The following is a 114,641-nucleotide window of genomic DNA, read 5'->3' as shown; positions in this document are numbered from 1 at the left end:
GTTTCGTTCCATGAGCCCCTGGAGTGCCTTCACGGCGAGATCATCAGCGCGGGTTCCCGCGTACATGCCCTTTTCCCCAGCGCGCCCGAAGGGGGTGCGAACCCCGTCTACGAACACGACTTCTCTCATTGTGGCCACTTCGCCTCCATCATGTGGTGTGTCGGATGGTCTCATCCTACGAAGTCGCGCTGCGCGGCGCAGGTCTCGTGCGCAGATCGGTTGAAGAGGGTCGGCGAGTGCCGAAGAAAGTTATCGCTACTCTACAAAAACCGTCGAGAGAATTGGTGCCACTAGTGCAAGCTGCCAGGGGCGCGCGCCCAGGTCGGCAAGCCGGTTCGCGACCCCCTCGGGCGAGGGATCAGTGGGTGGCGCCCACGCCAGCTCACGCACGAGAGCGGGGGCGATGAGGTTCTCGGGTGGCATGTGCTGACGCTCCGCCTCGGCCGTAACGACGGCGCGGAGCTCAACGAGGCGGTCAGCGGCCTCGGGGTGTCGCTGCGCCCAGCCGCGGTGGCTCGGGATCGTGCCGGGTTCGCGCTTCTTCGGCCCGGGCAGATCCTCCGTCGTTTTTCCGCGGAGGATCGCCTTCCACCAGCGGTCGAGCTCGGAACGGCTCGCGCGGCCGCGGAAGGTTTTGAGCGAAGCGAGCTCACCCGCCGAGCGCGGGTTCGCAGTTACCGCGGCGATGATCGATGCGTCGGGGAGAAGCCTGCCCGGCGCGACGTCCTTCGACCGCGCGAAGTCGTCACGGGCCGTCCAGAGTTCGCGTGCCATGGCGAGCTGCCGCGGCGCACGCAACCGGTTCCCGCCCGAAAGCTTGCGCCATGGTTCGGTGGCCTTGGGCTTCGGCTCCTTCAGTCTGACGGCCTCAAATTCTTGCTCCGCGAACTGCCGCTTGCCGGCGGCCTCGAGGCGTTCCTCGACCGCGTCACGCAGGTCGGGGAGGAGGGCGACGTCGAGCGCCGCGTATTCGAGCCACGGCTCGGGCAGTGGCCTGGTCGACCAGTCCGAGGCGGAGTGAGCCTTCGCGAGTTCGATGCCGAGCAACTCGTGCGTGACGGCGCCGAGCCCGACGCGCTCCAGCCCGAGGAGGCGTGAGGCGAGTTCGGTGTCGAACAGGCGCTCGGGCACAAGACCAATTTCGGCGAGGCTCGGGAGATCCTGATCTGCGGCGTGCAGCACCCACTCGTCGCCCGTGAGCGCCTGAGCGAGCGGTGAGAAGTCGGTGATCCCGACGGGATCAAAGAGGAATGTGCCGGCGCCCCGACGAAAGACCTGCACGAGGTACGCGCGGTTGCTGTATTTAAAGCCCGATGCGCGCTCGGTGTCAACGCCGAACGGGCCGCTGCCGCCCGCGATGAGGGCGCTCGCGCGCTCCAGCTCCGCATCGTCCGTAACCATTGACCATGCTGCAGGTGTCATATCTATTTTGCCGAGCGTTGCGCTCGAACGCGTTGTTGCGTGAGCGACGCGACCCCTTCTTCGTGTGGAAGCCCCGCGAGGAGGCAGAGCAGTTCTGACCAGGCTTCGATGTGCGAAGCGAAATTCTCACCGAGCGGTGTCCAGGAGGCGCGCAACTCGATCTGGGCGCCATCCCCGCGGGCCTCAAGTGCCCCAAAGCTGCTTGAGAGCACCTTGGTAGCGGTACCCGAGATATAAGTGTACCGAGCCGAGCGGGAATCGAGGGCGTCGGTGAGCCACGACCAGGCGACGTCGGTGATGAACGGGTCAACGCCGATCTCGAGCTCGAGCGGGGCCTGCGCGTAGCAAACGATGCGGAACTCGCCGCCCCACTCTTCCGCCGATGCGGGGTCGTGCATGAGCACGAAACGCCCGGCGCCCGCGGGGGAGTCGAGCACAGACTCAGGATCGGGCGAAGCCCCTTCCCGCACACCGGCCGCGAACGCGGCGGCGTGCGGCGCGATCCGCTCGGGGGGCGCGATCTCACGCACCGCGAGGTCGCTGCGCAGCGTTGCGCGACGCAGCTGCTCGGCTGCGCTGACGAAGACAGCGGGAAGCGCTGTTGAGGGTGTGGACACACCCGAAGACTAGAGTTCTGTGTGTGCCCGGGCGCGCTGCCACGCCGGGGCTTTCGAAATATACGTCGACCAAGAACGGAGCGCGCATGCGGGCGTCGCAGGGAGTTGCCATTGCCGGGGCCGCGGTCTTGGGCGCGGCGGTCGGAGTTGCCGCCGCTTCCGCCGGGGTTTCCGCCTACCTCGCGCGCCTCTCGGTCACCGTCGACCGTGGCCTCGAACGGCCGGTCACCGTGCGGCGGGTGGTTCCGGGTGACGAGCCGCTCGTGTGGCTGACGGGCGAGGGATCGCGCGCGCGCGGACAGCACTCCCTGCTGTTCGACCCGCCGGGAGCCGCCGCTGGGGGCGGCGTCGGAGCGCAACCAACAGGCCACGCCAGGCTCGGCCCGGTCATCGGTAGGAACGGGGCCGACGTGCTCCGTGCGGTGCGGGCAGTCGACAGCGGCGAGCTCGTCGCCGGAGCGCGCGGGCGAATGGTCGGGTGGTGGTACACGAACCCGGAAGAACTCGGGTATCGGGTCGAGGAAACGACGTACGAGACCGAGCTCGGGCCGATGGCTGCTTGGATCGTGCACCCGAAGCGCCCGCGAAAGAAACGCTGGGCGATCCACATGCACGGGCGCGGCGCCTCGCCCGCGGAGACGTTTCGGGGCATCGAGCCCTTTGCTCGTGCGGGCGTGACCAGCATGATCATCACCTACCGGAACGACCGCGGCGCGCCAGCCGGCCTGCACGGCCGCTACGGAATGGGGGTCAGCGAGAGCCGCGACCTTGACGCTGCGATCACTGAGGCGCGGGCCCGCGGGGCCGAGCGCGTCACCCTCATGGGGTGGTCGATGGGCGGCACTGCCTCGCTCGTGTCCGTTGCTCGCGGCGCGCACCGCGACGTCATCGACGGCCTGATCCTTGAGTCTCCGGGGGCGGACTGGGCACAGATACTCCGCGACAAGGCCGCGCAGGTCAAGCTGCCCGGTTGGATCGCAGACGCTGGCATGGCCCTCCTTGCCCGCGGTATCGTGCCGTCGGGAGAAGCCGCGGGAATCGATTTTGAGGGCCTCGCACCCGAGCAGCTCGCGGCGACGCTCGACGTGCCGACGCTCATCCTCGCGAGCCCCGACGACCGGTTCGTCCCGTGGCACGGTTCGCGGGCGATCGCCGAGACGCGCCCCGATCTCGTAGAGCTCGTGAGCATCCCTGGCGCGGGGCACGTGCGGCTCTGGAACGTTGATCCTGAGCGCTGGGAGAGCACCGTACTGCGCTTTGTTGCTGCCCTCCCGAGGCCGGGCTGGCGGGGGCAGTAGACTGATGCGGATGTCTGCTACGCAACCGCACAGTTTCGCCCGTCTCGTCGACCGCAATCCGCGGATCTCGGGGACGGAACTCGTCGCCACACTCACGCCCCCTCCGCAGTTCGCAACGGCGAGCTTTGACTCGTACGTACCCGACGAGAATTATGCCTCGCAGGCGCAAGCGCGCGACCTGCTGCGTGCGTTCGTCTCGCCCAGGGGCGGCAACGCTGCCGCCAAGGGTGGGTTCTTCGGCTTCGGGAGGAAGAAGGCGGAGCCCGCACCGGCCGCTGCGGCGAAGCCCGGCGTCTACCTCGACGGTGGCTTTGGCGTCGGTAAGACGCACCTGCTCGCAGCGAGCTGGCACGCGCAGCAGGGGCGTAAGTACTTCGGCACCTTCATCGAGTACACCGCGCTCGTCGGCGCCCTCGGCTACGCCGGCGCTGTGAGCGTGCTGCAGGGCGCTCAGCTCATCTGCATTGACGAGTTTGAGCTCGATGATCCGGGCGACACGATGCTCATGACCCGCCTGATCGGTGACCTCACCAAGACGGGCTCGAAGTTCATCGCGACCTCGAATACGCCGCCGAATGCGCTCGGCGAGGGCCGCTTTGCGGCCGCCGATTTCATGCGCGAGATCCAGGCAATGTCCGATCGCTTCACGACGATCAGGATCGACGGCGTCGACTACCGTCAGCGTGACCTTGAGGGCGCCGCCGTGACCCTGACCGACGAGGCCTACCAGTTCGCCCTCGCTGACGTCGCTGCCTCGGGCGTGCGCATGACCGACGACGGCTTTGACGAGCTCATCGGGCACCTCGCAACCGTGCACCCGTCGAGCTACATCGGGCTCCTGGACGGGGTTCAGACCATCGGTCTGCGCGGAGTGCACGAGCTCACCGACCAGTCGGCCGCGCTCAGGTTCGTCGCGTTCATCGACAGGGTCTACGACGCCCAGATCCCGATCCGCGCGACCGGGCTGCCGCTCACCGAGATCTTCGGTGGCGGGATGATCGACGGCGGCTACCGCAAGAAGTACCAGCGCTGCCAGTCGCGCCTGAACGCGCTCACCTCGCACGAGGTCGACTAGCGTGTCGAACGAGAGCATCTGGTACCAGGTCGGGGTTGCGCTACGGCGCATCCTCGGGCTGGACAAGCTCGGGGGCTCGGGGAAGAACCAGCGGCCAAGTCAGAGCACCTCGCAGCGCCCCAAGAAGCCCCAGGCGACGCTCAAGCCAGCCCCGAAGCCCTCGGCAAAGCCCTCCGCCGGGGCCGGTGGCCGCGCGTCGGGCGGCTACGACGAGAGCCCCGGACAGTACGGCGCGGGTGCGACCCGCGACGTGCAGGCGAGCGAGTTGCGCGGAGCGAAGCTCGAGTACGCCCCAAGCATGGACGGCGACCCTGACCCCGGTGAGATTGTCTGGACATGGGTGCCGTACGTCGAGAACGACGGCCGTGGCAAAGATCGCCCGGTGCTCATCATCGGGCGCATCGATGCGACCACCGTGTTTGGCTGCTACGTCAGCTCAAAGTATCACCGCGACTTTATTTCGATTGGCAGCGGCGACTGGGATTCGCAGGGCCGCGAGAGCTTCGTCTCGCCCGAGCGCATCCTCCGGGTCACCCATGCGGGCATGCGGCGCGAGGGTGCGACGATCGCGCGGGAGCGCTTCACCGAGGCCGTGCGAGGGGTGCTCGAGTACCACGGGATGAAGTAGGCCGAGCCAGGGCGCCGGTTCGCCAGCACACCGCTGGCAGGCACACCCTGGCTCGCGCTACTACTGAGCTTCTGCGATTCTGAGCTTCTGACGCTTTTGCCCTACCGCCTCGCCTCGGGAGTCCGTCTAGCGTGCCGCGTGACGAACGGAGCGCACCCGACCGCAACGATCATGAGTGAACCGCCGACCGCGAACGCCAACTTCGCTCCTGCGACCTGGGCTGCTGCTTCAGGCGCCTGCGAGAGCGCGGCGCCAAGCGCGAGCGCGCCAACAAGGGCCGCCGTGCCCGCAGCCCCGGCGAGCTGCTGCAGCGTGTTCAAGATCGCGCTGCCATGACCGTAGAGGGGGAGCGGAAGGGAGCTCATCGCGTGCGTCATCATCGGGGTCTGGACGAGCGCCATCCCCGCCGAGAACGTCATGTGCATTGCAACGAGCTGCCCCGTCGTCGTCTCGGCGCTAATCGTGGTGAGCCACCACTGTGAGCCGAGCAGCACGAGCGTGCCGGGTATGACGAGCGGCTTGGGTCCCAGCATGTCGTAGAGCCTGCCCACGACGGGCGCGAGCACACCCTGGGTGATGCCCCCGGGCAGCAGCATGAGCCCGGTCGCGAGCACGCTCATCCCCAGACCCGACTGGGCATAGATCGGGAGAATCACGACGGTGCCGAGCATCACGCCGAACGCCACCGTGAGCACCGTTACCGACAGCGAGAAGTTGCGCTCTCGGAACGGCCGCAGGTCGAGCAGCGGCCCGCGGCCAGCTGCCTGAAGGCGTTTCTGGCGCGAAATAAAGGCAACGAGAGCGACGACGCCGACGGCGAGCGCGACGGGCGGGACGAGGGAGCCTGTGGCGAGGTCTGACGCGGATGAGACCGCGCTGACGATACCGCCAAAGCCGAACAGCGCGAGCACCACGGAGGGTACGTCAAGCGGTGCTCGGTTCCCACCGCCGAGCCTCGGCATGAAGACCAGGCCAAGTCCGAGCGCGATGAGGGCAATCGGCACCATCAACCCGAAGACCCACCGCCACCCGAGCGCCTCGATGACGACGCCTGAGAGCGTCGGGCCGATCGCCGGGCCGACAGAGATCACGATCGAGTTGAGCCCCATCACGGTACCGCGATGCTGCGGTGGCACCAGGGTGAGCGTACTGGTCATGAGCAGTGGCATCACGATGGCGGTGCCGCAGGCCTGCACGACCCGCGCCGCAAGCATCACCCCGAACCCGGGGGCGATCGCGGCAATCGCAGTTCCGGTGAGGAAAAGCAGTAGCGCGACGATGAACAGCGCGCGGATCGAGAACCGGCTGAGGAGATATCCAGTTGTGGGGATCACCACTGCCATGGTGAGGAGGAAGCCCGTGGTCAGCCACTGGATGGTCGTTGCGCCGACGCCGAACTCCGCCATGAGCGGGGGGAGCGCGACACTCAGGACGGTCTCGTTCAGGATCATGACGAAGGCGGAGATCGCGAGGATCGCGATCACGGCGGTCACCGTGCGATTGGTGGGTTGTTCTTGTGGCAGCGGCGTGCCGCCGGTGATAGGGGAATTCACTGAATCGAGTTCGCTTTCTGGTCGGCATGCGTTGGCCGACACTAAATTCTGGCACACAGTGCCAGAATTTTGCGCGTGTGACCGAAACGCGATACGTTTTGGCGAGATCGACCACCGCAGAGAGCGGTCGCGAACCGTGAGGAGGACGCGTGGAGGACACCGCGGATGCGCAGCCCGCCGCAGGCGCCGAGGGGGAGGGCGTGCGCGAGCGCCGCAACCGCGAACTCCGTCAGCGCGTGCACCTTGCGGCGCTTGATCTGGGGGAGCGGTTCGGTATCGGCGCGGTGACTGTCGCGCAGATCGCAACCGCCTCAGGGATCTCCCGCCGCTCGTTCTTTCGTCACTTCGGCAGCAAGGAGGAGGCCGTGCTCGCGGGCCACAGCCGGTACCTCGACGCCGTCGCATCGCTTCCGCTTGAGGTCGACACCGCTGCTGGGGCACTCGGCGCAATCGAGCGACTCGGCGACGTCGTGCTCGAACTCGAGGGCATCCCTGATCTTGTCGAGCACCGACGCGTTGCCGCCCTCATCGCTGCAGACCCCGCGATCCGGGCCTACGCGGTCGCACAGGATCGCGTGATCGCTGACATGCTCCGAGATCGGCTCGCCGAGCAGCTACCCCAAGAAGAGCTCGGCGCGCTTGAGCTGGTCGCCGACCTCGGCGTGACGATCTGGCGACACGGGTGGGTGCGCTGGAGTGCGCAGGCTGGTTCCGCAGACGACGAAACCCCTGCGCAGAGCCACGCGGCCGCACGGCGCCTCTTCCGAGAGCTGGCGGGCCAGGCAACCCCGGGCTAGAGGCCGAGGATGGCCCGGGCGATCAAGAAGTAAATGATCAGGCCGCTCGCATCGACGAAGGTTGAGATGAACGGGTTCGAGAAGACCGCGGGGTCAACCTTTACCCAGCGGGCCACGAGCGGCATGATCCCACCAATTGTCGCTGCAACGGTACAGATCGCAACGAGGGTGAGCCCGATGACAGCGCCAATCTGCCAGCTGTAGACGAAGCCCGCGATCAGGAAGCCGAGGGTTCCGAGCAGCAGCCCCAGCATCGCGCCGACGCGGGCCTCACGGCCCAGCACTCTTGCGATATCTCTTGCTTTCACATCCCCGAGCGCGAGCGCACGGGTCACCGTTGTTGCGGCCTGGTTGCCGGTGTTTCCGCCCGTGCCAATGAGCAGCGGAACGAAGAGGGCGAGCACGGTGACCTCGGCGAGCGTGCCCTCGAACACGTCGAGCACCTGCACGGTCAGGGTCGCGCCCACGGCGAGCACAAGCAGCCACACGACCCGCGAGCGCACGAGCTGCATGATCGGCGTCGCGAAGTACGGGCGCCGCAGCGGCTCCACGCCGCCCTGTCGGGCAGAATCCTCACTCTCCTCGTGCTCGATGATGCGCATCGCATCGTCGAAGGTGAGAAGGCCAACGAGGCGCCGCTCGCGATCGACGACAGGGATCGCGACGAAGCCGGCTTCCGTGAGCTTTCGCGCGGCGTGCTCTGCGTCTTCCGTTGCCTCGACGCTCTGCGCCTCGCTCATGATCGACGCGATGATCGCGTCTGGCTCAGCAGCAATGAGGTCGCGCAGGCTCACGACGCCAGCGATGTGGCGCGCGTCGTCGAGCACCGGGAGCATGTAGATCGTCTCCGCGTCGTCGATGCGGTCGCGCAGCCTGGCCATCGTGTCGGCGACCGTATAGTCCATGCGGGTGGTGACGTATTCGGGCGTCATTCTGCGCCCAACGGAGTCTTGGGGGTAGCCCAGCACGACCGAGGTCAGGCGCCGTTCCCGTTCCGAGAGGCCGTGCAGAAGCTTTGGGGCGAGCGTCGCGGGGAGCTCGTCGAGCAGCCACACCCTGTCGTCGGGGTCGAGGCCCTCGAATATCTCGGCGACTTCACCGTCGCGGAGACCCCGTACCAGGTCGCTCTGCACGAGCGGGTCGAGTGCTTCGAACACGTCGAGCGCTTCGTCCTTGTGCAGGAGTCGGAAGACAACCGCCTGCTGCTTCGCGCCGAGACGCTCGATGATGAGTACGATGTCGTCGGCTGGGACGTCTTGAATCACGCTCCCCAACTGCTTGAGGTCGCCCTCGGTAAGCAGCTTCAAGATCCGATTCTCGACTTCGCGCTGGCCTACACTCTGATTCACTGCGCTATCCCTTCCGAGAGGTGGTCGTGGAGCGGCTACCCGCGGCGACACGATCGAGCGCTTCAACGCTATCAGAGGCCCTTGAGGAGCCTAGCCTGTGTCGCTCTCATTGCTGCGCGTGAACATCGATTCACATAGCCGCCACACATTAAGTCTTGTTGTGGGCGCCAGCAACAGTGCATAATGCAATCAGCGCGCCGAGGCGCTCGGTGCCACACTGGGAAGGATCCACTCATGGCGAATGAAGATTTGGGTAAGCAGGCCGCTGACGCCGCCGCAAAAGCGAAGGACTTCGTCACCGAGAACGCAGCCAAGGCAAAGGACTTTGTCGAGGAGAACGCTGACAAGGTGAAGGAAGCCCTCCACAGCGACAAGGCTGAGGAAGTGAGCGACAAGGTGCTTGGCGGGCTCGCCGACCTCGCAAACAAGGTCACCGGCGGCCAGCACGCCGACAAGGTCGAGGAGTTCAAGCAGAAGCTTGACGACTCCTTCGGCAACGAGAAGTAACTTTCGCGCGCTCGCCTGAGCGCGCGGTCGGCGCCTCGCTGCGCCGCAGGCGGCCCCGCCGTTCCCGACTACGGGAGCGACGGGGCCGATTCATTGCGCGGATCAGCCGGCAAGCGTCGCCAGGTCCGTGTTCGCGCCGCAGGCAATCACCGCGACCCGCTCACCAGCTGCAGGGGCGTACGCGCCTGCGGCGAGCGCCGCGTAGGCGGCCGCGGCGCCGGTCTCGGTAGGGATCCGGTATTCCGCCCACAGCTCTCGCCGCGCCGCCAGGATCGCGTCGTCGCTGACAAGCACGCTAACTGGCCGTCGCGCTTCCGCGGCGGCCCAACCGTGCGCGCCGATCCTCCGCGCCCCGAGCGAGTCAGCCGCGACCCCGGACACCGCAACGTCGACCGGCGCGCCCTCGGCGATTGCTGCGTGGAGCGTCGGGATCGCGACTGGCTCCACAGCGACAATGCGAGTACCGGCGTCGGCTGCGGCGGCCGCGATCCCGGCGTACAGACCACCGCCTCCGACTGCAACGATGACCGTGTCGACGTCGGGGAGATCCTCGAGGATCTCGAGCCCGATGACGCCGGCCCCCGCAACGATGTCTGGCTGGTCGTAGGCGTGGCAGAACAGTGCGCCGGTTGCTCGGACGTGATCCTGCGCGGCGTCGTACGCTTCCGCGTACTCGGTTCCAGCTAAGACGACGATCGCGCCGTACGCTCGGAGGCGATCCACCTTGACCTGCGGAGCGTTCTCAGGGACGAAGACCGTGGCCGGCACGCCCAGTCGGGCGGCAGCGTAGGCGTTCGCGAGGCCTGCGTTGCCGCCCGAGGCGGCGACGATGCCCGTGAGCGGATCGAGCTCACCGCGTTCCTGCGCCGCGAGTTGCCGGTTGAACGCGCCTCGCGTCTTGAACACCCCGCAGTGCTGCATGTACTCCGCTTTGATCCACAGTCGCTCGCTGCCGACCGGGTCGACCGCGATGAGGGGAGTTCGACGCGCGAAGGTGGCGGTGCGCGACTGTGCGGCCTCGACGTCGGCTCTGGTGATCATTGCGCTCCTTTGCGTGCGGTGGCGGGTGCGCGCTCAGTCTACAAAGCGGGTGACGCTGCCGCAGCAGTGGGAAGATCGCCCCGAGCGTTGAAGCAGGACTCTCCTGGTATTAAAGCGCGCATCTTAGACTCAACCTAACCGTTCAGCCCGCCCAGCCTTGCTGGTGTGGGCTGGATCTCTTTTAGGCAGGAGGTCACGCCGAGGTGACGCAGCCGCTGAAGCCGTTCGCAACGATCGATGAACAGATCGATGTTCTTGGTGCGCGCGGAATGAGTCTCGAGCATGATGTCGCGGCGCAGTGGCTCCAGAACGTTGGTTACTACCGATTGAGCGGGTACTGGTATCCGTACCGTATGCCCGGTACGGCAACAGCGGTGCGGAATGACTCCTTTTCCGAGGGCGCCGATTTTGGGGACGTGGCGCGCCTCTACGAGTTTGATAGGAAGTTGCCCACGCTGATCCATGACGGGATCGACCGGGTCGAGGTCGCCATGCAGAGCAATGTGAGCTATGTTCTCGGGGCCCAGGGTCCGCTGGCCTGCCGGAGTCCCGATGCTTTTCGCCCGAGCTTCGACCATGCGGGCTGGCTAGCGACCGCGCGAATGCGCGCAAACCGGGCGCGCCGATACAGTGTGCCGATCCGCCACCACGAAGCCAAATGCCGTGGAAAACTGCCGATCTGGGTGCTCACCGAAGTGCTCGACTTTGCTGACATCTCGCGCCTCTACGACGGGCTCTTCGCGAGAGACCAATGGGCGATTGCAGATCGTCTCGGCGTGACGATCAACGATTCTGCCCTGAGTACGAACCAGCGGAGTAAAGCGCGGAAGGCGCACCCACTGGCGCCACTATCGAAGACCTGCGCTCGCTTCCCTGCGGGCAGAGTGAACGCCTCTATGGCGCAGTCGCTGTCATTGGGTTCTTGCTGCAAAGCGTCTCGCCGGGAACGACCTGGACGGAAAAGGCTCGTGCGCTTATTGAGACGGGATTCGAGGGGTTGCCTTTTTGGAGTACTTCCGAGATGGGCTTTCCTGTGGGGTGGGACGCCGAACCGCTGTGGTGGCCCATGGCTGAGCGCAAGGACTGCGAGAGCTGAGCTCTGTCCTCTTCGTTAACCGGCAACACGTTCCGTGCCGGAATACACAGTGCCAACCAGCCACGCTCTACAGGAGGCGTGCACAGCCTTGAAGGGGGAAACAACTGTGGGCGATGCCAGACTCGAACTGACGACCTCTTCCGTGTGAAGGAAGCGCGCTACCAACTGCGCCAAACGCCCTCTCCGCAAACTTGTGCGGCGACTCGATAAGCATACACACTGCAACGTCGGCTCGCACATCGCCGCAGATCTGGGGCGAGCCGCGACGCTGCGCGCGTCAACCTACGCCTGCTCGACCGGAGTCGTTGGCTCCGTGAACTTGCTGTCAAGCACGTCGTTGAGTTCGACGCTGACATCGTTCAGGTCCATGAGCTGGCTGCGCATCGCGTTGAACCGGTCGGTGTCAGCTTGGATTTCTTGGCGCACTGCGTCGAGCCCTTCCTGCCTTGCGAGGAGCTCGCCGCGAAGCGTATCGAAGAGGGGCTTGTTCCCTGAGAACTCGTATCGCTCGTTGCGCGCCTTGAACTCAGCGGCATCGGCGTTGAACTGCTGCACGGCAATGTCGTACGTCGCGCTGCGATCCTCGATCTCGGCGCGCAGCGCCTCAAGCTCACTGCTGAGCCTCTCGGCCTCCGCTTTGAGCTGCACAAACACGCCGTGATAGCCGTCGTACCAGCCCACGATGACCTGCCTGTCCGTGAACCAAGCCGAGTAGTGCTCTTCGAGCTCGGGGGAGAGGTTCGCCACTTCGGTGCCAAAGACCGAGTGGAGCTCGTTCGCGAACGCAGAGCTTGAGAGGCTCTCGTACACGCTCATGCGCTGCTTGAACTCTTCATCTGTCGCTGCGAGGGCGTCGTACTCTGCGATGAGCGCCTTGGAGAGCTCGCTCCGCTCGTCTTGGCTCATGCGGACCCAGGCCGCGTGCAACAGCTCGTGGGCGGCGGTCGTTTCCACGACCCCCGTGAGCCGCTGATCGGTCACCTCGAACAGACGAATGCGCTTGTCGGCGAAGCAGCCAAGCACGTGGCCTTCCTCGGTGTGGTCGACTCCGGCACACCACTTGTTGAACTCGTCACGCCCGCCGATTGTGGGCTGGGAGGCCATAAAGATGCGATCACCCGAGGCGGTGAGCTCAATCTCCCCGCGCACCTGTTCTACGCGCGCGGACGCTTCAAACGATGACGCCGTGAAGTAGTCGCTGATCTCGCCCCTGTGCACGTACGCGAGGAGCCCACCGGCTGCAACAGCGAGTACAAGCACGGCGGCGAATCCTTGCGCGACGCGCTTTCCAACTGTTCCTGCCATACAGGCAATCGTAGCGACGGCACCCGAAAATCCGCCTGATTTCAACGTTTCGGGCGGATAACAATGCCGCGCCACGCCCGGCTAACAGGGACGAATTTGCGTGAGGCACCCGAGCTGTATAAAGTTATACACGTCGCCAAGCACGGCGGCGAAAATGCGGATGTGGCGCAGCTGGTAGCGCACAACCTTGCCAAGGTTGGGGTCGCGAGTTCGAATCTCGTCATCCGCTCTGGTGGCCGAGAGCAATCTCGGCCGCTTTTGGTGGCAAACACTTACGGTGGCGTGGCCGAGAGGCGAGGCAGCGGCCTGCAAAGCCGTATACACGGGTTCGAATCCCGTCGCCACCTCCACCACAACTGAATAGCCTAGATGTAGGCGCGATTGGCGCAGCGGTAGCGCGCTTCCCTGACACGGAAGAGGTCACTGGTTCGATCCCAGTATCGCGCACAGAGCAAGCCCCCGGTTCACGCCGGGGGCTTTTTCGTTGTGGTCTCGAGGTTTTCGTGGCTCAGGCAAAGCCGCGCCAGGGAGCCCGTCGCCCCGGCGACAAGCTGAGTGCCTGGAGTCGCTAGGCTAATGGCATGCTTCGCGCCACCATTAGACTTGTTGAGACCGTTGAACTTGAGGTTGCCGGGCAGTCCCTCGAAGAGGTGCACGCGCAGCTCGCATCGAACTGCCCGCCCGGCTTCGACCTCGCGAAGGCCCCGGTGCGAATGGGCAAGACCGGCGGTCAAATTAACGCACTCGGTACCTACCACCGCAGGGACACTTCGCAGGAGATCACCGCTGCCACCATGAGCGAACTCTCGGCCCTCGTACCCGAGGGGTGGACGATGCTCCACGTGCAGACCGTTGCCGAATAGTGGAGCGCTTGCGACGCTGCCATGACGCTTCCTGAGTCTGAACCTGGAACCGAATCTAAGTCTGAACCTGGACCTGGGTCCCTGCCATACTCGCCCCACCCCGAGCTCCCGCTCAGAGAGCTCGAATACTTTGCGGTGGTGAGCGAAACTCTCCACTTCGGCAGGGCGGCTGAGCAGCTCGGGGTCACGCCAGGCCGCGTCTCCCAGATGATCGGTCGACTCGAGCAACGAGTGGGCGGCCAGCTCTTTCGGCGAACGAGTCGCAGGGTCGAACTCAGCGACCTCGGCGTGGGCCTCGCCGAGCAAGTCGTTGCGAACCTCGTCTCGCTGAGGGCCGCATTTGACGCGGCCCAGGCCGCCGCGCTGTCGCCGGCACGGCCGTTGCGCGTGGGGTTTCAGTGCGCCGTGTACGAGGGCGTCGCTCGGGTGGTCGCAGCGATGCCCGCCGGCATGGTGCAGCTCGTCGAAGTGCCCTGGTCGGACCCTCTCGGGAGCGTCACCGCGGGTGCAGTCGATCTCGCGCTGGTGTTGTCGCCGGGCGACTCTGCAGGGCTGCGTACCTGGTTTGAGTTTTCGCCACAGGATCAGGTCATCGGCGTCGCGCGAACAAGTCCGCTCGCCCAGCGGGCAGAGCAGACGGGGAGCACAAGCATCACGGCGCCACAACTCGCTCACGTGACGCTGATCGGGCCCGAGGAAGTAGCGCCGACGGCCTGGCTTGCCGCGAACGCGCCGACGGCGACGCCTGACGGCATTGCCCTCACCTACGGGCCGAGAGTCAGAACCTTACCCGAGGCCCTGTCGCTCGCAGCAACGGGGGCGGGAGGCGTGCTGCTCTGCGAGGCCAGCGCCGCGTACCTGCCCAGGCCTGACCTGCGCTACCTGCTCGTCGAGGGGTTGCCTCAGTCGAAGCTTTCTGCGGTCACGAAACAGGCTGGTACACCACACCCACTCCTGAGTGACTTCATGCGCCGCCTCTACGCTGCAACGCGAGACGAAGCGAAGCGGAGCTAAGCTCACGGCCGCGCGCGACGGTGCGTAGGGGGAGTAGCGTGCATAGCCGCGAGCACCGCAGCGACTCCAGCGACGAGCGCGCCGGTTGCGGCGATCGCCAGGGCGACCGAGAGCGTTCCAACGGCGCCGAACCCGTCATACGCAGCGCCCCCTAAGACAGCGCCAGTAGCGATGCTCGCGTTAAATATTCCCGCCCACAGCGCGGCCGAGGCCTCAACGCGGCCCGGATCGGCCGTCGCAACCCAGCGCTGCGTCGCGACCGAGACGCCGCCGTAGCCGAGACCCCAGACGGCGATCGCTACGATGACGAGAAACGCAGGGGTCGTACCGGATCCTCCCCAAAACCCCGCAGCTCCCGAAACACTGAGCGCACCAAACCCCGCAACCCCGACTGCAAGCGCAGTCGCGGTGCCGACAACTGCGCGCTTCGGCCTTGCTGCAGCTACCGCGCCGACGGCAAAGTTGCCGACGACGCCGGCGATGCCAAACGCGAGCAGAGCTGCGGCGATCCCGCTCTCTTTGTGGCCGCCCCCAAATTCGAGGAGTGGCCGAATGAACGTATATCCGGTGAAGTGCCCAACGACGAGGAGCGCGGTGATCGCAAGCCCCGCGACTACCTGCGGCACGCGGAGAGTAGTAAAGAGGCCCCGGATGCCGGCGGGGGAGCCGGCAGGGAGCGCGGGCAGCACCAGGCGCAGGGACACGGCTGCGACGGCGCCGAGCGCGGCGAGCAGCCAGAACGCCGAGCGCCACCCCAGTGAGGTAGCCATGTAGGTACCGAGTGGCACACCGATCACGGATGCGAGCGACACGCCCGAGAAGATGAGCGTTGTCGCGAGTGCGGCGCGCTCCGGTGGGGCGATACGGCCGCCGAGCCCCGCGGCAAGCCCCCACACCATCCCCATCGCGACGCCAAGCAGCACCCGCCCGAGAATCACGACGGCGTAGCTCGGCGCGATCGCTGTGAGGGCGTTTGCGAGAGCGAGAACGGCCATGAATGCGATGAGGATCGTGCGCCGGTCGATACGGCCCGCGAGCGCCGGGGCGAAGGTGCTCACGACCGCAGCGATTGCGCCCGTGATCGTGAGCGTCGCGCCCGCAGCGCCTGCGGTCGCCCCGAGTGAAGTCGCCATGGGCGTGAGCACCCCGACGGGCATCATTTCTGAGGTTACGACGAGGAAGGTTGAGAGCGTGATTGCGGCGACGGAGGTCATGGGGTGGCCGACGGAGCCACTGCCAGCAGGGGGACGCGAATTCATGTTAACTATTCCAGCGGCGCGTCAAAGGTGGAACAAGCGCGAAAGCGCAAACGCGCGTTGAGCCCAGCTAAACCATTGGAGCCCTCTTGCGCTGCTCACACCAGTCTCATAGCTGGCACTAGCGCAGCCCGTCTCGCGCTCCTAAACTGTGCGTATCGGACACGCGTCGGAGTAGCCACGCGGCCGTTGCAGACGGGGGATCGTGAATGAAGCGAGTCGTAACGATGCTTGGCCTTGCGGCCCTTGCCGGTCTCGCCTGGCTGGCCCCGTCAGCGGCAGTCGCAACGGCGCCCCCGTCGTTCGGTGGAAAGTACGTCATCGACGGCACGAGCGAGGGTGTGCTCGGGTCAAGTGCCGGGAAGCTCGAGGACGACGTCAGGGAGTTCGCGACCGAGCACGGCGTGCAACTGTTCGTCGTCTACGTCGACTCGTTCGAGTCGCCGTCGGACCCCGAGGAGTGGGGCGCACAGACCGCCCAGAAGAACTTCCTTGGTGACGACGCGGTACTGCTCAGCATCGCGGTCGACGACAGGCTCTATGACCTGAACGCTGCCCAGGCGCTCATGACCGATGCCCAGTACAACAAGCTGTCGAACGATTACGTCCGCCCAGCGCTGAAGAACTCCGACTGGAAGGGTGTCGTAGGGGCGACACTCACGGGCATCGAGAAGTCAGTACTCAACCCTGAGTCGAACGGCACCGGGGTCGCCGTTGCTGTGATCGGAGGCGTTGTCGTCGTTGGTGGCGTCGCCGCTGGCGTAGCGATCTCACGAAAGCGCAAGCGCGACCGCGAGGCGGCCGAGGGGGAGGCCCCGCTCACGCTTGAAGAGTTGGAGTCGCAGGCGAGCGCCCTCCTCATCCGTGTTGACGACGACCTTCGCAGCAGCGAGCAGGAGCTCGGTTTTGCGGAAGCGCAGTTCGGTGCCGAGGCCGCTCAGCCATTCGCAGCGGCGATCGCCGACGCGAAAGAGCAGCTGAGGGCGGCGTTCGCGCGGCGGCAGTTGCTCGACGACAACGTCCCAGATTCCGATGAGGATCGCCGGGCGTGGTTGACCGAGATCATCGACCGCTGCACGGGCGCGAAGGAGTCACTCGACGCGCACACCGAGTCCTTTTCGAAGCTGCGCGAGGTTGAGCAGCGCGGCCCCGAGGTGCTTGAGGAGCTGAAGACTCAGCTTCCCGTCGTGCAGCAGGCGCTCGAGTCCGGCCGCGAACGCGCTGCAGCGCTGAGCACCACCTACGCGCCGACGATCCTCGCCCAGCTTGACGCGAACCTTGCCGAGTCAGCGGCCCGACTGCAGTTCGTGGGCGAGTGCATCGCGTCTGCGGCAACGGAGCTTGGAGCGGGCGAGCGGTCTGCGGCCGCAGTGTCACTCCGCGCGGGCGAAGCCGCGCTTGACCAGGCGCGCACCCTGGCGAACTCGCCTGATGTCCTTGCGGGCGAACTTGCCGAGAGCACCCGCCAGTTCGCCGAGGCTGCGGCCGACCTGCAGGGCGACCTCCAGGTCGTCGCGCAGCTCATCGGCTCAGCGGGTGACGCTGACCGGCAGGCGCTCCAGCAGGCGGCCGATCGCGTCAGCCAGCTGCTCGCGCGGGGCACGCAGGGCGACCCGGTCGCAGCGCTCACCGCGGCGGCCGCTGCGAACGTGCAAATCGACGCGGCGATTGGCGCCGCGCGTGAGAACACCGAGCGGCTCCGTCGCGCCGAGTCCGCGCGAGACGAGGCGCTCGTGCCCGCCCGCTCGGAGGTGCTTGCGGCCGAGCAGTTCATCGAGACGCGCCGCGGCGCGATCGGCTCGCAGGCGCGCACGAGGCTCGCTGAGGCTAAGCGCAAGCTGCAGCTCGCAGAGCAGTATGCCGAGCAGGATCCGATGAAGTCGTACCAGGCCGCGCAGCAGGCGACACAGTACGCCCGGGCGGCCTACCAACTCGCGGTGAACGACGTCTCCGGTTGGGGCGGCGGCTCAGGTGGGTCAGGCGGCGGCTCGAACGGCAGCTTTGGTGGCGCTGTGCTCGGCGGTATCCTCGGCGGCCTCCTGAGCGGCGGCGGGGGCGGCGGGCGCTCTAGCGGCGGGTGGAGCGGCTCGAACGGCGGGTTTACCGGCGGTTGGAACGGCGGCGGTTCGATCGGAGGCGGGGGCGGCCTCGCCGGCGGCGGCCGGCGCGGGGGCGGCGGCCGGTTCTAACGGCCACCAGCACACGCACAGCCTCGGTACACACACACAGACTTGCGGCCCCGGGCCGCGCACACACCTCCTCCGAGCTGATTCGGTGGAACACAGGAAAGGAAGCCAACATGGCAAAGCAATCCATCCTTGGCCGTATTGCACAGCTCGCCAAGGCAAACATCAACGCACTCCTCGACTCCGCTGAAGACCCGGAGAAGATGCTCAACCAGATGGAGCGCGACTACAAGAACAGCATCGCTGATGCGGAGAGCTCCGTCGCGCAGACGATCGGCAACCTGCGCCTCATGGAGGCGGACCTCGAAGAGGATCGCAAGGCCGTTGCAGAGTGGGGCTCGAAGGCGGCGGCCGCGTCGAGCCAAGCCGAGACCCTCCGCGCTTCGGGCGACACCGCGGGCGCAGACAAGTTCGACAACCTTGCGCGCGTCGCGCTTTCCAAGCAGATCTCCTTCGAGAAGGAGATCTCGACCTCGGAGCCGAGCGTCGCCGCCCAGCAGCAGGTCGTCGAGCAGCTGAAGACCGGGCTGCAGACGATGCGCGAGAAGCTCGTGCAGCTCCAAGCGAAGCGCGACGAGCTCGTCTCACGCGGCAAGGTCGCCGACGCCCAGTCGCAGGTGCAGGATGCCGTGAAGAACCTCGACGTCCTCGACCCGACGAGCGAACTCGGCCGCTTCGAGGAGAAGGTGAAGCGCCAGGAAGCTATGGTGCGCGGGCAGGCTGAGCTCGCTGCGTCGACGCTCGACGCGCAGTTCAACGAGCTCGACGATCTCGGCGCGCTCAGCGAGGTCGATGAGCGGCTGCAGGCCCTCAAGCGGGGCGGGGCAGGCGCCTAGCCTGAACCGCGCCGCGAGCAACCCGCCGCGCCAGGGAGCCGTCGGCCGCTGCGACCCGATAGAATTACGGAGTCTTTATCTTGTCTCCGAAGGGAACCGCAGTGGCCGACGGCTTTTCACTGTTCACCGACCGGTCCGTTGTCGCGATGCGCGTCAACGGCGAACTCCGCGATCTCGCGTGGGAGGTCACAGACACTGACACAGTGGAGCCCGTCACGATCGATTCCGAGGACGGCCTGAACATCCTCCGGCACTCGGCCGCGCACGTCCTCGCGCAGGCCGTGCAGCGCGTGAACCCCGAGACGAAGCTCGGCATTGGCCCGCCCATCACCGACGGCTTCTACTACGACTTCGACTCCGCCGAGGCGTTCACCCCGGAAGACCTCAAGGCGCTCGAAAAAGAGATGCAGAAGATCGTCAAGCAGGGCCAGCGCTTCGTGCGCCGGGTCGTGAGCGAAGACGAGGCCCGCGCTGAGCTCGCGAACGAGCCGTACAAGCTCGAGCTCATTGGGCTCAAGGGCGGAGCCGACTCGGGTTCTGACAACGAGAGCGTCGAGGTCGGCGGTGCCGAGCTCACCATCTACGACAACGTCGACCCGAAGACGGGCGAGACGCAGTGGAAGGACCTCTGCCGCGGGCCGCACCTGCCGAACACGAAGATGATCGGCAACGGCTGGGCACTCATGCGCTCAAGCGGCGCGTACTGGCGCGGCAGCGAGGCGAACCCGATGCTGCAGCGCGTCTACGGCACCGCCTGGCCGACGAAGGATGAGCTGCGCGCCTACCAGACCCGCCTCGAGGAGGCCGCCAAGCGCGATCACCGCAAGCTTGGCGTCGAGCTCGACCTGTTCTCCTTCCCCGACGAGATCGGTTCCGGCCTCGCGGTGTTCCACCCCAAGGGTGGCATCATTCGCCACGAGATCGAGAAGTTCATGAGCTCTGAGCTCGTGAAGAACGGCTACGAGGTCGTCAATAGCCCCCACATCACCAAGGGGACGCTGTTCGAGACGAGTCAGCACCTCAACTGGTACAAGGAGGGCATGTTCCCCGCGATGCACCTCGACGAGGTCGTCGACGAAGAGGGCAACGTTACGAAGCAGGGCCAGGATTACTACCTGAAGCCCATGAACTGCCCGTTCCACAACCTCATCTTCCGGGCCCGCGCGCGCAGCTACCGCGAGCTTCCGCTGCGACTTGCCGAGTTCGGCACCGTGTACCGCTACGAGAAGTCGGGCACGCTGTCCGGTCTCACCCGCGTCCGCGGCCTCACGCAAGACGACGCCCACATCTACGTCACCGACGATCAGGTGAAAGACGAACTCAAGCGGCAGCTCGAGTTTGTGTTCGCGACGCTTCGCGCGTACGGTCTCGACGACTTCTACCTTGAGCTGTCGACCCGCGACCCCGAGAAGTCCGTCGGCACCGATGAACAGTGGGCTGACGCCGAGCAGACCCTGCGCGAGGTCGGCGAGGAGTCTGGCCTTGAGCTCGTCGCTGATCCGGGCGGGGCCGCGTTCTACGGCCCGAAGATTTCGGTGCAGGCCCGCGACGCGATCGGCCGCACCTGGCAGCTGTCCACCGTGCAGCTCGACTTCAACCAGCCTGAGCTGTTCGAGCTCGAGTACGCCGCTGCAGACGGCACGCGCAAGCAGCCGGTCATGATCCACCGCGCGCTGCTCGGTTCGATCGAACGGTTCTTCGCGATTCTGCTGGAGCACTACGCGGGCGCGTTCCCCGTGTGGCTCGCTCCCGAGCAGGTCGTCGGAATCCCTGTCGCCGCCGAGTACGGCGACTACCTGGAGGAGATCTTCGCGCGCCTCCGGGCCGAGGGCGTTCGCGCGCACGTCGATCACTCCGACGACCGGATGCCGAAGAAGATTCGCACCCACACGAAGATGAAGGTGCCCTTCCAGCTCATCGCTGGCGAGGAGGATCGCGCGGCGGGCGCGGTGAGCTTCCGCTTCCGCGACGGCACCCAGCTCAACGGTGTCCCTGTCGACGACGCGATTTCGCGCATCCTCGCGGCGATTGCGAGCCACGAGCAGGTCTCAACGGCCTGGTCGGAGTAGCCGGTAGCCACACACCCATGTTTGGATCTGACGAGACTGAGGCTGAGGCCCCGGGGGAGCGCGGCACGGTCGGCACACCGAACCCGCTGCAGCGCCTCTGGGTGCCTCACCGCATGGCGTACGTCGCGGATCACCACCAGGCTGATCACACCGACTGCCCGTTCTGCGAGGCGCCGCGGCACGACGACGAGTCGTCCCTCATCGTGCACCGCGGGAAGACCGCGTACGTGCTGCTCAACCTGTTCCCCTACAACAGCGGGCACATGCTCGTGTGCCCGTACCGCCACGTGGCCGGGTACGACGAGGCGACGCCTGAGGAGGTCGCCGAGATCGGCGCGCTGACCCAGGCCGGAATGCGCGCCGCGCGCCGCGCTCTGAACTGCGCCGGGTTTAACCTCGGCATGAACCAGGGCGAGATCGCGGGAGCCGGGGTCGCCGCCCACCTCCACCAGCACATCGTGCCGAGGTGGGCCTCTGACGCGAATTTCTTCCCGATCATCGGGCAGACGAAGGCAATGCCGCAGCTGCTCGGCGAGGTCCGCGACCTCATCGCGGCCGCCTGGGCAGACCCACCCGACGCCGAGCTCGGGGCGCACGCCCCACAGCACTAGGATCGCAGCAGACACACACGTAAGAAAGCAGGAGCACCCGTGGCCGGACACTCCAAGTGGGCAACCACTAAGCACAAGAAGGCAATTCTCGACTCGCGGCGCGCGAAGGCGTTCGCCAAGTACATCAAGGTGATCGAGGTCGCCGCCCGCATCGGCGGGCCCGACCTCGCAGGCAACCCCGCGCTCTCGGAGGCGGTGCACAAGGCGAAGAAGAACTCCGTTCCCGGTGACAACATCGACCGCGCAATCAAGCGCGGGGCGGGCCTCACTGGCGAGTCGGTCGAGTACTTCACGACCATGTACGAGGCGTACGGCCCGAACGGCGTCGCCCTCATGGTCGAGTGCCTCACCGACAACAAGAACCGCGCTGCCGCCGAGGTGCGCACCGCGCTCAGCCGCAACGGCGCGACCCTCGCCGACCCCGGCTCGGTGGCGTACAACTTCGAGCGCAAGGGCGTCATCACTGTCCCCGCCGAGGGCACCACCGAGGACGATGTGCTCATGGCCGTGCTTGAGGCTGGCGCGGAGGAGGTCAAGCCGACCCCGAACGGCGAGGCCTTCGAAGTGATCACCGAGGCGACCGACCTCACCGCGGCGCGCGGTGCGCTCGTCGACGCCGGTATCGACTACGACTCTGCCGAGGCCGAGTTCGTACCGAACCTCAAGGTCGAGATCGACGCTGACACCGCGCGCAAGGTGTTCCGCATCATCGACGCGCTCGAAGACAGTGACGACGTGCAGAACGTGTACGCGAACTTCGACCTGACCGACGAGGTCCAGGCAGAACTCGCCAACGACGAGTAACCATGCGCGTCATCGGGATTGACCCGGGGCTCACGAGGCTCGGTGTGGGCGTCGTGAGTTCCGAGGGATCCCGAAAGCTGACGTTTGAACACGTCGAGGTGCTCACGAGCCCGGCTGGGGAGGAGCTGCCCGCGCGCCTCCACCAGCTGGGCTCGGCCCTCGAACGCCTGCTCGATGGCGACCGCCCTGACGCGATCGCCATCGAGCGCGTGTTCGCCCAGCAAAATCTCCCGAGCGTCATGGGCGTCGCCCAGATCTCGGGCATTGTGATGTATTTGGCGCAGGAACGCGGAATCCCGGTCGCGATGTACACGCCGAACGAGGTGAAGGCCTCGGTGACCGGCTACGGCGCCGCCGACAAGGCCCAGGTCACCAACATGGTCACGAGGTTGCTCGGGCTCGCCGCACCCCCGAAGCCCGCGGACGCCGCCGACGCGCTCGCGCTCGCGATCGTGCACGCCTGGCACCTCGGTCGTGGCGGCGCGCCTGACCGGCAGCGTGCGAGCGTCGCGCCCACGGGGGAGACCCCGGCACAGCGGGCCTGGCGCGAGGCCGAGCAGAAGGGCGGGCGACGGCGGAGTGGGCCCCGCGCGTAGGCGGCCGGGAACCCGGCCCTGTACCTAGGATCGCCCTCCGCACTTCACCCGGCCCTGTACCTTCCGCCGCACCCAGCACCGCACCCAGCACTGCAGATCTGCAATAGCTATGCCGGTTCTCGCTTGAAGGGGCATTGGACCCGCAGATCCCAGATCTCTTCAATGCTGGCCCGTGGCGGCCCATCGACCTGGACATGTAGCTTGCTCGTGTCGATAATGGGCACCTGATTCGTGCCGCGAAGCAGTGAGCGTGACCAGTCTTCAGGCCGTTCCAAAGAACCGGAGAGAACACCAGTACCTGTCTACGGCGACACTATCTTGGTACATCTGCTGTGAGCTATACCCTGCCTCCGTGTTCTGCGCCTGTCATGGTGTAGACCGACCTTCCCGCGGCGCTGGCTGCGTGCACGACTCAGTGATTCACCTCGGGTTGCCTGGAGTAGCGGGCTAGGGGCACTCAGGCGAGGCCGGTCTGATACTGGCTCGAAACCGACGAGCGAGACTCGCAAGAAGAGCGCATATTAGAGCCATAAAGGCTAGTCGTCGTGCAAATATCATTCAGGTGATTAAATGAGCTTATTGGGCTGCTAACCTCCTGCAACCCACCGGCCCGGGTGGCGCCGTATGTGCGATTGTGTTTCCGCCAAGGCTTCGAGAGGGTCGCCTACCGAGGGGAGTTCCTGCTGTGCGAACCAGACCTATTCTCGCTCTTGTCACGGTGATAGCTGCTGCAGCATTTCAGCCTGCAGTGTCGCAGAACTTGCGCTCGGCCCAAGGGGTGGGTGATCCATGTGAGTTTGCCGTGCTGGAGTTGTCGGATCTAGATCGCGTGAACGCCCGTTCCTGCGCAAATGAAGCGACCTATTTACAGATCTCGGAGTCCCAACTCGCAATTCTCCCGGTTGCTGGTGAGTCCGTGTCCGCATTCTATGTTGCAGATGCTTCTGGAATCTCTCCAACTGACTACTCGATTTATCACAGCGAGAGCTCTGGCATCGGCGTTCAGCTGGCCGAGCCCGTTATTGCCGGACAGCCCCTTGCCGAGTCGACTGCAACATTTGGCTCAACTCAGGCGATCGAGGAGTTTCAGGATCTCAGTCTTGAGGCCGGCACTGCCAAGCCCCTTGATGAAGGGCACGATCCTCGAAGGAAAGCAATACAAAAGCCATGCATCTCCACGGAGTATGCCTCACTTGGGTGGCGTCAATCGAGGCCCGTCGAGTGGCGCTGGTCGACACTTCCATACCCGGGCGACTCTGCAATGGCGGGGTATGGCGCACCAGCAATTATCGCTGCTCGGTGGATCACGACGCCGAAGAGTGTCTGTGAAGGACTTCCAGCTCCAGGGAGCAATGGGTTGCCAGAGTGGGGCCCGAAGCAAAACTACTTGGGGCTGACATCCGCGCGGGGCCCAAATGTCAGTGTTCCACCACCTGGCGCGGCTGGCTCGGTAACGTGCGCACCCCCAGACGGGTTCAACACGGCCGGTCTCTATTCCCTGAGCCAGGGCTTTAGCGACCGCGGGCGACCACTTGCCGTTGCCTGTGTACATTCAACTGTGTCCGGTGGGCCATATGACTCAGACATCGCCTTTGACCTCAGGAGAAATTGGAATGATGACTTAACTCGGTGCGTGACGCCCTGGTCCCCGAACGGTGTCGAGGTATACGACATGTACACCGTTGCCCTCCACGAATGGGGTCATGTCTATGGGTTGGGGCATGTCCCAGCTATCACTCAGCAGATCATGCGGCCCGCGTTTGGAGCTTGCGAGCGCATGCACGGGCTTGGTTCGGGCGACTGGTATGGATTGCTCTACTATGGGTAATCTGGCCGGCCCGTGATTCCAGGCATTCGGGCCATACTGGGTCGTCCCCGCGCGTTCCGTGGCACGAGGTCAATCGCTGCGGGTGAGAGCTGTGAGTTGGGCCGCGGGAGACAGCACGCCCAATGTCCCAAGTTTCGTTGATCTCCTCCGAGGTGGTGACAAAATGGCCGTGAAGTTCCGAGTGCTCCTCATTGTTGGGCTAGTGCTCGCCGCCCTCGCTGCCCTCATTTACTGGTCGGTGCAGCCGCAAAGCGACATACAGATCCTTTGTGTAGATGGTTCTACACTCTCCGGGGATGGTAAGAGCTGCGTGCCACTCGCCGACTGAAGTCAGCTCTCACGAGGTGTGCGAGATAATGGAGGGGTGCCCCTCTACCGCGAACAGGGTGTCGTGCTCCGCACCCAGAAGCTCGGGGAGGCTGACCGCATCGTCACCCTCCTCACGAGCAGGAGAGGCGTACTCCGCGCCGTCGCGAAGGGCGTCCGGCGCACCTCCTCGAAGTTTGGGGCGCGCCTCGAACCGTTCATGGTCGCCGACATCCAGTGCTACGAGGGCCGAACGCTCGACACGATCACACAGGCCGTCACCCTCGGATCTTACGGGCCGGCGATCACCGCAGACTACGACAGGTACCGGGCCGGCAGCGTGATGGTGGAGACCGCCGAGCGCCTCGCCGAGGGCGGGCCCTCGCCCGAGCTCTTCGCCCTGCTCATCGGCGCCCTGCGCACGTTGGCCGCTGGGAAGATACCGCCAGACCTGGTGCGCGACGGCTACCTGCTGCGAGCCATGGCCGCGGCTGGCTGGACCCCGGGGTTTGAGGACTGCGTGCGCTGCGGCGCGCCCGGGCCACACGCCGCCGTCGCGGTGCAGCTCGGCGGGGTGGTGTGCGCGAACTGTCGGCCCGCTGGTTCCCCCCGGCTCGATCCGACAAGCATCGAGCTGCTGCGTGCGCTGCTTCAGGGGGATTGGGAGTCGGCTGTTGCGAGCGGCGAGCGCGAGCGCGGTCAGGCGGCCGGCATCGCCGCCGCCTACACCCAGTGGCACCTCGAGCGCGGGCTGCGCTCGTTCTCGGTGCCCCGGTCGTAGAATCAGTCTCATGGATATTGCCCCCGACACGCTCGTACCCGTTGACTGGACCGGAGAGCAGCCGCCGAAGTTCAGGGGCCCGGCGCCGAAGCACGTCGCGATCGTGATGGACGGCAACGGCAGGTGGGCGAACCAACGCGGCCTCCCGCGCGTCGAGGGTCACCGCATGGGCGAGCAGGTGCTGCTCGACGTCGTCGCCGGTGCGATCCAGGCGGGCGTGACGCACCTCAGCGTGTACGCGTTCTCGACCGAAAACTGGCGCCGCTCGCCCGACGAGGTCCGGTTTCTCATGGGCTTCAACCGCGACGTGCTGCGGCGACGGCGCGAGCAGCTCAGCGCCTGGAACGTGCGCATGCGCTGGGCCGGACGGCGGCCTCGGCTCTGGGGGTCCGTGATCAAGGAGCTCAAGCTCGCCGAGACCTACACCGCGCACAACACCGGCCTCACGCTCACCATGTGCGTGAACTACGGCGGCCGCACCGAGCTCACAGACGCCGTGAAGCGCATCGCCACTGAGGTCGCCGATGGCAGGCTCTCGCCCAACGGGATCTCCGAGCGCGTCATCGAGAAGCATCTCTATGTGCCGGAGCTGCCGAACGTCGACCTGTTTGTGCGCAGCTCGGGGGAGCAGCGCACGAGCAACTTCATGCTCTGGCAGTCGGCGTACGCCGAGATGGTCTTTCTTGACCAGCTGTGGCCCGACTTCTCGCGGCGCGACCTCTGGGAGGCGATCGAGATCTTCCACGACCGCGACAGGCGGTTCGGAGGCGCGGTCGACAAGCCTGGTTCCCGGTAGCGCCCGGCCGCTCCGCGATCTGCGAGAATAGAGCGGTCATGACTACCTCAACGCTTCCAGGCTCCCGCCTGCGTATCGGCCCGCTCGAGCTCGACGTTCCCGTCATCCTCGCGCCGATGGCCGGCATTACCAATACCGCGTTTCGCCGTCTCTGCCGTGAGTACGGTGCCGGGCTCTACGTCAGCGAGATGATTACGAGCCGGGCGCTTGTCGAACGCACTCCGGGGTCGCTGCGGCTGATCAAGCATCACGAGAGCGAGACGCCGCGCTCGATCCAGCTCTACGGCGTCGACCCGAAGACTGTTTCTGAGGCGGTTCGCTTCCTCGTCGACCAAGATCTTGCCGACCACATCGACCTCAACTTCGGCTGCCCCGTCCCCAAGGTCACGCGAAAGGGCGGCGGCGCCGCGCTCCCGTGGAAGGCAGACCTGTTCAGCGCAATCGTCGACGGAGCTGTGAAAGCCGCCGGCGACATCCCGCTGACCGTCAAGATGCGCAAGGGTATCGACGCTGATCACCTAACCTTCCTCGACGCCGCGCGCTCGGCTGAGGCTGCCGGTGTCGCCGCAATCGCGCTCCACGGCCGCACCGCAAACGAGTTCTACTCAGGCACAGCCGACTGGTCTGCGATCGCCGAACTGAAACAGGCGATCACGAGCGTACCCATCCTCGGCAACGGCGATATCTGGGCGGCGGATGACGCGATCCGAATGGTGCGAGAGACCGGCTGCGATGGCGTCGTCGTGGGCCGCGGTTGCCTCGGTCGCCCCTGGCTGTTCGGCGACCTCGCCGCCGCGTTCAAGGCGGAGCAGGGCGAGCTCACCTGGGACGAGGCGAACGCCGCGATCGCGAAGCCGGGCCTCGGCTTCGTTATGGACGCGATGCGCCGCCACACGGAGCTGCTCATCGAGTTCTTCGACGGCGAAGAGGCGCGGGCCTGCCGCGATATCCGCAAGCACGTCGCCTGGTACTTCAAGGGCTACGGGGTCGGCGGCGACACCCGCCGCGCGCTCGCGATGGTCGAATCCCTTGAGCACCTCGACGAGATCTACGAGACTATGGATCGTTCCATGCCGTACCCAGGCGTCGGCGCCGAGGGCCAGCGCGGCCGGGCTGGGAGCCCGAAGCAACCGAAGTTGCCCGACGGGTGGCTCGATTCGCGCGACAGCGCGCACATCGATTTTGCTGAGCTCGCTGAGGCTGAACGGGACGATTCGGGTGGCTAGTCCGGTGCTCGGGCAGGGGGCGTACGGGGCGGCTGACGTCGAGCGTTTTGTGCCTGAGAGGCACAGCGGCGCCCGGAGCGACTTCGAGCGTGACCGCGCCCGGGTCATCCACTCGTCGGGGCTTCGCAAGCTCGCCGCGAAGACCCAGGTGCTGAGCCCGACCGCTGGCGTCGACTTCGCGCGCAACCGCCTCACGCACTCGCTTGAGGTGGCGCAGATCGGGCGCGAGCTCGCCGCGTCACTCGGGCTTGACCGCGACGTCGTCGACGCCGCGTGTCTGACGCACGACCTGGGGCACCCACCGTTCGGCCACAACGGCGAGCGCGCCCTCGCCGAGTGGGCGAGCGACGCGGGTGGGTTCGAGGGGAACGCGCAGACGCTCAGGATCCTGACCCGTCTCGAGGCGAAACGTTTCGATGAGCGTGGCGCGAGCGCTGGGCTGAACCTCACGCGGGCGACCCTTGACGCGAGTTGCAAGTACCCGTGGGCGCTCTCGGAAGCCCCCGAGGGCAGCGGCAAGTTCGGCTACTACCCCGACGATGCCCCGGTGTTCCAGTGGATGCGCGAGGGCGCCCCCGAGCGCGTGAAGTGCGCCGAGGCGCAGACGATGGACCTGTCCGACGACATCGCGTACTCCGTCCACGACTTCGAGGACGCGATCGTCAGCGACCATATCGACCCGCTCATCCTTACCTCGCGCTCGGGGCATGACTCGCTCATCGCCGACGTTGCGAGCTGGGCCGGGGGTTCGTTCACGCACGACGAGCTGTCTGCGGCCTACGACCGCATCGCTGCGACGCCGAACTGGCTCACCCGGTGGGACGGCTCGCGCAGGCACCAGGCGCAACTCAAGAACTTCACGAGCGACATGATCGGTCATTTCGCGCGTTCAGCGATCGCAGCGACTCGCGAGTCGGCCGGCGCGACGCCCCTGGTGCGGTACGGCGCTTCGATTGTTGTGCCGCAGGAGATTCATGCCGAGATCGCCGTGCTGAAGGGCATCGTCGCTGCATTCGTGATGGCGAGTGGCCGTAGGCAGCCGACGTACCGTAGGCAGCGCGCCCTGCTCGCCGAGCTGCTGGAGACGCTCTGGGAGGGGCAGGATCGCGACCTCGAGCCCGCCTTCCAGGCCGACTTCGCTGCGGCATCAGACGAGGCCGAGGCCAAGCGTGTCATCGTCGACCAGGTGGCGTCGCTCACGGATCAGTCAGCGATCGCTTGGCACCGACGGCTCTGCGAGGTGCCGCTGGTCTAGCGGCCGCTGTCCGGTCAGGGAGCAACAGCACGGCCGCTGCGCCCTGAGCGAGCACCCGGCGCCGCAAAGACTAGACTGGGAGCCATGGCGGGTCGGATCAAAGCAAGCGATGTAGAGGAAGTGAAACGCCGCACGAACATTGCCGACCTGGTTGGCGATTACGTCGCGCTGAAGAACGCCGGCATCGACTCGATGAAGGGGCTCTGCCCGTTCCACGACGAGCGCAGCCCAAGCTTCCATGTGCGCCCAGCGCTCGGCTACTTCCACTGCTTCGGCTGCGGTGAATCTGGCGATTCGATCAGCTTCGTGCAGAAGATGGACCACCTCTCGTTCGCTGAGGCGGTTGAGCGGCTCGCCGCCCGCACGAACTACGTGCTCACCTATGAGGAGGGCTACGAGCGGCGCGAGGACGGGCCGAACAAGGCGCGCTTGCTTGCCGCGAATCAGGCGGCGAGCGAGTTCTACCGCGCTCAGCTCATGGGCGAGGAAGCCCAGACGGCGCGCGCGTTCCTTGAGCAGCGCGGCTTCGCCCAGGCATCTTGGGACCAGTTCGGCGTCGGGTACGCCCCGCGTGGCTGGGACGGCCTCACGGGTCACCTCAAGAAGCTTGGCTACACCCCGCAGGAGCTCGTGCAAGCCGGCCTCGTGTCCGAGGGGCAGCGCGGCGTCTATGACCGCTTCCGCGGCCGCGTCGTCTGGCCCATCCGAGATACGAGCGGTCAGACGCTCGGGTTCGGTGCGCGAAAGCTGTACGAGGACGACAACGGGCCGAAATACCTGAACACGCCCGAGACGCCGGTCTACCACAAGTCACGCGTGCTCTACGGGCTCGACCTCGCCAAGAAAGCGATTTCTCGCGGCGGGCGCGCGATTATCGTTGAGGGCTACACCGACGTTATGGCATGCCACCTTGCGGGCGTGGAGGACGCGATTGCGACCTGTGGCACCGCGTTCGGCAAAGAGCATATTTCGATGCTGCGCCGCGTGATGGGCGACGACTCAGCGGCCGAGGTGATCTTCACGTTCGACCCGGACGAAGCGGGCCAGAAGGCCGCGCTGCGCGCGTTCGGCGAGGAGCAGCGCTTCACCGCGCAGACCTACGCCGCCGTCGCGCCAGACGGCTACGACCCGGCTGATCTCAGGTTGCACCGCGGTGACGACGCCGTGCGCGAGCTGTTCGACAAGAAGATTCCGCTGTTCGAGTTTGCGCTCAAGCAGGCAATCGGCCGATTCGACCTGAACTCCGTCGAGGGCCGCGTGTCTGCGCTCAGGCAGGCGGCACCGATTGTCGCCGGAATCAAGGATCCGGGAATGCGCCCCGGGTACACGCGCGAACTTGCGCGCATGCTCGGCATGGACCTGAGCGAGGTGCAGTACGCCGTGCGCAACACGCAGCGGCAGGCACCCACCGAGCCCGACTACCCTGCCCAGGGCCCCGACTTCGACCGCGAGCCGGCGGCGCCAAAGGTGTCGCTCGCGACGCTCCGCTCAGACCCGTCGGTCTGGCTCGAGCGCGACGCAATCATGGCCATGATTCAGCAGGGCCCGGCCGTGGGCGCAGAGCTGCTCTCGCAAGCGGTGACCGCCCAGGTGACCGAACCGCACCTGAGGGTCGTGCGCGACGCGCTCAGCACGGCGCTGCCGAGCCTCGCGGGCGGGTCATGGGTTGAGGCGATCCTTGAGGCGACGCCGCCGAGCCACCAGGGGCTCGTACGAGAGCTCGCGATTGCCTCGATGCCGCAGCGCGACCCGGCCCTGCTCCCGGAGTATTCTCGCGAGGTGGTGATCTCGCTTCTCGACCGCGACCTCGTCTCGCTGAAACAGGAGCTGCTCGCACGAATGCAGCGCATCGGTGACTCGACGAGCGAGGCCTCCCGCCGAGTGCAGCAGCAGCTCGCCGCGCTGGAGAACGCCCGCCGCGGGCTGCGCCACGACTAGTAAGGTGAGGTTGTGGCTCATCCAAACCTTGAAGCAGACCCAGTCCTCTTCACCTCAGACCTGTCGTTGAGATACCCCGCGCACGCAGGTGGACGCGCCTTTCAAGCGGTCGAGGGCGTGAGCGTTGAACTGCCGCGCGGGGGAGTGCTCGCCGTGCTTGGCGAGAGCGGCTCGGGTAAGTCGACGCTCACCCGGTACCTGGCGGGCCGCGGGGCCGACGGCGACAAGAACGCGCGGATCAAGGCTGTAGGCGGGGTCGGCCGATCCCTCGACATGCCGCTTGAGCGGCTCTCGCGGCGGTCGCGCTCGCGACTGACGGCGTACGTTGGCCACCTGGCACAGGACGCGGGCGCGACGTTGACGCCCGAACTCAACGTTGGCGACGTGCTCTTCGAACCGATCCAGGAGCGGGTTCGCAACTTCGACCGGGCGCCCCTCGGGGAAGTCGTTGCCGAGATGATGGATATCGTCGCGCTTCCCCTCGCAAAGCTCCAGGAATACCCCTACGAGCTGTCAAAAGGACAGCGGCAGCGCGTCGCCGTGATGCGATCGCTCATGCTCGACCCTCGGGTACTCATCGTCGACGAGCCAACGCTCGGCGTCGACGCGAACAACAGGCCAAAGATTGTCGACCTGTTGAAGTGGTACCGAGAGCGCACCGGTGCCTCAATGGTGCTCGTGAGCCACGACATCGGAATGCTCGAAGCGCTGGCTGAGGAGGTCATTGTGCTGCAGCAGGGGCGCGTTGTCGGGCGCGGTGACATCAACACGATCTTCCGGCGCACCGAGCACGACTACGTGAGGCGCCTCGCCGACGCGCTGCGCTCGACCGCGTACGACGAGATCGCCGAGGAGTAGACGCGCCCGGGGTACTGCGATTTGCGTGGCTCGCGAGACCATTGGTACGCTTAACGGGTTGCTGCGGCAATATTCCCCTGTAGCTCAGTTGGCAGAGCGCTTGACTGTTAATCAGGATGTCGCTGGTTCGAGCCCAGCCGGGGGAGCAGCAAAGGCCCTTACTCTTGGAGTGAGGGCCTTTTTGTTTACCCAAGGGAGTGTGTCATGACGAATCAGCACGGCCAGATCATCGCGGTAGAACCCTACGGCGCGCCCGACATCGACGAAAGCGTCTGGCTTGCGCCCGGCGCAATCGTCGTCGGCGCCGTCACGATCGGGCGCGATTCGAGCGTCTGGTACAACGCGGTTGTCAGGGGCGACTCTGACACCGTGACCATCGGGGAGCGCACCAACGTGCAGGACGGCGTCGTGATCCACACGTTCCGGGGCCAGGGCACGGTGATCGGAAACGATGTCTCCATGGGGCACAACGCGGTGGTGCACGGCGCCACGATCGAAAACGGTTGCCTCATCGGAATGAATGCGACGGTGCTGAATGACGCCCGTGTCGGAGAGGGCAGCCTCGTCGCCGCCGGGGCCGTCGTGCCCCAGGGGATGGTGATCCCGCCGCACTCGCTGGTCGCTGGTGTGCCCGCGCGCGTCGTCAGGGAGCTGCGCGAGGCCGACCGTGAGGCGGTCCGGCTGAACTCCGAGGTGTATCTCACCTACACCGACAACCACCGGGCAGCCACGAGCTAGCGGCACCGGGCGAGACGCGCCGGAGCGCTACCGCGTTCGCGCGACGCGTCGAAGATGGAGTATGCTCGTTGAGTCGCGCAAGCGCCAGACCGCACGCCGGTCCGGGGATGTAGCTCAATGGTAGAGCCTCAGTCTTCCAAACTGATTACGCGGGTTCGATTCCCGTCATCCCCTCCACAAGCCCCTCACCTAGGTGAGGGGCTTTTCGTTGTCAGCGGCTCTGTGCGCTCTGCAGGGGGCCTATAGGACAAAAAGTGTGTAAACCGTTGGGCGTGTCAGGTCCGCCCTCCCCATCCTTTGCGTAGCCAGAGGCCTTCGCTGGCGTCAAGGCCGGTGCCGTAGAGCTCGGGGCTCGGGTCTGGTTCCGTGAACCGGGGGCGTGGGTTCACTGGCGGGTTGATCACTTCGTGCGTGATGAACGAGTGCGCGGTCTGGAGCAGTCCTGCTTGTTTTAGAGCGAACCATTCCGCGACGCGTTTCTGATGGACGGTGGGCATTCCGCGATGGAATCGGAGGAGTGTTTTCAGGACCGAGTTGAAGGCTCCCTCGAGGCCGCTCGTGGTTCTGGGGATATCGATCTGAACGAAAGTGAACAGGTGTCCGCGGCGTTGGATCTCGGTGAGGAGCCGGTACGCCTTCCGAAGCCGGTCGTGGGTGTACCACCACTGTTTCCCGGTGGGTGAGTCCCATGACCCGTCCTTGAGTCTGCGCCTCGCGTACGAGCGTTCACGAGTGAGGCGTCCGTAGATCGAATGCCAGGCGTTCAACCGCTTGAGCCAGCCGAGAGCGTCCTCTGGCGTTTGTACTTGTGAAAGCTGTTTTGTGAGCGCGAGGAGCGTCTGCCCAGCAACGGTGCGGGGTCTCCAGGTGAGATGGGTGCGTATGTTCATCAGGACGTGGAAGATGCAACGCTGCACGCGCGTATCCGGCCACACTGTTTTGAGTGCCGCGTTCAGGCCTGGCCCGCCATCACACACCACCACGAGTGGGGCAGGGATCTGCGCGAACAACGCACCCCACGCGGCCTGGGTTTCGGTCGAGCACCACTGGAACGCGAGCGGGGTGAGGTCCTCATCGAGCGCGACCAGGAGACACCATCCACCAACGTACGTTCCGTCCACGATCACGCACCTCGGCGGTATCGTCACGGTCGGGAGCGTTGGCCTGATTTGCCAGCACCATTCGATCTCCCGGCGGAAGGTTCGGTCTGAGACTCGTTCCGCGGCTTCGGCTTGTGAGTCCTTGCCCAGGAGCCAGGACAGGAACCGGTCGAGGGTGTGCCGGCGGGTGAGGTCTGCCCGTTTCCTGGTTGAGGAGCTGCCGCAGTTCAGGCATCTCCAGCGCCTGGTTCCCGCGCTCGTGAAACCGTTCTTCACGAGCGCGTTGCCGCATACCAGACAGGTGGACGAGTTGGTTGTTTTCGGCACGGTTAATGGTGCCGGGGTATAGCGAACCTCGTACTACGGCATGCTGGTGCGGGTAGATCGGGATTCGTTACACACTTTTTGTCCTATAGCCCCTGCAGGGGGCGCGGCCCGCTGCCAGTCACTCCCGCTGCAAGGGCGCGGCCCGCTGCCAGACACAACCAATGCAATCGGCGTTCAGTAGGTCGGGAGCGCCCTACAGCTGCAGATCCTGTGAGGATCACAGTTCTACGCACCGAGAGCGCCAAAGTGACACTCCCGGAAGTGTCGGCCAGCCGCGTGTTTGCACCGAAATCACGGGCATTTGCCGCGCATGCGGTGCCCGGTGTGCTGATTCGCTTCGGTTTGGACTAGGATTGGTCAGGTTGCGCGCATCGTGCGCAGCTCGAGACGACAGTCTCGGGGCGTAGCTCAGCTTGGCTAGAGCGCCCGCTTTGGGAGCGGGAGGTCGCAGGTTCGAATCCTGTCGCCCCGACAAGGGTCCAATGGCCCGACGCAGGCTGATTGCAGCATGATCCGACGATGAGAGGCCAAATTGCCGAAGACGAAAGCTGAGAAGCTCACACCGACCCGCACGAAGCTGACCGTTACCGTCACGCAGGATGAGCTCGCGCCCTACCTGAAGAACGCGTACAAGTCGATCGCCGAGCAGGTCTCGATCCCCGGCTTCCGCAAGGGCAAGGCCCCCGCGCAGATCATCGATCAGCGCTTCGGCCGCGACTCGGTCATTTCCGAGGCTGTCAACCACTCACTCGACGACTTCTACCAGGCAGCTGTTGCCGAGGCCGAGGTTCGCCCGATGGGACGCCCGACCGCCGACATCGAGAAGATGCCCGAGGCTGCAGACGCTTCGAGCGAGCTCGTTCTGCTCTTCGAGGTTGAGGTGCGCCCCGAGTTCACCCTTCCCGACTACAACGGTCTCGCGATCACCGTCGACGAGGCAGAAATCGATGAGGCAGCTGTCGAGACTGAGCTCACGAGCCTCCGCGAGCGCTTCGGCACCCTCGTGACCGTCGACCGTCCCGCCAAGACCGGTGACTTCGTTGAGCTCGACCTCACCGCGAAGGTTGACGGCAAGGAAGTTGACCAGGCGAGCGGTGTCTCGTACGAGGTCGGCGCAGGCAACCTCCTCGCGGGCACCGACGAGGCTGTCGAGACCCTCACCGCAGGTGAGACCACGAACTTCACCTCGCAGCTGCTCGGCGGCGAGTACGAGGGCCAGGACGCAGAGGTCGAGCTCACGCTCACCGCTGTGAAGGAGCGCGAGCTCCCCGAGGCCGACGACGAGTTCGCGCAGCTCGCCAGCGAGTTCGACACCATCGCCGAGCTCCGCGAGAGCCTCAAGGATCAGGTGTCGCAGGCATCGGTCTTCGCGCAGGGTCGCCAGGCTCGCGACATCTTCACCGAGACGCTCATCGAGCAGGCCGGGATCCCGATCTCCGAGGAGCTCGTTGAGGAAGAGGTGCACCGTCACCTCGAGGGCGAGGGCCGTCTCGAAGACGACGAGCACCGCGCAGAGGTTCGCGTTGCAAGCGAGAAGCAGATCCAGATGGAGCTGCTGCTCGACGCTATCGCCGAGCGCGAGGACGTCACTCCGACGCAGAACGAGCTCTCCGACTACATCTACCAGTCGGCGCAGCAGTACGGCATGGAGCCGACGCAGTTCCTCCAGGCAATCAGCCAGGGCAACCAGCTTCAGGTGATCCTCGCTGAGGTCACCCGCAACAAGGCCCTCGCTGTCGCGCTCGGCAAGGCGACCGTCACCGACAAGGCCGGCAAGGCAGTCGATCTCGGCGCATTCGTCGCGGTTGACACCGAGGACGAGGCAGAGGAAGGCGCTGAGGCGCCCGAGGCTGCTGCAGAGAAGCCCGCCAAGAAGGCTCCCGCGAAGAAGGCAGCGGCAAAGGCCGACGACGCTGAGAAGCCCGCCAAGAAGGCTCCGGCCAAGAAGGCCGCGGCCAAGGAAGACGCTCCTGCAGCTGACGCCGACGAGGAGGCCAAGAAGGCAGCTCGCTCGGCCGCGGCAAAGAAGGCAGCCGCGACTCGCGCCGCAAAGAAGGCAGCCGCCGAGGAGAAGTAACTCCTCGCGCAGTCAACGAAGAATCCCCGGCCACTTCGGCCGGGGATTCTTCGTTTCCAGCGAACATAGCCACCTGGGGCAACGCCCACGGCGAACACGCGAGCGAACGCGTTTCGCAGTCGATACTCTCGAATCAAGCAACTTACGAATGGAGCGCCGAATGGCTGAACAGTCGCCCGTGAATAGCGTGTTCGACCGCCTGCTGAAAGACCGAATCATCTGGCTCGGTTCCGAGGTGCGCGACGACAACGCAAATGAGATCTGCGCAAAGATCCTGCTCCTCGCGGCGGAGGATCCGGAGGCGGATATCTACCTCTACATCAACTCGCCTGGTGGGTCGATCACCGCAGGCATGGCAATCTACGACACGATGAGCTTCGTGCCGAACGACATCGTCACCGTCGGTATCGGCATGGCGGCCTCCATGGGCCAGTTCCTGCTCACCGCCGGCACCAAGGGCAAGCGGTACATCACCCCGAACGCACGCGTGCTGCTGCACCAGCCGCACGGCGGATTCGGCGGCACCGCGAGTGACATTCAGACGCAGGCGCAGCTCATCGTCTCGATGAAGAACCGCCTCGCGGAGATCACCGCGAAGCAGACGGGCAAGACCGTCGAGCAGATCAACGAAGACGGGGATCGCGACCGCTGGTTCACAGCAGAGGAAGCGCTCGAGTACGGCTTCGTCGATTTCATCAGGGACACCGCTACCGAGGTTGTCGGCGGCGGCGGCACGAGCAAGTAGTCGATAGGAAGACACGAAACAATGACGAATCTCTACATGCCGCAGGGCGGCTCAGCAGATCGCATGATGCCCGACTCGCGTTACGTTCTCCCGACGTTCGAAGAGCGCACCGCCTACGGGTTCAAGCGTCAGGATCCCTACGCGAAGCTGTTCGAAGACCGCATCATCTTCCTTGGCGTTCAGGTTGACGACGCTTCGGCCGATGACGTGATGGCGCAGCTGCTCGTCCTGGAAAGCCAGGACCCGGAGCGCGACATTACGATGTACATCAACTCGCCCGGTGGCTCGTTCACCGCGATGACCGCGATTTACGACACCATGCAGTACGTTCGCCCGCACATCCAGACGGTGTGCCTCGGCCAGGCAGCGTCGGCGGCAGCCGTGCTGCTCGCAGGCGGCACCCCGGGCAAGCGCCTCGCGCTGCCGAACGCGCGCGTGCTCATCCACCAGCCGTCGAGCGGCCAGGGCGGACACGGCCAGGCTTCGGACATCGAGATCCAGGCGCGTGAGATCCAGCGCATGCGCGAGTGGCTCGAAGAGACGCTCTCGAAGCACTCGAAGCGCTCGATCGAAGAGGTACACAACGACATCGATCGCGACAAGATCCTGAGCGCGCAGGAGGCGTTCGAGTACGGTCTCGTCGATCAGGTGCTGACGAGCCGGAAGAATCCGCAGCCCGTCATTACTCAGTAGCGGAAACGCTCGATAACGGTGTGATCACAAGCTGACGGCGCGCGGCCATTTCCGGCGGCGCGCCGTCAGTCTTTGTCGGAGGTCGCTACTAGGCTCGAAGCATACATGCGACGCAAGGAGGGTTCGGACATGGCGCGTATAGGCGAAAGCAGCGAGGTACTGAAGTGTTCGTTCTGCGGAAAGTCTCAAAAGCAGGTCGCCCAGCTCATCGCTGGCCCGCAGATCTACATTTGTGATGAGTGCGTCGCGCTCTGCAACGAGATCATCGAGGAGCGGCTCTCTGAGCATCAGCCGGCCGAGCCGAGCGACTTTACGCTGCATAAGCCCCGCGAGATTGCAGGCTTCCTCGACCAGTACGTGATCGGGCAAGACCGGGCCAAGCAGTCGCTCGCGGTCGCCGTGTACAACCACTACAAGCGCGTGCGGGCTGCGAGCGCCATCACGAGCGCCGAGTTCGCGACCGAGCAGGTCGAGATCGCAAAGTCGAACATCATGATGATCGGCCCAACCGGCTGCGGCAAGACCTACCTCGCGCAGTCCCTCGCCCGCCAGCTCGGAGTTCCCTTCGCCGTCGCCGATGCGACGGCGCTCACGGAAGCCGGTTACGTCGGCGAGGACGTCGAGAACATCCTCCTGAAGCTGCTGCAGGCAGCCGACTTCGACGTCCAGCGAGCCGAGACCGGCATCATCTACATCGACGAGATCGACAAGATCACCCGCAAAGCGGAGAACCCGTCGATCACGCGTGACGTGTCGGGGGAGGGCGTGCAGCAGGCGCTGCTCAAAATCCTGGAGGGCACCGTCGCCTCGATCCCGCCGCAGGGCGGGCGCAAGCACCCGAATCAGGAGTTCATTCAGCTCGACACGACGAACGTGCTGTTCATCGTCGCCGGCGCGTTCTCCGGGCTCGAAGAGATCATCGCTCAGCGGCTCGGCAAGGGCGGCATCGGGTTCGGTTCCCCGATGGGCAGCAACCGCAACGAGTCGGAGCTGTTCGCCGAGGTGCAACCCGAGGATCTCCACCGCTTCGGCCTCATCCCCGAGTTCATCGGTCGACTTCCCGTGATCGCAACCGTGGACCCGCTCGACACCGACGCGCTCCAGCGTATCCTGACCGAGCCGAAGAACGCGCTCGTCAAACAGTTCCAGCGCATGTTCGAGCTCGACGACGTTGAACTCGAGTTTGAAGACGCAGCACTCGCGGAGATCGCGAACCTTGCCGTTGCGCGAAAGACTGGGGCCCGAGGGCTTCGCTCAATCCTCGAAACGGTTCTTGGGCCCGCAATGTTTGACGTGCCCTCGAACGACGACATCACGAAGGTCGTCGTGACGCGCGAGGCCGTGCTCGAAGAGGCGCCGCCACTCATGGTGACGTCGCAGAGCGGGCGCGAAAGCGCCTAACAGGCGGCGCTGGAGGTCAGCCGACGCCCTGGGTGATGTCGTAGCTCAAGAGTACGGCGTCGCCCTCGCCCGGCATCGTCACAGCCGACACCGCAAGTTCCGCGGACGTCAGCGTCGCTGCGCGACCGCCATCACCGGTCTCGACCTCGTCTGAGACAGTAAACGCGGAGCCAGTGACGACGGCGTCCCAGAGCGCGTCAGCGGCCTCGGATCCATCAGCGCGCAGCACGAGGTACCACGTTCCGCCGTCGCGGCTTCCCGCGTCGTCAACCGTTGCCCCCTCAGGGACGACGAATGCCGCCGGGAACCCCTCTGGGAGCTCCTGAGACTTCTCATAGGCCTCATCGGGGTTCGCCTCGGGCCAACTCCCGCCCTCGGGCTCGACCTTCTCGGTGAGGTCACGCCCGTCGGGAGCCACGGTGCCGGGCTCCGGAGCGCAGCCGGCGAGGAGGCCCGCAGCAAGCGCGAGCGTGAGTGCGCCAGTCGCGGCGCGAGTGATCGTCGTCATGTCAGCTCAACCAATCGTCGTCGTCTGCGTCTGCGTCGTTCGCATCTGCGCCGTTTGCGTGACCTGCGCCTGCCCCGTCCGGCGCAGTGCCGCCGATCGCACGCTCAGTGACGCGCCCCGCGGCGTCAACGCCGATGTCAGCTCGGAGCACACCGGCTCCGTCGACGAGCTCGACGCGCGGTCGCCCCTCAAGCCAGGTGAGGGTCCAGGAGCCGGCGGGTTCGTTCCCGCCGAACACCCCGGACTCTGCCGCAGAGATAGCGGCGTGCAGCAGCTCGGGTACGCCATGATGAGGCGGCTGACCCGCTTGCCAACGTGACCCGAGCTGCATGCGATCCTGCTTTCCTTGTTCCAGTGTGCCGAGGCTACTCGGCTGCTTCGACCGTGATCTCGGCGACGTTCACCTCGGCGACGTCGGCGGCCTCGATCCTGAGCTCAGCGATCCGACCCACGTCAGCGAGGTCACTCGCGGCGAGCTCGAGCCGGGCCGCATCTGCCGCGGGGGCCTGGATCACCGCGAGCGTAACCGGGGTGCGCTGCGAGACCTTCGCGTCGGTCTTCGCCCCGCGAACGCCAATGAGCGCGCCGCCGACGAGGGCGAGGAGGCCCGCATCAGCGTCGCTCCCGATGAACTCGTCGAGCTCGGTCGCGGTCGGCCATGACGCGGTGTGCACCGAGCCCTCTTCGAACCACGACCACACCTCTTCGGTTGCGTAGGGGAGGAACGGCGCGAGCATGCGCACGTAAACCGAGAGCGCGGCGCGCAGGGTCGTGACCGCTGACGCCTGGGCCTGGCCGGTGCCGCCGTGGGCGCGCTCTTTGACGAGCTCAAGGTAGTCGTCGCAGAAGGTCCAGAACGACGACTCGGTGAGCTCGAGCGCGCGGGCGTGATCGTAAGACTCGAAGGCGCGCGTCGCGTCTGCAATCATGCCTTGGAGGCCAGCGAGCATCGACCAGTCGAGCGGCTCCGAGACTGTTCCGGCCGCGCTCGCATCGAACGAGAGCGTGAACTTCGCCGCGTTCAGAAGCTTGATCGCAAGGCGCCGGCCAATCTTGATCTGTGTCGGGTTCTGCGGGTCGAACGAAGCGTCGGTGCCGAGCTTTGCCGACGCAGCCCAGTACCGCACCGCGTCAGAGCCGTGCTGATCGAGCATGCCGGCTGGCGTAACGACATTGCCCTTCGACTTCGACATCTTCTTGCGGTCGGGGTCGAGAATCCAGCCGGAGATGCCGGCGTGACGCCAGGGCAGCGTCCCCGACTCGAGCTCGGAGCGGAGCAGCGTTGAGAACAGCCAGGTTCGAATGATGTCCTGGCCCTGCGGGCGCAGATCGAACGGGTAGACGAGGTCGTACAGCTCTTCGTCGCGCTCCCAGCCGCCAGCGAGCTGCGGGGTGAGCGACGACGTCGCCCAGGTATCCATGACGTCGACCTCGCCCTGGAAGCCACCGGCCACGCCCCGCTGCTCGGCTGTGTAGCCGGCGGGGACGTCGCTTGACGGGTCAACGGGCAGCTGGTCGGCTGCCGGGACGATGGGCTCGTCGAAAACGGGGTTGCCGTCGGCATCGAGCGGGTACCAAACAGGGATCGGCACGCCGAAGAAGCGCTGGCGCGAGATCAGCCAGTCGCCCGAGAGCCCCTCGACCCAGCTCTCGTAGCGCACCCGCATGAAGTCGGGGTGCCACTCGAGCTCCTTGCCATGGGCGAGCAGCCGCTCACGGAGGGCCTCGTCGCGGGCACCGTTCTTGATGTACCACTGGCGGGTGGAAACGATCTCGAGCGGCTTGTCACCCTTCTCGAAGAACTTCACGGGGTGCGTGATCTTGCGGATCTCGCCTGTCAGCTCACCAGACGCCTGGAGCAGTTCGACCATCGTCTGCTTCGCGCTGAACACGGTCTTGCCAGCGAGCTGGGCGTACGCCTCGCGCCCCGACTCCGACGTGATCGCCTCGGGCGCTTCGCTAATAACGCGACCGTCGAAGCCAAGGATCGCGCGGTTCGGGAGGTCGAGCTCGCGCCACCAGATCACGTCGGTGACGTCACCGAAGGTGCAGATCATCGCGATGCCTGTTCCCTTGTCCTGCTTCGCGAGGTGGTGCGCAACGATCGGCACCTCAACGTCGAAGATCGGGGTGCGAACCGTGGTGCCGAAGAGCGGCTTGAAACGCTCATCGTCGGGGTGCGCAACGAGCGCGACGCACGCGGCGAGCAGCTCGGGGCGCGTCGTGTCGATGAGAATGTCACCGGAGCCGTCAGACTTGTGGAAGGCGAGGGTGTGGTAGGCGCTCGGCTGCTCGCGATCTTCAAGCTCCGCCTGGGCGACGGCCGTGCGGAAGGTGATGTCCCAGAGCGTCGGGGCCTGAGCCTGGTACGCCTCACCGCGCTCGATGTTCCGCAGGAACGCGAGCTGCGACGCGCGCAGCGACTCTGCACCGATCGTGCGGTAGGTCTGCTTCCAATCGACCGACAGGCCGAGGGTGCGCCACAGCGCCTCGAACTGCTTCTCGTCTTCGATGGTCAGCTGTTCGCACAGCTCAATGAAGTTGCGGCGCGAAATCGGCTGCTGGTCGGCGGCCTTGACACTCTTGCCGTCGCCGCCATCGTGCGGCGGAACGAAGTCTTCGACATAGGGCAGCGACGGGTCGCAGCGCACACCGTAGTAGTTCTGCACGCGGCGCTCGGTCGGCAGGCCGTTGTCGTCCCAGCCCATCGGGTAGAACACGCGCTTCCCGTTCATGCGCTTGTAGCGCGCAACGGTGTCGGTGTGCGTGTAAGAGAACACGTGGCCGACGTGCAGCGAGCCCGAGGCCGTCGGCGGGGGAGTGTCGATGCTGTAGACGTCGTCGCGTGAGGCACCGTCGCGGTCAAACGCGTACGTGCCCGACTCTTCCCAGATCGCCCCCCATTTTGATTCGAGTCCCTCGAGTGCCGGCTTGTCAGGAATCGCGCTCATTACGTGGGCTCCGTTTTCTCGACGAGACACGCACACAGGCGATCTGGTCGGGGTTCGATGTGGACGGCACCGCGTGAGCGAGTCGATCGAAGATCGGCTCTGGTGCCTGAAGGGGTATCCCGTAAGTCTATCGTTTCGGCCAAAGCGATGGTAGATCAGTTGCGCGCAACCTATATAGACTGCCAGCATGCGAGACATCGAACGGCAGATGCTGAGCGCGTTCGCGACGGTCGCCCGGCAGTGGGGCGCCGTCCCCATTGACGGGCACATTGCAGAGCGCATCGGCCTAGACATTGAAGACAGCGAGATCCGCATCATCTACATGCTTGGCGCACGCACGAGGGAGCTGCGGCCCGGGGATGTTGCCGAGGAGCTCGGGGTGACACGGCCGACGCTGTCGAAGTCACTCACCCGCCTCCGCAATGCGAGCCTCATCGAGAGCGCGGTCGCACAGGAGGACAAGCGGTCGATCTATCTCAGGCTGACGGCGGCCGGGAAAGACGCATATCAGCGACTCATCGACATGGGCACTGGCCTCGTTCGTGCGGCGAACGACGACCTCACGAAAGACGAGATGCGCACCATCCGCGACTTCCTGGACCGCTTCACCGAGCAGCTCGGGGGCCCAGCGCCGCTCGATCTGCCGCCCGAGGCCAGGTAACACGGCGACACGTCACCCCTCCGGCCCTTTACGATGGACACGTCGCGGATTCCACTAACCCGCGGCAGGAGGAAGAGCTATGACAGACCGCATTCGCGTCGGCATCGTCGGCTACGGCAACCTTGGCCGCGGCGTAGAAACCTCTATTGGGCTGAACCCTGACCTCGAACTCGTTGGGGTGTTCAGCCGGCGCGACCCCTTAAGCGTTACGACAGCTTCGCCGGATACGAAGGTCTACGCAATCGCCGACCTCGGGGACTTTACGGGCAGCGTCGACGTGCTGATCCTCTGCGGCGGATCGAAGAGCGATCTGCCCGAACAGACGCCAGAGCTTGCCGCCAACTTCACGGTGGTCGACAGCTTTGACACGCACGCGAAGGTACCCGAGCACTTCGCCGCCGTTGACGCGGCCGCGGTCGCAGGCGGAAACGTCGCCGTGATCTCGACTGGCTGGGACCCGGGCCTGTTCTCACTCAACCGACTGTTTGGTGAGGCGATCCTGCCGCAGGGCAACACCTATACGTTCTGGGGCCGGGGCCTGAGCCAGGGCCACTCCGACGCGCTGCGCCGGATCCCGGGCGTTGCGGGCGCGGTGCAGTACACGCTGCCGTCGGAAGACGCGATCGGCCGCGTGCGTGCGGGAGAGAACCCCGAACTCACCACGCGCGAGCAGCACGACCGCGAGTGCTTCGTCGTTCTTGAGGATGGCGCTGACGCAGACCTGATCCGCGAGACGATCGTGACGATGCCCGACTACTTCGAGCCGTACGACACGACCGTGCACTTCATTTCGGCAGAAGAGCTCGCCCGCGACCACGCGGGCATGCCGCACGGTGGCTTCGTATTCCGTTCGGGGGAGTCGTCGCCCGGCGTCACCCAGACCATCGAGTACCGACTCGCGCTCGATTCGAACCCCGAGTTCACGTCGAGCGTGCTCGTCGCCTACGCGCGGGCAGCGGCGCGTCTCGCGGCGGGGGGCGCGAAGGGCGCGCACACGCCGTTCGACATCGCACCCGGCCTGCTCTCGCCCAAGTCGCCCGAGCAGCTGCGCGCAGAGCTGCTGTAGCGCGGGCAGAGCTCCTGTAGCCCTGCGATAGGCCGAACCACGACGGCGGGCCGCCCCACACCGCGAGGTGGGGGCGGCCCGCCGCTTGCGGTGACAGACCTACGCGATGAGGCCGGGGTAGGCGTCGGCGTTGTCCTTCAGCCAGGCCTGCACGGCACCCTTCGGGTCGTCCTTGTACTCGTCGCCCGTAATGAGGCTCTCGAGCGCGCCGTAGGCATCGTCGTCGAGCTTGATGCCCTTGATGTAGTCGGCGGCCTCCGGGAACTCCTCGGCGAACCCGAGCTTGCCGAGGAAGTGCAGCCCCTCAGTTCCGCCCATCGCCCCCTTCGGGTCCTGTAGATCCTTCACGGGGAAGGCGGCGTTCGCCCAGAACGGGCGCCAGAGCGTGACGACGACGTCTTCCTTCGCGTCGATCTTCGACTGGAGCGTCGCGAGCATCGCGCCGGTCGACGAGGTCACGAGCTCATACTCCGAGCCGAGGCCGTACTCGGGCAGCATGACGTCTTGCGTCTGCTTGGTGAGGCCTGCGCCGGGCTCGATGCCGATGATCTCGCCGCCGAACCTGTCGGCCTTACCCTTCAGGTCCTCGATCGAGTTGATGTCGTCCATGTAGTCGGGCACTGCGATGGTGAGCGATGCGCCCTCGTAGTACGAGCCGAGGTCTTCGATCTTCTCTCCGAACTGCTCCATGTACTGGGCGTGCGTGGCCTCCGACCAAGCGGAGGGATACATATCGAAGTCACCGTTCGCGAGGCCCGCGTAAATGACGGCCGCGTCGGTGAGCTCCTCCATCTCTACGGTGTAGCCGAGCTTGCCGAGCTGGTCCTCAAGGAGGTACGCGGTGCTCAGGCCGTCGGTCCAGCCGGGGAGGAAGCTCAGAGTGATGGTGTCGCCTCCCTCGCCGCTTCCGGAACCACCCCCATCGTCGGTCGCTCCATTCGTGCAGCCCGCGAGCGCGAGGCTTCCCGCCGCAGCGAGTGCGATGGCGGTTGTGAGGTGACGCTTCTTCATGGTTTCCTTTCGTCCGCACCGAGGTGCGGGTTGGGGTGTGGGTCAGATAGGTCTCAGTTGGCCGCGGCGGGCTCGAGGCGAGCGGCGCGCTGCCGCGCGTTCCGCCTGCGCCCGAGTGCGCTGCGGAGCGAGTGGGTGAACTCGCCAGGAGTGCCGAGCGCGGCGGTGAGCCGGTCGAGGAAGACGGCGAGGATCACGACGGCAAGGCCCGCCTCAACGCCCTTTGCGATGTTGAGCGTCGCGAGGGCCGAGACGACCTCCTTCCCGAGGCCGTTCGCGCCGGCCATACCGGCGATGACCGCCATCGAGAGGGCGAGCATGATCACCTGGTTGATTCCGGCGAGGATCGTCGGCATCGCGAGGGGCAGCTGAATGCCGCGCAGGATCTTGCCCGGCGTCGAGCCGAACGCGTGGCCAGCTTCGACAGTCTCGGCGTCGACGCCCCGGATCCCGAGTTCGGTAAAGCGAACGCCTGGAGGCAGCGCGAAGAGCACGGTGGCGAACACGCCGGGCACAAACCCGACCGCAAAGAACGTCACCGCCGGGATCAGGTAGACGAGCGCTGGCATGGTCTGCATGAAGTCGAGAATCGGTCGGATGACGGCACTAAACCCGTCGGACTTCGCGGCGAGGATGCCGAGGGGAACTCCGATAAGCACCGCAATGATGGTCGCGATCAGCACGAGCGCGAGCGTAAACATCGCGTTCTCCCACTGCGCCATTCCGATGATGAGCGTGAGCGTGAGCGCCGCCCCGACGCCAAACTGCCAGGAGCGGACTGCCCATCCGAGCAGCGCGAGCACGATGATCAGCAGGGGCGCGGGCACCGCGAGCAAGCCGTCTGCGACGCCCTGCACGAGCGCCTTCACAACAAGTGAGATCACATCGAGCGTGCCGTCGAACGTTGCTTTGATCCAGTCGAACGCGGCGGCAACCCAGCTACCGATCGGGATCCGGAAGAAGTCGTTCACAGTGCGCCCCCTTCCGTCGTGGCGAGGTCTCCGACTGCGGGGGACCCCGTGCCGCCGGTAGCCTCAAGCGTCGCGGTGATGATCGCGCCCGGCACGTCCGGTGTCGGCTCGATGATCGGGATCTCGGTTGTCATCGTCGGGAGGTTCGTGAGCGAGGCGAGCAGGGTCACGCGAGGGACGACGCCGATGAGGCGATCCTGCTCGTCGACGACCGCGACGGGAAGCGGGCTCTCCACCGCGAGCTCAAAGAGCTCGGCGATCAACTGGTCGGGGGAGACGATCGAGGGGGTCGGCTTCAGCGCGTCGCTGATGTTCGTGCCACCGTCGCGCACGAGGCGCAGCATGTCTTTGTCGCGGACCACCCCGATGAGCTTGCGGCCCGCCGACGTCACGAAGCACGCCGAGGTCTGCAGGTCGCGCATCGCCTTGAGTGCAGCGCGGGGCCCCGCCGACGCCGGGACGACGGCGCGCGGTGGCTCCATGACGTCGCCCGCGGTGAGCACGCGCGCCCGATCCACGTCCTGTACAAACTGCGCGACGTAGTCATTCGCGGGGTCCGTGAGAATGTCGTTCGGCGTGCCCAGCTGCACGATGCGCCCGTCGCGCATGACCGCGATTCGGTCACCGAGGAACATCGCCTCGTTGAGGTCGTGCGTGATGAAGACGATGGTCATTCCCAGCTCTTGCTGCAGTTCGACGAGCAGCTCCTGCATCTCGCGCCGGATGAGCGGGTCGAGGGCCGAGAACGCCTCGTCCATGAGCAGGATCCGGGTGCCGGCCGCGAAAGCTCGGGCGAGCCCGACGCGCTGCTGCATGCCGCCGGAAAGCTCGCCGGGGAGCGAGTCTGCCCAGCCGTCGAGCCCGACACGGCTCAGCCAGCCGCGGGCTCGTTCACCCCGCTCCTCGACGGGCACGCCCTGAATCTCCAGACCGTACGCGGCGTTCTCGAGCACGGTGCGGTGCGGGAAGAGGGCGAAGTGCTGAAACACCATCGCCATCTGCTCGCGGCGAACCTTGCGCAGCTCTGCCGCGCTCATGCCGACGATCTCATGGCCAAAGACGCTGATCGATCCGTCGGTCGTGTCGCCGAGTCCGTTGAGGAGGCGGATGAGTGTCGATTTGCCTGAGCCTGAGAGGCCCATCACGACGAAGATTTCGCCGACGCGGACGTCGAAGCTTGCGTCGATCACCGCGGCGGTGCCGAACGGCTTCACCTCCTCGCGGCTCGCGCCGGCGCGGAGGCGCTTTGCGGCCTCCTTGGGTCGCCGGCCGAAGACTTTGGTTGCGTGGTCGACCGAAATGGCAATTTCGCCCGGCTTCGCGTCGGCCCCCTGGCCGACATTTTGGTGAGACATGTTCCTCCTGTGCGGTGTTTGCCGCGTTGTGCGGTCTATCCGCCGGGTTTTTGGCGCTCCAAGTACCGCCTCGGTGAAGCGGTGATTGAACCGAGAACCCTCCTTCGACGCTAACCCCGATCGCCCACCAATTGTTCACACGGTTTTCACAGATAACTGCTCGAATCCTGCGGGGATCAGGCATAACGCCAAATTACGGTTGTTACCGATTCGTTACCCAAAGGCTGCAGAATCGCGTTCATAATGTTCTGCCGCGTTCACCGAGTTCACCCGCGGCCCAGCAAAACCGGGCTAGAATAGGCGTATCGACTGTGAACCGGCCATCACCGGGGAGTCTCTGGAAGAACGGCCACCCTCGGGCGGCTCACTAGAACCAGACGGGTGGCCCGTTACAGCTCAATGAAGTGGCGCTCCATGAGCGCAAGCCGGGTGGTACCGCGGGATGCGAATCGATTCGCACACTCGCCCCAGCGTGAGAATCGCGTGATGAGAAGGTACCCCCTATGAGCTATCCCAAGCAGACGACCGGCGAGACCGCGGGCGTCGCATTCGGCGTGAATCCATCTCCGCGACTTCCCGAGGTTGAGCAGCGAGTGCTCTCCTACTGGGACGCGGACGACACGTTCCGCGCCTCCATTGCGCAGCGCGAGGGCTGCGACGAGTGGGTCTTCAATGACGGTCCCCCGTTCGCGAACGGCCTGCCCCACTATGGCCACCTCCTCACCGGCTACGCGAAAGACGTCTTCCCACGCTTCCAGACGATGCGCGGGAAGAAGGTCGAGCGGCGCTTCGGCTGGGACACCCACGGGCTGCCCGCCGAGCTTGAGGCGATGAAGCAGCTCGGCATCACCGAGAAGAGCGAGATCGAGGAGATGGGTGTCGCCGCGTTCAACGCGAAGGCCCGCGAATCCGTGCTCCAGTACACCAAGGAGTGGGAGGAGTACGTCACCCGCCAGGCGCGCTGGGTCGACTTCGAGAACGACTACAAGACGCTCAACGTCTCCTTCATGGAAAGCGTCATCTGGGCCTTCAAGCAGCTCTACGACAAGGGCCTCGCCTACGAAGGCCAGCGCATCCTGCCGTACTGCTGGCGCGACGAGACGCCGCTCTCGAACCACGAGCTGCGCATGGACGACGACGTGTACCAGGAACGCCAGGATCCGTCGGTCACCGTCACCTTCCCATTCCGCGGCGCCCGCGCCGACGAGCTCGGCCTCTCGGGCGTGCGCGCCCTCGCCTGGACGACGACGCCGTGGACGCTGCCGACGAACGCCGCTCTCGCTGTCGGCCCCGACATCGCGTACGTCGTCGTGCCCGCTGGCCCCGCCGGCGGCTCCGACGGCGCGGCCGCGGGGGAGGCGAGCTACCTCATCGCGCAGGATCTCGCGGGGAACTACGCGTCAGACCTCGGCTACGAGTCTGCTGACGAGGTTCGTGCCGCCGTCACGCGCACCCTGCAGGGCGCCGAACTGTTGAACGTCGAGTACGCGCCACTCTTCGACTACTTCGCGGACACCGAGACCTGGGGCACCGACAACTACTGGCGAGTGCTCGTCGATGGCTACGTCACCGTCACCGACGGCACCGGCATCGTCCACCAGTCGCCCGCGTACGGCGAGGACGACCACCGCCTCACGACCGCCGCGGGCATGCCGACGATCGTGAGCCTCGACGAGGGCGGCCGCTTCATTAGCGCGGTCACCGACGTGGCCGGCGAGCTGTGGATGGACGCGAACCGCCCACTCATCCGCATGCTCAAGGCCTCCGGTCGCCTGCTGCGCGAGCAGAGCTACCTGCACTCGTACCCGCACTGCTGGCGCTGCCGCAACCCGCTGATCTACCGCGCGGTCTCGAGCTGGTTCGTGCGCGTCACGGAGATCAAGGACCGCATGCTTGAGGTGAACGAGGAGATCGAGTGGGTCCCCGCAAACGTCAAGCACGGCCAGTTCGGCAAGTGGCTTGAGGGCGCGCGCGACTGGTCGATCAGCCGCAACCGCTACTGGGGCAGCCCGATCCCAGTGTGGCAGAGCGACAACCCGGAGTTCCCGCGCGAGGACGTCTACGGGTCGGTCGCGGAGCTCGAGGCCGACTTCGGCGAGCTCCCGCGCAACGAGGCAGGCGAGATTGACCTGCACCGCCCGTACATCGACTCGCTCACCCGGCCGAACCCGGATGACCCGAGCGGCAAATCGACGATGCGGCGCATCGAAGACGTGCTCGATGTCTGGTTCGATTCGGGCTCCATGCCGTTCGCCCAGGCGCACTACCCGTTCGAGAACGTTGAGTGGTTCGAGAAGAGCCAGCCCGCCGATTTCATCGTCGAGTACATCGGCCAGACCCGCGGGTGGTTCTACGTGCAGCACGTGCTCGCGACGGCGCTCTTTGACCGCCCGGCGTTCAAGAGCGTCATCAGCCACGGCATCGTGCTCGGCTCCGACGGTAACAAGATGTCGAAGAGCCTGCAGAACTACCCCGACGTGAACGAGGTCTTCGATCGCGACGGCTCCGACGCGATGCGCTGGTTCCTCATGGCATCGCCCGTCGTGCGCGGCGGCAACCTCATCGTGACCGAGGAGGGCATCCGCGAGGGCGTCCGCCAGTTCATCCTGCCGCTCTGGAACAGCTGGTACTTCTTCAGCCTGTACGCGAACGCCGACGGCGTCGAGGCCGAGCGTCGCGTCGACTCGACCGACCCGCTCGACCGGTACATCCTTGCGAAGACGGGCACGCTCGTGCGCGAGGTCCAGGCGCACCTTGACGGGCTCGACACGACCTCTGCGGCCGAGACGCTCCGCGCGTTCGCCGAGGTGCTGACCAACTGGTACGTGCGTCGCTCGCGCGACCGCTTCTGGGAGGGCACCACCGGCGAGAACGGAAAGCCCGCAAACAAGCAGGCGTTTGACACGCTCTTCACCGTGCTCGAGACGCTCGCGCGCGTCGCCGCGCCGATGGCACCCCTCGTCACCGAGGAGGTATGGCGCGGCCTCACTGGTGGCCGTTCCGTGCACCTCACCGACTGGCCCGACGCTTCCGAGTTCCCCGTCGATGACGAGCTCGTCGCCGCGATGGACGAGGTGCGCCAGATCACCTCGCAGGTGCTCTCGCTGCGCAAGGCGCACAAGCTGCGCGTGCGCCTGCCGCTCGCGGAGCTCACCGTGGTCACGTCGCGTCCCGCGGCGCTCGAGCCCTTCGCCGACATTCTGCGCGATGAGCTCAACGTCAAGCAGGTGCGGCTCGTCCAGGAAACCGAGTCAAGCGCGGCCGAGAACGGCATCGTGCAGACGCTCGCTGTGAACGCGCGCGCCGCGGGGCCCCGCCTCGGCAAGCAGGTGCAGGCCGCGATCAAGGCGGCGAAGGCCGGTGACTGGAGCGAGGAGAACGGCGTGATCGTCGCCGGCGGCATCGCGCTTGAGCCCCACGAGTATGAGCTCACGCTGAAGGCGGGCGCGGGCGCCGAGGATGGCGGCCCCGCGATCACGCTCATCCAGGGCGGCGGGTTCGCGATCCTCGAGACTGCGACTACGCCAGAGCTCGAGGCCGAGGGCATCGCCCGCGATGCGATCCGCGCGATCCAGGAGGCCCGCAAGGCCGCCGGGCTCGACGTGAGCGACCGCATCGTGCTCGCGCTGAACGCCGAGCCCGCGCACGCGGCCGCGCTGCAGACGCACGCGGCGCTCATCGCGGCAGAAACGCTCGCCGAGGGCATCGCCGTGCAGGAGGCGATCGGGATCGACGCGATCGTAGACGACCTGCAGTCTCCGGGTGGCGGGGTGTTCATCACCGGCGCAAAGGCGCTCGGCGTCGAGAAGGCGCCGGTCGTCATCACCATCGACGTCACTGGTCTCGACGCACCCGAGTCGGGAGACGCGCGATGAGCGGCACCGCAGCGAAGGTGTACGAAGAGCTCCTCACCCGCGTCGGCGAGGCGAACCCGCGCCCGCGCATCGAGCCGGTGCGCCGCCTCGCCGAGCTCGCCGGGTCGCCCCAGCTCTCGTACCCGGTCATCCAGGTCGCCGGCACGAACGGCAAGACGTCGACGAGCCGCGCGATCGAATCGCTGCTGCGTGCCCACGGGCTGCGTACCGGGCTCTTCACGAGCCCGCACCTCGTCGACTTCACCGAGCGCTTCCAGATCGACGGCCAGCCGATCGCTGAGGCCGCGCTCGCCGAGGCCTGGGACGAGTTGCGGTTGCCGCTGCAGCTCGTCGACTCCGAGCTTGAGGGTGCCGGGCACGGCCGCATCACCTTCTTCGAGGCCCTCGCGGTACTCGCGTTTGTCGCGTTCGCTGATGCGCCCGTCGAGGTCGCGGTCATCGAGGTCGGGATGGGCGGTGAGTGGGACGCGACGAACATCGTCGACGCCCAGGTCGCCGTCTTCACCCCGATCGGCCTCGACCACACCGAGCACCTCGGCCCGGACACGCAGACGATCGCGCACACGAAGTCGCTCATCATGAAGGCCGGCAGCACCGCCGTGACAGCGGAGCAGGATGTCGACGCGCTCGGCGAGCTCGCCGACACCGCTGCGAACCTCGGTGTGCGGCTCTACGCGCAGGGCCGCGATTTCAGCCTCGCCGAGGACCGCCTGGCGGTTGGCGGCAGGCAGGTCGACGTGGTCGGGATCACGGGTCACCAGTACGACCCGGCCTTCGTGCCGCTGTACGGGCAGCACCAGGCGGAGAACGCGACGCTCGCGATCGCCGCGGTGGAGGCGTTCTTTGGTGGCGAGCGGCCGATCCCTGAGGAGGTCCTCGACGAGGGGCTCGGGCAGCTCACCTCGCCGGGCCGCCTGCAGCTCATCGGCACCGACCCGATCGTCTACGTCGACGCTGCCCACAACCCGCACGGCGCCGAGGCACTCGTGCGCGCCGTCACGGAGTCGTTCGCCTTCGAAGAGCTGGCGATCGTCACCGGCGTGCTCGAAGAGAAGGACGCGCACGGGCTGCTCGAGACGCTTGCCCCGATCGCCCACCAGGTCTTCGTGACCGCCGTCGACTCGCCGCGGGCCCTCCCTGTTGAAGAGCTCGCCGTGATCGCGGAGTCGGCGATCCCGGATACGCCCATCGAGGAACTCGCCTCGCTTCCGCTCGCGCTCGAACGCGCGCGAAGCTGGGCGGGGGAGTCGAACTCCCGTGCCGTGCTCGTCGTCGGCTCTGTGCTGCTCGCGGGCGAGGCCATCACCCACTCACGCTCGGAGAACTGGGGGACCGCATGACCACCACACCCGGCCAGCCGCAGGACGGATCCGACGAGGAGCTCGTCCTCTCGCCATCGGAGGCCGCCGCCCACAACTCGGCGATGCGCATCTCTGGCGCGACGAAGGGTGAACGCTCCACGCGCAAGGCGCTCGCCTCGATCGTGCTCGGCTTCGAACTCATCATCGTTGTGCTCATCGGGCTGACGATCTTCGGCCTCGGCATCACCGACCCGCGCTGGCTCGGCCTGGTGATCGGCGGGGTGCTCGCGCTCCTGTGCGTCGTGTCGCTCGCGACGATCCGCTTCGGCGAGGTCGGGATCCGGCTGGGCTGGGTGACCCACGCGCTCATGCTCGCGACCGCCTTCATCCTGCCCGCCGCGCTCTTTGTCGGCGGCATCTTCACGGCGCTGTGGGTCTACTGCATCGTGCGCGGCGGGAAGATCGACGAGCAGAACGCGGCGCTCCGCGCCCAGTAGGGGTAGGGGCTGGCGCACCGCCAGCTCGCCCCCTCACTAGACTGAATATCGCAGAACACACCACTCGAACAGGAGCCTCATGTCCACCGAGCAAACACTCATCCTCGTCAAGCCTGACGGAGTCGCCCGCGGGCTGACCGGCGAGATCCTGCGCCGCATCGAAGCGAAGGGCTACACGATCACCGGCCTGCGCATGCTGACCCCGAGCCGCGAGCTGCTGGCCGCGCACTACGAGGAGCACGAGGGCAAGCCGTTCTACGAGCCGCTCATCGAGTTCATGAGCTCAGGGCCCGTCGTCGCTGTCCGCGCGGAGGGCGAGCGCGTTATCGAGGGCTTCCGCTCGATCGCGGGCGCGACCGACCCCACAGTCGCCGCTCCCGGCACCATCCGTGGCGATCTCGGCCGCGACTGGGGCCTCGCCGTGCAGCAGAACCTCGTACACGGGTCGGACTCGACCCTCTCGGCTGAGCGCGAGCTCGGCCTCTGGTTCGCGTAACCGCTCGACTGCGGCCCGGCAGCCACTAAACCGCATCATCCCCCCCGAAACCACCCGTTCCTAACCGTAGTTAGGGGGGGTCGCCTCGGGGGGATGATGCGTTTTGGCGGCGTACGGCCTAGATGGTTTCGGGGATCACCCGCACGGCACCCTTATCGGCAGACTGGGCGAACGCGGCGTACGCTCGCAGCGCGTCTGAGACGTGGCGCACCCTGTTCTTCGGCCGGTAGCCACCGGCGGCCTCGAGTGCGGCCCGGCGCCGCTCAAGCTCGGCCTCGGGAACGTCGAGCGTGAGCGCCCGCGTCGGGATATCGATCGAGATGGTGTCGCCATCCTCCACGAGCGCGATGATTCCGCCGCTCGCTGCCTCGGGAGAGATGTGGCCAATCGAGAGACCGGAGGTGCCGCCCGAGAAGCGGCCGTCGGTGATGAGCGCACACTTCTTGCCGAGCCCGCGCCCCTTGAGGAACGAGGTCGGGTACAGCATCTCCTGCATGCCAGGCCCGCCCTTCGGGCCCTCGTAGCGAATCACAACGACGTCGCCCTCGTTCACCTGCTTGTTGAGGATCTTCTCGACCGCCTCGTCCTGCGACTCGCACACGACGGCCGGACCCGAGAACGTCCAGATCGACTCGTCAACGCCAGCGGTCTTCACGACAGCGCCGTCGACGGCAATGTTGCCGCGCAGCACCGCGAGGCCGCCGTCCTTCGAGTAGGCGTGTTCGACCGAGTGGATGCAGCCGTTCTCCTGATCAAGGTCGAGGTCTCGCCACCGCTCGGACTGCGAGAAAGCCGTCGACGAGCGCACCCCGCCGGGCGCCGCGTGCCAGAGCTCGAACGCCTCGTCGGAGGCCTTGCCGCCCCGCACGTCCCACTCGTCGAGCCACTCGCCGAGGGTCTGCGAGTGCACGGTGTGGACGTTCTCGTCGAGCAGGCCGCCGCGGCGCAGCTCGCCGAGCAGCGCGGGGATGCCCCCGGCCCGGTGCACGTCCTCCATGTAATAGGTCTTGCCGTTCGCGACGTTGGGCGCCACCTTCGCGAGGCAGGGCACGCGCCGCGAGACTGCATCGATCTCGTCGAGGCCGAAGTCAACGCCCGCCTCGTGGGCTGCGGCGAGCAGGTGCAGGATCGTGTTCGTCGACCCGCCCATCGCGATGTCGAGCGCCATCGCGTTGCCGAACGCCTCGGGCGTCGCGATGTTGCGGGGGAGCACGCTGTAGTCATCGTCGTCGTAGTGACGCCGGGTGATCTCCACGATCGTCTTGCCGGCGTTTTCGTACAGCGCCTTGCGCGCGGTGTGGGTCGCGAGCGTCGAACCGTTGCCCGGGAGTGACAGCCCAATCGCCTCGGTCAGGCAGTTCATCGAGTTCGCCGTGAACATGCCCGAGCACGACCCGCAGGTCGGGCATGCCGACTCCTCGATCTTCAGCATGTCCTCGTCGGAGATCTTGTCGTTGACGGCGTCGGAGATTGCGTCGACGAGGTCGAGCGTGCGCACCATGCCGTTCGCGAGCACCGCGCGGCCCGACTCCATGGGCCCGCCCGACACGAAGACTGTCGGGATGTTCAGGCGCAGGGCGGCGAGCAACATGCCCGGAGTGATCTTGTCGCAGTTCGAGATGCAGATGAGCGCGTCGGCGCAGTGCGCCTCGACCATGTACTCGACGGAGTCTGCGATGAGGTCACGTGACGGCAGCGAGTACAGCATGCCACCGTGCCCCATCGCGATGCCGTCGTCGACGGCGATGGTGTTGAACTCGCGCGGGATGCCGCCTGCTTCGATGATTGCGTCTGAGACGATGCGCCCGACCGGGGCGAGGTGCGTGTGACCCGGGACGAACTCGGTGAACGAGTTCGCAACGGCGATGATGGGCTTTCTGCCGAGGTCGGCGCCGTTCACGCCGGCGGCGCGCAAGAGCGCGCGGGCACCGGCCATGTTGCGGCCGTGAGTGACTGTAAAAGAGCGATACGTGGGCATTGTTCCAGTAAGCCACGCCCGCGCGGCTGGCGGAAGTGAGCGTAGGTACTAGTACTGGGAGTACTATGATCTGATGATTCGCCCACGCACAGCCCGCGGCCAACAGCTCGGAGAGTTTCTCGCCACCAAGCGGCGCACCCAGTCTCGCGCCGCACTCGGCCTGCCGCCGGGCAACCGCCGCAGCGAGACGGGCCTGAGCCGCGAAGAGGTTGCGACGCTCTCGGGGATCAGCGTGAGCTGGTACACCTGGCTCGAGCAGGGGCGCGAAATCAATGCCTCCGACCAGGTCTTGAACGCCGTCGCGCGCGTGCTCCAGCTCACCGAGCCGGAAACCGAGTACGTCCACGCCCTCGCCTCGCCGGGCCGGGCGCAGGTGCCGCCGCCACCTGACGAGGCGCCCGCCCACCTGCTGAACCTCATCCGCTCGTTCGAGTTTCCCGCGTTCATCCTGACGAGCGATTGGACGATTGTCGGGTGGAACGCCGGGTACGAGTGGCTCTACGGGCCGATCGTCGCGGCGCCGGCGGAGGAACGCAATCTGCTGCGCATCATCTACACCGACCCTCGCAACCGCGCGCTGCTGCCAAACTGGGAGCGCGACAGCCGAAGCTTTCTCGCCGAGTTCAGAGCGGAGTCGGGCGTGCGTCTGAGCTCGGAGCGGCACCGGGCGCTCATCGAGTCGCTGACCGAGCTCAGCCCCGAGTTTCGAGAGCAGTGGGCAGAGCAGACAGTGAGCCGCTTTACGTCACGGCTGCGCACGTTTACTCACCCGACCGACGGGGAACTCGTGTTTGAGCACCACAGGCTCGTACCCTCAGACGCCGCTGACATGCACGTCGTGATCTACGCGCCGGTGCCAGAAACGTCGGTGGGTAGCGGTAGCGTGGCCTCATGACACCCGCAGGAGCAACCGCCTCGCTCAGCGCAGCCGAGGCCCGCCGAGTCTCGCTCGCCGCGCAGGGGTTCACGAACTCAAGACGCATGGGTGTGCGACGCCCGTTCGACTCGGCCCTGTCGCGCTTGCACGTGCTGCAGATCGACTCCGTGAACGTGTTCTCACGCAGCCACTACATGCCGGTGTTCTCCCGCCACGGGGGATACTCGCAAGACCGGCTCGACGAGCACCTCTGGGGGAGCGGCGAGTTCACGGAGTATTGGGCGCACGAGGCCGCGTTCATTCCCGTGTCCGACAGGCCGCTTTTCGGCTGGCGCATGGATGACTTTCGTGCCCGGCACACCCGCGACGGCCGCTGGGAGCGCCTCGAGCCCACCATCCGGGCGGTGCGGGAGCGCTTGCGGGCCGACGGCCCCCAGCTCGTCAGGGAACTCGAGGATGGCCCGCGTGAGAAGCGCGGCCCCTGGTGGGACTGGAGCGACACCAAGCACGCCGTCGAGGTACTGTTCGCCGCCGGGGAGGTTGTCGCTGCGGGCCGCGAGTCCTTTCAGCGGCGCTACGCGCTTGCCGAGGACATCATTCCCGAGGCGCACCTCCGGTCTGTCGCTCGCGCTGACGCACAACGTAAACTCGTTTCGCGGGCGGCTCGCTCACTCGGCGTCGGCACACTCGCAGATATTGCGGACTACCACCGCTTGAAGACCCCCGAAGCCCGGGTCGCCGTTGCTGCGCTCGTCGAGTCGGGTGAGCTCGTTCCCGTCGAGGTCGAGGGGTGGCTCGCGAAGTCTGGGAAGCCTGAGCAGGCCTGGCTCCACCGCGACGCCGCTGTGCCATCGCGACTCGCCCCGGACGCGCTGCTCACGCCCTTCGACCCGGTTGCGTGGTTCCGGCCCCGCGCCGAGCGGATCCACAGGTTCCACTACCGGATAGAGATCTACACGCCGAAGGAGAAGCGTCAGTTCGGCTATTACTGCCTGCCGCTCCTTGTGGGCGGGCGCCTCGCGGGTCGGATCGACCTCAAGGCCGACCGCGCCGGTAACGCGCTGCTCGTGCAGGCGGCCTGGCAAGAGCCCGGCGCGCCGCGCCAGACGGCGGACGTGGCCGCCTCGCTCCTGCGTGAGGCTGCAACCTGGCAGGGGCTTTCCGATATTCGATTGTCAGGCGTCGGCAATCTCGCACTCAGGCCTGACTAACGAGCAGCCCACCACGCAAAATGTCCCCGTTCCCACCCTCCCGATTCGACCCCGGCACGCGGTAGTGCACTGTGCGGCGTGAGCAGTCACGTGTGCGAAGTGCTGGGCTGCACTGTGAACGCGTTGGGCTGCCCGCCACCCTGCTAAGAGCCAGAGTTGCCCGTCTGGCGCGGGGTGTGCCCGCTGGTCGAGTCGGTACCGACTCGCGTGTGTGAAGTTGTGGATTGCCGAAGCGGTGCCCGGCTAGGCGAAGATCGAGCCTTGCGCAGCTCCCGCGCGAGTACGTCAGCCTGCCCTCGAAGCTCGGGAACGGGAAGCACCGACACCTGCCGCAGCTCCGAGCGCATCTGACGGTACACGCCCTGATCCTGCGCCGCGTCGGCGGCCTCGACAAGGATCGAGTGGCGTAAGCGCAGGCCATCCCGGCGCGCAAGCGCGTCGGTCATGGTCACCTGCGCGGTGGTGGCGGCGCCACTCTGCTGGCGGCGCCGGCCGCCACTCGGAGATTTGGGGGCGATCTCAAGCTTGATCGCCGAGTTCGTTGCGTTGATGCTCCGGACGAGCGCCTCGAGCTCACCCGCAGCGAGCTCGGCCTCCGCCAGCAGCGCTGCCGCGTCCTCAACGGGAGTGTCACCCTCCTGGTGACGCGCGTTCGCAACAATGCGCGAGCGCAACTGCGCGATTCGTTTCTGCGTATCGCCGCGGAGCGCAAGCGCTTCTGCGAGTTTCACCAGTGATCCCACTCTCGTTCGATGCCCAGCCAAGGACGGCCAGGCTACCACGGGGTGTGTGAGGTTCTCGTGCGCAGCCTGCGCTCACACGCGACAGTCAGGTCTCGCCGGAGTAGCCTGAGGAGACGGAGCGCTCGGCGCCGCACGGGGCCGAGCGCCTGCGAAAGGATACGATTCATGCGCGCAGTGACCTACGTTCGAAACAACACCGTCGAGGTGCACGACAAGCCGGTTCCAGAAATCGCCCCGGATGAGGTGCTCTTGCGTGTCGGAGGCGCTGGCGTCTGCCATTCTGACATCAGCATTATCGCCGGCGGCGACGACAGCCCGCTCGTGGGAAGCACGCTCGGGCACGAAGTCGCGGGGTACGTCCACGCACTCGGCGCGGACGTGTCGGGCTGGGAGGTTGGCGACGGCGCGATCGTGTCACTTATTCTGTCGTGCGGCCGCTGCCGGGAGTGCCTCGCTGGGCGCGACAACCAGTGCGAGGTCGTCGCACCGCGTGGCAGCCTCGCTCCGCTCTCCCCGGGCATCGGCAGCCCCGGCGGGATGGCTGACTTCTTGGCCGTGAAGGCACACCATCTCGATCCGATCGGGGACCTGGATCCCGTCACAGCAGCCCCCCTCGCTGATGCAGCGCTCACACCAATGCACGCCATCAATACCGTGCGTAACCGCATGACCGGCGACGCGACCGTCGTGCTCATCGGGCTCGGTGGTCTCGGCCACATGGCCCTGCAGATACTCGCAGCGACGACCGGCGCGCGCGTCATCGCCCTCGATACTGACCCCAACAAGCTCGCGTTCGCACGCGAGCACGGCGCTGACCTCGCGATCCCGAGCGACGGCGACGCCGCTGCGCGGATCCTCTCGGAGACCGGGGGAGTCGGCGCCGACGTGGTGCTCGATTTCGTTGGCGTGCAGCCGACCGTGAACCTCGCCGTGGCCGTGGTGCGCGGCGGCGGCGCGATCCGCTTCGTCGGGCTCGGCGGCGGCACCTTCGAGTACCGAGCGGGCGCGGGCGCGGGGCTCCCGTGGGGCGTGAACATCGAGCGCGCGTACGGGGGCACGCGAAGCGATATGCGCGAGGTGGTTGCGCTTGCGCAGGCTGGCAAGATCTCCGTCGAGGTCGTGCGCTACTCGCTTGACGACGCACCGCAAGCGTTCGATGACCTGCACCACGGCAAGATCGCGGGCCGAGCGGTACTCATCCCGTAGCGCGTTCGCTGATCGCCCTATGCGAACAAAGTTTCGAATAGGGCGATCAGTGGATTAGCATTGACCCATGGAAACTACCCGCAGCGTTCGCCCGTTCGAGGTCGTCAGTGAGTACGAGCCGAGTGGAGATCAGCCGCAGGCGATTGAGCAGCTCGCGAGCCGAATCAACGCGGGAGAGACCGACATTGTGCTGCTCGGCGCCACGGGCACCGGCAAGTCTGCGACGACGGCGTGGCTGATCGAGCAGGTGCAGCGCCCGACACTCATTCTCGCCCACAACAAGACCCTCGCGGCGCAGCTCGCAAACGAGTTCCGTGAGCTCATGCCCAACAATGCCGTCGAGTACTTTGTTTCGTACTACGACTACTACCAGCCCGAGGCCTACGTGCCGCAGACCGACACATTCATTGAGAAGGACTCGTCGGTGAACGCCGAGGTCGAGCGCCTGCGCCACTCGACGACGAACTCGCTGCTCAGCCGCCGCGACGTCGTCGTGATCTCGACGGTCTCGTGCATCTACGGCCTCGGTAAGCCTGAGGAGTACTACGAGGCGATGGTGCCGCTGCAGGTCGGCGATCGCCTCGACCGCGATGTGCTGCTGAGGCGGTTCGTCGAGATGCAGTACCAGCGCAACGACATCGAATTCGTGCGCGGAAACTTCCGCGTGCGCGGCGACACCGTCGAGATCATTCCGATGTATGAAGAGCTCGCTATCAGGGTCGAGTTCTTCGGCGATGAGATCGAGGCGCTGTACTACCTGCACCCGCTCACCGGTGAGGTCGTCAAGCAGGTCGACAGCGTGTCAGTGTTCCCCGGGTCGCACTACGTCGCGAGCCGCGAAGTCATGAACCGGGCCATGCGTGACATTTCGACTGAGCTGGAAGCCCGCTCGGCAGAGCTGAAGTCGCAGAACAAGCTCGTCGAGGAGCAGCGCTTGCGCATGCGCACAACGTTTGACCTCGAGATGATGGAGCAGATCGGTTTCTGCTCGGGCATCGAGAACTATTCGATGCACATGGATGGGCGCGTGCCGGGGGAGGCGCCGCACTGCCTACTCGATTACTTCCCCGACGACTTCCTCGTCGTGATCGACGAGTCGCACGTCACGGTGCCGCAGATCGGCGCGATGTACGAGGGTGACTCGTCGCGAAAGCGCACGCTCGTCGACCACGGCTTCCGCCTCCCGAGCGCCCTCGATAACCGCCCGCTGAAGTTTGGCGAGTTCAAAGAGCGCGTCGGGCAGACCGTGTACCTGTCGGCGACGCCCGGAAAGTACGAGATGGAGCTCGCTGACGGCGTTGTCGAGCAGATCATCCGCCCGACCGGGCTCGTCGACCCCGAGATCGTCGTCAAGCCCTCCGAGGGGCAGATCGACGACCTGCTCGAAGAGGTTCGCCGCAGGGTCGAGCGCGATGAACGCGTGCTCGTGACGACGCTCACGAAGAAGATGGCCGAGCAGCTCACGACGTTCATGGAAGAGGCCGGGGTCCAGGTCCGCTACCTGCACTCCGACGTCGACACGCTGCGTCGCGTCGAGCTACTCACGGAGCTGCGAGCCGGCGTGTTCGACGTGCTCGTCGGCATCAACCTGCTCCGCGAGGGCCTCGACCTGCCCGAGGTCTCGCTCGTCGCGATCCTCGACGCTGACAAAGAGGGCTTCCTCCGCTCGTCGACCTCGCTCATTCAGACGATCGGCCGCGCGGCGCGAAACGTGTCAGGCGAGGTCCACATGTACGCCGACAGAATCACGCCGTCGATGCAGCTCGCAATCGAGGAGACGAACCGCCGCCGTGAGATTCAGGTGGAATACAACACGAAGCACGGCATCGACCCGAAGCCGCTGCGCAAGAAGATCGGCGACATCACCGAGGTGCTCAACCGCGAGGCGGCCGACACTGACGAGGTGCTCGCGAATCGCACATCCCGCCACGCCCAAAAGGGATCACCGCAGCGCGCAAAGGGCAAAGCCGCATCGCGCGCCGGCGCGATCGGCGCGGAGGGCGCCGACAAGCTCGAGGAGATCATCGCCGACCTCACCTCGCAGATGCTGCTTGCGGCTGAGGAGCTGAAGTTCGAGCTCGCCGCTCGCCTGCGCGACGAAGTGTCAGAGATGAAGCGCGAGCTGCGAAGCATGGACGCCGCGGGCCACATCTAGCCGGTGCTGCGGTGGCACCGAGCCGGGCGGCAACCGCCGACCCGGCCCAGCCAGCTACGAGCCCGGCAGCGGTGCGTAGATGTCGACGGCGTTGCCGTCGGGGTCCATGACAGTCGCGTATCGCTGCCCCCAGAACGCATCCCACGGTTCGACCCGCGCGGTTGCGCCTCCAGCGGTGAGTTTCGCGAATACCGTATCGACCTCCGCCGGCGAGCCGGCCTGGAACGCAAAGGCGACGCGGTGGCTGCCCGTCGGAACTTCGTAGGCGGGGTCGAACCCCTGGATGGTCTCGAGCGTGTCCCACCCGATCCGCATGCCACCGGGAGGCACCGCCTCGACGTGCGCTTCGCCGTCGGCGTCGGCGGGGATCTCGAGTCCGAGCTCGCGGTAGAACGCGAGCGAGGCCGCGAGGTCGGTCGTTACGATTCCGATGAAGTCAAGTGTCAGGCTCATGGTGGAATCGTAGCCCCAACCGCCGTCATCCATTGTGTTGATCTTTTGGGGTTTTTGCGGCACCACTGGGGCACCAGTCGTACGCTGAGGGCATGACCTGGGAATCTCTTCTGCTGAAGTTCGACAGGCTTGCCGGTGGACGACAGGCCGGAGTTCGCATCGCCGAGGCCGACCGCACCCACCAAAGGACAAGGCGCGCCTTCGCGTGGATCTGGTGGCTGCTCGGCGTCGAAGTGCTGCTCGGGGTCGGCGCGGTCGCCGTCGCGCTCGTCCTCGCGAGCTCGGGTGCGCCCGTGCCGATCGCGGTGTGGGTTCGAACGGTCGTCGTGCTCGGGATGACGCTCACCCTCGGGTACTTCGCCTGGCGAGCGTCGGACGGATGGCGCTGGGCCTACCAGCGACTGCGACTGTTCTCGCAGATCTTCCCCGTGGTGACCCTCGTCATGGCTGCGATTCCCGGGCTCTACCCGGGCTGGATGGTCACCGAACAGATCCTCTTCAGCCTCGTCATGATCGGTATCGCAGACTTCCTCACCAGCGACCACATGCGCCACGCCTACGGGTCGATCGACCCCGGCGCCACTGCTGCAATCCGCTAGGGGCAGGCCGTGCCGCGCCCGAACCCGTGCGAGCGCCCCGGCCGGAGACCGGCCCTAGATCTGACCGATCGCCTCCCGCTTCTCGGCCTGGAAGCGGTCCTCGCGCCTACCGTAGGCCCAGTAGGGGGAGAGCGACAGCTGTGCGCGCTCGAGGTCACGCTCATCCGTGAAGTAGGGCCTGAGGGCCTTCATCGCTCCACGCTCGCCGTGCACGAAGACCTGCACGCGCCCGGGGCGCCACGGTGCAGCCCGGACAGCGTCAACAAGCACGGACGACGTGCCGGCCTCCGCAGCGCCGCGGAACAACCAGGTCACTGAGATTCCCAACGGTGCAGCAAGTTCGAGCACGTCGGCCTCGCCACCAACCTCAATGAAGCAGTCGCCAACTGCGTCGGCGGGCATTGCTTCGAGCGCCGAGGCGATCGCCGGGATCGCGGACTCGTCGCCCGCAAGCAGGTGCCAGTCTGCGCTCGGGTCTGGCGCGTAGCCACCGCCGATACCGCGCAGCACGACCGGGTCTCCAGGCTGGGCCGAGTCTGCCCAGGGGCCAGCCACGCCCTCGGTGCCGTGAACGACGAAGTCGATCCAGAGTTCGCCCGCCTCGTGGTCAACCCGCCGAACGGTGTAGGTGCGAGTTGAGGGAACGAGGTCAGCGCCGAGCTCATCGCGGAGCGCATCGAGGTCGTAGGGTGGCGCGATGTCACTGCCGGGCTGCCTGAAGAGCATCTTGCTGTAGGCGTCGGTGTGCCCGCCCGCGTCGACCTCAGCCATCGCTGGGCCGTGCGCCACAATGCGCACGAGGTGGGGGCTGAGCTGCACACGCTCCTTCACCTCGAGCACAATCTGGGGCCGAGCGGGGCGCTGGCGCGTAGCTGTAGCAGGAGCGGTCATGGTCTCTACCTCATTCATCTGATGATCTGTCCCAACCCTCAACCCTGGCACACTCTTGCAAAGTTCTCTAGGAGTCGGCCGAAAGCGAACATGCAGATTGTTTAGAACACACGTTCGAATCAAGGGCCCGAACCCGCTAAGCTGGGGGAGTGACTTCTCAGAGCAAAACACCTATCCGCTCCTCCGCGGCGCACGCGCACATCAGCGTTCAGGGCGCCAGGGTACACAACCTCAAGAACGTCGACCTGTCGATTCCCCGCGACTCGCTCGTCGTCTTCACCGGGCTCTCCGGGAGCGGGAAGTCGAGCCTCGCATTCGACACGATCTTCGCCGAGGGGCAGCGGCGCTATGTCGAGTCGCTGAGCGCCTACGCCCGGCAGTTTCTTGGCCAGGTCGATCGGCCCGACGTCGACTTCATCGAGGGCCTGAGCCCGGCGGTGTCGATTGACCAGAAGTCAACGAACCGCAATCCCCGCTCGACGGTCGGCACAATCACGGAGATCTACGACTACATGCGTCTGCTCTGGGCGCGCGTCGGTATCCCACACTGCGCGGTGTGCGGTGAGCGCATCGAGTCGCAGACCGTCCAGCAGATCGCTGACAGGCTCATGGAGCTCGAAGAGCGAACCCGGTTCCAGGTACTCGCACCTGTCGTGTCGAAGAAGAAGGGCGAGTTCGTCGACCTCTTCCAGGAGCTCGCCGCAACCGGTTACTCGCGCGCGATCGTCGATGGCGAGCTCATCCAGCTCAGTGACCCGCCCAAGCTCAAGAAGCAGATTAAGCACGACATCTCGGTCGTCATCGACCGACTCGTCGCGTCCCCGGATGGCCTCGGTCGTCTCACCGACTCGCTCGAGACGGCGCTCCGCCTCGCCGACGGCACGGTGCAGATCGATTTCGTCGACCGCGACGAGAAGGCCGACGACCGGGTGCAGGTCTTTTCCGAGCACCTTTCGTGCCCGAACCAGCACCCGGTGCAGCTCACCGAGATCGAACCGCGCACCTTCTCGTTCAACGCGCCGTTCGGCGCGTGCCCGACGTGTTCGGGCCTCGGCACGAGCATGTCGGTCGACGAAGACCTCGTGCTGGGTGACCCTGAGCTCTCCATCAGCGAGGGCGTCATCATCCCCTGGACGAGCCAGGGCAAGAGCCTGTACCAGTACTACGAGAAGCTTCTCGTAGGGCTTTCGAAAGACCTCGAGTTCTCGCTCAAGACTCCCTGGGGCGAGCTCGATGAATACGTGCGCGAAGCCGTGCTCCGCGGCAACGACTTCAAGGTCAACGTCCGCTGGAAGAACCGCTTCGGGCGCGAGGTGAAGTACACGAGCGGCTTCGAAGGGGTTATCCCGTTCATCGAGCGGCAGTACGCCGAGGCCGAGAGCGACAACCGGCGCGAGCGCTGGTCAGAGTTTCTGCGTGAAGTCCCCTGCCACGTCTGCAACGGCCAGCGGTTGAAGCCGGAGGTGCTCGCGGTCACCGTCGACGACGAGTCGATCGCGAGTGTCGGCGAGTTCAGCCTGCTCGACGCGAAGCACTTCTTCGACAGCGTTGAGCTCAGCGAGCGCGACGCGAAGATCGCCGCGCAAGTGCTGCGCGAGATCCGCCTTCGCTTCGACTTCCTCATCGAGGTCGGTCTTGGATACCTCACGCTCGCCCGCGCTGCTGGCACGCTCTCCGGCGGCGAAGCACAGCGCATCCGTCTCGCCACCCAGATCGGGTCTGGGCTGACCGGCGTGCTCTACGTGCTCGACGAGCCCTCGATCGGGCTGCACCAGCGCGACAATCGACGCCTCATCGAGACGCTCGTAAAGCTCCGTGACCTCGGCAACACGCTCATCGTTGTCGAGCACGACGAGGAGACCATCGAGGCCGCTGACTGGCTCGTCGACATCGGCCCGGGCGCTGGTGTTGAGGGCGGCACCGTCGTGCACTCGGGCCTGCTGCCCGCGCTGCGCGAGAACACGAACTCGGTCACGGGTGACTACCTCGCCGGCCGGCGAGCCATCGAGACCCCGAAGGGGCGCAGGCCGCTCGACAAGCACCGCGAACTGAAGGTCGTCGGCGCGCGCTCGAACAACCTCAAGAACGTCGACGCGACGTTCCCCCTCGGCGTGATGACCGCGGTCACCGGCGTCTCAGGGAGCGGCAAGTCGACGCTCGTGAACGACGTGCTGTACCGCGTGCTCGCCAACCAGCTCAACGGCGCCCGCATGGTTCCGGGCAAGCACACCCGCGTCACGGGACTCGAACACCTCGACAAGGTCGTCCATGTCGACCAGGCGCCGATCGGCCGCACCCCGCGCTCGAACCCGGCGACCTACACCGGCGTGTTCGACAAGATTCGCAACCTGTTCGCGGATACCCCGGAGGCGAAGACACGGGGGTACCTGCCCGGCAGGTTCAGCTTCAACGTCAAGGGCGGCCGCTGCGAGGCTTGCTCTGGCGACGGCACGCTGAAGATCGAGATGAACTTCCTTCCCGACGTCTACGTTGCCTGCGAGGTGTGCGGGGGCAACCGGTACAACCGCGAGACGCTGCAGGTGCGCTACAAGGGCAAGAACATCGCCGAGGTGCTCGAGATGCCGATCGCCGAGGCGGAGCAGTTCTTCGAGCCGATCTCATCGATCCACCGCTTCATGAAGACCCTCGTCGACGTCGGCCTCGGCTACGTCAGGCTCGGCCAGAGCGCGACGACGCTGTCAGGCGGTGAGGCCCAGCGCGTGAAGCTCGCGACCGAGCTGCAGAAACGCTCGAACGGGCGCAGCATTTACGTGCTCGACGAGCCGACGACGGGCCTGCACTTCGAGGACGTGCGCAAGCTGCTGCTCGTGCTCAACGGCCTCGTCGACAAGGGCAACACCGTGATCACCATCGAGCACAACCTCGACGTGATCCGCAGCGCCGACTGGGTGATCGATCTCGGCCCTGAGGGCGGCTCGGGCGGCGGGACGATTCTCACGGTCGGCACGCCGGAGCAGGTCGCGAAGCACCCGGAGAGCCACACCGGCCAGTTCCTCGCGGAGGCGCTTGAGAAGGCCCCGGTCGCAAAGACCGCCCGGAAGTCGCTCGCTCCGGCTCCGGCGGCGGTGAGTGCTCCCGCGAAGAAGGCGCCAGCGAAGAAAGCAGCGGCGAAGAAGACGGCCACAACGAAGCAGGCAGCGCGCAAGCGACCCGCCGCTCGAACCGCAGCAGCGCAGGTAGCCGAGTGAGGCGCCTGGCGTGAGCGACGATCCTCGTCACGAGGGCGAGCTGGCCACTGAGCCCGCGGACCCCCGTGACGCGTTCAAACCGGCGGCGGGGGAGATCCCGACGAGCCCTGGCGTCTACCGATTCTCGGACCGCCAGGGTCGAGTGCTGTACATCGGCAAAGCGAAGAACCTCCGCGCCCGGCTCGCGAACTACTTCCAACCGATGCACTCGCTCATGCCGCGCACGCGCCGCATGCTGTCGCTCGCCTCGAACGTTGACTGGACGGTCGTCGCGAGCGACACCGAGTCGCTCGTGCTCGAGCACACCTGGATCACGGAGTACAAGCCGCCCTTCAACGTGCAGTTTAAGGACGACAAAACCTACCCGTACCTCGCGGTGACCCTGGGCGAGGAGGCGCCCCGGCTCATCATCACGCGGAACGAGCGCATCAAGGGCGCCCGGTACTTTGGGCCGTACCCGAAGGTGTGGGCGATCCGCGAGACGGCGGCCCTGCTCCAACAGGCGTTTCCGATTCGCACGTGCAACGACGCTGATTACAAGCGCGCGATGTCGAGCGGAAAGCCCTGCCTCGCCGGCCAGATTGGCCGCTGCTCAGGGCCCTGCTCACACACGATCTCCGTTGAGGCGCACCGCGAGCGCGTTGGCGAGCTCGTGTCGTTTCTGAGTGGCAACTACCAGTCGCAGTTCCGCAAACTCCAGCGCGAGATGAAGGACGCGGCCGCCGAGCAGCGCTACGAAGACGCCGCGCGCCTGCGGGATCAGATCGTCGCGGTCGAGCACGTCATGGAGAAGAACGCGATCGTGCTCGGCCACGAGGTTGACGTCGACGCATTTGGGTTGCGTGTTGACGAGCTCTCGGCCGCGCTTCACCAGTTCATCATCCGCGGGGGCCGCGTGCGGGGCGAGCGGAGCTGGATCGTCGACGTTGAGCTCGACGACTCGCCCGGGCGGCTCCTCGAGCAGGTGCTACAGACCGCGTACGAGGGCGGTCACGAGCCGCCGCCGGAAGTGCTCGTACCCCAGCTTCCCGATGGGCTCGCGTCGCTTGAGGAGACGCTCTCGACGCTGCGCCCGCGTCGGGGCAAAGTGCACATTCGCACCCCCGAACGCGGGGACAAAGCGCAGCTGATGGACCGGGCGACCCTCAATGCGGGCGAGAACCTCATGCGCTACAAGCTCAAGCGGGCCGCTGACATCACGTCGCGCACGGACGCACTCGCCGAACTGCAGCAGGCCCTCGGACTTTCTGAGGCCCCTCTCCGCATCGAGTGCATCGACGTGTCGCACCTGCAGGGCACCGGCGTCGTCGCCTCGCTTGTGGTGTTCGAGGATGGGCTCCCGGCGAAGAGCGAGTATCGCAAGTACCGCATCGAGGAGACCACCGACGACACCGACTCGATCTACCAGGTCGTCTCCAGGCGCTCGGCGCAGCTCAACCTCGCCCGCGAGTCGGGGGAGCGGCCCTCGGGCGCCTACCGCGCCCGACCCCAGCTCATCATCGTCGACGGCGGTGAGCCGCAGGTGAAGGCAGCGCATCGCGCGCTGCGCGAAGCCGGGATCACCGACGTCGCTCTCTGCGGCATCGCAAAGCGGCTCGAGGAGCTTTGGCTCCCGGAGGATCCGTTCCCGGTGGTGCTTCCGCGCACGAGCGAGGCGCTGTTCCTCGTGCAGCGGGCCCGTGACGAGGCACACCGTTTCGCGATTACGTTCCAGCGGCAGCGCCGGAGCGAGGCGATCGCCTCACAGCTCGCCGACGTGCCCGGGCTGGGTCCGAAGCGGGTGCAGCAGCTGCTCAGGCATTTCGGTTCGGCGACGCGCCTGAGGGCCGCGTCAGTTGCGGAGCTCGCGGCCGTGCCCGGCATTGGCGAGCGGACGGCAGAACAGATTCTCAGCCACCTTACCCGACTCCGAAAGAGCTCGCCTGACGCTAAGATTGACGATGCGCAGACAGACACGGAGCTTGAGGAGGTAGCGGATGAATGAGGTCACAACAGGTCAGGAGATCCTGATCGTCACCGGCATGTCCGGGGCTGGCCGAAGCACCGTCGCGAACACCCTCGAGGACCTCGGCTGGTATGTCGTCGACAACCTGCCGCTCTCGATGGTGAAGACCCTCGCTGACATGGCCGACAAGTCGGGTGGCGCGCTTCCGCGCATCGCCGCGGTTGTCGACGTGCGCGGTCGGGATCTTTTCGCAGATATCCAGGAGACCGTCAACGAGCTTCGCCACACCGCGACGGTTCGCGTGGTCTTCCTTGATGCGGCTGACGATATTCTCGTGCGCCGCTACGAGAGCGTTCGCCGCCCGCACCCGCTCCAGGTTGAGGCCGGGGGCCTGCTTGAGGGCATCCGCCTCGAGCGCGAACGCTCGCAAGAGCTTCGCGCGACGAGCGACGTTGTGGTCGATACTTCGAGCTACAACGTGCACCAGCTCACGACCGCGACTCGCGAGATGTTCTCTGCGGAGGACACGGCAGGGCTACAGCTCACGGTGATGAGCTTTGGGTTTAAGTACGGCGCCCCGACCGACGTCGACCTCATGGCCGACATGCGGTTCATCCCGAACCCGTTCTGGGAGACCGAGCTTCGCCCGCTCACTGGAGTTGACCCGGCTGTGAAGGACTACGTCCTCAGCCGCGAGGGCGCCTCCGAGTTCATTGACGCTTACGTAGCGGCGCTCACACCGGTGTTCGCCGGGTTCCAGCGCGAGAACAAGCGTCACGCATCGCTCGCCATTGGGTGCACCGGCGGCAAGCACCGCTCCGTGGCTGTCGCCCGCGAGCTCGCAGACCGGCTTGCCGGTCTGCCCGGCGTGAGCGTTCAGCTCCGCCACCGCGACCTCGGTCGCGAGTAAATGCCGGCGCGCTTCGCCGTCATTTAGTTTGCTATTCACCTGTTTCGAAAGGAATATCTGTGCCGAGTACCGCCGATGTCATGAGCGAGCTGGTGAAGCTCCCCGTGCAACGGACCGGGGAGAGAATGGCGGAACTCGCCACGATCCTGCGCTTGTCTGGCGGCCTACACACGATCAACGGGCGCATTGCCCTTGAAGCTGAACTGCACACTCCGCAGACGGTTCAGCGCGTGCGAAAAGACCTTGCGGAGCTGTACGGCGTGCGCGCCGAGGCCCGACAGTTGCCCCCCACCAGCGTGCGCCCGGGCGCACCCCAGTTCCTTGTCCGCGTGATCGATGGCGAGACCCTCGCCCGCCAGCTCGGGCTGCTCGATCAGCGCCGCCGGCCGATCCGCGGCTTGCCGAATCGCGTCACCACCGGTGACGCCAAGGAACTCGCTGCCGCACTTCGCGGCGCGTTCCTCGCCCGCGGCAAGATCACGCCTCCCGGTCGCACCGTGAGCCTCGAGGTCGTCTGCCCGAGCAGCGAGACGGCGATGGCCCTCGTTGGGGCGGCGAGCCGCATCGGCGTAGACGCGAAGAGCCGCGATATTCGCGGTGTCTCGAAGCTGCTCGTTCGCGATGGTGAGGCCATCGGGTCTCTCCTCGGGATCATGGGCGCCGAAGAGTGCCGCGCCGCCTGGGACAACCTGCGGAAGGCGCGCGAGACGCGTGCGACCGCGAACCGTCTCGTGAACTTTGATGATGCGAACCTGCGCCGGTCGGCCGAGGCCTCGGTCGCGGCCTGCGCCCGCGTTGAGCGCGCGCTCGAGATCCTTGGCTCAGATGTGCCCGACCACCTCGGCTACGCGGGCCAGCTTCGCCTCACGCACCGCGAGGCGAGCCTCGACGAGCTCGGCGCCCGCGCCGATCCGCCGCTGACGAAGGACGCGATCGCCGGGCGTATCAGGCGCCTGCTCGCCATGGCGGACAAGGCCGCTGAGGATCAGGGCATCCCCGGCACCGAGGCGAGCGTTCCTGAGGAACTCGTCTGATCTAGCTCGCAGCGAACACTCGTCTCACCGGGTGTTCCCGCAATAGACTGCCTATCAGAAGCACTCAACAGAAAAGGAGCTGCCATGACCGCATACTCACTCCCTGAACTTCCCTACGATTACGCTGCCCTTGAGCCGCACATCAGCGGCAAGATCATGCAGTTGCACCACGACAAGCACCACCAGGCGTACGTCACCGGAGCGAACACCGCGCTCGAGCAGCTCGCTGAGGCGCGCGAATCGGGCAACCTCGCACCCGTGAACAAGCTGGAGAAGGACCTCGCGTTCAACGTGGGCGGCCACGTGAACCACACGATCTTCTGGAACAACATGTCGCCCGACGGCGGCGGCCGCCCCGAGGGCGAACTCGCGTCGGCGATTGACGAGTTCTTCGGTGACTTCGAGAAGTTCCAGGCGCACTTCACCGCGACCGCGATGGGCGTGCAGGGCTCGGGCTGGGCCGTGCTCGCATGGGACACCCTCGGTCAGCGCGCGAACATCGTGCAGATGTTCGACCAGCAGGGCAACCTCCCCGCCGGCACCGTTCCGCTGCTCATGCTCGATTGCTGGGAGCACGCGTACTACCTCGACTACCTCAACGTTCGCGCTGACTACGTCAAGGCTTTCTGGAACATCGCGAACTGGCAGGACGTCGCGAAGCGGTTTGAGACCGCTCGCAGCCAGACGCCCGGCCTGATCTAACCCAGCTCACCCGTAAGGAACCATGCGCACCCTCGATTCGCTCGGCCCGTTGGGGTCGAAAACTGTTATTGTCCGATGTGACCTCAACGTCCCCCTCGCAACCGACGAGAACGGGGCGAAGAGCATCACCGATGACGGCCGGATTCGAGCGTCGCTCACGACTATTCGTGAGTTGCGCGAGGCCGGAGCGCGAATCGTGCTGATCAGCCATCTTGGCCGGCCGGAGGGCGCTCCCGACGAGCGCTTCTCGCTGCGACCGGTTGCTGCGCGCATGGCTGAGCTGCTCGGCGCACCGGTGGGCTTCGTCGACGAAACCGTCGGCGAAGCCGCCGCTGCCGCTGTCGCCGCGCTCTCCGACGGCGACGTCCTTCTGCTTGAGAACCTCCGGTTCAACCCGGGGGAGACGAGCAAGGACGACGCGGCTCGCGGAGCGTTCGCCGCCCAGCTTGCGGCTCTCGGCGACGCGTTCGTCTCCGACGGCTTCGGCGTCGTACACCGGAAGCAGGCGAGCGTCTACGACCTCGCGAAGCTGCTGCCGAGCGCTGCCGGCCGCCTTGTTGCCGCCGAGCTTGAGGTGCTTGAGCGTCTCACTGAGAAGGCCGACCGGCCCTACGCCGTCGTTCTCGGCGGCTCAAAAGTCTCCGACAAGCTTGGCGTCATCGCACACCTGATTGAGCGCGTCGACACGCTGCTCGTCGGCGGCGGGATGGTCTTCACTTTCCTCGCAGCGCAGGGCCACGCGGTTGGCGCGAGCCTTCTCGAGGAGGATCAGCTCGATACGGTGCGCGGGTACCTCGAACAGGCCGTCTCCCGGGGCGTTCGCATCGTGCTTCCGACGGACATCGTCGTTGCTGAGAGCTTCGCAGCTGACGCCGCGCACGAGGTTGTCCCCGCCGATGCCATCGAGTCGAGCTCGTTCGGCGCCGCGGGGCTTGGCCTCGACATCGGGCCCGACTCGGCCGCCGCATTCGCCGCGGCCATCAACGACTCTGCGACCGTCTTCTGGAACGGGCCAATGGGCGTGTTCGAGATGGCCGCGTTTGCCGAAGGCACGCGCACGGTCGCTCAGGCCCTCACCGACACCGAGGGCTTCACCGTTGTCGGCGGCGGCGATTCCGCTGCCGCTGTTCGCGCGCTCGGGTTCGCCGACGACGCGTTCGGCCACATCTCGACGGGCGGAGGCGCAAGCCTTGAGTTCCTCGAAGGCAAGTCGCTCCCCGGACTGGAGGTCCTCGCATGAATGACGCACCCGCACCCGTAGTCGCCCGCACGCCCCTCATCGCAGGCAACTGGAAGATGAACTTCGACCACCTGCAAGCGATCGCGTTCGTGCAGAAGCTCGCGTGGAGCCTCAAGGACGCGCAGCACAACTACGCTGACGTCGAGGTGGCGGTATTCCCGCCGTTCACCGACCTCCGCTCGGTGCAGACGCTGCTCGCAGCCGACAAGCTGCCCGTCGCACTCGGTGCCCAAGACGTTTCGCCTGAGGCCGCCGGTGCGTTCACCGGAGACGTCTCAGCCGCGATGCTCGGGAAGCTTGACGTGCGCTACGTCTTGGTGGGCCACTCGGAGCGCCGCGCCGGGCACAACGAGTCCGACGACACCGTGGGCCTCAAGGCTCGCGCAGCGGTCGCGGGCGGCATGGTGCCCGTGATCTGTGTCGGCGAGACGGCAGAGGATCTCGAGACGCACGGCGCGGCCGCGATCCCCGTGGCACAGCTCACCGCGGCCCTCGCCCACCTGCCAGCAGACGCTGAGATCGTCGTTGCCTACGAGCCCGTGTGGGCCATCGGCAGTGGCGAGCCCGCAACACCCGAGCAAGCGGAAGAGGTCGGGAAGGCGCTCCGCGAGGTGCTTCGCACCGAGCGCGGTGACGCCATCGCCGACGCCACCCGGGTACTCTACGGCGGTTCGGTCGCGAGCCAGAACGTCGCTTCGTACCTCAAGCAGCCGAACCTTGACGGCGCGCTCGTCGGAGGCGCGAGCCTGAAGGTCGACGAGTTCAGCCGCATTGTCCAGTTCAAGAAGCACGTGACGGTCTAGCCCCAACCTTCCCGACACCTGGGCGGCATCCGCCCGATTTCACACGCCGGGGTATACTGGAGGCTGACTTATTGCGCCTCGCTGCGAAAGGCACCTATTTTGCTCGTACTGAAGATTGCTCTGATCACGCTTCTCGTGATCACGAGCCTGCTGCTCATCATGTTCGTTCTGCTCCACAAGGGGCGCGGCGGCGGGCTGTCAGACATGTTCGGTGGTGGAGTGACGTCGAGCCTAGGTTCGTCTGGCGTCGCTGAGCGCAACCTCAACCGCCTCACAGTGATCGTTTCACTCGTGTGGTTCTTTTCGATCGTGGGCATTGGCCTCGTCGATCGTTTTACGCTTATCTAGCATTTTTCGAAAGCAGGTCATCCGTGGCAGGCAGTAACGCCATTCGCGGTGCGCGCGTCGGATCCGGCCCCATGGGGGAGATGGATCACGGCGTGCGCGCAGAACGCAAGAAGGTCTCGTACTGGGACGCGCTCGGAAACGAGACGGTTCGCTACTTCGCGGCCGACGTTGCCGACGAGGACATTCCCGAGCAGATCGATTCGCCGTCGACGGGCCTCCCCGCAGGCCAGGACCAGGCGAACCCGCCTGAGCTCGCGAAGAACGAGCCCTACAAGACGCACCTCGCCTACGTGAAGGAGCGGCGCACCCCTGAGGAAGCCGAAGAGCTCCTCGAGGCCGCGCTGCTGAAGCTTCGCCAGCGCCGCGGCACTGCGAAGCTCACCGCGTAAGTACCACTCATCGACCGGTTCGGTCAAGGCGGCAGAGGCCCGACATCGTGTCGGGGCCTCTGCCGTTTCTGCGCTCGATGCGCTCGGATCCGCTTCCCGAACAGTTGTTCTAGGATGGGGAGGAGAGCACAACTCAGCACACATCTCAGAGTGGAAAAGGTAGCAATGACGCAGCCCCAGTGGACCCCAACACCCGAAGCGATCGATGCCGCAGCAGTGACTGACCTCGCGCGCTGGCTCGTCGAGCACCGCGGACTCGACGCGGCGGCGGTCGGTGACTATGACGCACTCCATGCGTGGTCAGTCGCCCATCCCGGCGAATTCTGGAGCGGGGTTGCCGAGCATCTAGGGGCGGGGTTCGTAGCGCAGCCCACCGCCGCGCTCACCGGCACGGGCGTACGGGACGCCGTCTGGTTCGCCGGCGCAACCCTGAACTTCGCTGACCGTCTCCGCCTCGGTGAGGGCGACCAGCAGGCCGTGGTCGTCGAGCACGAAGACGGCCGCACCGACGCCCACACTTACGACCAGCTTCGCTCAGACGTCGCCTCGATGGCGGCCTACCTCACGAGCGTCGGCGTCGCCCCGGAAGATCGGGTCGTCGGCTACCTGCCGAACTGCTACGAGGGGGTTGTTGCTTTCTACGCGGCCGCGAGCATTGGAGCGACCTGGTCGCAGACAGGCATCGACTACAACGCGCCCGCGGCAGCCGACAGGCTCGGGCAACTTGGCGCGACGGTACTCGTGACTGGCACCGGCTACGTGTTCCGAGGGAAGACCTTCGACCGCACACCCGAGGTTGCCGCGCTCCGCGAGCTGCTGCCGACCGTCACAACGACCGTTGTCGTGCCGACCCTCGCCTGCACCGGCCCCGTCGACGGCGGGATCGAGTGGTCCGCTGCACTCGCAGCCGGTGGGCCCGCAGAGTTCGGCCCCGCCCCGGTGCCCTTCGAGCATCCGCTCTGGGTGCTGTTTACCTCGGGCACAACCGGCAAGCCGAAGGGCATCGTGCACGGACACGGGGGAGTGCTGCTTGAGCAGCTGAAGTCGCTCGGGCTCCACTCCGACCTCCGGAAGGGCGAGACGCTGTTCTGGTACACGACCCCCAACTGGATGATGTGGAATATCCAGGTGAGCACCCTGCTCTTCGGGGCGACGGCGATCCTCTACGTGGGCGATCCGCTCTACCCGGGCGCAGAGCGCCTCTGGCAGCTCGTGGACCGGCACGGCGTCAATGTGTTTGGAACGAGTCCCGGACAGATCCTCGCGAGCGCCGCCGCGGGTGTCGAGGTGCCGCCGTGCGAGTCGCTGCGCCTGATCTCGAGCACTGGTTCGCCGCTGCCCGCCGCGGCGAACCAGTGGGTGCGCTCTGTCTTTGGCGACCGAGTTCCGATCAACTCAGTGAGCGGCGGCACTGATATCGTCGGCGGGTTCGTCGGCGGCTCACCGATCACACCGGTGTGGGACGGTGAGATCTCGGCGCGTACGCTCGGAGTCGCCCTCGAGGTCTGGGATGACGCTGGCAACCCGATCGTGGACGAGGAGGGCGAGATGGTGATTACGCAGCCGCTGCCCTCGATGCCGCTCCGGTTCTGGGACGATGCCGATGGCAGCCGATATCACGACGCGTACTTCTCCACGTTTGACGGGGTGTGGCGCCAGGGGGACTGGGCGACGCTCACCTCGCGTGGCACCGTCATCATGCACGGCCGATCAGACGCGACCCTCAACCGCCGCGGCATCCGCCTTGGAAGCGCAGAGATCTACGCTGCAGTCGAGGAGCTCCCGGAGGTGCTCGACTCGCTCGTCATCGGTATCGACCGCGAGAACGGCGACTACTGGATGCCAATCTTCATTGTGCCGGGCAGTGGCTGGCGCGCCGACGAGTCCGAGAACAGAATTCGGGAAGTCATCGCCGCTCGCGCGTCGAAGCATCACGTCCCCGACGAGGTTATCCTCACCCCGGCGGTACCCCGCACGCGCACCGGAAAGAAGATGGAAGTGCCCATCAAGCGGATCCTGCTCGGCGCAGACCCGGCGGCGATCGGGTCGCTCGACGCGACCGATCAGCCCGATGCGCTCGTCTGGTTCCAACACTACGCTGCGGAGCGCGCGATCGCGTAGCGGGTCTCCCGCGCCCGGGCACAGGCCCGGCCCGGCCCGGGCGCAGGCCAGGCCAGGCCCGGGCGCGCGGCGGCGTTACCCTCTCGCGAGGAGGCCGCGCAGGAATCCGACGGGATCCTGCGTCTCCACAGATACGACGTCACGGCCGCGCTCCCGGAGCACGCTCGCGTCGCCGTGAGCCTGAGCTTCGAGCAGGGCGCCGAAGCCCGCTTCTTCGCCGGGGATTGCGACCTCCTGCGCGTCAACGCCGATAATCTGCAGGAACGTGCCGCAAGCGGGCCCGCCCTTGTGGAATTGCCCGGTGGAGTGCAGGTACCGCGGGCCATAGCCGAGGGCGACGGGCACCCCGAGCTCAGCTGACAGCTCCTGCCGCGCCCGCACCAGCAGGCCAGCGAGCTCTGGGTCGCCTGAATCGACGTACGCCTGAACGGCGAGGTACCCCTCCGGCAAAACGAGCTCGCGCAGTCGGGCGCGGATCTCAGCCGGAGCCGGCGCGGCAGGGGACGTCTGCGCGGGTGCGCCAAGCGACTCGCGTGTGGCGATCTTCGCGGCCTCGACATCGGGCTGATTGAACGGGTCGACCCCGACCAAGAAGCCCATCGCTGCGGTCGCGACCTGCCAGAGCAGCAGTTGCGCCCCGAGGGGTGCGAACACGCCAATGCCGCTGTCGCTGTCGCTGTCGCTTGAGCGTCCATCGTTTCCGAGGGCTTCGGCGGCCCCGAGACGCACGAGCGTCGCAGACGAGGCGCCACTCGGGGTCGCGCCAGCCGGGAGAGCAATCGGGAAGACGCCCTTGCCATCCTTGCCGGTCGACTCTGCGACGAGCTGCTCGATCCAGAGTCCAAACTCGGCTGGCAGGGTTCCGTCAGTCGTCAGCTCAGCCACGAAGCGCTCGGGCAGGTGCGCCGCGAGGGCGGCCGCGAGCACGAGGCCCGGGTTCTCGCCGCTGTCGAGCGCCAGTTCGTCGCGCACGCCCGCGGCGTCCGCAACGAGCTGTTGCATGTCGGCGCCCGCGAGAACGGAGGGCACAATACCGAAGGCAGTGAAGACTGAAAACCGCCCGCCGACGCTGGGGTCAGCGTTGAAGACGCGGTGGCCTGCACGCGTTGCCGCGTCTTCGAGGGCGGAACCGGGGTCGGTGACGACGATGATGCGACCTGCCGGGTCGACGCCGGCGCCGACGAACGCCGCCTCGAACGCCCGCATTTGGCTCATCGTCTCGACGGTGCCGCCCGACTTGGAGCTCACGATCACTGCGGTACGGGAGAGGTCGCCCTCAAGCGCGGCTCGCACCGTGTCGGGGTGCGTCGAATCGAGAACTCGCAGCGCGGGCGCGATCATGAGGGGCGCGAGGCTCGAGCCGCCCATGCCGCAGAGCACAAAGCTGTCAATGCCGTCGTCGAGGAGCTCGCGTCGCAGGTCCTCTGTGGCGGCCAACACCTCCGAGGCGTTGCCCTCGAAGTCGGTCCACCCCAGGCGTACCGCGGCCTCGACGGCCGCCTCAGCGCCCCAGAGCGAGGTGTCTTTCGAGAACAGCCGCGACGCGAAGCTCGCGTCACGGAGTGAGCCAAGGGCGCCGTCGAACGCGGCGTCCCGGCTCACGCCCGTGAGCGAGATAGTCATTCCGCCGACCTCAGAGCGCCCGCCACTGTCTCCAGGAGATCGTCCCAGGACGCATCGAACTTCGACAGCCCCTCAATTTCGAGCTTCTCGGTGACCTCGACGTAGTCGACGCCCTGCGCGTCGATGAGGTTGAGCACTTGGTTCGCCTCGCCGTAGGTGCCGCTCACGCGGTCGCCCCGGACCTCGCCGTGATCGGCGAGCGCATTCAGCGTTGCCTCGGGCATCGTGTTGACCGTGTTGGGCGCTGCGAGCTCGGTGACGTAGAGCGTATCGGGCAGGTTCGGATCCTTCACGCCCGTCGACGCCCAGAGCGGCCGCTGCGGGTTCGCGCCGAGCCCAACGAGCATCTTCGCGCGCTCGCTCGCAAAGGTCTCCTCGAAGACCTCGTAGGCGAGGCGTGCGTTCGCGACACCGGCCTGGCCCTTGAGGTCACGCGCCTCGGCGGTGCCGACGGCCTCGAGGCGGGCATCAATCTCAGTGTCGACGCGCGACACGAAGAACGAGGCGACCGAATGGATCTTCGAGATGTCGATACCGGCGGCGCGCGCCCGCTCGAGCCCCACGAGGTAGGCGTTGATGACCTGGCGGTAGCGCTCGAGGCTGAAGATGAGCGTGACGTTCACGCTAATCCCAGCCGCGATGACGTCGGAGATCGCTTCGAGCCCCTCGACCGTCGCAGGGATCTTGATCATTGCGTTCTCGCGGTCGACCTTCGCCCACAGCTCCTTGGCCTGCGCGACGGTACCGGCTGCATCGCGGGCGAGGCCGGGCTCGACCTCGATCGAGACGCGGCCATCCCGGCCACCGGTCGCCGCAAACACGCCCGCGAAAATATCGCAGGCGTCCGCGACATCGGCGGTCGTCAGCTCGGTAATCGTCGCGGCCGCGTCGAGCCCGCGCTTCGCGCAGTCTGCAATGCGATCCGCGTAGCCAACGCCCGAACCGATGGCGTTCTGGAAGATCGTCGGGTTCGTCGTCACACCGACGACGTTCACGGTCTCAGCGAGCTCGGCGAGCTGGCCGCTCTCGATCCGGGTTCGCGAGAGGTCGTCAAGCCAGATGCTGACGCCAACGTTGCTGAGTGCCTGGGTGCGCTCGTTGCTCATGGTGCTCCTTCGAAGCGGTCTGGTGGGCTAGTTCGCGAGCGACTCGCGCGCGGCGGCCACGACGGCGTCGGTTGTGATCCCGAACTTCTCGAACAGCGTGACGTAGTCGGCCGATGCGCCGAAGTGCTCGATCGAGACCGAGCGGCCGCGATCGCCGACGTAGCGCTCCCAGCCGAGCGCGAGGCCGGCCTCGACGCTCACGCGGGCGGTGACGGCGGCGGGCAGCACGCTCTCGCGGTACTCGTCGGTCTGCTCGGCGAACCACTCGAGCGAAGGCGCGGACACGACGCGCGCGCCAATGCCATCGGCGGCGAGGAGCTCGCGCGCCTCAACGGCGAGCTGCACCTCGGAGCCGGTGGCGATGAGGATCACATCGAGCGATCCCGTCGCGCTGTCTGCAAGTACGTACGCGCCGCGACGCACACCGTCGGCCGCTTCCTCGTGCGAGGCGAACTCACCGCCGCGGGGGAGCACCGGCACGTTCTGGCGGGTGAGCGCGATGCCCGTCGGGCCCTCGTGGCGGGTGAGGATCTCGTGCCACGCGACCGAGACCTCGTTCGCGTCTGCGGGGCGCACCATCGTAAGATTCGGGATCGCGCGCAGCGTCGCGAGCTGCTCGATCGGCTGGTGCGTCGGGCCGTCCTCGCCGAGCGCGATCGAGTCGTGCGTCCACACGAAAATGCTCGGCACGTTCATGAGAGCCGCGAGGCGAACCGCCGGGCGCATGTAATCGCTGAAGATGAGGAAGGTGCCGCCGTAGCTGCGGGTCTTGCCGTGCAGCTGGATGCCGTTGAGGATCGAACCCATCGCGTGCTCGCGAATGCCGAAGTGCAGCACGCGGCCGTACTGGTCGCCCGACCAGGTGCTCGTCGAGTGGCTCGCGGGCACAAACGACGGGACACCGGGGATCGTGGTGTTGTTCGAGCCGGCGAGGTCGGCGGAGCCGCCCCAGAGCTCGGGCATGATCGGGCCAAGGGCCGCGAGTACCTTGCCGCTCGCCGAACGGGTCGCGACGCTGTCGCCGGGCTCAAACGTTGGGAGCGCCTCGAGCGCACCCTCAGGGAGCTCCTGAGCCTCGACGCGGTCGAACAGCGCCTTGCGCTCGGGGTTCTGCGCGGCCCAAGCGTCGAACGACTCCTGCCAGACCTTTCGGCCCGCGGCGCCGCGCTCTAGTGCCTTGCGGGAGTGCGCGACAACCTCGGGGGCGACGGCAAAGTGCTCGTCGGGGTTAAACCCGAGCGCGGTCTTCAGGCCAGCGAGTTCTTCAGCACCGAGCTTGGCACCGTGGATGCCGCCCGTGTTCTGCTTGCCGGGGGAGGGCCATCCGATGATGGTCTTCAGGATGATGAGCGACGGCTTCGTCGTCTCGGCCTTCGCCGCCTCGATTGCGTCGTTCAGCTCGGCGACGTCCTCGACGTAGTTGCCGGTCTTCTTCCAGTCGACCTCGATGACCTGCCAGCCGTAGGACTCGTAGCGCATCGCCACGTCCTCGGAGAACGAGATGTCAGTGTCGTCCTCGATCGAGATCTGGTTCGAGTCGTAGATCGCGATGAGGTTGCCGAGCTCCTGGTGGCCCGCGAGCGAGGAAGCCTCGGCGGTGACACCCTCCTGGAGGTCGCCGTCGCCTGCGATGACGTAGATGTTGTGATCGAAGGGGCTCGTGCCGGGCGCGGCCTCGGGGTCAAACAGGCCACGCTCGTAGCGGGCGGCGTAGGCGAAGCCGACGGCCGACGCCAGGCCCTGGCCGAGGGGGCCGGTGGTGATCTCGACGCCGTCGGTGTGGCCGTACTCGGGGTGGCCGGGCGTCTTCGAGCCCCAGGTGCGGAGCGCCTTGAGGTCGTCGAGCTCGAGGCCGTAGCCCCCGAGGTAGAGCTGTACGTACTGGGTGAGCGACGAGTGACCCACGGAGAGGATGAACCGGTCGCGGCCGATCCACTTCGCGTCGCTCGGGTCGTGCCGCATGACCTTCTGGTGCAGCAGGTACGCGACGGGGGCCAGGCTGATTGCCGTGCCCGGGTGGCCGTTCCCAACCTTCTCAACGGCGTCTGCCGCGAGCACCCGCGCGGTGTCTACCGCGCGATCGTCGAGCTCTGTCCACTCAAGTCCGTTAGCCAATGGCCTGCCTTTCCCGCAAACGTTTTGCGCGCCCCTTGGCGCATTCCGTGCGCCTCTGACGCACTCCCACCAATCCTACCGATAGCCCGGGTACTATGGCCGCGATGTCTACGAAGATTTCTCAGTCGGCCCAGGCTTCGGACGCGGTCCAGAGGCGCTCGTTTTCCCGAACCGTGAAGGCGTACGTCTCGCTGACGAAGCCGCGGGTGATGGAGCTGCTGCTCGTCGTCACCGTTCCGGCGATGATTCTCGCCGAGCGGGGGCTACCGAACTTGTGGCTCGTGCTCGCGACACTCATCGGCGGCGCGATGAGCGCCGGCTCAGCCGGCGCGTTTAACTGCTATATCGACCGCGACATGGATCGCAAGATGCAGCGAACCGCGGGCAGGCCGCTCGTCACCGGCGAGATCTCGGACCGCGGCGCGCTCACCTTTGCGTGGGTGCTGGGAGTGCTTTCGGTCGCCTGGCTGTACCTCACGACGAACTGGGTCGCCGCAGCGCTGTCGGTCGCCGCGATCTTCTTCTACGTCGTGATCTACACGCTCGTGCTCAAGCGCCACAGCGAACAGAACATCATCTGGGGCGGGATCGCCGGGTGTTTCCCCGTGCTTATCGGCTGGGCTGCGGTCACGGGTTCGCTCGACTGGCCCGCATGGATCTTCTTCCTCATCATCTTCCTCTGGACCCCAGCGCACTACTGGCCGCTCTCGATGCGCTACCGCGACGACTACGCGGCGGCGGGGGTGCCGATGCTCGGCGTCGTTCGGGGCCGCACCACGGTCGGGCTCCAGGTCATCCTGTACGCGTGGGCGACAGTGGTGTCGAGCTTGCTACTCATCCCGGCCGCCGACATGGGCTGGGTCTACTCGATCGGCGCGCTCATCGTTGGCGGCTACTTCATCGTCGAGGCCCACAGCCTGTACTCGAGCGCAATCCGCGGGCAGGAGGGCAAGCCGATGCGTGTCTTCCACGGTTCGATCGCGTACCTGTCGGTACTCTCGATCTTGATCGCGGTTGACCCGCTGCTGCCCTTCTAGCGCGGCTCCCGTTTTACCCGGCGGGCCCCGCCCGCGGCCCAGCGTTGAGCTGGGCGAACGCGCCTATTCGGCGAGTGCTCCCTCGGCGACCGGGCGCTTGAGGCGCAGCACCGTGACAGTCATCGTGGCGGCAGTGAGCGCTGCGAGCACCATGTGAATGCCGACGAAGACCGGGGGAAGGCCGTTGCGCGCCTGGTACACACCGACCAAGATCTGGACGACGAGCATCGAGATCAGGGCAATGGTCCAGGGGAGTGGCCGGAGCTTCTTCGAGTAGGCCCACGCGACGAGCGCAAGGACGAGCGCGAACGCGATGTAGCCGGGCCACGCGTGCAGATGGCTGAGGAGCGTCGCGTCGAAACCGTCACGTACGACGTTCTCGTCACCCGAGTGGGGGCCGTTCGCAGTGGTGATAACACCGAGGACGATGACGACGGCCATCGCGAGCGTGGTCACGTGAGTAAGGATCGCGAAGCCCTTCGGCACGGCGCGTTCGCGCGCGCCGCCCGCCTCGTACATGCGGGTGAGGTACGCAGCCGCGATGCACACGATGATGAGTGAGACCGTGTAGTGGAAGCCGACGAGTACCGCCGCAAGCTCCTCCCAGACGATCACGCCGCCAACAACGGCCTGCACGAGTACCAGGCTGAGCACGATCCAGGAGAGCACGAAGAGATCCTTGCGCTCTGCGCGGATGCGCCACGTGAGGATGACAACCGCAAGCCCGGCGAGAAGTAGCGGCCCGCTGATCGTCCGATTCCCGAACTCGATGAGCGCGTGGTACGACAGCTCCTCCGTCGGAATCAGCGACCCCGGGGTACACAGGGGCCACTCGGTGCAGCCCAGCCCCGAGCCAGTCAAACGAACCGCACCGCCCGTCGCGATGATGAGGGCGTTAAGCACGAACGACGCCCATGCGGCGAAGGGCAGGAAGCGTGGCAGCTGGGTTCGAGCGGGACGGGTAGCGGTCACGCCTGTTGCGCCTGACACGGGGTCTCCTTAACTTTTAAGCTCCCAGTGAAACTCGCCAGTCTCGCCCGTTTTTATGCGAAAGGCTGTAGACTCAGAAGCTGTGGTTTAGTGCGGCTAATCAAAACGTCTGACGATTCGTCAGCGCGTCAAGTTTGTCCGACGCCCAGACTACTGCACCATCGCAGAGAACCATCCGAGAGCACCTGGGGAACTGGTTCTTGGTTGCGCGAAAAGAGAGAGGGAGAGATCATGCCTGAGGTACTGATCGACCGCCCCGAGCTCGAAGGCCTCGGCCAATACGAGTTCGGCTGGCACGACAGCGACGAAGCCGGCGAAACGGCACAGCGTGGACTGAGTGAAGAGGTGGTTCGCAACATCTCGGCGCTGAAGAATGAGCCCGAGTGGATGCTTGAACGCCGCCTGAAGGCACTGCAAATCTTCGATCGCAAGCCGATGCCCACCTGGGGTGCAGACCTCACTGAGATCGACTTCGACAACATCAAATACTTCGTCCGCTCGACCGAGAAGCAGGCTACGACCTGGGAAGAGCTGCCCGACGAAATCAAGGAAACCTACGAGCGCCTCGGCATCCCCGAGGCCGAGCGCCAGCGCCTCGTCGCGGGCGTCGCGGCTCAGTACGAGTCGGAGGTCGTCTACCACCAGATCCGCGAGGATCTGGAGGAGCAGGGCGTCCTCTTCCTCGACACCGACACCGCGCTCAAGGAGCACCCTGAGATCTTCAAGGAGTACTTCGGCACCGTCATTCCCTCGGGCGACAATAAGTTCGCCGCGCTGAACACGGCCGTCTGGTCGGGCGGTTCGTTCGTGTATGTCCCGAAGGGCGTTCACGTCGAGATTCCGCTCCAGGCCTACTTCCGTATCAACACGGAGAACATGGGCCAGTTCGAGCGCACGCTCATCATCGCCGACGAGGACAGCTACGTCCACTACATCGAGGGCTGCACCGCCCCGATCTACAAGTCGGACTCGCTGCACTCGGCAGTCGTCGAGATCATCGTGAAGAAGAACGCCCGCGTTCGCTACACGACGATCCAGAACTGGTCGAGCAACGTGTACAACCTCGTCACGAAGCGCGCAATCGCCGAAGAGGGCGCAACCATGGAGTGGGTCGATGGCAACATCGGTTCGAAGTACACCATGAAGTACCCATCGATCTTCCTCACCGGCGAGCACGCCAAGGGCGAGACGCTCTCCGTCGCGTTCGCGGGCCCCGGCCAGCACCAGGACACGGGCGCGAAGATGATTCACCTCGCACCGCACACCAAGTCGTCGATCCTCGCAAAGTCGATCGCACGCGGCGGCGGCCGCTCGGGTTACCGTGGTGAGGTCCGCATCGAGGCGAACGCGCATCACGCCGCGAACTCCGTGGTCTGTGACGCGCTGCTCGTCGACACGATCTCGCGCTCTGACACCTACCCGGCAATCGACATCCGCACCGATGACGCGACCCTCGCGCACGAGGCGACCGTCACACGAGTGAGCGAAGAGCAGCTGTTCTACCTCATGAGCCGCGGCCTCTCAGAAGAGGAGTCGATGGCGATGATCGTCCGCGGCTTCATTGAGCCCATCGCTCGCGAGCTCCCGATGGAGTACGCGCTCGAACTGAACAAACTCATCGAGATGAGCATGGAAGGATCCGTCGGTTAACGATGACTACGCTGCAAACTGAACAGCACGGTGCGAAGGCACACAGCGATGGTGACTGGGACAACCGCGCGCCGGTGCAGACCCGCTCGGACCGCCTGAAGTCCGTCGACCTCGCGGATTTCCCCGCAATCACCGGCCGCGAGGTCAACTGGAAGTTCACCCCCGTCGCTGAGATTACGGCGCTTACGGGCGGCGAGCTTGCGAACTCGAACTCCGCGCTCGAGATCTCTGACGCCGAGGGCGTCGAGGTGTCGACCATCGCGATGGATTCGGAGCTCGTCGGCCGCGCGGGCCTCCCAGAGGATCAGGCCGCCGCGAACGCGTGGGGCCAGGTTGGCACCGCGCAGCGGATCCTGCTCACCAGCCAGGAGCGCCAGACCGTCACCGTGAAGCGCACCGCGCTCACGAGCGAGCCCGCCGCCGCGCACACGATCATCGAGGCTGCCCCGCAGTCCGACACCGTCGTGATCCTCGAGAACTCGGGCGACGCGAACCTCACGGAGACCGTCGAGATCGTCGTCGGCGACGGCGCGACCCTCAAGGTTGTCTCGATCCACGAGTGGAACGACGACGCGATCCACGTCGCAACGCACAACGCGACCGTCGGCCGTGACGGCAACCTCCAGCACATCGTGGTCTCGCTCGGCGGGAAGATCGTCCGGGTCAACCCGTCGATCCACCTCGACGGCCAGGGCGCGAACGGCGAGGCCTACGGCGCGTACTTCGCCGACGCTGGCCAGCACCTCGAGCATCAGGTCTACATCGACCACAACGCTCCCCACACCCGCAGCCGCGTCGCTTACAAGGGCGCGCTGCAGGGCGAGGGCGCGCGCGCGGTGTGGATCGGTGACGTGCTCATTCGTCGCGTCGCCACCGGCACCGACAGCTACGAGGAGAACCGCAACCTCACCCTCACCGAGGGCACGCGAGCGGACTCGATCCCGAACCTCGAAATCGAGACCGGCGACATCGAGGGTGCCGGCCACGCGTCGACCACCGGCCGGTTCGACGAAGAGCACATCTTCTACCTCCAGAGCCGCGGCATCTCCGAGGACGAGGCTCGTAAGCTCGTCGTTCGCGGGTTCCTCATCGACGTCATTCAGCGCATCGGCAACGAGCAGATCGAGGAGCGCCTCCAGGCGGCGATCGAGTCCGAGCTCGAGCAGAGCGTGCTTGCGTAATGGCACGACAGAAAGCGATTGCGCTCTCGGACCTCGTCCAGGATCAGGCCACCAGGGTCGTCCTTGACGGGGTTCCGATGGCGGTCGTGCTCGACGGCGAAGGCAACGTGCACGCCATTGGCGACACCTGCACCCACGGAGAGATCAGCCTCTCCGAGGGCTTCGTTGACGGCGACACGCTTGAGTGCTGGGCCCACGGCTCCGCGTTCTCGCTGTGCACCGGCAAGCCACTGAACCTTCCGGCGTACGAGCCGGTACCCGTTTACGTCGTCGAGATCGAAGACGGCGACATCTTTATTGACCCCACTGTTACGAAAGAGATTGAACTATGAGCTCCGTTCTCGAGATCAAGGACCTGCACGTCAGCGTTGAGACTGACCAGGGCGCCAAGGAAATCCTCAAGGGCGTGAACCTCACCCTCAAGCAGGGCGAGACCCACGCAATCATGGGCCCCAACGGCTCGGGCAAGTCGACCCTCGCGTACGCCATCGCTGGCCACCCGCGCTACGAGGTCACGAGCGGCTCGATCCTGCTTGACGGCGTCGAGGTCACCGAGATGGAGGTCGACGAGCGCGCACAGGCAGGCCTGTTCCTCGCGATGCAGTACCCCGTCGAGATCCCCGGCGTGACGAACGCGAACTTCCTCCGCACCGCGAAGACCGCGATCGACGGCGAGGCGCCCGCTATCCGCAGCTGGATGGGCGAGGTCCGCGACGCAATGAAGAACCTCCGCATGGACGAGTCCTTCGCATCGCGTAACGTCAACGAGGGCTTCTCGGGTGGCGAGAAGAAGCGCAACGAGATCCTGCAGCTTGAGCTCCTGAAGCCGAAGTTCGCGGTGCTCGACGAGACCGACTCGGGCCTTGACGTTGACGCGCTGAAGATCGTGTCTGAGGGCGTCAATCGCGCGAAGGATGCAACCGGCCTCGGCGTCATGCTCATCACGCACTACACGCGTATCCTCCGCTACATCAAGCCCGACTTCGTGCACGTGTTCGTGAACGGCCGCGTCGCCGAGCAGGGTGGCCCCGAGCTCGCCGATCGTCTCGAGGCGGAGGGCTACGACCGCTTCCTCGTTGACGCCTAGGTCAAAGGGCGTAGGCTACTCACATGAGTGAAGAGACCACCACCGAGACGGGAGCGGAGGCGACCGCCGTCGCTGCCGCACCCGTATCGATCGATCCTGACTTCCGGGAGCAGGCGGTCGAGGCGTTGAAGAACGTCTCCGACCCCGAGCTCGGCGTGAACATCGTCGACCTCGGCCTCATCTACGATCTCGCGTACGACGAAGAGAACGATGCGCTCGTCATTTCGATGACGCTCACGAGCGCGGGCTGCCCCCTCACCGACGTGATCGAGAACGACATCGCCGAGTCCCTCGACGGCCTCGTTGCGGCCTTCCGCATCAACTGGGTGTGGATGCCGCCGTGGACGCCGGCGCGGATCACGGACGATGGGCGTGAGATGATGCGGGCCCTGGGCTTCAACATCTGATTCTCGCCTCCGAGAGCGGGTGTCGCCAGACCTTTACGGTTCTGACGGCACCCGCTTTTTGCGTCCAGGGACCGCCACAACCCAGGTTTCGCCCTCAGAGATGCGGCGCTACCGACTCGGGTAGACTGGATAGGTTGCCCTGCGAACGCCGGGCCGACTCAGTTCAGGAGAGTACCCGTGATTGTTGTTGAAGACCTCGCCATCGACGTTGGCGCGCGACGCCTCATGGGCGAGGTCTCGTTCCGCGTGCACCCGGGCGACAAGATCGGTCTCGTCGGGCGCAACGGTGCGGGTAAGACGACCCTCACCCGCACCCTGTCAGGGGAGCTGCAGCCCGCCGAGGGGTCGGTGAAGATCACGGGCGAGCTCGGATTCCTCCCGCAGGATCCGCGCACCGGCGATCCCGAGCAGCTCGCGCGGCACCGGATTCTCGATGCCCGCGGACTCGGCACCCTGAACAAGAACATCGCGAAGGCCTCTGAGGAGATGGGCTCGGCCGATCCGAAGGTCGCTGAGAAGGCGATGAAGCGCTTCGGGAATCTGACTGACAGGTTCCAGGCGCTCGGCGGGTACGCCGCCGAGGCTGAGGCAGCGTCGATTTCCCACAACCTCGGCCTGCCTGACCGGATCCTCGACCAGCCGCTGAAGACGCTCTCCGGCGGCCAGCGCCGCCGCATCGAGCTCGCCCGGATCCTGTTCTCGGACGCCGACACCATGATCCTCGATGAGCCGACGAACCACCTCGACGCCGACTCGATCGTGTGGCTCCGCGAGTTCCTGAAGAACTACAAGGGCGGCGTCATCATCATCTCGCACGACATTGACCTCGTTGGGGAGACGGTGAACCGTGTCTTCTACCTCGACGCGAACCGGCAGGTCATCGACGTCTACAACATGGGCTGGAAGCTGTACCAGCGCCAGCGCGCAGCGGACGAGGAACGCCGCCGCAAGGAGCGCGCAAACGTCGAGAAGAAGGCCTCCGCCCTGAAGGATCAGGCCGCGCGCTTCGGCGCGAAGGCATCGAAGGCAGCGGCCGCGCACCAGATGGTCGCGCGCGCCGACAAGATGCTCGCCGGCCTCGAGGAAGAGCGCCAGGTGGATCGCGTCGCGAAGCTCCGATTCCCGGACCCGGCGCCGTGCGGCAAGACGCCGATCATGGCTGAGGGGCTCTCGAAGTCGTTCGGTTCGCTTGAGATCTTCGCGGGCGTCGACCTCGCGATCGACCGGGGCTCGAAGGTCGTGATCCTTGGCCTCAACGGCGCGGGTAAGACGACGCTCCTGCGCATCCTCGCGCAGGTGGACGAGCCCGACACGGGCACGATCGTGGCCGGTCACGGCCTGAAGGTCGGCTACTACGCGCAGGAGCACGAGACGCTCGACGTGAAAGCGAGCGTGCTGCAGAACATGGTCTCCGTGTCGCAGCACCTCACTGAGACCGAGGCACGCAAGGTGCTCGGCTCCTTCCTGTTCACCGGCGACGACGTGCTGAAGCCGGCCGGGGTGCTCTCTGGCGGCGAGAAGACGCGACTCGCGCTCGCGAAGCTCGTCGTGTCGAGCGCGAACGTGCTGTTGCTCGACGAGCCGACGAATAACCTCGACCCGGCGAGCCGCCTCGAGATCCTCGACGCGCTCGCGCACTTCACTGGCGCCGTCGTGCTCGTGTCGCACGACCCGGGGGCCGTCGAGGCGTTGAACCCCGAGCGCGTGCTCATCATGCCCGAGGGCACGGAAGATCACTGGTCGAAGGAGTACCTCGAGCTTATCGAGCTCGCCTAGCCCTCCGCTGCCTGTTTCTCGGCGCCTGCTTGTTTCTCGGCGTCCGCTTGAGCGTCCGCGCTTGCCCGTTCATCCGTGTCGGCGGGTTTCGCGGGCGGGCCGAGACGGGTGATGACGTACGCGGCTCCGTCGCTCTGCATCCCGTTCTCGTAGTAGGCAACGTGACCGGCTTCCTCGAGCGAGAGCGTCGACTGACAGATGAAGTCGTCGGCGACGCAATAATCCCGCATCCGGTCTTCGAAGCGAGCGAAGCTGCCCGGCGGCCGGGGGAGGAGGCCGTTCACTTCGGGTGAGAAGCTTCCGTAGCCGGTCGGGTCGCTGCCGACAAAGCGCGGGTTCCCGTAGAGCACGACGGCGAGCACCCGCTCGGCCGCCGCCTCTGAAACGTCTCCGACGGTTGCACCGACGAGCCGCGCCTCGGGTGAGGCGAGGGCGTCGCCGATGACGAGCGCGCCCTGCGAGTAGCCGAGCAGAATTGTCCGCTGCTCTGGGCAGGCCTCCGCTTGGACGTTGAGCGTATCGATGAGGGTTCGCGCACCGAGTGTCGCACCAGCGTTGATCTCCGTGTCGGCCGGGTAGTCGAGGTCGAGGCGCTCGGTCTCATCCGGCCGGGCGCTCTCGATGGCCCTCGCGACGGGGCCGAGCAGCTGCTTGCGCTTCGGCTCGCCCGTTCCGCGCGCGGTGATCACGAGGTAGGGGGAGCACTCGAGCGGGTCGACGATCGGCTCGGGACGCTCGGCCACGCTGTACTCGTCAACGGCTTCGGGTGCCACGGGCTCAGCGGTGACCTCTTTCAGCGCGTCCCTCGCGGCGACCGGGTCTGGTTCGGGGGCGCAGCCAGCAAGCAGAATCGCGGCGACGAGCGCCAGGCCAACGCCAGCGCCACCGACCCGCGGGAACGAGCGGGTGCTACGCATCGAGCAGCGCGTCCTCCACGTCGGCATCGGTCGGACCGCGCCGCCGCTTGCGCGCCCGCGACTTCTTTTCCATTTCGAGCACCTCGTCGCTGCCGGCGTTCAGGTTCTTGTACTCCTGGCGTGCCGCATAGGTCACGCCGATGGCAGCGATGAGGATGAAGACGTACCACTGCAGCGCGTACGACAGGTGCGGCCCCTCGTCACGCTCAGGCTTCGGGGGCAGGACGCCGTGTTCTGCGGCGGGTTCCTCTGAAACCAGCATGCCGTAGGCGCCGGAATAGATCTCGCCCGAGACCCCGGTGACGTCGGCGATCTCAGCGACATTGATGCTCGCGACTGTGCGCCCGGCAGAGCTTCTGCCGTCGACCTCGGGCTCGCTCGCTCGCAGCCTGACGGTGACCTCGACGGTGCCGCTGGGGTGCTGCGGCAGCGTCTTGAAGGCGTTCTCGATGTCGGTGCCGCTCGCCGGGATCCACCCGCGGTCAACAAAGAAGACCCGGCCCTCGGTCGTGCGGAACGGGACGATCATGTCTGCGCCGACGCCTTGCGGCCCCGGCCGGTTCCGTGACAGCACCGCGCTGTCTTCGTAGCTGCCCTCGAGCGTGACGGTCAGCCACTTGTGCTCGTCGACGTCGAAGCCAGCGGGGTCGGGGAGCGCTTCGGCGAGGGGCACGGGGTCGGCGCCGTAGTTCCGGTCGATCCGTGAGATCTCCGCCCGCGCCTGCGCGCGGCGATCGAACTGCCAGTTCCCGAGGTACACGCACGCGATCGCGAACACCGCGAAGAGCGCGAAGTACCCGATCCACCGCTTCGAATACAGAAACGACCAGCCGACACGTGTCTCAGTCATCGAGCTCTCCTACAGAAACAACCTCGAGCGGAAAGCTCCGGTCGGTGAGAAATGCGGAAAGCACCTCGCGGTGCTCGTCGCAGGCCAGCCAGGTCTTGCGGCGGTCTGCGGTGTGAATTTTGGGGTTGCGCCACCTGAGCGCCCACGCTGCCTCATCACGGCACCCGGCACGGGAGCAAGTGTGCCGATGCTCGAGCGGCGCCCCGAGGCTCAAACCAGAAATCGTCATGCGCGCTCCTCCCGGGGCTCATCTGCGTCGGGCAGCTGCTCCGCGCCCGGAGTCGACCGCCGCACGGGCTCGACGTCGACGATGAGCAGCTCGCTCGCTGCGTCATGGGCAGCCTCGGGCGCGTCCTCAGCGTAGCCTGGAGCGAGCTCCAGCGGGTCAGGTGTCGAGACAGTCTCCTCGCCGCCGTGGGCGACCGCGTTTCCGACCATCACGGCGAACCAGGGAAGCACAATGGCGCCGACGATAGGAAAGACGAGCCACCACCCGGTCACCCAGAAGAGCGACAGCACGCATGCCAAGCGGAGGGTCATGGCGATGAAGTACATCTTCATGCGGTGAGCACGGTCCTCGGTCGGGTTCACCCCGGCCGAGGTGACCCTGTAGCTCGGCGTCGCGCCGCTCTTTTTTGGCATCGGCTCCCTCATTTACAACATCCCTCAGTTTACGTCTTTGGCGGGCACGCTGCCTGAGGATCGCCGCAGGGTAACGGAGCGGTGGATACGCCATTCGCTAGGCTGAACCCCATGAACGCAAGCACCACCCCACGCACCGTCCTCATCACCGGCGGCAACCGCGGCATCGGCTATGCAATCGCAGAGCGCATGATCGCGGACGGCCACCGCGTCGCCGTCACCTCCCGGTCGGGCGAAGGCCCCGAGGGCGCCCTGACAGTTCGTGCCGAAATGACCGACTCGGCCTCGATCGACAGGGCCTTTACCGAGGTCGAGGAGAAGCTCGGCGCCGTCGAGGTCGTCGTCGCGAACGCGGGCATCACGCGCGACACGCTGCTGCTTCGCATGTCGGAAGAGGACTTCACTGAGGTGATTGACACGAACCTCACCGGAACGTTCCGTGTCGTGAAGCGGGCGTCGAAGGGGCTCCTCAAGCAGCGCTTCGGCCGCGTGATCCTGATCTCGTCGGTCGTGGGGCTCTACGGCTCTGCCGGGCAGATCAACTACTCGTCATCGAAGGCGGCGCTCGTCGGGTTCGCCCGGTCGCTCACCCGTGAGCTTGGCGGCCGCGGCATCACCGCGAATGTGATCGCGCCGGGCTTCATCGACACCGACATGACTGCCGTGCTTCCCGAGGCGCAGCAGCAGCAGTACCTCGCGTCGATCCCGGCGGCCCGCTTCGGCCAGGTCGCGGAGATCGCGGGCGCAGCCTCGTTCCTCGCCGGCGATGACGCGGCCTACATCTCGGGTGCCGTGATCCCCGTCGACGGTGGCCTCGGGATGGGCCACTAACCGTCGCTAGTCGGTCAGGCGGTCCAGCAGCGCGATCGCCTGACCGAGGTCGCCCTCGATCGCGACGTCGGCCTGCTCGCGAACTACGGGCTTCGCGTTGTATCCGACACCGATCGCCGCGACAGCCATCATTTTCAGATCGTTCGCGCCGTCGCCGATCGCGACGGTCGCTGAGAGCGGGATCCCGCTCGCCTCGGCCCACTCGGCGAGCGCGACGGCCTTCGCCTCCGCGTCAATCACTGGGCCAACGGTGCGACCCGTGAGCTCGCCGTCAGCGACCTCGAGCCTGTTCGCTCGCCAGAAATCGAGCCCGAGATCCTCCGCGAGCGGGTCGAGCACCTCGTGGAACCCGCCCGACACCACGCCGACCTTGCCGCCGCGCTCGTGCACCGCGCTGATGAGCTCCCTGATGCCGGGGGAGAGGCGAACCCGCTCGTACGCCTGCGCGAAGACAGAGTCTGGCGTACCGCGAAGGGTCGCCACCCGCTCCGCGAGGCTCTCGGCGAAATCAAGCTCGCCACGCATCGCGCGCTCGGTCACCTCAGCGACGAGTTCACGCGTTCCCGCGGCGTCGGCGAGAAGCTCAATGACCTCGTCTTGGATGGTCGTGGAATCGCAGTCGAGAACGACGAGTGGGGTAACGCTCATGGCTCCAGTCTAGAGATAGGCTTAGGGGCATGACGACCGTGCTGAGCCTCACCGACGCGAGCTACATCCGAAATCGCCGACCGATCCTTGACAGCGTGAACTGGCAGGTCGATGACAGCGAGCGGTGGGTCATCCTCGGCCCGAACGGTGCGGGAAAGACGACGATTTTGAAGCTCGTCACGGCGAACGACTTCCCGACGACCGGCACCGTCGATGTGCTCGGCCACCGCCTCGGCAAGGTCGACATCTTCGAACTGCGCGCGCGCCTGGGTTTTGTGTCGAGCGCAACCGCACGGCGCATCCCGCCAAACGAGATCGTGCGTGATGTCGTACTCACCGCCGCGTACTCGGTCGAGGGCCGCTGGAACGAAGAGTACGACGCGATCGACGTGCGGCAGGCGGACCGCGTGCTCGCCGAGTGGGACCTCCTAGAGCTCGCAGACCAGCCCTTCGGCACGCTCTCTGATGGCGAGCGTAAGCGCACGCTCATCGCCCGAGCGGTCATGACCGACCCCGAGCTGCTGCTGCTCGACGAACCCAGCGCGAGCCTCGACCTTGGCGCCCGCGAGCGCCTCCTGCAGATGCTCTCGGGCTTCGCGCAGTCACCCTATTCGCCGGCAATGGTGATGGTGACGCACCACGTCGAAGAGATCCCTCCGGGATTCACGCACGTCATGCTGGTGAGCGGCGGGAAGGTGCAGGCCGCTGGGCCGATCGCTGAGACGCTCACCGCCGAAAATCTCGAAGCGACGTTCGGAATGCCGTTCGAGCTTACTGAGGCCGGCGGCCGGTACGCGGCAAAGGCCCGCTCAGCCGCCGTCTAGCCACTTTTTCACCCGACACGCGGGCGCCAACACACCCCAAGGTCGGCATCGGCCGATTCGATCTGCTAATATTGATCCTTGGTGCGGTGACGCCGCAAGACTTCTGCGTTCGGCCATTCCGCCGAATCAGCGAGACGCAACATTATCGAAGGACAGTCATGAAGACCGAGATTCACCCCGAGTACAACGCCATCGTGTTCCGCGACCTTGCGTCGGGGGAGACCTTCCTCACGCGTTCGACTCTCACGAGCGACAAGACCATCGAGCTCGACGGCGCCACCTACCCGGTGCTCGACGTTGAAATCTCGAGCGCTTCGCACCCGTTCTACACGGGCAAGCAGCGCATCATGGACTCGGCCGGCCGCGTCGAGAAGTTCAACCAGCGCTTCAAGTCGTTCGGCGCGTAAGCAGCCTAACTTCGCGAAAGGGCGGGCGATCCTCATAAGGATCGCCCGCCCTTTCCGCATGTCGGGCCGTTTCGCCCGGGGAGGCTGTGAGGGCCGTGCCCGCTAGCCGCGCACCGGCCACGCACCGTCAGCCACGAAGTTGGGGTCGCGCACTCGACGCATGTACTCCTGGAAGTTCTCGGCCTGCGCGCGGGCCCACTGCGCCTGCGCCGCGTGGATCGCTTCCAGGTCATCGGGCAGCTTCGCCTGGTACTTCCGCGCGAGGTGCTGCATGACCTTCCCAGACGCGATCGCGTCTTCTCCCGCATCGTGCGCGTTTCCGAGCTCAACGCCGTAGTGCTCAGCCACCGCGACGAGGGTTCGCTTGCCCTTGCGGAACCTGTCGAGCTGCTTGTCGATGATGAGCGGGTCGAGCACGGGTGCGATCGCTGCGCCCTGCACGCTGTAGCGCCGCTGCTCAGCCGTGAGCAGCGATAGGTCGTAGGGCGCGTTGTACACGACGAGCGGAAGTCCACGCTCGATCAGCTGCGCGATGCGCTCGGTGATCTGCGCGATGCCAACGGCCGCGTCGATGCCGCTCGACCTCGCCACCTCCGTGGTGATGCCGTGCACGCGAACGGCAGAGTCAGGAATCTCGACGCCCGGGTTGAGCAGCCAGTCGTAGCGCTCCGAGATCTCGCCGTTTTCGCCAAGGATCGCGAGCGTTGCGCTCACGATGCGGGCGGTGTCTGTCTCGACGCCCGTCGTCTCGGTGTCAAACACTGCAAGCTGGGCCGCCCAGAGGGGGAGTGGGTCGTTCACGGTGATCCTTTCGCCTGTATTGATAGTACCGAGGGCCACCGACGATGCCACAGCCCTGCCGAGGCGGGAGTGGCGCATACGCTTCCAGCGCACACCCGGCGCGTGTGCAGAGGAGTGCCAGGCGCAGCCCGGTAGCATCTACTCTGTGCCAAATCACCCGCTGCCAGATCACCCGCTGACAGATCACCCGCCTCACCTCATACCCACCCTCGGAATCGACACCCGAGACTGGGTGTTTGGCGACCCCGCTGGCGCGCCCGTGATCCTTGTCCACGGCTTCCGCGGCGATCACCACGGCTTGCAGGGAATCGCGGAGGGGCTTGCGGCCGCCGTGCCCTCGTTCGCGTTTCACGTCCCCGATCTCCCAGGTTTCGGTGAGACCCCGGCACTGCCTGGCCGTGCGCATGACCTCGCCGCGTTCGGCGACTGGCTCGTCGCGTTCACCAGGGAAGTCGCGCCAACCGGGGCCGTCATTCTCGGCCATTCGTTTGGCTCGCTCGTCGTCAGCGCTGGGCTGGCGCAGGGCGCCGACTCGAGCCGCACGATCCTCATCAATCCGATCTCGGCGCCGGCGCTCGAGGGCCCGCAGGCCGCTCTCACCCAGCTCGCCATCGGGTACTACCGGGCCGCGAACGCACTACCCGAGGGTGCCGCGAAGTCGCTGCTGGGCAACAAGCTCATCGTGCGCGGCATGAGCGAGGTCATGGCGAAGACCCGTGACCGTGAGCTGAGGGCATGGATTCACGACCAGCACGACAGGTACTTTTCGTCGTTCAGTGATTCCCGCTCGCTCCTCGAGGCCTTTCGCGCCTCGGTGTCTCACACGGTCGCCGAGTTCGCGGGCGCGTATTCGATGCCGACGCTGATCATCGCGGGGGAGAAGGACGACATTACGCCGCTCTCAAAGCAGCTCGACCTGCGGCGAATGATTGCTGGCTCGGACCTCCTGATCCTCCCCGGCACCGGTCATCTCGTGCACTACGAAGCCGTCGACGACACGGTGTCGCGGATTGCCCAATTTCTTCAGACCGACCCCGCTACGCCTTCGGAGCCCACCGCGTGAGAATTGTTCACATCTATGACATCACCGCCCCCGAGCTCGCAGATTTCACCCAGCTCACAGATGTCGCGCTGAGGCGTGTCCGTGAGCCGGCTGAAGGCCTGTACCTCGCGGAGTCGCCGAAGGTGATCGAGCGCGCACTGCGCGCGGGCCACCGACCCAGGGCGTTGTTGATGGTCGAGGAGTGGCTCAAGCGCGTCGGGCCCGCCCTCGACGCGTACCCCGACGTGCCCGTCTACATCGGGCTGCCCGAGCAGCTCGAGCAGCTCACCGGGTTCAACATGCACCGCGGCGCGATCGCGTCGATGCACCGCCCCGCGCCGCTTGACCCGGCCGAACTGCTTCGCGCGTCGTCTCGCGTCGTCGTGCTTGAAGATCTCGCCGACCACACCAACGTTGGCGCCGTCTTCAGGTCGGCCGCCGCGCTCGGCGCAGACGCGGTGCTGCTGACTCCGGGTTGCGCTGACCCGCTGTACCGGCGGGCGGTGCGAGTGAGCATGGGCGCGGTGCTGCAGGTGCCGTGGGCGCGGCTGCCGGATTGGCGCGAGGCCGGGCCGCTCTTTCGCGAGCTCGGTTACGACCTCACCGCGTTCGCGCTGCGGGACGACGCGGAGGATCTCGCGGACTTCGTTCAGGATCTTCCCGAGCGCCTCGCGATCATGTTCGGAACCGAGGGGCCGGGCCTCTCTCGGCGCGCGCTCGCGTCTGCCTCACGCACCGTACTCATCCCGATGGAGCACGGCGTCGATTCGCTGAACGTCGCCACCGCTGCAGCCCTCGCGCTGTGGGCCGTACGCACGGGGGATCAGCGCGCGTCACAGCCCGCATCGCCCGCGGCTGTCGCTGCGGGGGGAGTTGGCGCGTGAGTATCCCGATCGCTTCGACGGCGCACCGGCGCCTGCGCGTCCTCTGGATCCTGCTGTTCTGGCTGATCATTGGGGCCGGCGCTTACATCCTCGGCGTACTGAGTTCCACGGGCCAAGCCGTTGAGGATCACGTGTTGCAGGGGTCTGACTTCAACACGCACCCGCCGGCACCACTGAGCCTGGTCTCGCCGTTCGCGATCGCCGTCGCGCTAGTCGGTCTCGGGCTCATTGCGCTGTGGGTGCACGGGATCGCTCGCGCGCTGACCGTGACGCTCGTGCCCGCGGTGGCGATCGTCGCCTCGCAGCTACTGAAATCGGAGGTGCTGGGGCGGCCTGACTTCCTGACGCTCGCGGCCGAGAACACGTTCCCCAGCGGACACATGACGGTCTTTGCGACGGTCGTCGGCGCCGCAGTATTTGCGCTGCCACGCCGCCTCCAGGCACTGGGCGCGGTCGGGGGAGCGGTGCTGCTCAGCATCGTGAGCTGGCAGCTACTCGGCTACGGCTGGCACCGCCCGAGCGACGTGCTCGGAGCGCTCGCGCTCGCTGGCGCAGGCTTCGCGGCTGTCACCATGCTCACGCCGCTGCAGCGCCCGCCGAGTGTGTGGCTGCTGCGAACGGCGTCAATTGCCCTCGTGATCGGTGGCTGGCTCACGGTCGGCGTGGCAATTGTGCTCACCGTCATCGCCTGGCAGTCAGGCAATACAGACATGATGCTCAACGCCGGGCAGCTGGGCTGCGTTGCGCTGTCGCTGCTCGCGGCACACTCGCTGCTTCGCCTCGCCGTGCTAGCGTACTCGCCCAAAGGAGGGTGACTGTGGAACCGTTCGAACTGCAGGGGAGTGGGCTCACCCTCAACGAACTCAAGCCCGCTGATGCGCCCGACGTCGCCCGCTACTGTGCCGACCCTGTCTTCGAAGAGTTCATGGCGACGCCGTGGCCCTACACGCTCGCCGACGCCCAGTCGTTCATTGAGGAGTACGCGCCGCAGGCGTGGGCAGAGGGCTCGGAGTGGACATGGGCGATCCGAGAGGACGCCCATGGCCCGCTGCTTGGCGTGATCGGGATCAGGCTTCCGAGCGGCATGCTTGGCTACTGGCTCGGGGAACCGCACCGCGGGCGTAGAATTATGTCAGCTTGCGTCGACCTCGTCTCGGCCGCCGCTTTTGAGCGGACCGACATCCCATCCGTGGGCTGGGAGGCGAGGATTGGCAACGTCGGGTCGCTGCGCACCATCGAACGCAGCGGTTTCACATACACTGGCGAGGCCGTCGGAAAGATCCCGGGGCGCGACGGCGGACCCATCCAATCCTGGACAGCAAGACTCGACCGACCGCAAAGCTGACTCGGCAGCCTCGCGGCTCGCGCCTTTCGTCTGTGATCCGCATCACCAATGCAGAACTCCCTGGCGATGCGACATACGCCGCGTCGATGCCAGGCAGAATGGCGCACCGCAGGCAGAACGGCGCACCGCAGGCAGAACGACGCACCGCCTGTAGAAGGCGCCCCGCGCGCCCAGCTGCACTGCGCCGGAAACGATCCCAACCTCGCACAAGTCCCCGCTTCGCCCGCACGCCGATAATCTATATTATGTCAGCCCATGCCGAGATGGGCGCGAGAAGCACGTGGCGGGTGTGCCTCTCGCCCAGCGCGCGCCTGAGCGTCCGCCCCGCCACCTACAGTGAGACTCCGAGAGCAAACGCCCCGATCCCGGCCCCCGCGCCAAGCAGCACGACAGCCCACGAAGGGGCTCTGAGCATTAGTAGAGCCAAGGTGACGACTGCAAGACCGGCCGCGGGCCACGAGGTCAGTCCGCCAGCGGCGACTGGCCCGCACAGCGCCGCCACGAGCACCCCCATGACTGCCGCCCCAGCGCCACGGAACGCAGCGTCAAGCCCTGGGCGCGTGCGCAGTGTGTTCCAGAACGGAAGCACCCCGACGAGCAGCAGAAAGCCCGGAGCAAAGATTGCGACCACGGCGATGAGCCCGCCAAGCACTCCCCCTGGCCCCACGACAGAAATCGCCCCAAGGTACGCGGCGAAACTGAACATTGGGCCTGGAACCGCCTGCGCGAGTCCGTAGCCCGCAAGGAAGTCGCTCGGCGCCACCCAGCCCGGAGCGACAGTTCCCGATTCCAGTAGCGGAAGTACCGCGTGACCACCGCCGAACACGAGCGCGCCAGCCCGGGCAAACGTGTCGATAAGTGAGCTCAGGCCGACGAGTCCCCCGCTCGCTTCCGTCCCGGCCACCCCGGCCGCAACGCCAGTACCGCCCGGCACCGCGAGGAGCATCAGCGGGGGGCCCACGAGAACCGCAAGCAGAGCGGCAAGCGCGCAGATTCCCGCCCACACAGGCACCCCTCCCCTGCCACCGCCGCCAACACCGCCTCTAGGCTCGACCTCAACCGGCCGCGCGCCCCTCGCGTGCACCCGGTGCCAGAACCAGCCCGCGGCCGCGCCACAGGCAATCGCCGCCGGATGCGCAGCCGGATGCCCCCAGGTGGCAACGAGCAACAGCGCTGCCGCTGCAATCACCCAGGAGATCCATCCCGTGAGGAGTGCGGGCCGCATGCCCCAGACCGCGTGCGCCACGACAGCTACGGCGACCGAGGTCAGGCCCGCCGTCACCGCGCGAAGCAGCGGCCCGTCAAACGCCTCCGCGCCGAGGGCGAAACCCAGCATGATGGCGACAGAGGGTGCGGTGAAGCCGAGGAACGCGGCGGCTGCACCCCAGGCTCCCCCGCGCCGCAACCCGATTGCGAGCCCGAGTTGGCTCGAAGCTGGGCCAGGCAGGACTTGGCAGAGCGCGAGAAGCTCACCAAAGGCAGCGTCAGAGAGCCACTTTCGTCGTGCGACGAACTCAGAGCGAAAGTAGCCGATGTGCGCGGTTGGCCCGCCAAACGAGACGAGCCCCAACTTGAGAAAGGCCGTGAAGACCTCGCGCGGCGACCCGTTCCGCCCACCCGAAGGCCCCGAAGCCCCCGCCCCCGTCTCGCCCATCTGCCACCCCTTCCGCTTGCCGCCTCTCGTGCGGCGATCACTCACCTCATGCTCCCAGCGCTGGGCCGCTCTCCCCCTCGGAGACACGAAGCCTCCCCTGCCCGACGGCTCCCGTTCATCGAGTGGACACATAACGCGGCACGGGCGCGCCTCACCTATCGCGCACAGGAAGAACCTATGCTACTTGTGTAGCGCATCCGGCTTGGCCCTATCCGGCGCCCGGAACGGACAGTAACTTGGAACCGTAACCCCACGGCCGCCTTCACGGCGGAGTAAAGGAGACACCGAGCACCATGCCTGATTCCGAGCATCCCGGGCCACGCACGCGCAAGATCACCGAGCCGACGCCCCCTCCCCTTCCCCACCCGGGCCTCTTGCCCGGAATCGGCGTTGAACAGACGGGGCTCAGCTTCCCGACGAACAGAGTCGTGCTCGGCACGACGTTCACACTCACGGTCGGCGTCATAGCATGGGCGTTCATCGCACCCGACACACTTGCGGATGTCGGAGCGGCATCGCTCGCGTGGGTCACGGAACACTTCAGCTGGATGTTCGGGGCGCTCGCGGTCGCGGTCGCCCTCTTTATGCTCGTCGTGGGCTACGGCCGCACAGGCGGCATCCGCCTCGGAGCGGACGACGAGGAGCCCGAGTTCTCCACCGCCTCCTGGGTGTCGATGCTCTTCGCGGCCGGGCTTGGCATCGGCCTGCTGTTCTACGGACCGCTCGAGCCGCTCACCTACTTCCTCACCCCCGCTCCCGGGATCGACGCAGCTGCGGGAACCCCAGAAGCAGCGCTCCCCGCGCTCGCACAAACGGTGCTGCATTGGGGCCCGATCGCCTGGGCGTTCTACGCCCTCGTCGGCGGCGCCATCGCCTACAGCGCGTACCGCCGCGGCCGCGCCCCGCTCATCTCGGCGCTCTTCGAACCCGTGTTCCCAGGCAGCAGCCACCGTGTGTTGGGCCGCATCATCGACGTCTTCGCGATCATCGTCACGCTGTTCGGAACCGCCGTCTCGCTCGGGATCGGGGCGTTGCAGATCGAGAGCGGCTTCCGCATGGTCACCGGTCTTGGCCCGATGGGAAACACCTTCCTCGTCGGCGCCATCGCGATCCTCACCTCGCTCTTTATCGCGTCAGCGGTGTCCGGCGTGAAGAAGGGCATCAGGCGGCTCTCCAATCTCAACATGATCCTCACCGGGGCGCTCGGCCTGTTCGTGCTCGTCGCCGGGCCGACGATCTACATCCTGAACTTCCTCCCTTCCTCGCTCGTCGAGTTCCTGGGGCAGCTCCCAGCGATGCTCTCCCGCAACCCGAATCAGGGGCCCGAGACCGCCGAGTTCCTCGCGAGCTGGACGACCTACTACTGGGCATGGTGGGTTTCCTGGACCCCGTTCGTTGGCATGTTCATCGCGAAGATCTCTCGCGGCCGCACCCTGCGCGAGTTCGTGACGACGGTCGTGCTCGTACCCTCGGCGATCGTGATCGCCTGGTTCGTCATCTACGGTGGCACCGCGATCTCGATGACCCTTGGCGGTGAGGATCTTCAGACCGGCGGCTCGGGCGAAGAGGTGCTGTTCAGGCTGCTCGAACGCCTGCCGTTTGCGATGGTCACCTCGGTGATCGCGATGGTCGCGGTCGTTGTGTTCTTCGTCACGGCAGCTGACTCGGCCTCAATTGTGATGGCGTCAATGTCACAGGCGGGCCGGCCGGAGCCGTCGAAGTGGGTCACAATTCTATGGGGGTTGCTACTCAGCCTCATCGCGATCTCCCTGCTCCTTGCCGGCGGGCGCAACGCTCTCTCGGGCCTGCAATCCCTCATGGTCGTCTCCGCGCTGCCGTTTGCCTTCATCGTGATGGGCATCATGTTCTCCTGGGCCCGAGACTTGAAGACCGACCCGTACATCATCCGCCGCCAGTACGCCCAGGCAGCAATCGCTCAGGGCGTTCGGCGCGGGATCGACGAGTACGGCGATGACTTCGTCTTCGGTGCGAGTGAGGTACCAGCGGACGAGGGCGCGGGTGCCGGCTTCGACAGCAGCGATCCCTCGCTCACAGACTGGTACGTTGACGCCACGACCGGCCCCATCGAGCGGGTCACGGCTGAGGACGTGCAGCGCACGCTCGAACCGGGCCGCATCCAGACGAAGGGGCCGGACCGCCCCGACCACACCGCCTCGGGCGATGCCGCGCTCGTCGTCGGCGAGCCGCAACCGGATCCGGCACCGGAACCCAACCCCCGCGCCGGTCGACACGGCGCAGCGACCGAACCGGGTGACGAAGGCGAACCGAGCTGACCGGCGCCGCGGGCCTCACTGCTCCTCGAGGTGTTCGGAGATGACTTCGAGCGTCTGCGCGCGGGCGCTCCGGGCCGGATCCCCCGTTGCGCGGCTCACGGCGCGCACTAGCGCCTCTGCGAAGAGCATCAGCGAGACCCGCGACGCGTGCTCGAGTTCGCTGCGAAAAGTCACGCCCGAGGGCGCAATGACGAGCGAGAGCGATGCCGCGTCCGTGAGCGCGGATGCCCTGAACGAGGTGATTGCAATGACAGAAGCGCCCGCTGCCGCTGCTGCGGCCGCCGCGCCCAGGCTCGTATCGTTCGCCCCCGACCCTGAGACGACGATGCAGGCATCGCCGCCGGAGAGGTGCCGCGCTGCGATCTGTTGCGCGAGTGAGTCGGCGATGAACTCGGCGTGCCTGCCGTGCGCCGTCAGCCGCATCGAAAGCGCTGATGCAACGACGGCAGAGAGGCCGTTGGCGACAACGAGAACGCGCTGAGCACCCGCGATCGCCGACACCGCGAGCTCCACCGAACGCTCGTCGAGCATCCCGGTGCTCGAACCGAGGGCGAGCGCAGCCTCTGCGACGTCCGCGCTAATCTCGCTCAGCGCGCTTCCGGCAACAGGCGCAGCCCCTGCCCGGACTCCTGCCCTCGCTCCGGCTTCGGCTTCGGCCGCAAGTCCAGCCGCTCCCCCGCCACGCTGTGGCGATTGAGACGCCCCGAGCTCCGCCGCGAGCGCGACGCGAAGCTGCGGGTAGCCCCGATACCCGAGTGTCTGGCAGGCCCGCATGACCGTCGTGCGGCCGACGCCCGCGCGCTCGGCAACCTCCTGTGCCGTCCACTCAATCGCCGCCTCCGCGTGTTCGAGCACCAAGTCGATGACCTGCCGCTCGCTCGGCAGCACGGCGTGCCTCATCGCCACGGCGCGCGCGCTGGGGTGCGACCCCGGCGCGAAACCACCGTATCCCTCATCGTGTGACACGGATGTTCCCTCCCTCAGTAATGCGTCTCCGAATCGCGCCCGAGGCTGCGTCAACGAGCACCGTCGCCGCGACGACCACGATGAGGAGTACCCCCACCGTCGCCCACTCGCGGTACTGCGTGTACGAGGTCAGCATGTCGCCGATTCCGCCGACGCCGATGAGCCCGAGCACCGCCGACGAACGCACGTTGATCTCAAAGCGGTACAGCCAGAACGACCAGAATGCCGGCGCCGCCTGCGGCCAGACGCCCCACCTGAGCACCTCGGTGGTACTACCGCCGGCAGCCCGCGCCGCCTCGATTGGCCCGGCGGGCACCGCCTCGACGGCCTCGTAGCCCCATTTCCCGAGCGTGCCGATGCCGTTAACGGCGAGTGCAAGCGCCCCCGTGAACGGGGTCAAGCCGGTGACCGAGAGGATCACGATCGCGATGATGATCTCGGGGACGGCGCGGATGAGCGAGAACAGCCCGCGAAGCAGCGCCCGCAGCCAGGCGGGCCCGTATCCGCGCGCCGCGACCAGGCTGAGCGGTGTCGCGACGAGGATCGACAGCACGGTGCCCACCCAGGCCATCTCGATGCTGCGCCACGTCTGCCAGAGCGCCTCGGGCAGCTTCTCCCAGTTCGGGTCGGAAAACATGAGCCAGAGGTAGCGCACCACCTCAGCGGGAAGGTCGGCGAGCCTCCCCCAGTTCACCTCGATCGACCAAAAGGCGAGCACAACCGCCGCGGTCACCCCGGCCCAGGCGAGCGCCCGCAGCGGGCGGCGGGGCCGTGGCGGGATCGCCGAGGTCATACGAGCCTCCTGCGAATCGCAGAGCTTACGGCGTCGAGCGCAATCACGATGATGAGAATCTCCAGGATGATGAGTGACAGCTGGTCGTAGCGATAGAACGTTCGCACAGCGTCGATGAGCAGCCCGAGGCCGCCGGCCCCGACGAGCCCGAGCACCGTCGAGGCTCTGACGTTGAGTTCGAAGACGTAGAGCGCTTGATTCGCGAAGGCCGGCCAGGCATCCGGGAGCGCGAGTGTGCGGTTGATCTGCGCCTGGGTCGCGCCGACGGCCCGGCCAGCCTCAAGCGGGCCGACAGCGTTCGTGTCGATGGCCTCGGAAACAAGCTTCACTAGGATTCCGACGTTGAACAGCACGAGCGCGAGGATGCCGGGAAGCGCGCCAACACCCACCATCGCGACGAGGATGGCGGCGTACAGCAGGTCAGGCACGGCGCGCACGACGTTGAGGATGGCCCGCACGACAGCGCGAGCTACCGCGTGAGGGGCGGTGTTGCGCGCGGCGAGAAAGCTGAGCGGCAGTGAAATCGCCGAGCCAATCGCCGTCGCGATGATCGCCATCTGCAGGGTTTCGATGAGCGGCGGGATCGTCCGCGGGAAGAAGCCCCAGTCGGGCTGCAGCAGCTTCACGATCTTGTCGGCACCGTTCTGCCAGTTCCGTGCGATCGCGCCGAGGTCGACCCCGATCCCGATTCCCGGAAGGCACATGACGATCGTGGCGATGAGGATCGCGGACGCGATCACCGGCCCGCGCCAAGTACCGCCCGGTTTCGCGGGGAGACTGAGTGCGCTCACTGGCTGCCTCGCTCGCCGGTGCCCAACCGGTCAGCTGACCCGATCGCCCGGCCGTAGATGTTCTCGAAGTCGCCGTCTGACCCGATCGCCCGGCCGTAGATGTTCTCGAAGTCGCCGTCGCTCGCGCTCGCTGCGGGGCCGTCGTAGACGACCTCGCCCGCGCGCATCCCGATCATCCGCACGCCATACTCACGGGCGAGGTCAAGCAGGTGCAGGTTGACGAGCACGGTGATGCCGCGCTCTTCGTTAATGCGCCGAAGGTCGCCCATCACGCCGTGCGCGGTGGGCGGGTCGAGGCTCGCAACGGGCTCATCGGCGAGCACCACCTTCGGCTGCTGTGTGAGCGCGCGGGCGATGGCGACGCGCTGCTGCTGGCCGCCCGAGAGGTCAGATGCGCGCGCGTAGAGCTTCTGCAGGATGCCGACGCTGTCGAGCGCCTCATAGGCGAGCTCCCTATCCCGCTCCCGGTATGCCCCGAGCAGGGTGCGCCAGAGCGGGGTGTGGGCGAGCCTGCCCACGAGCACGTTCTGCAGCACCGAAGCGCGCCCCGCAAGGTTGAAGCCTTGAAAGACCATTCCGATCTCGCCTCGCAGCGCCCTGAGCGCCGCTCCGCCTGCACCGCTGACGGTGGTATCGCCGACACGGAGCGTCCCCGAGGTGACGGGAACGAGGCCGTTCATCGTGCGGATCAGCGTCGACTTGCCTGACCCCGAGAGCCCCACGATCGCGACCATCGACCCGGCCGGGATGCTCAGCGAGACGTCCTTCAGGCCGACCGTGCCGTTGGGGTACCGGACGGTGACCCCGTCGAGGTCGATCCCCCACGGGGTGGGAGCGTTCGCCGCTCCCACCCCTGTCGCCGCGCGCGGCGGCGTCAGTTGCGCGTTCACTGGAGGCCGAGCGCCTCTGCTGCGCGGGCGACAACGTCGAGCGACTCCGGGTTCGCGGGCGCGAGCTTCGTGATCGAGTAGATGCTCTCCAGAATCTGCGAGCCCTCCGGGGTATTAGAGAAGCTCTCGAGCGCGTCGGTGATCTTCTGCTGCAGCTCGGGCGAGAGTTCGCCCGACAGCGCGACCCCGTCGTTCGGGATCTCCTCGGTCATCGCGAAGACGACGACCTTCTTGCCGACATCGGTGGTGTCTTTCGCGACGATGTCACGAGCGTCCCAGAAGCTGGAACCGACCTCGGCGTCGCCGTTGTAGACGGCGAGCACGGAAGCGTCGTTCGCCGTGACCGGAACCTGCTGGATGTCGGTGTCGGTGTTGAAGCCCGCCTCCTGCAGAGCGAGCATCGGGTAGATGTATCCGGCCGGCGACCCCGGGCCGAGCACGGCGACCTTCGCGCCCTTCATCTTTTCGATGCTCTCGAGGCCAGCGGGCCCGGTTATCGCGTCGGCGCCATTGCAGAACAGCTTCCCGTCACGCTCGACCGGGGTGTCGGCGCAGTACTTATCGGGGTTGTTCGTCATGAACTGTGCCGGGTAGGTGATGTTGCCGTTGCGTTCCGTCTGCAACACGACCTCCGCACCGTACATGTCGTTCGCCTGCCAGAGCTGCAGCGAGGGGAGGAAGCCGATCTGCGCTTGCCCCGCACCCATCGCTTCGACGGCCGCCTGGTAGTCCTTCGACACGACGCCGGTCACCTCGATGCCGAGCTCCTCGGTGAGGTAGTCAGTGAGGGGTGCCGCGGTGTCGACGAGGCCGTCCTGATCCTGCGACGGGACGAGCGCGAGCACGAGCGACGACGGGTCTGCTGCGGGTTTCGTCTCCCCCGCAGCGGGAGCGTCACCGCCTGCTGCGGACGTGCAGCCTGTCAGGGCGACGGTCAGAGCGGCGCCTAAGGTTACCGCGCGGAGCGCGTTGGTTCGGAAGGGTGAGCTAGACATGGATGTCCCTTTCATGAGGCAGCGTGGGTTGGGAGGTGGAGGTGGAGTTCAAAAGCAGGCGCGGGCATCACGCCGAGTCGTCAAGCCAGCGAGTAATCCCTGGAAGCACGTCGGTGACGGTCGCACCGACGAGATCGGGCTCTGCACCGGCCTGGGGGCGCGCGCCGACGAGTGCCGTCGCCTGTCCCCGAGCGTGCGCGGGAGCGAGGTCGTTGCGCCAGACGTCGCCGACGCTCAGCACGCGCCGGTCTGGGGAGAGCGAGTCGAGGAGCGCCTCAAGCCCCATAGGCTTCCCCGCGTCGGTGAGGATCCTGTCGAACGCTTCCGGGAGCCCGAGCGCGCCGAGTGCCTCGCGGAGGCGGATCGCCGGCGCGTTCGTGAGCAGGATCCGCTCGGCGCGCCGCTCCGCGCCGACACCAGCGAGGAAATCGGCAAGCCCCGCCGGCGCGACGACCGGGGCGGTCGGGGTGGCGAGGCCCGCGCGGCTTGCAAGGTAGGCCCGGGAGAGCGCGGCGTCGTCGACGCCGCGCTCGATCGCGACGCCGCGCACGGCGTCGTAGTCGTCGACCCACTCGGAGTATTCGCGCCCGAGGCGCGCCTCGACCTCAGCGACGAAGTCGGGCCCCGCTCCCGCCTCGGCCGCGACCGCAGCGGCGTACGCGAGCACCGGGCCGTCGCCGAGCGACACGGTGCCATCAAAGTCAAAAATCAGCACGGGTAAGGAGCGCACGATGGCCTTTCGGTGGGTCACGCCCACTCTCTGTGGACGCAGTGTCCATCGTGCTCGCCCGGTGTGGACGGAATGTCCCCAGCCCGTGAACGTACCCTGAACGCCTCATTGCGATTCGCTGTCACACGCGGGCGCACGAAGCTACAATGTCGGGCATGTACGTAAAGATCTGCGGGCTCCGCGCCCCGGAACACGCAACCACCGCAGCGCTCGCCGGCGCCGACGCCGTGGGTGTGGTCATGAGCGATCGCAGCCCACGCCATGCCACCGAAGCGCAGGCGCTCGCGGTGATCGCCGCGGCGAAGGCAGCGCGGCCCGCGGTCGACACCGTACTCGTGGTGCGGGAGATGGGCGCGACCGAGGCCGCAGAGACCGCTTCCCGCCTCGGGTTTGACGTGCTCCAGCTCCACGGTGGCTACACGGCTGAGGAGTTCGCGGCCGCCGCGGCCGTGCACCCCCGCGTCTGGCGGGCGGCGAGCCTCGCGACAACACCCAATCTGCGGGCGGGAGACTACGGCGAAGAGCGACTACTCGTCGACGGCGCTGCAGCGGGCTCGGGCGAAGCGTGGGATCTCGGGCTCATCGCCGGAGCGGAGCTCGGAGATGACTGGCTCCTCGCGGGCGGCCTCGACCCTGAGAACGTCGCCCCGGCGATTCGGGCAGCACTGCCCGGCGGGGTCGACGTCTCAAGCGGGGTCGAGGTCGCGCCCGGGCTAAAGAGCGGCGACCTTATCGAGCAGTTCATCGCCGCCGCTCGGGCAGCCGCCTAGTTTGCTGCGGCTGCCTGGGTCGCCGTGACCCAGGCCTGGAGCTTGGCCTCGGCGGCGCCCGAGTCGATGACCGACTCGGCGAGGTCGAGCTTCTCGCGCAAGCGCTTCAAAAGGGGCACCTCGACGGAGTCGGGCTTCGCCGCAATGTCGTAGGCAACGAGGCCTGCGGCGGCGTTGAGCAGCACAATGTCGCGGATGGGGCCCTTTTCACCGCCGAGGATACGGCGAACCACATCCGCATTTTCTGCGGGAGTTCCGCCAATCAACGAAGACATCTCGGCACGCGGGATACCGAGGTCGCGCGGCTCAAGGTCGTGCTCGGTGAGACCACCACGGCTCACCTCCCAGATGCGCGAGTGCCCCGTCGTCGTGAGTTCATCAAGCCCGTCGTCGCCGCGGAACACGAGCGCCGAGGCTCCGCGCAGCCGGAACACGCCGACGAACGTCGGCACGCGATCGAGGTCTGCCACGCCGAGCGCGGAAGCTTCCGGGCGCACCGGGTTACAGAGCGGCCCGAGGAAGTTGAAGACCGTCGGAATGCCAAGTTCGGCGCGGGGGGCCGCGACATGCTTGAAGCCTTGGAGGAACCGCGCGGCGTGCACGAAGGCGATACCCGACTCATCAAAGGCGCGGGCGAGCTGATCAGGATCCAGCTGCAGGTTCACGCCGAGCGACGTAAAGACGTCGGACGAGCCCGACAGACTGCTGGACGCCTTGTTGCCGTGCTTCACAACGGGTGTTCCCGCTGCGGCGGCCACGATCGATGCCATAGAGGAGATATTGACCGTACCGAACCGGTCTCCCCCGGTTCCCACAATATCGAGAGACATAATGGGGAGGTTTATGGGCAACGCCTCCTCAAGGATGGCGTCGCGGAAGCCGATGACCTCTTCAACGGTGACGCCCTTTGACTGGAGCGCTACGAGAAATCCGCCGACCTGGGCGTTTGTCGCCTCTCCCCGCATAAACCGGGCCATCGCCCACTCCGCTTGAGAAACGCTCAGGTCTTCCCCCGAGAGAAGCGTCGACAGGATTGCAGGCCAGGTCCGATCATCAGTCATGAGACAATCCTAGTGACGACACGCCGCGCCCCGGGCGAAGTGGTCCATCAACGTGAGCAAGCGGGGTAGGCTGTAACGGTATTTGCCACAGATTATTCGGCGCGCCGAGGATCAGTGAAAATCCACACCAAACTTTCAGCCATAATGGAAGGGTGACAACGACCACTATGAATACCAAGTCAGCCGTGCCCGCGGTGAAGCGACCCAACAGCGTCGCCGTCGGCACGATCGTGTGGCTCGGCAGCGAGGTCATGTTCTTCGCTGGCCTGTTCGCGATCTACTTCACGCTCCGGGCGATGAACCCCGAGCTGTGGGCCGAACAGACCGCAAAGCACAACTTCACCTTTGCGCTGATCAACACGTCCATCCTTGTGCTCTCCTCGTTCACCGCTCAGGCCGGCGTCTTCGCCGCCGAGCGGATGCAGCCGCGGCGCACCGGCTGGAGCCCGGCCAAGTGGGGAACCGTTGAGTGGTTCTACCTCACGTTCTTCATGGGCGCCACCTTCGTCGCTGGGCAGTCCTACGAGTACGCGGTCTTCGTGTCCGAGGGTGTGACGCTCGCGAGCGATCCGTACGGTTCGGCGTTCTACCTCGCCACCGGCTTCCACGGCATCCACGTCGCCCTTGGCCTCTTTGCCTTCCTCCTCGTGATCGGCCGTATCTACGCGGTCAAGAACTTCACGCACAAGGAGGAGACGACCGCCGTCGTCGTGTCGTACTACTGGCACTTCGTCGACATCGTCTGGATCATCCTCTTCTACATCATCTACGTCATTAAGTAGAGTCAGGAGCATTTGACATCATGGCTCGCGCCAAGAAGAACCCAGCAAAGTCGGGTCGTCGTCACCCACTCGCGACCGCTGCCCTGCTCGCAGTAGGCCTGGTCGTCACCGGTGCTGCATACGCTGGCATCAGCACCACTTCCGCGACTGCTGAGGTTGATCTTTCCTCACCCGCCGTTATCAAGGAGGGCGAAAAGCTCTTCGCCGCGAACTGCGCAACCTGCCACGGCATGGGCGCTCAGGGCTCGGGCGAAGACGGCCCCTCGCTGATCGGCGTTGGTGCAGCTTCCGTTCACTTCCAGGTGGGCACCGGCCGCATGCCGCTCGCATTCCAGGGCCCCCAGGGCATGGTGAAGCCGAAGCAGTTCACCGAGGAGCAGACGCTCCAGATGGCTGCGTACGTGGCTTCGCTCGCACCGGGCCCGGAGCTTCCCGACCCCAAGCTGCTCGCAGCTGACGGCGACGCTGCACGCGGTGGCGAACTGTTCCGCATCAACTGCGCAATGTGCCACAACGTGGCTGGCGCGGGTGGCGCACTGACCCAGGGCAAGTGGGCTCCCCCGCTGACTGGCGTTGAGCCGACGCACATCTACAACGCGATGGTGACCGGCCCACAGAACATGCCCGTCTTCAGCGATGCGAACATCACGCCTGATCAGAAGGCCGACATCATCACCTACCTCAAGTACATTGAGGAAAAGCCTTCGATCGGCGGATTCTCGCTCGGTTCGATCGGCCCGGTTGCTGAGGGTCTGTTCATCTGGATCATCGGCCTCGGCGCGCTCGTCGCGCTCACCGTTTGGGTCACCGCGAAGTCGAACTAGTCGACAACGCAAGCAGCTAATTTTTTCTGGAATCAAGGAGCATAATGGCAGAGGAAGCGAAGAGCAGCGGCGGCGATAGCGCCGTTGTTGCCGCTCAGAGCCACGGGCCGGATCTGTCTTCGGCAGGCGCCGCGGTCATTTCGAGCGACGCCGTGCAGAACCCGGGCCTTCCCCCGCACCGTAAGCGTGTGACGGAGCTGGATCCCAAGAAGGAGAAGAGCGCCGAGCGCGCCGTCTACTCCCTCTTCTACCTCTCAATCGTCGGCAGCCTCGGTTCGGTGCTTGCCTACATGTTCTTCCCGATCGAGACCGGTGACCCGGCGGCTATCCGCCTGCACACCATCTTTGTCGGCTCGGGCATGGCCCTCGCGCTGCTCGCGCTCGGCATTGGCGCTGTCCACTGGGGCAAGTCGCTCATGTCTGACGTTGAGGCGATCGATCTGCGTCACCCGACGCCGAGCGACGAGGAAACCCGCGAGACCGCTGCTGAGGTCTTCGCCGTTGCTGACGAGGAGTCCGGCTTCTCGCGCCGCACCCTCGTGCGAAACAGCCTCCTTGGCGCACTCATCGCCTTCCCGCTTCCCGGAATCACGCTGCTGCGCAGCCTCGCTCCGCAGGACATCGACCCCGTCGAGGTGCTCCGCCACACGATGTGGGACAAGGGCATCCGCCTCGCTCGCGATAACGGCGGCCACAAGGTCGGCGAAGCTATCCGCGCCGCTGACGTCACCGTCGGCTCCGTCTTCCACGTCGTCCCCGAGAACCTCGGCACCGCGAAGGACGTGCTCAACGAGAAGGCCAAGGCCATCGTCCTGCTCATCCGTCTCGACGAGAAGGACCTCAAGGAGCGCCCTGAGCGCAAGGACTGGTCATACAACGGCATCGTCGCGTACTCGAAGGTTTGCACGCACGTTGGTTGCCCCGTTGCTCTGAACGAGCAGCACACGCACCACCTGCTCTGCCCCTGCCACCAGTCGCAGTTCGACGTCGCTGACGAGGCGAAGGTCATCTTCGGACCGGCTAAGCGCCCGCTGCCCCAGCTTCCGATCACTGTCGACGCTGATGGCTACCTCATCGCGCGCAGCGACTTCACTGAACCTGTTGGTCCGAGCTACTGGGAGCGCCTCAAGTGAGCACCGTAACTGAAAAGCCGACTCAGCAGAGCGGTTCAAGCACCTTCACCGCCAAGGCGGCGAACTACATTGACGAGCGAACGAAGGTTGGCGTCGCGGTCAAGGAGTTCGGTCGCAAGGTCTTCCCCGACCACTGGTCGTTCCTCCTCGGTGAGGTCGCACTCTACAGCTTCGTTGTCATCCTGCTGTCGGGTACCTTCCTCACCCTGTTCTTCCAGGCGACGATGGCCGAGGTCGTCTACGACGGCCCATTCGTCCCGATGAAGGGCCTCGAGATGTCGGCCGCAATGGCGTCGACGGTCGACCTGTCGTTCTCCGTTCGCGGCGGCCTCCTGATGCGTCAGGTGCACCACTGGGCAGCGCTGCTGTTCGTCGCCTCGATCGGCCTGCACATGCTCCGTATCTTCTTCACGGGCGCATTCCGCAAGCCGCGCGAGCTCAACTGGGTCATCGGCTTCGTGCTCTTCATCCTTGCGATGGCTGAGGGCTTCACCGGTTACTCGCTCCCCGACGACGTGCTCTCGGGCAACGGCCTCCGCATCATCGACGGCCTCCTGAAGTCCTTCCCTGTTGTGGGCACCTGGCTCTCGTTCCTCTTCTTCGGTGGCGAGTTCCCGGGCGTTGACATTGTCGGCCGCCTCTACATGCTGCACATCATGGTGCTGCCCGCTCTGGTGATCCTCTTCGTCGCACTGCACCTGATGTTCGTGGTCATCCACAAGCACACGCAGTACCCAGGCCCGGGCAAGACCCAGGGCAACGTTGTTGGCTACCCCGTGCTCCCCGCATACGCGGCGAAGGCCGGCGGCTTCTTCTTCATCGTCTTCGGTGTCATTGTGCTCATCGCAACGTTCTTCGGAATTAACGCGGTCTGGATGTACGGCCCCTACGACCCCTCCCCCGTCTCCGCGGGTACCCAGCCTGACTGGTACATCGGCTTCGCTGACGGCATGCTGCGCCTGATCCCACCGGGGCTCGAGACCGAGTGGTTTGGCTACACCTGGTCGTGGAACATGCTGATCCCCGTGATCATCATGGGCGGGTTCATCGTTATCGTCGCCATCTACCCCTTCATCGAGGCTTGGGTGACCGGCGACAAGCGCGAGCACCACATCCTCGACCGCCCGCGCAACGCTCCGACCCGTACCGCTATCGGTGCAGCCGGCGTGACGTTCTACGCGGTGATGTGGGCGGCTGCGAGCTCCGACCTCATGGCAACGCACTTCCAGCTCTCCATCGAGGGCGTTATCCACGCGCTGCAGGCCCTGCTCATCCTCGGCCCGATCGTCGCCTACTTCCTCGCAAAGCGCATCTGCCTTGCGCTGCAGAAGAAGGATCGCTCGATCGCGCTGCACGGCTACGAGTCCGGCCGCATCGTTCGCCTCCCCGGCGGCGAGTTCGTCGAGGTGCACAAGCCCGTCAGCGACTACGAGCGCTGGGAGCTTGTCAGCTACCACGACTACGCACCCGTCATGCTCCGCCCGAACGACGACGGCCGCATCCCCTTCGGGAAGCGTCTCCGCGCAGGCTTCACGCGCTGGTTCTTCGAGGACCGCATCGTGCCGCCGACGCAGGGCGAGATCGAGTCGAGCAAGGATCACGGCCACTAGGCCGCGCTCCCCTCTCTGAGACAGACCCCCACCGAGCTTTTGCTCGGTGGGGGTCTTCTTGTATTCAGCGGCATCACTGGTCGCGTGCGTTCAAGTTTCCGGGTGACCTCACCCCGTTATTCGCCCTCCCGCGGCCTCCAGCGCTTGTGGAGGGCTGTGGCAACGATCGGTCTCGCCCCTTCGATCAGCCCCTCGCCAACGCAACGCTCGCCCGCGAAGAGATCGACAGGGGGTTCGAGAAAGCGCACCAGTACAACGACGCGCTCGTCTCCGGCGCCCTTCTGCAGGCAGGGGCGAACGTAGCAGAGGACACCGGTGACTCGCTGCCTGGGCTCGTCGACCCGCAGGAATACTGGAACCTACTCAACGCCGACCCGACGGGCACGATGGCACGCCTACGGATCCCCTCGATCGATCGACCTCCCCGTCTATCACGGCACGAGCGACGCGACGCTCCTCAAGGGCGTCGGCCATCTGCAGGGCACCTCGCTCTCCATGGGCGGCGATGGGACCCGAGCGGTGCTCACGGGGCACCGAGGTCTCGCGAACGCCACGATGTTCACGCACCTCGACCAGGTGAAGGTTGGTGACACCTTCAGCGTCGACGCACTCGGCGAGGTCTTCACCTACCGCGTGTTCGACTACGAGGTCGTGAACGCTCACGACACCGAGGAGATCCGCGCGGTC

106 protein-coding genes and 7 tRNA genes (2 of these 113 running past the window's edge) are annotated in these 114,641 nt (G+C 66.2%); 74 read left to right on the top strand and 39 right to left on the bottom strand.

All coding sequences use genetic code 11. From position 1 onward, the window contains the following. The 3 genes from FB468_RS02605 to FB468_RS02595 all read right to left on the bottom strand — a co-directional run. Positions 1–129 carry the start of a thiolase family protein gene (locus tag FB468_RS02605; protein ID WP_425460804.1) on the bottom strand. The gene continues 1,065 nt to the left of window position 1, outside the view, so 129 of the gene's 1,194 nt are visible here — the first part of the coding sequence; its start codon is at positions 127–129; the stop codon falls past the left edge of the window. Positions 130–255: 126 nt separating this feature from the next. After that, positions 256–1,422, bottom strand: coding sequence for an HRDC domain-containing protein (locus FB468_RS02600; RefSeq protein ID WP_246055710.1), 1,167 nt, complete (start codon positions 1,420–1,422; stop codon positions 256–258). A 2-nt stretch (positions 1,423–1,424) separates the two neighbouring features. Then, on the bottom strand, positions 1,425–2,039 hold the full coding sequence (locus tag FB468_RS02595) for a DUF3000 domain-containing protein (protein ID WP_141885963.1): 615 nt from the start codon (positions 2,037–2,039) through the stop codon (positions 1,425–1,427). Positions 2,040–2,125: 86 nt separating this feature from the next. On the opposite strand from FB468_RS02595, the gene FB468_RS02590 reads away from it, so the two are divergent. Genes FB468_RS02590 through FB468_RS17215 form a run of 3 tightly spaced genes read left to right on the top strand, consistent with a single transcriptional unit; the run spans position 2,126 to position 5,040 of the window. Beyond that, a complete protein-coding gene (locus FB468_RS02590; protein WP_141885962.1) occupies positions 2,126–3,337 on the top strand; it encodes an alpha/beta hydrolase family protein in 1,212 nt (403 codons plus the stop codon). A gap of 10 nt (positions 3,338–3,347) precedes the next feature. After that, entirely contained in the window at positions 3,348–4,412 is a 1,065-nt protein-coding gene (zapE, locus tag FB468_RS02585; protein WP_141885961.1) for a cell division protein ZapE, read from the top strand. A gap of 1 nt (position 4,413) precedes the next feature. Further along, positions 4,414–5,040 carry a type II toxin-antitoxin system PemK/MazF family toxin gene (locus tag FB468_RS17215; RefSeq protein WP_141885960.1) on the top strand — a complete coding sequence of 209 codons (627 nt, stop codon included), beginning with the start codon at positions 4,414–4,416 and terminating at the stop codon, positions 5,038–5,040. 101 nt (positions 5,041–5,141) lie between these two features. Here the strand turns inward: FB468_RS17215 and FB468_RS02575 are convergent, their stop codons facing one another. Then, positions 5,142–6,533, bottom strand: a complete 1,392-nt coding sequence (locus tag FB468_RS02575) for an MDR family MFS transporter (RefSeq protein WP_211359066.1) — start codon at positions 6,531–6,533, stop codon at positions 5,142–5,144. Between the two features lie 209 nt (positions 6,534–6,742). Between FB468_RS02575 and FB468_RS02570 the strand changes: the two genes are divergently transcribed. Further along, positions 6,743–7,390, top strand: a complete 648-nt coding sequence (locus tag FB468_RS02570) for a TetR/AcrR family transcriptional regulator (protein WP_141885959.1) — start codon at positions 6,743–6,745, stop codon at positions 7,388–7,390. On the opposite strand, the gene mgtE is transcribed toward FB468_RS02570, so the two are convergent. Next, entirely contained in the window at positions 7,387–8,739 is a 1,353-nt protein-coding gene (gene mgtE, locus FB468_RS02565; RefSeq protein ID WP_141885958.1) for a magnesium transporter, read from the bottom strand. The genes FB468_RS02570 and mgtE overlap by 4 nt on opposite strands. A 234-nt stretch (positions 8,740–8,973) precedes the next feature. Here mgtE and FB468_RS02560 point away from each other — a divergent pair, with 234 nt between their 5' ends. Then, positions 8,974–9,246: an Rv0909 family putative TA system antitoxin gene (locus tag FB468_RS02560; protein ID WP_141885957.1), complete on the top strand. Its 273-nt coding sequence runs from the start codon at positions 8,974–8,976 to the stop codon at positions 9,244–9,246. A 102-nt stretch (positions 9,247–9,348) separates the two neighbouring features. Here the strand turns inward: FB468_RS02560 and FB468_RS02555 are convergent, their stop codons facing one another. Further along, positions 9,349–10,287 carry a serine/threonine dehydratase gene (locus FB468_RS02555; protein ID WP_141885956.1) on the bottom strand — a complete coding sequence of 313 codons (939 nt, stop codon included), beginning with the start codon at positions 10,285–10,287 and terminating at the stop codon, positions 9,349–9,351. Positions 10,288–10,556: 269 nt separating this feature from the next. On the opposite strand from FB468_RS02555, the gene FB468_RS17635 reads away from it, so the two are divergent. Next, positions 10,557–11,402, top strand: a complete 846-nt coding sequence (locus FB468_RS17635; protein ID WP_425460819.1) for an Abi family protein — start codon at positions 10,557–10,559, stop codon at positions 11,400–11,402. An 88-nt stretch (positions 11,403–11,490) separates the two neighbouring features. On the opposite strand, the gene FB468_RS02545 is transcribed toward FB468_RS17635, so the two are convergent. Together FB468_RS02545 and FB468_RS02540 are read right to left on the bottom strand one after the other, a co-directional pair. After that, a tRNA-Val gene (locus FB468_RS02545) sits at positions 11,491–11,563 on the bottom strand. 102 nt (positions 11,564–11,665) lie between these two features. Next, the gene (locus FB468_RS02540) at positions 11,666–12,688 is read right to left on the bottom strand and encodes a hypothetical protein (RefSeq protein ID WP_141885954.1); all 1,023 of its coding nucleotides are present in this window, start codon (positions 12,686–12,688) and stop codon (positions 11,666–11,668) included. Positions 12,689–12,844: 156 nt separating this feature from the next. Here FB468_RS02540 and FB468_RS02535 point away from each other — a divergent pair. The 5 genes from FB468_RS02535 (at position 12,845) to FB468_RS02515 (ending at position 14,565) form a co-directional block, all read left to right on the top strand. Beyond that, positions 12,845–12,917: transfer RNA gene (locus FB468_RS02535), tRNA-Gly, on the top strand. Between the two features lie 47 nt (positions 12,918–12,964). Continuing rightward, positions 12,965–13,038, top strand: a tRNA-Cys gene (locus tag FB468_RS02530). 25 nt (positions 13,039–13,063) lie between these two features. After that, positions 13,064–13,135 (top strand) — tRNA-Val (locus FB468_RS02525). Between the two features lie 134 nt (positions 13,136–13,269). Continuing rightward, positions 13,270–13,551 (top strand): hypothetical protein, encoded by a 282-nt coding sequence (locus tag FB468_RS02520; RefSeq protein WP_141885953.1) that lies wholly within the window; start codon positions 13,270–13,272, stop codon positions 13,549–13,551. Between the two features lie 21 nt (positions 13,552–13,572). Next, positions 13,573–14,565: a LysR family transcriptional regulator gene (locus FB468_RS02515; RefSeq protein ID WP_141885952.1), complete on the top strand. Its 993-nt coding sequence runs from the start codon at positions 13,573–13,575 to the stop codon at positions 14,563–14,565. A 2-nt stretch (positions 14,566–14,567) separates the two neighbouring features. Here the strand turns inward: FB468_RS02515 and FB468_RS02510 are convergent, their stop codons facing one another. Beyond that, positions 14,568–15,824: an MFS transporter gene (locus FB468_RS02510; protein ID WP_141885951.1), complete on the bottom strand. Its 1,257-nt coding sequence runs from the start codon at positions 15,822–15,824 to the stop codon at positions 14,568–14,570. A gap of 206 nt (positions 15,825–16,030) precedes the next feature. Between FB468_RS02510 and FB468_RS02505 the strand changes: the two genes are divergently transcribed. The 16 genes from FB468_RS02505 to FB468_RS02430 all read left to right on the top strand — a co-directional run bounded on the left by FB468_RS02505 (position 16,031) and on the right by FB468_RS02430 (position 32,826). Further along, positions 16,031–18,010, top strand: coding sequence for a TPM domain-containing protein (locus FB468_RS02505; protein ID WP_141885950.1), 1,980 nt, complete (start codon positions 16,031–16,033; stop codon positions 18,008–18,010). Between the two features lie 110 nt (positions 18,011–18,120). After that, complete coding sequence (locus FB468_RS02500) at positions 18,121–18,843, top strand: PspA/IM30 family protein (protein WP_141885949.1); 723 nt, start codon at positions 18,121–18,123, stop codon at positions 18,841–18,843. 101 nt (positions 18,844–18,944) lie between these two features. After that, positions 18,945–20,912, top strand: a complete 1,968-nt coding sequence (gene thrS / locus FB468_RS02495) for a threonine--tRNA ligase (protein ID WP_141885948.1) — start codon at positions 18,945–18,947, stop codon at positions 20,910–20,912. A 17-nt stretch (positions 20,913–20,929) separates the two neighbouring features. Further along, complete coding sequence (locus FB468_RS02490; RefSeq protein WP_141885947.1) at positions 20,930–21,523, top strand: HIT family protein; 594 nt, start codon at positions 20,930–20,932, stop codon at positions 21,521–21,523. Positions 21,524–21,562: 39 nt separating this feature from the next. Next, positions 21,563–22,327: a YebC/PmpR family DNA-binding transcriptional regulator gene (locus FB468_RS02485; protein WP_141885946.1), complete on the top strand. Its 765-nt coding sequence runs from the start codon at positions 21,563–21,565 to the stop codon at positions 22,325–22,327. 2 nt (positions 22,328–22,329) lie between these two features. After that, positions 22,330–22,923, top strand: coding sequence for a crossover junction endodeoxyribonuclease RuvC (gene ruvC / locus FB468_RS02480; protein WP_141885945.1), 594 nt, complete (start codon positions 22,330–22,332; stop codon positions 22,921–22,923). Between the two features lie 1,261 nt (positions 22,924–24,184). Then, positions 24,185–24,751, top strand: coding sequence for a matrixin family metalloprotease (locus FB468_RS17630; RefSeq protein ID WP_425460818.1), 567 nt, complete (start codon positions 24,185–24,187; stop codon positions 24,749–24,751). A 364-nt stretch (positions 24,752–25,115) separates the two neighbouring features. After that, positions 25,116–25,838 carry a DNA repair protein RecO gene (recO, locus tag FB468_RS02470; protein ID WP_141885943.1) on the top strand — a complete coding sequence of 241 codons (723 nt, stop codon included), beginning with the start codon at positions 25,116–25,118 and terminating at the stop codon, positions 25,836–25,838. A gap of 10 nt (positions 25,839–25,848) precedes the next feature. Continuing rightward, positions 25,849–26,634 (top strand): isoprenyl transferase, encoded by a 786-nt coding sequence (locus FB468_RS02465; protein WP_141885942.1) that lies wholly within the window; start codon positions 25,849–25,851, stop codon positions 26,632–26,634. Between the two features lie 38 nt (positions 26,635–26,672). Beyond that, the gene (dusB, locus tag FB468_RS02460) at positions 26,673–27,860 is read left to right on the top strand and encodes a tRNA dihydrouridine synthase DusB (RefSeq protein WP_141885941.1); all 1,188 of its coding nucleotides are present in this window, start codon (positions 26,673–26,675) and stop codon (positions 27,858–27,860) included. Next, a complete protein-coding gene (locus tag FB468_RS02455) occupies positions 27,853–29,115 on the top strand; it encodes a deoxyguanosinetriphosphate triphosphohydrolase (RefSeq protein ID WP_246055707.1) in 1,263 nt (420 codons plus the stop codon). Before dusB ends, FB468_RS02455 begins: the two co-directional genes overlap by 8 nt. Before the next feature lie 84 nt (positions 29,116–29,199). Further along, entirely contained in the window at positions 29,200–31,053 is a 1,854-nt protein-coding gene (gene dnaG, locus FB468_RS02450; protein ID WP_141885940.1) for a DNA primase, read from the top strand. A 12-nt stretch (positions 31,054–31,065) separates the two neighbouring features. Further along, the gene (locus FB468_RS02445; RefSeq protein ID WP_141885939.1) at positions 31,066–31,911 is read left to right on the top strand and encodes an ATP-binding cassette domain-containing protein; all 846 of its coding nucleotides are present in this window, start codon (positions 31,066–31,068) and stop codon (positions 31,909–31,911) included. Between the two features lie 73 nt (positions 31,912–31,984). Beyond that, positions 31,985–32,057 (top strand) — tRNA-Asn (locus FB468_RS02440). A 58-nt stretch (positions 32,058–32,115) separates the two neighbouring features. Beyond that, positions 32,116–32,649 carry a gamma carbonic anhydrase family protein gene (locus FB468_RS02435; protein WP_141885938.1) on the top strand — a complete coding sequence of 178 codons (534 nt, stop codon included), beginning with the start codon at positions 32,116–32,118 and terminating at the stop codon, positions 32,647–32,649. 103 nt (positions 32,650–32,752) lie between these two features. Beyond that, positions 32,753–32,826 (top strand) — tRNA-Gly (locus FB468_RS02430). 98 nt (positions 32,827–32,924) lie between these two features. On the opposite strand, the gene FB468_RS02425 is transcribed toward FB468_RS02430, so the two are convergent. Further along, positions 32,925–34,076, bottom strand: a complete 1,152-nt coding sequence (locus FB468_RS02425) for an IS1249 family transposase (RefSeq protein ID WP_141885937.1) — start codon at positions 34,074–34,076, stop codon at positions 32,925–32,927. 397 nt (positions 34,077–34,473) lie between these two features. Between FB468_RS02425 and FB468_RS02420 the strand changes: the two genes are divergently transcribed. The 5 genes from FB468_RS02420 to clpX all read left to right on the top strand — a co-directional run bounded on the left by FB468_RS02420 (position 34,474) and on the right by clpX (position 38,992). Next, positions 34,474–34,548: transfer RNA gene (locus FB468_RS02420), tRNA-Pro, on the top strand. A gap of 60 nt (positions 34,549–34,608) precedes the next feature. Continuing rightward, positions 34,609–36,153 carry a trigger factor gene (gene tig, locus FB468_RS02415; RefSeq protein ID WP_141885936.1) on the top strand — a complete coding sequence of 515 codons (1,545 nt, stop codon included), beginning with the start codon at positions 34,609–34,611 and terminating at the stop codon, positions 36,151–36,153. Between the two features lie 160 nt (positions 36,154–36,313). Continuing rightward, entirely contained in the window at positions 36,314–36,898 is a 585-nt protein-coding gene (locus FB468_RS02410; RefSeq protein ID WP_141885935.1) for an ATP-dependent Clp protease proteolytic subunit, read from the top strand. A 21-nt stretch (positions 36,899–36,919) separates the two neighbouring features. Continuing rightward, entirely contained in the window at positions 36,920–37,591 is a 672-nt protein-coding gene (locus FB468_RS02405; protein ID WP_246055706.1) for an ATP-dependent Clp protease proteolytic subunit, read from the top strand. 129 nt (positions 37,592–37,720) lie between these two features. Further along, positions 37,721–38,992, top strand: coding sequence for an ATP-dependent Clp protease ATP-binding subunit ClpX (gene clpX, locus FB468_RS02400; RefSeq protein ID WP_141885934.1), 1,272 nt, complete (start codon positions 37,721–37,723; stop codon positions 38,990–38,992). Positions 38,993–39,008: 16 nt separating this feature from the next. Here clpX and FB468_RS02395 read toward each other — a convergent pair whose 3' ends face one another. The 3 genes from FB468_RS02395 to valS are packed head-to-tail and all read right to left on the bottom strand — an operon-like array spanning position 39,009 to position 42,451. After that, positions 39,009–39,500: a hypothetical protein gene (locus FB468_RS02395; protein ID WP_141885933.1), complete on the bottom strand. Its 492-nt coding sequence runs from the start codon at positions 39,498–39,500 to the stop codon at positions 39,009–39,011. Position 39,501: 1 nt separating this feature from the next. After that, complete coding sequence (locus FB468_RS02390) at positions 39,502–39,831, bottom strand: Fe-S oxidoreductase (protein ID WP_141885932.1); 330 nt, start codon at positions 39,829–39,831, stop codon at positions 39,502–39,504. Positions 39,832–39,865: 34 nt separating this feature from the next. After that, positions 39,866–42,451 (bottom strand): valine--tRNA ligase, encoded by a 2,586-nt coding sequence (gene valS / locus FB468_RS02385; RefSeq protein WP_141885931.1) that lies wholly within the window; start codon positions 42,449–42,451, stop codon positions 39,866–39,868. 187 nt (positions 42,452–42,638) lie between these two features. On the opposite strand from valS, the gene FB468_RS02380 reads away from it, so the two are divergent. After that, positions 42,639–43,112: a MarR family winged helix-turn-helix transcriptional regulator gene (locus FB468_RS02380; RefSeq protein ID WP_141885930.1), complete on the top strand. Its 474-nt coding sequence runs from the start codon at positions 42,639–42,641 to the stop codon at positions 43,110–43,112. 79 nt (positions 43,113–43,191) lie between these two features. Then, positions 43,192–44,178 carry a diaminopimelate dehydrogenase gene (locus tag FB468_RS02375; protein WP_141885929.1) on the top strand — a complete coding sequence of 329 codons (987 nt, stop codon included), beginning with the start codon at positions 43,192–43,194 and terminating at the stop codon, positions 44,176–44,178. A 99-nt stretch (positions 44,179–44,277) separates the two neighbouring features. On the opposite strand, the gene FB468_RS02370 is transcribed toward FB468_RS02375, so the two are convergent. The 3 genes from FB468_RS02370 to FB468_RS02360 are packed head-to-tail and all read right to left on the bottom strand — an operon-like array spanning position 44,278 to position 47,515. Further along, complete coding sequence (locus FB468_RS02370) at positions 44,278–45,189, bottom strand: glycine betaine ABC transporter substrate-binding protein (protein ID WP_141885928.1); 912 nt, start codon at positions 45,187–45,189, stop codon at positions 44,278–44,280. Between the two features lie 53 nt (positions 45,190–45,242). After that, positions 45,243–46,160 carry an ABC transporter permease gene (locus FB468_RS02365; RefSeq protein WP_211359065.1) on the bottom strand — a complete coding sequence of 306 codons (918 nt, stop codon included), beginning with the start codon at positions 46,158–46,160 and terminating at the stop codon, positions 45,243–45,245. Continuing rightward, positions 46,157–47,515: a quaternary amine ABC transporter ATP-binding protein gene (locus FB468_RS02360; RefSeq protein WP_141885927.1), complete on the bottom strand. Its 1,359-nt coding sequence runs from the start codon at positions 47,513–47,515 to the stop codon at positions 46,157–46,159. The genes FB468_RS02365 and FB468_RS02360 overlap by 4 nt, the downstream gene beginning before the upstream one ends. 503 nt (positions 47,516–48,018) lie before the next feature. Between FB468_RS02360 and ileS the strand changes: the two genes are divergently transcribed. The 4 genes from ileS (at position 48,019) to ndk (ending at position 53,684) form a co-directional block, all read left to right on the top strand. Then, positions 48,019–51,390, top strand: a complete 3,372-nt coding sequence (ileS, locus tag FB468_RS02355) for an isoleucine--tRNA ligase (RefSeq protein WP_141885926.1) — start codon at positions 48,019–48,021, stop codon at positions 51,388–51,390. After that, positions 51,387–52,730 carry a bifunctional folylpolyglutamate synthase/dihydrofolate synthase gene (locus tag FB468_RS02350; protein ID WP_141885925.1) on the top strand — a complete coding sequence of 448 codons (1,344 nt, stop codon included), beginning with the start codon at positions 51,387–51,389 and terminating at the stop codon, positions 52,728–52,730. Before ileS ends, FB468_RS02350 begins: the two co-directional genes overlap by 4 nt. Further along, complete coding sequence (locus FB468_RS02345) at positions 52,727–53,188, top strand: DUF4233 domain-containing protein (RefSeq protein ID WP_141885924.1); 462 nt, start codon at positions 52,727–52,729, stop codon at positions 53,186–53,188. Before FB468_RS02350 ends, FB468_RS02345 begins: the two co-directional genes overlap by 4 nt. A 79-nt stretch (positions 53,189–53,267) precedes the next feature. Beyond that, positions 53,268–53,684: a nucleoside-diphosphate kinase gene (gene ndk, locus FB468_RS02340; RefSeq protein WP_141885923.1), complete on the top strand. Its 417-nt coding sequence runs from the start codon at positions 53,268–53,270 to the stop codon at positions 53,682–53,684. Positions 53,685–53,802: 118 nt separating this feature from the next. Here ndk and ilvD read toward each other — a convergent pair whose 3' ends face one another. Continuing rightward, positions 53,803–55,662 (bottom strand): dihydroxy-acid dehydratase, encoded by a 1,860-nt coding sequence (ilvD, locus tag FB468_RS02335; RefSeq protein ID WP_141885922.1) that lies wholly within the window; start codon positions 55,660–55,662, stop codon positions 53,803–53,805. A gap of 73 nt (positions 55,663–55,735) precedes the next feature. Between ilvD and FB468_RS02330 the strand changes: the two genes are divergently transcribed. Both FB468_RS02330 and FB468_RS02325 read left to right on the top strand, forming a co-directional pair. Beyond that, entirely contained in the window at positions 55,736–56,557 is an 822-nt protein-coding gene (locus FB468_RS02330) for a helix-turn-helix transcriptional regulator (RefSeq protein WP_141885921.1), read from the top strand. Further along, positions 56,554–57,750 (top strand): winged helix-turn-helix domain-containing protein, encoded by a 1,197-nt coding sequence (locus tag FB468_RS02325; protein WP_141885920.1) that lies wholly within the window; start codon positions 56,554–56,556, stop codon positions 57,748–57,750. The genes FB468_RS02330 and FB468_RS02325 overlap by 4 nt, the downstream gene beginning before the upstream one ends. Positions 57,751–57,893: 143 nt before the next feature. On the opposite strand, the gene FB468_RS02320 is transcribed toward FB468_RS02325, so the two are convergent. Further along, a complete protein-coding gene (locus tag FB468_RS02320; protein ID WP_170219605.1) occupies positions 57,894–58,481 on the bottom strand; it encodes a DIP1984 family protein in 588 nt (195 codons plus the stop codon). A 44-nt stretch (positions 58,482–58,525) separates the two neighbouring features. Next, on the bottom strand, positions 58,526–58,660 hold the full coding sequence (locus FB468_RS17540; RefSeq protein WP_281290254.1) for a hypothetical protein: 135 nt from the start codon (positions 58,658–58,660) through the stop codon (positions 58,526–58,528). Here FB468_RS17540 and FB468_RS02315 point away from each other — a divergent pair. Continuing rightward, positions 58,659–59,699, top strand: a complete 1,041-nt coding sequence (locus FB468_RS02315; RefSeq protein ID WP_141885919.1) for an alcohol dehydrogenase catalytic domain-containing protein — start codon at positions 58,659–58,661, stop codon at positions 59,697–59,699. The two genes, FB468_RS17540 and FB468_RS02315, sit on opposite strands and share 2 nt — an antisense overlap. A 67-nt stretch (positions 59,700–59,766) precedes the next feature. Continuing rightward, complete coding sequence (uvrB, locus tag FB468_RS02310; protein WP_141885918.1) at positions 59,767–61,854, top strand: excinuclease ABC subunit UvrB; 2,088 nt, start codon at positions 59,767–59,769, stop codon at positions 61,852–61,854. Positions 61,855–61,908: 54 nt separating this feature from the next. Here the strand turns inward: uvrB and FB468_RS02305 are convergent, their stop codons facing one another. Further along, positions 61,909–62,307: a VOC family protein gene (locus FB468_RS02305; RefSeq protein ID WP_141885917.1), complete on the bottom strand. Its 399-nt coding sequence runs from the start codon at positions 62,305–62,307 to the stop codon at positions 61,909–61,911. 92 nt (positions 62,308–62,399) lie between these two features. On the opposite strand from FB468_RS02305, the gene FB468_RS02300 reads away from it, so the two are divergent. Beyond that, positions 62,400–62,906, top strand: coding sequence for a hypothetical protein (locus FB468_RS02300; protein ID WP_141885916.1), 507 nt, complete (start codon positions 62,400–62,402; stop codon positions 62,904–62,906). A 54-nt stretch (positions 62,907–62,960) separates the two neighbouring features. On the opposite strand, the gene FB468_RS02295 is transcribed toward FB468_RS02300, so the two are convergent. Then, a complete protein-coding gene (locus FB468_RS02295; protein ID WP_141885915.1) occupies positions 62,961–63,797 on the bottom strand; it encodes a siderophore-interacting protein in 837 nt (278 codons plus the stop codon). Between the two features lie 149 nt (positions 63,798–63,946). On the opposite strand from FB468_RS02295, the gene uvrA reads away from it, so the two are divergent. The 10 genes from uvrA to FB468_RS02245 all read left to right on the top strand — a co-directional run bounded on the left by uvrA (position 63,947) and on the right by FB468_RS02245 (position 76,498). Beyond that, positions 63,947–67,006 carry an excinuclease ABC subunit UvrA gene (gene uvrA / locus FB468_RS02290; protein ID WP_211359064.1) on the top strand — a complete coding sequence of 1,020 codons (3,060 nt, stop codon included), beginning with the start codon at positions 63,947–63,949 and terminating at the stop codon, positions 67,004–67,006. A gap of 40 nt (positions 67,007–67,046) precedes the next feature. Next, a complete protein-coding gene (uvrC, locus tag FB468_RS02285; RefSeq protein WP_141888074.1) occupies positions 67,047–68,990 on the top strand; it encodes an excinuclease ABC subunit UvrC in 1,944 nt (647 codons plus the stop codon). Then, on the top strand, positions 68,983–69,861 hold the full coding sequence (gene rapZ, locus FB468_RS02280; RefSeq protein ID WP_141885914.1) for an RNase adapter RapZ: 879 nt from the start codon (positions 68,983–68,985) through the stop codon (positions 69,859–69,861). The genes uvrC and rapZ overlap by 8 nt, the downstream gene beginning before the upstream one ends. Before the next feature lie 59 nt (positions 69,862–69,920). Then, positions 69,921–70,895: a DNA-binding protein WhiA gene (gene whiA, locus FB468_RS02275; RefSeq protein ID WP_141885913.1), complete on the top strand. Its 975-nt coding sequence runs from the start codon at positions 69,921–69,923 to the stop codon at positions 70,893–70,895. 84 nt (positions 70,896–70,979) lie between these two features. After that, positions 70,980–71,597 (top strand): superoxide dismutase, encoded by a 618-nt coding sequence (locus FB468_RS02270; protein WP_141885912.1) that lies wholly within the window; start codon positions 70,980–70,982, stop codon positions 71,595–71,597. A 22-nt stretch (positions 71,598–71,619) separates the two neighbouring features. Beyond that, complete coding sequence (locus FB468_RS02265) at positions 71,620–72,837, top strand: phosphoglycerate kinase (protein ID WP_141885911.1); 1,218 nt, start codon at positions 71,620–71,622, stop codon at positions 72,835–72,837. Further along, a complete protein-coding gene (gene tpiA / locus FB468_RS02260) occupies positions 72,834–73,640 on the top strand; it encodes a triose-phosphate isomerase (RefSeq protein WP_141885910.1) in 807 nt (268 codons plus the stop codon). Before FB468_RS02265 ends, tpiA begins: the two co-directional genes overlap by 4 nt. A gap of 99 nt (positions 73,641–73,739) precedes the next feature. After that, entirely contained in the window at positions 73,740–73,988 is a 249-nt protein-coding gene (secG, locus tag FB468_RS02255) for a preprotein translocase subunit SecG (RefSeq protein ID WP_141885909.1), read from the top strand. A 23-nt stretch (positions 73,989–74,011) separates the two neighbouring features. Next, positions 74,012–74,377 (top strand): RNA polymerase-binding protein RbpA, encoded by a 366-nt coding sequence (locus FB468_RS02250; protein WP_141885908.1) that lies wholly within the window; start codon positions 74,012–74,014, stop codon positions 74,375–74,377. A 165-nt stretch (positions 74,378–74,542) separates the two neighbouring features. Further along, positions 74,543–76,498, top strand: a complete 1,956-nt coding sequence (locus FB468_RS02245; RefSeq protein WP_170219604.1) for an acetoacetate--CoA ligase — start codon at positions 74,543–74,545, stop codon at positions 76,496–76,498. A 75-nt stretch (positions 76,499–76,573) separates the two neighbouring features. Here FB468_RS02245 and FB468_RS02240 read toward each other — a convergent pair whose 3' ends face one another. From FB468_RS02240 to tkt, 3 genes are read right to left on the bottom strand one after another with little or no spacing between them, the layout of a single operon-like run. Further along, the gene (locus tag FB468_RS02240; RefSeq protein WP_141885906.1) at positions 76,574–78,121 is read right to left on the bottom strand and encodes a glucose-6-phosphate isomerase; all 1,548 of its coding nucleotides are present in this window, start codon (positions 78,119–78,121) and stop codon (positions 76,574–76,576) included. Beyond that, positions 78,118–79,227, bottom strand: a complete 1,110-nt coding sequence (gene tal, locus FB468_RS02235; protein ID WP_141885905.1) for a transaldolase — start codon at positions 79,225–79,227, stop codon at positions 78,118–78,120. Before tal ends, FB468_RS02240 begins: the two co-directional genes overlap by 4 nt. A gap of 27 nt (positions 79,228–79,254) precedes the next feature. Beyond that, positions 79,255–81,342 (bottom strand): transketolase, encoded by a 2,088-nt coding sequence (tkt, locus tag FB468_RS02230; RefSeq protein WP_141885904.1) that lies wholly within the window; start codon positions 81,340–81,342, stop codon positions 79,255–79,257. 104 nt (positions 81,343–81,446) lie between these two features. On the opposite strand from tkt, the gene FB468_RS02225 reads away from it, so the two are divergent. Next, positions 81,447–82,379, top strand: a complete 933-nt coding sequence (locus tag FB468_RS02225; protein ID WP_141885903.1) for a heme o synthase — start codon at positions 81,447–81,449, stop codon at positions 82,377–82,379. Positions 82,380–82,442: 63 nt separating this feature from the next. Here the strand turns inward: FB468_RS02225 and FB468_RS02220 are convergent, their stop codons facing one another. Then, a complete protein-coding gene (locus FB468_RS02220; RefSeq protein WP_246055703.1) occupies positions 82,443–83,369 on the bottom strand; it encodes a COX15/CtaA family protein in 927 nt (308 codons plus the stop codon). 231 nt (positions 83,370–83,600) lie between these two features. Here FB468_RS02220 and sufB point away from each other — a divergent pair, with 231 nt between their 5' ends. The 6 genes from sufB (at position 83,601) to FB468_RS02190 (ending at position 89,470) form a co-directional block, all read left to right on the top strand. Next, on the top strand, positions 83,601–85,019 hold the full coding sequence (gene sufB, locus FB468_RS02215) for a Fe-S cluster assembly protein SufB (protein ID WP_141885902.1): 1,419 nt from the start codon (positions 83,601–83,603) through the stop codon (positions 85,017–85,019). Between the two features lie 2 nt (positions 85,020–85,021). Next, positions 85,022–86,200, top strand: coding sequence for a Fe-S cluster assembly protein SufD (gene sufD, locus FB468_RS02210; RefSeq protein ID WP_141885901.1), 1,179 nt, complete (start codon positions 85,022–85,024; stop codon positions 86,198–86,200). Next, positions 86,200–86,532, top strand: coding sequence for a non-heme iron oxygenase ferredoxin subunit (locus FB468_RS02205; protein WP_121071956.1), 333 nt, complete (start codon positions 86,200–86,202; stop codon positions 86,530–86,532). Before sufD ends, FB468_RS02205 begins: the two co-directional genes overlap by 1 nt. Next, positions 86,529–87,287: a Fe-S cluster assembly ATPase SufC gene (gene sufC, locus FB468_RS02200; RefSeq protein WP_141885900.1), complete on the top strand. Its 759-nt coding sequence runs from the start codon at positions 86,529–86,531 to the stop codon at positions 87,285–87,287. Before FB468_RS02205 ends, sufC begins: the two co-directional genes overlap by 4 nt. A gap of 23 nt (positions 87,288–87,310) precedes the next feature. Then, positions 87,311–87,694 (top strand): metal-sulfur cluster assembly factor, encoded by a 384-nt coding sequence (locus tag FB468_RS02195; protein ID WP_246055701.1) that lies wholly within the window; start codon positions 87,311–87,313, stop codon positions 87,692–87,694. 177 nt (positions 87,695–87,871) lie between these two features. After that, positions 87,872–89,470, top strand: a complete 1,599-nt coding sequence (locus FB468_RS02190) for an ABC-F family ATP-binding cassette domain-containing protein (RefSeq protein ID WP_141885899.1) — start codon at positions 87,872–87,874, stop codon at positions 89,468–89,470. Here FB468_RS02190 and FB468_RS02185 read toward each other — a convergent pair. The 4 genes from FB468_RS02185 to FB468_RS02170 are packed head-to-tail and all read right to left on the bottom strand — an operon-like array spanning position 89,467 to position 91,879. Next, positions 89,467–90,387, bottom strand: a complete 921-nt coding sequence (locus tag FB468_RS02185; protein WP_141885898.1) for a cutinase family protein — start codon at positions 90,385–90,387, stop codon at positions 89,467–89,469. The two genes, FB468_RS02190 and FB468_RS02185, sit on opposite strands and share 4 nt — an antisense overlap. After that, a complete protein-coding gene (locus tag FB468_RS02180; protein WP_141885897.1) occupies positions 90,380–91,237 on the bottom strand; it encodes an SURF1 family cytochrome oxidase biogenesis protein in 858 nt (285 codons plus the stop codon). Before FB468_RS02180 ends, FB468_RS02185 begins: the two co-directional genes overlap by 8 nt. Continuing rightward, positions 91,230–91,466 carry a hypothetical protein gene (locus tag FB468_RS02175; protein ID WP_141885896.1) on the bottom strand — a complete coding sequence of 79 codons (237 nt, stop codon included), beginning with the start codon at positions 91,464–91,466 and terminating at the stop codon, positions 91,230–91,232. The genes FB468_RS02180 and FB468_RS02175 overlap by 8 nt, the downstream gene beginning before the upstream one ends. Then, complete coding sequence (locus FB468_RS02170; RefSeq protein WP_141885895.1) at positions 91,463–91,879, bottom strand: DUF3099 domain-containing protein; 417 nt, start codon at positions 91,877–91,879, stop codon at positions 91,463–91,465. The genes FB468_RS02175 and FB468_RS02170 overlap by 4 nt, the downstream gene beginning before the upstream one ends. 111 nt (positions 91,880–91,990) lie before the next feature. On the opposite strand from FB468_RS02170, the gene fabG reads away from it, so the two are divergent. Then, complete coding sequence (gene fabG, locus FB468_RS02165) at positions 91,991–92,710, top strand: 3-oxoacyl-ACP reductase FabG (RefSeq protein WP_141885894.1); 720 nt, start codon at positions 91,991–91,993, stop codon at positions 92,708–92,710. A 6-nt stretch (positions 92,711–92,716) separates the two neighbouring features. Here the strand turns inward: fabG and serB are convergent, their stop codons facing one another. Beyond that, entirely contained in the window at positions 92,717–93,358 is a 642-nt protein-coding gene (serB, locus tag FB468_RS02160) for a phosphoserine phosphatase SerB (RefSeq protein ID WP_141885893.1), read from the bottom strand. 29 nt (positions 93,359–93,387) lie between these two features. Here serB and FB468_RS02155 point away from each other — a divergent pair, with 29 nt between their 5' ends. Then, positions 93,388–94,182 (top strand): ABC transporter ATP-binding protein, encoded by a 795-nt coding sequence (locus tag FB468_RS02155; protein ID WP_141885892.1) that lies wholly within the window; start codon positions 93,388–93,390, stop codon positions 94,180–94,182. 158 nt (positions 94,183–94,340) lie between these two features. After that, positions 94,341–94,589 (top strand): type B 50S ribosomal protein L31, encoded by a 249-nt coding sequence (locus FB468_RS02150; RefSeq protein WP_141885891.1) that lies wholly within the window; start codon positions 94,341–94,343, stop codon positions 94,587–94,589. Positions 94,590–94,691: 102 nt separating this feature from the next. On the opposite strand, the gene FB468_RS02145 is transcribed toward FB468_RS02150, so the two are convergent. Beyond that, the gene (locus FB468_RS02145) at positions 94,692–95,390 is read right to left on the bottom strand and encodes an exonuclease domain-containing protein (protein ID WP_170219578.1); all 699 of its coding nucleotides are present in this window, start codon (positions 95,388–95,390) and stop codon (positions 94,692–94,694) included. A gap of 145 nt (positions 95,391–95,535) precedes the next feature. On the opposite strand from FB468_RS02145, the gene FB468_RS02140 reads away from it, so the two are divergent. The 4 genes from FB468_RS02140 to FB468_RS02125 are packed head-to-tail and all read left to right on the top strand — an operon-like array spanning position 95,536 to position 98,661. Continuing rightward, entirely contained in the window at positions 95,536–96,453 is a 918-nt protein-coding gene (locus FB468_RS02140) for an alpha/beta fold hydrolase (RefSeq protein WP_246055700.1), read from the top strand. Continuing rightward, the gene (locus FB468_RS02135) at positions 96,450–97,316 is read left to right on the top strand and encodes a TrmH family RNA methyltransferase (RefSeq protein ID WP_141885888.1); all 867 of its coding nucleotides are present in this window, start codon (positions 96,450–96,452) and stop codon (positions 97,314–97,316) included. Before FB468_RS02140 ends, FB468_RS02135 begins: the two co-directional genes overlap by 4 nt. Beyond that, positions 97,313–98,131 (top strand): phosphatase PAP2 family protein, encoded by an 819-nt coding sequence (locus tag FB468_RS02130; protein WP_246055698.1) that lies wholly within the window; start codon positions 97,313–97,315, stop codon positions 98,129–98,131. The genes FB468_RS02135 and FB468_RS02130 overlap by 4 nt, the downstream gene beginning before the upstream one ends. A gap of 2 nt (positions 98,132–98,133) precedes the next feature. Next, positions 98,134–98,661: a GNAT family N-acetyltransferase gene (locus FB468_RS02125; protein WP_170219603.1), complete on the top strand. Its 528-nt coding sequence runs from the start codon at positions 98,134–98,136 to the stop codon at positions 98,659–98,661. 331 nt (positions 98,662–98,992) lie between these two features. Here FB468_RS02125 and chrA read toward each other — a convergent pair whose 3' ends face one another. Further along, positions 98,993–100,360, bottom strand: a complete 1,368-nt coding sequence (gene chrA, locus FB468_RS02120) for a chromate efflux transporter (RefSeq protein WP_246055697.1) — start codon at positions 100,358–100,360, stop codon at positions 98,993–98,995. A 248-nt stretch (positions 100,361–100,608) separates the two neighbouring features. Here chrA and FB468_RS02115 point away from each other — a divergent pair, with 248 nt between their 5' ends. Further along, entirely contained in the window at positions 100,609–102,609 is a 2,001-nt protein-coding gene (locus FB468_RS02115) for a BCCT family transporter (RefSeq protein ID WP_141885886.1), read from the top strand. Between the two features lie 15 nt (positions 102,610–102,624). Here the strand turns inward: FB468_RS02115 and FB468_RS02110 are convergent, their stop codons facing one another. The 6 genes from FB468_RS02110 to FB468_RS02085 all read right to left on the bottom strand — a co-directional run bounded on the left by FB468_RS02110 (position 102,625) and on the right by FB468_RS02085 (position 107,795). After that, on the bottom strand, positions 102,625–103,575 hold the full coding sequence (locus FB468_RS02110) for a MurR/RpiR family transcriptional regulator (protein ID WP_246055695.1): 951 nt from the start codon (positions 103,573–103,575) through the stop codon (positions 102,625–102,627). After that, complete coding sequence (gene phnE, locus FB468_RS02105) at positions 103,562–104,368, bottom strand: phosphonate ABC transporter, permease protein PhnE (protein WP_141885885.1); 807 nt, start codon at positions 104,366–104,368, stop codon at positions 103,562–103,564. The genes FB468_RS02110 and phnE (FB468_RS02105) overlap by 14 nt, the downstream gene beginning before the upstream one ends. Then, on the bottom strand, positions 104,365–105,159 hold the full coding sequence (gene phnE / locus FB468_RS02100) for a phosphonate ABC transporter, permease protein PhnE (protein WP_141885884.1): 795 nt from the start codon (positions 105,157–105,159) through the stop codon (positions 104,365–104,367). Before phnE (FB468_RS02100) ends, phnE (FB468_RS02105) begins: the two co-directional genes overlap by 4 nt. Beyond that, positions 105,156–106,037 (bottom strand): phosphonate ABC transporter ATP-binding protein, encoded by an 882-nt coding sequence (gene phnC / locus FB468_RS02095; RefSeq protein ID WP_141888069.1) that lies wholly within the window; start codon positions 106,035–106,037, stop codon positions 105,156–105,158. The genes phnE (FB468_RS02100) and phnC overlap by 4 nt, the downstream gene beginning before the upstream one ends. Before the next feature lie 8 nt (positions 106,038–106,045). Next, positions 106,046–107,044: a phosphate/phosphite/phosphonate ABC transporter substrate-binding protein gene (locus FB468_RS02090; RefSeq protein WP_141885883.1), complete on the bottom strand. Its 999-nt coding sequence runs from the start codon at positions 107,042–107,044 to the stop codon at positions 106,046–106,048. A gap of 67 nt (positions 107,045–107,111) precedes the next feature. Beyond that, positions 107,112–107,795 (bottom strand): HAD family hydrolase, encoded by a 684-nt coding sequence (locus FB468_RS02085; protein WP_246055693.1) that lies wholly within the window; start codon positions 107,793–107,795, stop codon positions 107,112–107,114. A 134-nt stretch (positions 107,796–107,929) separates the two neighbouring features. On the opposite strand from FB468_RS02085, the gene FB468_RS02080 reads away from it, so the two are divergent. Next, entirely contained in the window at positions 107,930–108,544 is a 615-nt protein-coding gene (locus FB468_RS02080; protein ID WP_141885882.1) for a phosphoribosylanthranilate isomerase, read from the top strand. Here the strand turns inward: FB468_RS02080 and trpD are convergent. Continuing rightward, entirely contained in the window at positions 108,541–109,605 is a 1,065-nt protein-coding gene (gene trpD, locus FB468_RS02075; protein WP_141885881.1) for an anthranilate phosphoribosyltransferase, read from the bottom strand. The two genes, FB468_RS02080 and trpD, sit on opposite strands and share 4 nt — an antisense overlap. A 167-nt stretch (positions 109,606–109,772) precedes the next feature. On the opposite strand from trpD, the gene ctaE reads away from it, so the two are divergent. The 5 genes from ctaE to FB468_RS02050 form a co-directional block, all read left to right on the top strand. After that, positions 109,773–110,387 carry an aa3-type cytochrome oxidase subunit III gene (gene ctaE / locus FB468_RS02070; RefSeq protein ID WP_141885880.1) on the top strand — a complete coding sequence of 205 codons (615 nt, stop codon included), beginning with the start codon at positions 109,773–109,775 and terminating at the stop codon, positions 110,385–110,387. Positions 110,388–110,407: 20 nt separating this feature from the next. Further along, positions 110,408–111,211, top strand: a complete 804-nt coding sequence (gene qcrC / locus FB468_RS02065; RefSeq protein WP_141885879.1) for a cytochrome bc1 complex diheme cytochrome c subunit — start codon at positions 110,408–110,410, stop codon at positions 111,209–111,211. A 44-nt stretch (positions 111,212–111,255) separates the two neighbouring features. Next, positions 111,256–112,344: a cytochrome bc1 complex Rieske iron-sulfur subunit gene (gene qcrA / locus FB468_RS02060; protein ID WP_141885878.1), complete on the top strand. Its 1,089-nt coding sequence runs from the start codon at positions 111,256–111,258 to the stop codon at positions 112,342–112,344. Beyond that, positions 112,341–113,954, top strand: coding sequence for a cytochrome bc1 complex cytochrome b subunit (qcrB, locus tag FB468_RS02055; RefSeq protein WP_141885877.1), 1,614 nt, complete (start codon positions 112,341–112,343; stop codon positions 113,952–113,954). The genes qcrA and qcrB overlap by 4 nt, the downstream gene beginning before the upstream one ends. A 315-nt stretch (positions 113,955–114,269) precedes the next feature. Next, on the top strand, positions 114,270–114,641 hold the 5' portion of the coding sequence (locus FB468_RS02050; protein ID WP_246055691.1) for a class C sortase. It continues 294 nt past the right edge of the window; only the first 372 of its 666 coding nucleotides appear in the window; its start codon is at positions 114,270–114,272; its stop codon lies beyond the right edge, outside the window.

This window comes from Leucobacter komagatae, from assembly GCF_006716085.1.
Lineage (GTDB): Bacteria > Actinomycetota > Actinomycetes > Actinomycetales > Microbacteriaceae > Leucobacter > Leucobacter komagatae.
Note: the sequence above shows the minus strand (reverse complement) of the source record. Positions and strands in the feature narration are given on the sequence as shown.

Coding starts and splice junctions, on each gene's coding strand:
- FB468_RS02150 (WP_141885891.1), top strand. CDS start 94,341: ATGAAGACCGAGATTCACCCCGAGTACAACGCCATCGTGTTCCGCGAC.
- FB468_RS02390 (WP_141885932.1), bottom strand. CDS start 39,831: ATGCAGCTCGGGTCACGTTGGCAAGCGGGTCAGCCGCCTCATCATGGC.
- FB468_RS02490 (WP_141885947.1), top strand. CDS start 20,930: ATGTTTGGATCTGACGAGACTGAGGCTGAGGCCCCGGGGGAGCGCGGC.
- FB468_RS02520 (WP_141885953.1), top strand. CDS start 13,270: ATGCTTCGCGCCACCATTAGACTTGTTGAGACCGTTGAACTTGAGGTT.
- FB468_RS02380 (WP_141885930.1), top strand. CDS start 42,639: ATGCGAGACATCGAACGGCAGATGCTGAGCGCGTTCGCGACGGTCGCC.
- FB468_RS02185 (WP_141885898.1), bottom strand. CDS start 90,387: ATGCGTAGCACCCGCTCGTTCCCGCGGGTCGGTGGCGCTGGCGTTGGC.
- valS (WP_141885931.1), bottom strand. CDS start 42,451: ATGAGCGCGATTCCTGACAAGCCGGCACTCGAGGGACTCGAATCAAAA.
- FB468_RS02510 (WP_141885951.1), bottom strand. CDS start 15,824: ATGAATTCGCGTCCCCCTGCTGGCAGTGGCTCCGTCGGCCACCCCATG.
- qcrA (WP_141885878.1), top strand. CDS start 111,256: ATGGCAGAGGAAGCGAAGAGCAGCGGCGGCGATAGCGCCGTTGTTGCC.
- FB468_RS02295 (WP_141885915.1), bottom strand. CDS start 63,797: ATGACCGCTCCTGCTACAGCTACGCGCCAGCGCCCCGCTCGGCCCCAG.
- dnaG (WP_141885940.1), top strand. CDS start 29,200: ATGGCGGGTCGGATCAAAGCAAGCGATGTAGAGGAAGTGAAACGCCGC.
- uvrB (WP_141885918.1), top strand. CDS start 59,767: ATGGAAACTACCCGCAGCGTTCGCCCGTTCGAGGTCGTCAGTGAGTAC.
- FB468_RS02315 (WP_141885919.1), top strand. CDS start 58,659: ATGCGCGCAGTGACCTACGTTCGAAACAACACCGTCGAGGTGCACGAC.
- tal (WP_141885905.1), bottom strand. CDS start 79,227: ATGAGCAACGAGCGCACCCAGGCACTCAGCAACGTTGGCGTCAGCATC.
- FB468_RS02245 (WP_170219604.1), top strand. CDS start 74,543: ATGACGCAGCCCCAGTGGACCCCAACACCCGAAGCGATCGATGCCGCA.
- FB468_RS02375 (WP_141885929.1), top strand. CDS start 43,192: ATGACAGACCGCATTCGCGTCGGCATCGTCGGCTACGGCAACCTTGGC.
- FB468_RS17635 (WP_425460819.1), top strand. CDS start 10,557: ATGAGTCTCGAGCATGATGTCGCGGCGCAGTGGCTCCAGAACGTTGGT.
- tpiA (WP_141885910.1), top strand. CDS start 72,834: ATGAATGACGCACCCGCACCCGTAGTCGCCCGCACGCCCCTCATCGCA.
- FB468_RS02505 (WP_141885950.1), top strand. CDS start 16,031: ATGAAGCGAGTCGTAACGATGCTTGGCCTTGCGGCCCTTGCCGGTCTC.
- FB468_RS02560 (WP_141885957.1), top strand. CDS start 8,974: ATGGCGAATGAAGATTTGGGTAAGCAGGCCGCTGACGCCGCCGCAAAA.
- FB468_RS02195 (WP_246055701.1), top strand. CDS start 87,311: ATGAGTGAAGAGACCACCACCGAGACGGGAGCGGAGGCGACCGCCGTC.
- FB468_RS02240 (WP_141885906.1), bottom strand. CDS start 78,121: ATGACTATCTCGCTCACGGGCGTGAGCCGGGACGCCGCGTTCGACGGC.
- FB468_RS02325 (WP_141885920.1), top strand. CDS start 56,554: ATGACACCCGCAGGAGCAACCGCCTCGCTCAGCGCAGCCGAGGCCCGC.
- FB468_RS02350 (WP_141885925.1), top strand. CDS start 51,387: ATGAGCGGCACCGCAGCGAAGGTGTACGAAGAGCTCCTCACCCGCGTC.
- FB468_RS02515 (WP_141885952.1), top strand. CDS start 13,573: ATGACGCTTCCTGAGTCTGAACCTGGAACCGAATCTAAGTCTGAACCT.
- FB468_RS02500 (WP_141885949.1), top strand. CDS start 18,121: ATGGCAAAGCAATCCATCCTTGGCCGTATTGCACAGCTCGCCAAGGCA.
- FB468_RS02435 (WP_141885938.1), top strand. CDS start 32,116: ATGACGAATCAGCACGGCCAGATCATCGCGGTAGAACCCTACGGCGCG.
- ctaE (WP_141885880.1), top strand. CDS start 109,773: ATGAATACCAAGTCAGCCGTGCCCGCGGTGAAGCGACCCAACAGCGTC.
- FB468_RS02270 (WP_141885912.1), top strand. CDS start 70,980: ATGACCGCATACTCACTCCCTGAACTTCCCTACGATTACGCTGCCCTT.
- fabG (WP_141885894.1), top strand. CDS start 91,991: ATGAACGCAAGCACCACCCCACGCACCGTCCTCATCACCGGCGGCAAC.
- FB468_RS02115 (WP_141885886.1), top strand. CDS start 100,609: ATGCCTGATTCCGAGCATCCCGGGCCACGCACGCGCAAGATCACCGAG.
- FB468_RS02345 (WP_141885924.1), top strand. CDS start 52,727: ATGACCACCACACCCGGCCAGCCGCAGGACGGATCCGACGAGGAGCTC.
- sufC (WP_141885900.1), top strand. CDS start 86,529: ATGAGCTCCGTTCTCGAGATCAAGGACCTGCACGTCAGCGTTGAGACT.
- qcrC (WP_141885879.1), top strand. CDS start 110,408: ATGGCTCGCGCCAAGAAGAACCCAGCAAAGTCGGGTCGTCGTCACCCA.
- FB468_RS02090 (WP_141885883.1), bottom strand. CDS start 107,044: ATGTCTAGCTCACCCTTCCGAACCAACGCGCTCCGCGCGGTAACCTTA.
- FB468_RS02180 (WP_141885897.1), bottom strand. CDS start 91,237: ATGACTGAGACACGTGTCGGCTGGTCGTTTCTGTATTCGAAGCGGTGG.
- rapZ (WP_141885914.1), top strand. CDS start 68,983: ATGAATGAGGTCACAACAGGTCAGGAGATCCTGATCGTCACCGGCATG.
- FB468_RS02360 (WP_141885927.1), bottom strand. CDS start 47,515: ATGTCTCACCAAAATGTCGGCCAGGGGGCCGACGCGAAGCCGGGCGAA.
- phnE (WP_141885885.1), bottom strand. CDS start 104,368: ATGACCTCGGCGATCCCGCCACGGCCCCGCCGCCCGCTGCGGGCGCTC.
- FB468_RS02205 (WP_121071956.1), top strand. CDS start 86,200: ATGGCACGACAGAAAGCGATTGCGCTCTCGGACCTCGTCCAGGATCAG.
- FB468_RS02600 (WP_246055710.1), bottom strand. CDS start 1,422: ATGACACCTGCAGCATGGTCAATGGTTACGGACGATGCGGAGCTGGAG.
- dusB (WP_141885941.1), top strand. CDS start 26,673: ATGACTACCTCAACGCTTCCAGGCTCCCGCCTGCGTATCGGCCCGCTC.
- sufB (WP_141885902.1), top strand. CDS start 83,601: ATGCCTGAGGTACTGATCGACCGCCCCGAGCTCGAAGGCCTCGGCCAA.
- trpD (WP_141885881.1), bottom strand. CDS start 109,605: ATGACTGATGATCGGACCTGGCCTGCAATCCTGTCGACGCTTCTCTCG.
- FB468_RS17540 (WP_281290254.1), bottom strand. CDS start 58,660: ATGAATCGTATCCTTTCGCAGGCGCTCGGCCCCGTGCGGCGCCGAGCG.
- sufD (WP_141885901.1), top strand. CDS start 85,022: ATGACTACGCTGCAAACTGAACAGCACGGTGCGAAGGCACACAGCGAT.
- FB468_RS02305 (WP_141885917.1), bottom strand. CDS start 62,307: ATGAGCCTGACACTTGACTTCATCGGAATCGTAACGACCGACCTCGCG.
- FB468_RS02555 (WP_141885956.1), bottom strand. CDS start 10,287: ATGATCACCAGAGCCGACGTCGAGGCCGCACAGTCGCGCACCGCCACC.
- FB468_RS02405 (WP_246055706.1), top strand. CDS start 36,920: ATGACGAATCTCTACATGCCGCAGGGCGGCTCAGCAGATCGCATGATG.
- FB468_RS02175 (WP_141885896.1), bottom strand. CDS start 91,466: ATGACGATTTCTGGTTTGAGCCTCGGGGCGCCGCTCGAGCATCGGCAC.
- ileS (WP_141885926.1), top strand. CDS start 48,019: ATGAGCTATCCCAAGCAGACGACCGGCGAGACCGCGGGCGTCGCATTC.
- ilvD (WP_141885922.1), bottom strand. CDS start 55,662: ATGCCCACGTATCGCTCTTTTACAGTCACTCACGGCCGCAACATGGCC.
- FB468_RS02265 (WP_141885911.1), top strand. CDS start 71,620: ATGCGCACCCTCGATTCGCTCGGCCCGTTGGGGTCGAAAACTGTTATT.
- FB468_RS02330 (WP_141885921.1), top strand. CDS start 55,736: ATGATTCGCCCACGCACAGCCCGCGGCCAACAGCTCGGAGAGTTTCTC.
- FB468_RS02590 (WP_141885962.1), top strand. CDS start 2,126: ATGCGGGCGTCGCAGGGAGTTGCCATTGCCGGGGCCGCGGTCTTGGGC.
- FB468_RS02300 (WP_141885916.1), top strand. CDS start 62,400: ATGACCTGGGAATCTCTTCTGCTGAAGTTCGACAGGCTTGCCGGTGGA.
- FB468_RS02225 (WP_141885903.1), top strand. CDS start 81,447: ATGTCTACGAAGATTTCTCAGTCGGCCCAGGCTTCGGACGCGGTCCAG.
- FB468_RS02170 (WP_141885895.1), bottom strand. CDS start 91,879: ATGCCAAAAAAGAGCGGCGCGACGCCGAGCTACAGGGTCACCTCGGCC.
- serB (WP_141885893.1), bottom strand. CDS start 93,358: ATGAGCGTTACCCCACTCGTCGTTCTCGACTGCGATTCCACGACCATC.
- FB468_RS02155 (WP_141885892.1), top strand. CDS start 93,388: ATGACGACCGTGCTGAGCCTCACCGACGCGAGCTACATCCGAAATCGC.
- FB468_RS02540 (WP_141885954.1), bottom strand. CDS start 12,688: ATGGCAGGAACAGTTGGAAAGCGCGTCGCGCAAGGATTCGCCGCCGTG.
- zapE (WP_141885961.1), top strand. CDS start 3,348: ATGTCTGCTACGCAACCGCACAGTTTCGCCCGTCTCGTCGACCGCAAT.
- FB468_RS02410 (WP_141885935.1), top strand. CDS start 36,314: ATGGCTGAACAGTCGCCCGTGAATAGCGTGTTCGACCGCCTGCTGAAA.
- FB468_RS02395 (WP_141885933.1), bottom strand. CDS start 39,500: ATGACGACGATCACTCGCGCCGCGACTGGCGCACTCACGCTCGCGCTT.
- FB468_RS02080 (WP_141885882.1), top strand. CDS start 107,930: ATGTACGTAAAGATCTGCGGGCTCCGCGCCCCGGAACACGCAACCACC.
- clpX (WP_141885934.1), top strand. CDS start 37,721: ATGGCGCGTATAGGCGAAAGCAGCGAGGTACTGAAGTGTTCGTTCTGC.
- ruvC (WP_141885945.1), top strand. CDS start 22,330: ATGCGCGTCATCGGGATTGACCCGGGGCTCACGAGGCTCGGTGTGGGC.
- FB468_RS02370 (WP_141885928.1), bottom strand. CDS start 45,189: ATGAAGAAGCGTCACCTCACAACCGCCATCGCACTCGCTGCGGCGGGA.
- ndk (WP_141885923.1), top strand. CDS start 53,268: ATGTCCACCGAGCAAACACTCATCCTCGTCAAGCCTGACGGAGTCGCC.
- FB468_RS02465 (WP_141885942.1), top strand. CDS start 25,849: ATGGATATTGCCCCCGACACGCTCGTACCCGTTGACTGGACCGGAGAG.
- FB468_RS17630 (WP_425460818.1), top strand. CDS start 24,185: ATGGCGGGGTATGGCGCACCAGCAATTATCGCTGCTCGGTGGATCACG.